Source organism: Chlorogloeopsis sp. ULAP01, from assembly GCF_030381805.1.
In the GTDB taxonomy this organism is placed as follows: domain Bacteria; phylum Cyanobacteriota; class Cyanobacteriia; order Cyanobacteriales; family Nostocaceae; genus Chlorogloeopsis.
The window spans coordinates 1-115343 of sequence record NZ_JAUDRH010000014.1 but is presented as its reverse complement, the minus strand read 5'-3'; the positions used below and the strand labels follow the sequence as shown (position 1 = coordinate 115343).

Annotated in this window: 101 protein-coding genes and 4 pseudogenes (1 of these 105 running past the window's edge); 68 read left to right on the top strand and 37 right to left on the bottom strand. The window is 40.5% G+C overall.

The window, feature by feature from the left end; translation table 11 throughout:
- On the top strand, window positions 1-111 hold the 3' end of the coding sequence (locus QUB80_RS25235; RefSeq protein ID WP_289792230.1) for an MFS transporter. The gene continues 1158 nt to the left of window position 1, outside the view; 111 of the gene's 1269 nt are visible here — the last part of the coding sequence; its start codon lies beyond the left edge, outside the window; its stop codon occupies window positions 109-111.
- Window positions 112-126: 15 nt separating this feature from the next.
- On the opposite strand, the gene QUB80_RS25230 is transcribed toward QUB80_RS25235, so the two are convergent.
- A complete protein-coding gene (locus QUB80_RS25230) occupies window positions 127-396 on the bottom strand; it encodes a hypothetical protein (RefSeq protein ID WP_336622344.1) in 270 nt (89 codons plus the stop codon).
- A gap of 362 nt (window positions 397-758) precedes the next feature.
- Between QUB80_RS25230 and QUB80_RS25225 the strand changes: the two genes are divergently transcribed.
- The 7 genes from QUB80_RS25225 to QUB80_RS25195 all read left to right on the top strand — a co-directional run bounded on the left by QUB80_RS25225 (window position 759) and on the right by QUB80_RS25195 (window position 5429).
- Complete coding sequence (locus QUB80_RS25225; RefSeq protein WP_289792229.1) at window positions 759-1430, top strand: glutathione S-transferase family protein; 672 nt, start codon at window positions 759-761, stop codon at window positions 1428-1430.
- Window positions 1431-1518: 88 nt separating this feature from the next.
- On the top strand, window positions 1519-2418 hold the full coding sequence (locus QUB80_RS25220; protein ID WP_289792228.1) for a CmcJ/NvfI family oxidoreductase: 900 nt from the start codon (window positions 1519-1521) through the stop codon (window positions 2416-2418).
- An 81-nt stretch (window positions 2419-2499) separates the two neighbouring features.
- On the top strand, window positions 2500-3456 hold the full coding sequence (locus QUB80_RS25215; RefSeq protein ID WP_289792227.1) for a DMT family transporter: 957 nt from the start codon (window positions 2500-2502) through the stop codon (window positions 3454-3456).
- A 35-nt stretch (window positions 3457-3491) separates the two neighbouring features.
- Window positions 3492-4184: an HAD family hydrolase gene (locus QUB80_RS25210; protein ID WP_289792226.1), complete on the top strand. Its 693-nt coding sequence runs from the start codon at window positions 3492-3494 to the stop codon at window positions 4182-4184.
- Window positions 4172-4381 (top strand): N-acetyltransferase, encoded by a 210-nt coding sequence (locus QUB80_RS25205; protein ID WP_289792225.1) that lies wholly within the window; start codon window positions 4172-4174, stop codon window positions 4379-4381. Before QUB80_RS25210 ends, QUB80_RS25205 begins: the two co-directional genes overlap by 13 nt.
- Window positions 4382-4442: 61 nt before the next feature.
- Window positions 4443-5225 (top strand): sulfite exporter TauE/SafE family protein, encoded by a 783-nt coding sequence (locus tag QUB80_RS25200; RefSeq protein WP_289792224.1) that lies wholly within the window; start codon window positions 4443-4445, stop codon window positions 5223-5225.
- 57 nt (window positions 5226-5282) lie between these two features.
- The gene (locus QUB80_RS25195; protein WP_289792223.1) at window positions 5283-5429 is read left to right on the top strand and encodes a hypothetical protein; all 147 of its coding nucleotides are present in this window, start codon (window positions 5283-5285) and stop codon (window positions 5427-5429) included.
- Between the two features lie 143 nt (window positions 5430-5572).
- Here the strand turns inward: QUB80_RS25195 and QUB80_RS25190 are convergent, their stop codons facing one another.
- Complete coding sequence (locus tag QUB80_RS25190; RefSeq protein WP_289792222.1) at window positions 5573-6034, bottom strand: protein tyrosine phosphatase family protein; 462 nt, start codon at window positions 6032-6034, stop codon at window positions 5573-5575.
- Between the two features lie 435 nt (window positions 6035-6469).
- Between QUB80_RS25190 and QUB80_RS25185 the strand changes: the two genes are divergently transcribed.
- From QUB80_RS25185 to QUB80_RS25175, 3 genes are all read left to right on the top strand, one after another.
- Entirely contained in the window at window positions 6470-7660 is a 1191-nt protein-coding gene (locus QUB80_RS25185; protein ID WP_289792221.1) for a pyridoxal phosphate-dependent aminotransferase, read from the top strand.
- 111 nt (window positions 7661-7771) lie between these two features.
- A complete protein-coding gene (locus tag QUB80_RS25180; protein ID WP_289792220.1) occupies window positions 7772-9157 on the top strand; it encodes a cystathionine beta-synthase in 1386 nt (461 codons plus the stop codon).
- Window positions 9147-10289 (top strand): cystathionine gamma-synthase, encoded by a 1143-nt coding sequence (locus tag QUB80_RS25175; RefSeq protein ID WP_289792219.1) that lies wholly within the window; start codon window positions 9147-9149, stop codon window positions 10287-10289. The genes QUB80_RS25180 and QUB80_RS25175 overlap by 11 nt, the downstream gene beginning before the upstream one ends.
- Window positions 10290-10388: 99 nt before the next feature.
- Here QUB80_RS25175 and QUB80_RS25170 read toward each other — a convergent pair whose 3' ends face one another.
- The 6 genes from QUB80_RS25170 to QUB80_RS25145 form a co-directional block, all read right to left on the bottom strand.
- Window positions 10389-10817, bottom strand: coding sequence for a bifunctional diaminohydroxyphosphoribosylaminopyrimidine deaminase/5-amino-6-(5-phosphoribosylamino)uracil reductase RibD (locus QUB80_RS25170; protein ID WP_289792218.1), 429 nt, complete (start codon window positions 10815-10817; stop codon window positions 10389-10391).
- Window positions 10818-11132: 315 nt separating this feature from the next.
- Entirely contained in the window at window positions 11133-12335 is a 1203-nt protein-coding gene (locus tag QUB80_RS25165; RefSeq protein WP_289792217.1) for a YeeE/YedE family protein, read from the bottom strand.
- A gap of 97 nt (window positions 12336-12432) precedes the next feature.
- Window positions 12433-12591 carry a hypothetical protein gene (locus QUB80_RS25160; RefSeq protein ID WP_289792216.1) on the bottom strand — a complete coding sequence of 53 codons (159 nt, stop codon included), beginning with the start codon at window positions 12589-12591 and terminating at the stop codon, window positions 12433-12435.
- A gap of 39 nt (window positions 12592-12630) precedes the next feature.
- Window positions 12631-13587: a sulfurtransferase gene (locus QUB80_RS25155; RefSeq protein WP_289792215.1), complete on the bottom strand. Its 957-nt coding sequence runs from the start codon at window positions 13585-13587 to the stop codon at window positions 12631-12633.
- Between the two features lie 327 nt (window positions 13588-13914).
- Window positions 13915-14589, bottom strand: coding sequence for an O-methyltransferase (locus QUB80_RS25150; protein ID WP_289792214.1), 675 nt, complete (start codon window positions 14587-14589; stop codon window positions 13915-13917).
- A gap of 188 nt (window positions 14590-14777) precedes the next feature.
- Entirely contained in the window at window positions 14778-15230 is a 453-nt protein-coding gene (locus QUB80_RS25145; RefSeq protein WP_289792213.1) for a hypothetical protein, read from the bottom strand.
- A gap of 414 nt (window positions 15231-15644) precedes the next feature.
- Here QUB80_RS25145 and QUB80_RS25140 point away from each other — a divergent pair, with 414 nt between their 5' ends.
- From QUB80_RS25140 to QUB80_RS25110, 7 genes are all read left to right on the top strand, one after another.
- A complete protein-coding gene (locus QUB80_RS25140) occupies window positions 15645-15860 on the top strand; it encodes a hypothetical protein (protein WP_289792212.1) in 216 nt (71 codons plus the stop codon).
- A gap of 188 nt (window positions 15861-16048) precedes the next feature.
- Window positions 16049-16849, top strand: coding sequence for an SDR family oxidoreductase (locus QUB80_RS25135; RefSeq protein WP_289792211.1), 801 nt, complete (start codon window positions 16049-16051; stop codon window positions 16847-16849).
- A gap of 208 nt (window positions 16850-17057) precedes the next feature.
- Window positions 17058-17861, top strand: coding sequence for a sulfite exporter TauE/SafE family protein (locus QUB80_RS25130; RefSeq protein ID WP_289792210.1), 804 nt, complete (start codon window positions 17058-17060; stop codon window positions 17859-17861).
- A gap of 763 nt (window positions 17862-18624) precedes the next feature.
- On the top strand, window positions 18625-19299 hold the full coding sequence (locus QUB80_RS25125) for a cadmium resistance transporter (RefSeq protein ID WP_289792209.1): 675 nt from the start codon (window positions 18625-18627) through the stop codon (window positions 19297-19299).
- 283 nt (window positions 19300-19582) lie between these two features.
- Window positions 19583-19864 (top strand): hypothetical protein, encoded by a 282-nt coding sequence (locus QUB80_RS25120; RefSeq protein ID WP_289792208.1) that lies wholly within the window; start codon window positions 19583-19585, stop codon window positions 19862-19864.
- 243 nt (window positions 19865-20107) lie between these two features.
- The gene (locus QUB80_RS25115; protein ID WP_289792207.1) at window positions 20108-20743 is read left to right on the top strand and encodes a pentapeptide repeat-containing protein; all 636 of its coding nucleotides are present in this window, start codon (window positions 20108-20110) and stop codon (window positions 20741-20743) included.
- A gap of 213 nt (window positions 20744-20956) precedes the next feature.
- On the top strand, window positions 20957-21760 hold the full coding sequence (locus QUB80_RS25110) for a prohibitin family protein (RefSeq protein ID WP_289792206.1): 804 nt from the start codon (window positions 20957-20959) through the stop codon (window positions 21758-21760).
- Between the two features lie 45 nt (window positions 21761-21805).
- On the opposite strand, the gene QUB80_RS25105 is transcribed toward QUB80_RS25110, so the two are convergent.
- The gene (locus QUB80_RS25105) at window positions 21806-22234 is read right to left on the bottom strand and encodes a DUF7980 family protein (protein ID WP_289792205.1); all 429 of its coding nucleotides are present in this window, start codon (window positions 22232-22234) and stop codon (window positions 21806-21808) included.
- A gap of 230 nt (window positions 22235-22464) precedes the next feature.
- Window positions 22465-22770 (bottom strand): phosphatase PAP2 family protein, encoded by a 306-nt coding sequence (locus tag QUB80_RS25100; protein ID WP_336622343.1) that lies wholly within the window; start codon window positions 22768-22770, stop codon window positions 22465-22467.
- Between the two features lie 413 nt (window positions 22771-23183).
- On the opposite strand from QUB80_RS25100, the gene QUB80_RS25095 reads away from it, so the two are divergent.
- Window positions 23184-23975 (top strand): sulfite exporter TauE/SafE family protein, encoded by a 792-nt coding sequence (locus tag QUB80_RS25095; protein ID WP_289792204.1) that lies wholly within the window; start codon window positions 23184-23186, stop codon window positions 23973-23975.
- Window positions 23976-24061: 86 nt separating this feature from the next.
- Here the strand turns inward: QUB80_RS25095 and QUB80_RS25090 are convergent, their stop codons facing one another.
- Window positions 24062-24718 carry a cadmium resistance transporter gene (locus QUB80_RS25090; RefSeq protein ID WP_289792203.1) on the bottom strand — a complete coding sequence of 219 codons (657 nt, stop codon included), beginning with the start codon at window positions 24716-24718 and terminating at the stop codon, window positions 24062-24064.
- A gap of 65 nt (window positions 24719-24783) precedes the next feature.
- Between QUB80_RS25090 and QUB80_RS25085 the strand changes: the two genes are divergently transcribed.
- Complete coding sequence (locus QUB80_RS25085; RefSeq protein ID WP_289792202.1) at window positions 24784-25476, top strand: cadmium resistance transporter; 693 nt, start codon at window positions 24784-24786, stop codon at window positions 25474-25476.
- A gap of 72 nt (window positions 25477-25548) precedes the next feature.
- Here the strand turns inward: QUB80_RS25085 and QUB80_RS25080 are convergent, their stop codons facing one another.
- Entirely contained in the window at window positions 25549-26484 is a 936-nt protein-coding gene (locus tag QUB80_RS25080) for a LysR family transcriptional regulator (protein WP_289792201.1), read from the bottom strand.
- A gap of 434 nt (window positions 26485-26918) precedes the next feature.
- Between QUB80_RS25080 and QUB80_RS25075 the strand changes: the two genes are divergently transcribed.
- The 3 genes from QUB80_RS25075 to QUB80_RS25065 all read left to right on the top strand — a co-directional run bounded on the left by QUB80_RS25075 (window position 26919) and on the right by QUB80_RS25065 (window position 29229).
- Window positions 26919-27662, top strand: a complete 744-nt coding sequence (locus tag QUB80_RS25075) for a cadmium resistance transporter (RefSeq protein ID WP_289792200.1) — start codon at window positions 26919-26921, stop codon at window positions 27660-27662.
- A 116-nt stretch (window positions 27663-27778) separates the two neighbouring features.
- Window positions 27779-28405, top strand: a complete 627-nt coding sequence (locus QUB80_RS25070) for a hypothetical protein (RefSeq protein ID WP_289792199.1) — start codon at window positions 27779-27781, stop codon at window positions 28403-28405.
- A 398-nt stretch (window positions 28406-28803) separates the two neighbouring features.
- The gene (locus QUB80_RS25065; protein ID WP_289792198.1) at window positions 28804-29229 is read left to right on the top strand and encodes a YidH family protein; all 426 of its coding nucleotides are present in this window, start codon (window positions 28804-28806) and stop codon (window positions 29227-29229) included.
- Window positions 29230-29741: 512 nt separating this feature from the next.
- Here QUB80_RS25065 and cysK read toward each other — a convergent pair.
- The 6 genes from cysK to QUB80_RS25035 all read right to left on the bottom strand — a co-directional run bounded on the left by cysK (window position 29742) and on the right by QUB80_RS25035 (window position 36569).
- Window positions 29742-30704, bottom strand: coding sequence for a cysteine synthase A (gene cysK, locus QUB80_RS25060; RefSeq protein WP_289792197.1), 963 nt, complete (start codon window positions 30702-30704; stop codon window positions 29742-29744).
- An 18-nt stretch (window positions 30705-30722) separates the two neighbouring features.
- Window positions 30723-31190, bottom strand: coding sequence for an RrF2 family transcriptional regulator (locus tag QUB80_RS25055; RefSeq protein WP_289792196.1), 468 nt, complete (start codon window positions 31188-31190; stop codon window positions 30723-30725).
- Window positions 31191-31855: 665 nt separating this feature from the next.
- Entirely contained in the window at window positions 31856-32875 is a 1020-nt protein-coding gene (locus tag QUB80_RS25050; RefSeq protein WP_289792195.1) for a sulfate/molybdate ABC transporter ATP-binding protein, read from the bottom strand.
- 656 nt (window positions 32876-33531) lie between these two features.
- Window positions 33532-34383, bottom strand: coding sequence for a sulfate ABC transporter permease subunit CysW (gene cysW / locus QUB80_RS25045; protein ID WP_289792194.1), 852 nt, complete (start codon window positions 34381-34383; stop codon window positions 33532-33534).
- Window positions 34370-35272, bottom strand: coding sequence for a sulfate ABC transporter permease subunit CysT (gene cysT / locus QUB80_RS25040; protein WP_289792193.1), 903 nt, complete (start codon window positions 35270-35272; stop codon window positions 34370-34372). Before cysT ends, cysW begins: the two co-directional genes overlap by 14 nt.
- 190 nt (window positions 35273-35462) lie before the next feature.
- Window positions 35463-36569 carry a sulfate ABC transporter substrate-binding protein gene (locus QUB80_RS25035; RefSeq protein WP_289792192.1) on the bottom strand — a complete coding sequence of 369 codons (1107 nt, stop codon included), beginning with the start codon at window positions 36567-36569 and terminating at the stop codon, window positions 35463-35465.
- A 264-nt stretch (window positions 36570-36833) separates the two neighbouring features.
- On the opposite strand from QUB80_RS25035, the gene QUB80_RS25030 reads away from it, so the two are divergent.
- The 7 genes from QUB80_RS25030 (at window position 36834) to QUB80_RS25000 (ending at window position 42868) form a co-directional block, all read left to right on the top strand.
- Window positions 36834-37673 carry an ATP-binding cassette domain-containing protein gene (locus QUB80_RS25030; protein WP_502875328.1) on the top strand — a complete coding sequence of 280 codons (840 nt, stop codon included), beginning with the start codon at window positions 36834-36836 and terminating at the stop codon, window positions 37671-37673.
- A complete protein-coding gene (locus QUB80_RS25025; RefSeq protein WP_289792190.1) occupies window positions 37630-38484 on the top strand; it encodes an ABC transporter permease in 855 nt (284 codons plus the stop codon). The genes QUB80_RS25030 and QUB80_RS25025 overlap by 44 nt, the downstream gene beginning before the upstream one ends.
- A gap of 19 nt (window positions 38485-38503) precedes the next feature.
- Entirely contained in the window at window positions 38504-38965 is a 462-nt protein-coding gene (locus tag QUB80_RS25020) for a MarR family winged helix-turn-helix transcriptional regulator (RefSeq protein ID WP_289792189.1), read from the top strand.
- Between the two features lie 368 nt (window positions 38966-39333).
- Window positions 39334-40275, top strand: a complete 942-nt coding sequence (locus tag QUB80_RS25015; protein WP_289792188.1) for an SPFH domain-containing protein — start codon at window positions 39334-39336, stop codon at window positions 40273-40275.
- 189 nt (window positions 40276-40464) lie between these two features.
- Window positions 40465-41163, top strand: a complete 699-nt coding sequence (locus QUB80_RS25010) for an ABC transporter ATP-binding protein (RefSeq protein ID WP_289792187.1) — start codon at window positions 40465-40467, stop codon at window positions 41161-41163.
- Between the two features lie 6 nt (window positions 41164-41169).
- The gene (locus tag QUB80_RS25005) at window positions 41170-41967 is read left to right on the top strand and encodes an ABC transporter permease (RefSeq protein WP_289792186.1); all 798 of its coding nucleotides are present in this window, start codon (window positions 41170-41172) and stop codon (window positions 41965-41967) included.
- 52 nt (window positions 41968-42019) lie between these two features.
- Window positions 42020-42868 carry an Rpn family recombination-promoting nuclease/putative transposase gene (locus tag QUB80_RS25000; protein ID WP_289792185.1) on the top strand — a complete coding sequence of 283 codons (849 nt, stop codon included), beginning with the start codon at window positions 42020-42022 and terminating at the stop codon, window positions 42866-42868.
- Window positions 42869-43004: 136 nt separating this feature from the next.
- Here the strand turns inward: QUB80_RS25000 and QUB80_RS24995 are convergent, their stop codons facing one another.
- The gene (locus QUB80_RS24995) at window positions 43005-43778 is read right to left on the bottom strand and encodes an iron-siderophore ABC transporter substrate-binding protein (protein WP_289792184.1); all 774 of its coding nucleotides are present in this window, start codon (window positions 43776-43778) and stop codon (window positions 43005-43007) included.
- A 10-nt stretch (window positions 43779-43788) separates the two neighbouring features.
- Between QUB80_RS24995 and QUB80_RS24990 the strand changes: the two are divergent.
- A pseudogene (locus QUB80_RS24990) lies at window positions 43789-44472 on the top strand (TonB-dependent siderophore receptor); the annotation flags it as partial.
- Window positions 44473-44754: 282 nt separating this feature from the next.
- Here QUB80_RS24990 and QUB80_RS24985 read toward each other — a convergent pair.
- Window positions 44755-46722, bottom strand: coding sequence for a TonB-dependent siderophore receptor (locus QUB80_RS24985; protein ID WP_289792183.1), 1968 nt, complete (start codon window positions 46720-46722; stop codon window positions 44755-44757).
- Window positions 46723-46844: 122 nt separating this feature from the next.
- Entirely contained in the window at window positions 46845-47879 is a 1035-nt protein-coding gene (locus QUB80_RS24980) for an AraC family transcriptional regulator (protein WP_289792182.1), read from the bottom strand.
- Between the two features lie 409 nt (window positions 47880-48288).
- Here QUB80_RS24980 and QUB80_RS24975 point away from each other — a divergent pair, with 409 nt between their 5' ends.
- The 5 genes and pseudogenes from QUB80_RS24975 to QUB80_RS24955 all read left to right on the top strand — a co-directional run bounded on the left by QUB80_RS24975 (window position 48289) and on the right by QUB80_RS24955 (window position 55536).
- Window positions 48289-49308 carry a helix-turn-helix domain-containing protein gene (locus tag QUB80_RS24975; protein ID WP_289792181.1) on the top strand — a complete coding sequence of 340 codons (1020 nt, stop codon included), beginning with the start codon at window positions 48289-48291 and terminating at the stop codon, window positions 49306-49308.
- A 221-nt stretch (window positions 49309-49529) separates the two neighbouring features.
- A complete protein-coding gene (locus QUB80_RS24970; protein WP_289792180.1) occupies window positions 49530-52160 on the top strand; it encodes a TonB-dependent receptor in 2631 nt (876 codons plus the stop codon).
- Between the two features lie 191 nt (window positions 52161-52351).
- A pseudogene (locus tag QUB80_RS24965) lies at window positions 52352-53352 on the top strand (iron-siderophore ABC transporter substrate-binding protein).
- Entirely contained in the window at window positions 53330-54214 is an 885-nt protein-coding gene (locus QUB80_RS24960) for a ferric iron reductase (protein ID WP_289792179.1), read from the top strand. Before QUB80_RS24965 ends, QUB80_RS24960 begins: the two are co-directional and overlap by 23 nt.
- Window positions 54214-55536, top strand: coding sequence for an MFS transporter (locus tag QUB80_RS24955; protein WP_289792178.1), 1323 nt, complete (start codon window positions 54214-54216; stop codon window positions 55534-55536). The genes QUB80_RS24960 and QUB80_RS24955 overlap by 1 nt, the downstream gene beginning before the upstream one ends.
- Window positions 55537-55550: 14 nt before the next feature.
- Here the strand turns inward: QUB80_RS24955 and QUB80_RS24950 are convergent, their stop codons facing one another.
- Together QUB80_RS24950 and QUB80_RS24945 are read right to left on the bottom strand one after the other, a co-directional pair.
- Window positions 55551-57410, bottom strand: a complete 1860-nt coding sequence (locus QUB80_RS24950; RefSeq protein ID WP_289792177.1) for an ABC transporter ATP-binding protein — start codon at window positions 57408-57410, stop codon at window positions 55551-55553.
- A 153-nt stretch (window positions 57411-57563) separates the two neighbouring features.
- Entirely contained in the window at window positions 57564-59324 is a 1761-nt protein-coding gene (locus QUB80_RS24945; protein ID WP_289792176.1) for an ABC transporter ATP-binding protein, read from the bottom strand.
- Window positions 59325-59591: 267 nt separating this feature from the next.
- On the opposite strand from QUB80_RS24945, the gene QUB80_RS24940 reads away from it, so the two are divergent.
- From QUB80_RS24940 to QUB80_RS24925, 4 genes are all read left to right on the top strand, one after another.
- Window positions 59592-60635, top strand: a complete 1044-nt coding sequence (locus tag QUB80_RS24940; protein WP_289792175.1) for a helix-turn-helix transcriptional regulator — start codon at window positions 59592-59594, stop codon at window positions 60633-60635.
- 340 nt (window positions 60636-60975) lie between these two features.
- Complete coding sequence (locus QUB80_RS24935) at window positions 60976-63579, top strand: TonB-dependent siderophore receptor (RefSeq protein ID WP_289792174.1); 2604 nt, start codon at window positions 60976-60978, stop codon at window positions 63577-63579.
- A 32-nt stretch (window positions 63580-63611) separates the two neighbouring features.
- Window positions 63612-64619: an iron-siderophore ABC transporter substrate-binding protein gene (locus tag QUB80_RS24930; protein WP_289792173.1), complete on the top strand. Its 1008-nt coding sequence runs from the start codon at window positions 63612-63614 to the stop codon at window positions 64617-64619.
- An 80-nt stretch (window positions 64620-64699) separates the two neighbouring features.
- Complete coding sequence (locus QUB80_RS24925) at window positions 64700-65095, top strand: DUF1636 domain-containing protein (RefSeq protein WP_289792172.1); 396 nt, start codon at window positions 64700-64702, stop codon at window positions 65093-65095.
- A gap of 558 nt (window positions 65096-65653) precedes the next feature.
- Here QUB80_RS24925 and QUB80_RS24920 read toward each other — a convergent pair.
- Window positions 65654-66436, bottom strand: a complete 783-nt coding sequence (locus QUB80_RS24920; protein WP_289792171.1) for an endonuclease/exonuclease/phosphatase family protein — start codon at window positions 66434-66436, stop codon at window positions 65654-65656.
- Between the two features lie 357 nt (window positions 66437-66793).
- On the opposite strand from QUB80_RS24920, the gene metG reads away from it, so the two are divergent.
- Window positions 66794-68560, top strand: a complete 1767-nt coding sequence (gene metG / locus QUB80_RS24915) for a methionine--tRNA ligase (protein ID WP_336622350.1) — start codon at window positions 66794-66796, stop codon at window positions 68558-68560.
- A 325-nt stretch (window positions 68561-68885) separates the two neighbouring features.
- The gene (gene psb34 / locus QUB80_RS24910) at window positions 68886-69065 is read left to right on the top strand and encodes a photosystem II assembly protein Psb34 (protein WP_289792170.1); all 180 of its coding nucleotides are present in this window, start codon (window positions 68886-68888) and stop codon (window positions 69063-69065) included.
- A gap of 249 nt (window positions 69066-69314) precedes the next feature.
- Here psb34 and QUB80_RS24905 read toward each other — a convergent pair whose 3' ends face one another.
- A complete protein-coding gene (locus QUB80_RS24905; protein WP_289792169.1) occupies window positions 69315-72410 on the bottom strand; it encodes a zinc-dependent metalloprotease in 3096 nt (1031 codons plus the stop codon).
- Between the two features lie 521 nt (window positions 72411-72931).
- Between QUB80_RS24905 and QUB80_RS24900 the strand changes: the two genes are divergently transcribed.
- The gene (locus tag QUB80_RS24900; protein ID WP_289792168.1) at window positions 72932-74572 is read left to right on the top strand and encodes a pentapeptide repeat-containing protein; all 1641 of its coding nucleotides are present in this window, start codon (window positions 72932-72934) and stop codon (window positions 74570-74572) included.
- A gap of 102 nt (window positions 74573-74674) precedes the next feature.
- On the opposite strand, the gene QUB80_RS24895 is transcribed toward QUB80_RS24900, so the two are convergent.
- Complete coding sequence (locus QUB80_RS24895) at window positions 74675-74884, bottom strand: hypothetical protein (protein WP_289792167.1); 210 nt, start codon at window positions 74882-74884, stop codon at window positions 74675-74677.
- A 146-nt stretch (window positions 74885-75030) separates the two neighbouring features.
- Complete coding sequence (locus tag QUB80_RS24890; protein ID WP_289792166.1) at window positions 75031-75705, bottom strand: hypothetical protein; 675 nt, start codon at window positions 75703-75705, stop codon at window positions 75031-75033.
- Between the two features lie 173 nt (window positions 75706-75878).
- On the opposite strand from QUB80_RS24890, the gene QUB80_RS24885 reads away from it, so the two are divergent.
- On the top strand, window positions 75879-76283 hold the full coding sequence (locus tag QUB80_RS24885) for a RusA family crossover junction endodeoxyribonuclease (protein ID WP_289792165.1): 405 nt from the start codon (window positions 75879-75881) through the stop codon (window positions 76281-76283).
- Complete coding sequence (locus QUB80_RS24880; protein WP_289792164.1) at window positions 76283-76957, top strand: DUF4145 domain-containing protein; 675 nt, start codon at window positions 76283-76285, stop codon at window positions 76955-76957. Before QUB80_RS24885 ends, QUB80_RS24880 begins: the two co-directional genes overlap by 1 nt.
- 164 nt (window positions 76958-77121) lie before the next feature.
- Here the strand turns inward: QUB80_RS24880 and QUB80_RS24875 are convergent, their stop codons facing one another.
- A complete protein-coding gene (locus QUB80_RS24875; RefSeq protein ID WP_289792163.1) occupies window positions 77122-77562 on the bottom strand; it encodes a hypothetical protein in 441 nt (146 codons plus the stop codon).
- A gap of 45 nt (window positions 77563-77607) precedes the next feature.
- On the opposite strand from QUB80_RS24875, the gene QUB80_RS24870 reads away from it, so the two are divergent.
- Window positions 77608-78348, top strand: coding sequence for a DUF4336 domain-containing protein (locus QUB80_RS24870; protein ID WP_289792162.1), 741 nt, complete (start codon window positions 77608-77610; stop codon window positions 78346-78348).
- 3 nt (window positions 78349-78351) lie between these two features.
- Here QUB80_RS24870 and QUB80_RS24865 read toward each other — a convergent pair whose 3' ends face one another.
- Window positions 78352-79947, bottom strand: coding sequence for a nickel-dependent hydrogenase large subunit (locus QUB80_RS24865; RefSeq protein WP_289792161.1), 1596 nt, complete (start codon window positions 79945-79947; stop codon window positions 78352-78354).
- 78 nt (window positions 79948-80025) lie between these two features.
- Window positions 80026-80988: a hydrogenase small subunit gene (locus QUB80_RS24860; RefSeq protein ID WP_289792160.1), complete on the bottom strand. Its 963-nt coding sequence runs from the start codon at window positions 80986-80988 to the stop codon at window positions 80026-80028.
- A gap of 798 nt (window positions 80989-81786) precedes the next feature.
- Between QUB80_RS24860 and QUB80_RS24855 the strand changes: the two genes are divergently transcribed.
- The 11 genes from QUB80_RS24855 to hypB all read left to right on the top strand — a co-directional run bounded on the left by QUB80_RS24855 (window position 81787) and on the right by hypB (window position 92098).
- Complete coding sequence (locus QUB80_RS24855) at window positions 81787-82743, top strand: hypothetical protein (RefSeq protein WP_289792159.1); 957 nt, start codon at window positions 81787-81789, stop codon at window positions 82741-82743.
- A gap of 51 nt (window positions 82744-82794) precedes the next feature.
- Window positions 82795-83034 (top strand): asr0689 family protein, encoded by a 240-nt coding sequence (locus tag QUB80_RS24850; RefSeq protein ID WP_289792158.1) that lies wholly within the window; start codon window positions 82795-82797, stop codon window positions 83032-83034.
- A gap of 8 nt (window positions 83035-83042) precedes the next feature.
- Window positions 83043-83267, top strand: a complete 225-nt coding sequence (locus QUB80_RS24845; protein ID WP_289792157.1) for a hypothetical protein — start codon at window positions 83043-83045, stop codon at window positions 83265-83267.
- A 172-nt stretch (window positions 83268-83439) separates the two neighbouring features.
- Window positions 83440-83916 (top strand): NifU family protein, encoded by a 477-nt coding sequence (locus QUB80_RS24840; RefSeq protein WP_289792156.1) that lies wholly within the window; start codon window positions 83440-83442, stop codon window positions 83914-83916.
- Window positions 83917-83944: 28 nt separating this feature from the next.
- Window positions 83945-85153, top strand: coding sequence for an NHL repeat-containing protein (locus QUB80_RS24835; RefSeq protein ID WP_289792155.1), 1209 nt, complete (start codon window positions 83945-83947; stop codon window positions 85151-85153).
- A 230-nt stretch (window positions 85154-85383) separates the two neighbouring features.
- Window positions 85384-87810, top strand: a complete 2427-nt coding sequence (locus tag QUB80_RS24830) for a carbamoyltransferase HypF (protein WP_289792154.1) — start codon at window positions 85384-85386, stop codon at window positions 87808-87810.
- A gap of 161 nt (window positions 87811-87971) precedes the next feature.
- Window positions 87972-88226, top strand: a complete 255-nt coding sequence (locus tag QUB80_RS24825) for a HypC/HybG/HupF family hydrogenase formation chaperone (RefSeq protein WP_289792153.1) — start codon at window positions 87972-87974, stop codon at window positions 88224-88226.
- Window positions 88227-88349: 123 nt separating this feature from the next.
- Complete coding sequence (hypD, locus tag QUB80_RS24820) at window positions 88350-89495, top strand: hydrogenase formation protein HypD (RefSeq protein ID WP_289792152.1); 1146 nt, start codon at window positions 88350-88352, stop codon at window positions 89493-89495.
- A 237-nt stretch (window positions 89496-89732) separates the two neighbouring features.
- Window positions 89733-90836 (top strand): hydrogenase expression/formation protein HypE, encoded by a 1104-nt coding sequence (gene hypE / locus QUB80_RS24815; RefSeq protein ID WP_289792151.1) that lies wholly within the window; start codon window positions 89733-89735, stop codon window positions 90834-90836.
- Between the two features lie 69 nt (window positions 90837-90905).
- The gene (hypA, locus tag QUB80_RS24810) at window positions 90906-91247 is read left to right on the top strand and encodes a hydrogenase maturation nickel metallochaperone HypA (RefSeq protein ID WP_289792150.1); all 342 of its coding nucleotides are present in this window, start codon (window positions 90906-90908) and stop codon (window positions 91245-91247) included.
- Window positions 91238-92098: a hydrogenase nickel incorporation protein HypB gene (hypB, locus tag QUB80_RS24805; RefSeq protein WP_289792149.1), complete on the top strand. Its 861-nt coding sequence runs from the start codon at window positions 91238-91240 to the stop codon at window positions 92096-92098. The genes hypA and hypB overlap by 10 nt, the downstream gene beginning before the upstream one ends.
- Window positions 92099-92383: 285 nt before the next feature.
- Here hypB and QUB80_RS24800 read toward each other — a convergent pair whose 3' ends face one another.
- Window positions 92384-93844 (bottom strand): vWA domain-containing protein, encoded by a 1461-nt coding sequence (locus QUB80_RS24800; RefSeq protein WP_289792148.1) that lies wholly within the window; start codon window positions 93842-93844, stop codon window positions 92384-92386.
- 622 nt (window positions 93845-94466) lie between these two features.
- Here QUB80_RS24800 and QUB80_RS24795 point away from each other — a divergent pair.
- Window positions 94467-96728: a heavy metal translocating P-type ATPase gene (locus QUB80_RS24795; protein WP_289792147.1), complete on the top strand. Its 2262-nt coding sequence runs from the start codon at window positions 94467-94469 to the stop codon at window positions 96726-96728.
- Window positions 96729-96873: 145 nt separating this feature from the next.
- Window positions 96874-97410 carry a cupredoxin domain-containing protein gene (locus tag QUB80_RS24790; RefSeq protein ID WP_289792146.1) on the top strand — a complete coding sequence of 179 codons (537 nt, stop codon included), beginning with the start codon at window positions 96874-96876 and terminating at the stop codon, window positions 97408-97410.
- 3 nt (window positions 97411-97413) lie between these two features.
- Here QUB80_RS24790 and QUB80_RS24785 read toward each other — a convergent pair whose 3' ends face one another.
- From QUB80_RS24785 to QUB80_RS24775, 3 genes are all read right to left on the bottom strand, one after another.
- Window positions 97414-98796 (bottom strand): aminopeptidase P family protein, encoded by a 1383-nt coding sequence (locus QUB80_RS24785; protein WP_289792145.1) that lies wholly within the window; start codon window positions 98794-98796, stop codon window positions 97414-97416.
- 189 nt (window positions 98797-98985) lie between these two features.
- Window positions 98986-99234 carry a hypothetical protein gene (locus QUB80_RS24780; protein ID WP_289792144.1) on the bottom strand — a complete coding sequence of 83 codons (249 nt, stop codon included), beginning with the start codon at window positions 99232-99234 and terminating at the stop codon, window positions 98986-98988.
- A gap of 659 nt (window positions 99235-99893) precedes the next feature.
- Entirely contained in the window at window positions 99894-100901 is a 1008-nt protein-coding gene (locus tag QUB80_RS24775; protein WP_289792143.1) for a methyltransferase, read from the bottom strand.
- 477 nt (window positions 100902-101378) lie between these two features.
- Between QUB80_RS24775 and QUB80_RS24770 the strand changes: the two genes are divergently transcribed.
- The 4 genes and pseudogenes from QUB80_RS24770 to QUB80_RS24755 all read left to right on the top strand — a co-directional run bounded on the left by QUB80_RS24770 (window position 101379) and on the right by QUB80_RS24755 (window position 105670).
- Entirely contained in the window at window positions 101379-102674 is a 1296-nt protein-coding gene (locus QUB80_RS24770; RefSeq protein ID WP_289792142.1) for a hypothetical protein, read from the top strand.
- Window positions 102675-102783: 109 nt separating this feature from the next.
- Complete coding sequence (locus QUB80_RS24765) at window positions 102784-104208, top strand: FAD-binding oxidoreductase (protein ID WP_289792141.1); 1425 nt, start codon at window positions 102784-102786, stop codon at window positions 104206-104208.
- 115 nt (window positions 104209-104323) lie between these two features.
- Window positions 104324-105076, top strand: a complete 753-nt coding sequence (locus QUB80_RS24760) for an alpha/beta fold hydrolase (RefSeq protein WP_289792140.1) — start codon at window positions 104324-104326, stop codon at window positions 105074-105076.
- A 154-nt stretch (window positions 105077-105230) separates the two neighbouring features.
- Window positions 105231-105670 (top strand): annotated as a pseudogene (locus QUB80_RS24755) (DUF4332 domain-containing protein).
- Between the two features lie 145 nt (window positions 105671-105815).
- Here QUB80_RS24755 and QUB80_RS24750 read toward each other — a convergent pair.
- Window positions 105816-106430, bottom strand: coding sequence for a TetR/AcrR family transcriptional regulator (locus QUB80_RS24750; protein ID WP_289792139.1), 615 nt, complete (start codon window positions 106428-106430; stop codon window positions 105816-105818).
- 139 nt (window positions 106431-106569) lie between these two features.
- Between QUB80_RS24750 and QUB80_RS24745 the strand changes: the two genes are divergently transcribed.
- The 3 genes from QUB80_RS24745 (at window position 106570) to QUB80_RS24735 (ending at window position 111656) form a co-directional block, all read left to right on the top strand.
- Window positions 106570-108144 carry an insulinase family protein gene (locus QUB80_RS24745; protein WP_289792138.1) on the top strand — a complete coding sequence of 525 codons (1575 nt, stop codon included), beginning with the start codon at window positions 106570-106572 and terminating at the stop codon, window positions 108142-108144.
- Between the two features lie 61 nt (window positions 108145-108205).
- A complete protein-coding gene (locus tag QUB80_RS24740; RefSeq protein WP_289792360.1) occupies window positions 108206-109705 on the top strand; it encodes a M16 family metallopeptidase in 1500 nt (499 codons plus the stop codon).
- Window positions 109706-110171: 466 nt separating this feature from the next.
- Window positions 110172-111656: a sensor histidine kinase gene (locus QUB80_RS24735; RefSeq protein ID WP_289792137.1), complete on the top strand. Its 1485-nt coding sequence runs from the start codon at window positions 110172-110174 to the stop codon at window positions 111654-111656.
- 171 nt (window positions 111657-111827) lie between these two features.
- On the opposite strand, the gene QUB80_RS24730 is transcribed toward QUB80_RS24735, so the two are convergent.
- Window positions 111828-112037, bottom strand: a complete 210-nt coding sequence (locus QUB80_RS24730; protein ID WP_289792136.1) for a TonB-dependent receptor — start codon at window positions 112035-112037, stop codon at window positions 111828-111830.
- Between the two features lie 105 nt (window positions 112038-112142).
- On the opposite strand from QUB80_RS24730, the pseudogene QUB80_RS24725 reads away from it, so the two are divergent.
- Window positions 112143-112442 (top strand): annotated as a pseudogene (locus QUB80_RS24725) (hypothetical protein); the annotation flags it as partial.
- Between the two features lie 187 nt (window positions 112443-112629).
- On the top strand, window positions 112630-113133 hold the full coding sequence (locus tag QUB80_RS24720) for a DUF4351 domain-containing protein (protein WP_502875324.1): 504 nt from the start codon (window positions 112630-112632) through the stop codon (window positions 113131-113133).
- A 151-nt stretch (window positions 113134-113284) separates the two neighbouring features.
- Here the strand turns inward: QUB80_RS24720 and QUB80_RS24715 are convergent.
- A partial coding sequence (locus tag QUB80_RS24715; RefSeq protein ID WP_289792135.1) for a TonB-dependent siderophore receptor occupies window positions 113285-115343 on the bottom strand: 2059 nt, incomplete at its 5' end.

The window sequence follows — 115343 nt, the reverse complement described above, 5'->3', positions numbered from 1 at the left end:
CTGATTTTAGGTGGTGTAGTTTGTATCGTGGGTTCGGTGCTGTTCATGCAACAATTGCCCCAGATGGTGAAGCTAATTCAGTTAGGGACAAAGCAAGTGGCAAATAATTAACTTTGGATTTTCAATTCATTCTGATTTAATCAAGATAAACTCACCCAAAATTAACGATACTAAAATATTAGACGAATCCACATCCTCTACTTGAATCAACCATCGTTGGTTTGCTTGATTATTTGAGTTTGACTCTCGACCACAAACTATCCCATATTTTCCCGCTACATAGGTGGGATATAAAATCTGAACTCTATCTCCTACTTGAATAAGCTCTGGGTTTTGCAAGCCTGCTCCTGAAGTTATTGGCTTTGGTAATGATGGAAGCTTGTTTATATATTTCATTTTTTTAATCAAAAATAAACTTATTAATAATCTTTTCTTAACCTATTGAAAACATTTGTTCTTTGCTGCGATAAATTCTTGGTTCAAACGCAACCTCTTTTTGATTAGCCTGATTATGTTTAGATACTTATTTAGTTACGCTAATAATTAGGTATACATAATTTTTAGAAAAACTGTATAATATTTAAATCACTTTAAACCGACCGATAAACTGTAATATATCATCCAAAAAGACGCAGACACCTGCTAGTCAAATTATTTAACTGCACAATCAACACATCTCGTTTCTGTCGTATTACTCTGGTTTGAGTTGTGCAATTTCAAGTAGTCTGCATTCACGATAACTACAAAGAAAGGATTTCATGAGTAACATACAACTTTACTTTGCCAAAGCCTCTACCTTCTCTCAACGCACTCGTGTAGTCTTACTGGAAAAAGGCATTGACTTCACCCCCATAGAAATTGATTTACAGAACAAACCAGATGGATACACCCAGATTTCGCGTTATGGCAAAGTTCCAGCTATCAAACATGGGGATGTTGCAATCTACGAATCTGCCATCATCAATGAATATCTAGATGAGGTTTTTCCTGAACCACCGTTATTACCCCCCGATCCCGCCAAAAAAGCGATCGCTCGCATCTGGATCGACTACGCTAATACTCGCTTTGTACCTGCGTTTAACAAATTTCTGCGTGGAAAAGATAGCCAAGAGCAGGAACAGGGGCGAAAAGAGTTCACAGAAGCACTTCTATATCTTGAACAGGAAGGATTAGGCAAAGGTGATTACTGGTTGGGAGAGCGGTTTAGCCTTGTTGATATCAGCTTCTATCCCTGGTTTGAACGTTTACCACTACTAGAACACTTCCGCAAATTCACACTACCAACAGAAACGTCTCGTTTGCAGACATGGTGGAATCTAGTGCGCGATCGCTCCTCAATTCGAGCAGTAGCAAATCCTGTGGACTTCTATTTGCAAAGATTCGCCAAAATTCTTGGTGAACCTGTTTCTGTTGGTACAGCACAAAAATAAGACACAGGAATGTGGTGATGGGAGTGAGGATTCATTAACTCTTGAGTGTTGACTGAATAAGTAACCAAAATCTCAAAAGGAATGAACTATGAGCTTAAACAACCAAGTTCTAGAAAAATCTATTTCCCAAGAACTGCCATATGTGGAGGCTAACCTCACTTACCTGATCCCAATGGCAGAAAAACCTGTTAACTACACCTACGAACCACCCGCAGGGATTCCTCGCAGCAATGGAACTTATCAGACGTACAAGTTGCCAATTTACAATGCTCGTTCTATCTCAGAGAACATCTTGTTAGATAGGGAAGGTTTTGCGTTTACTCGACATCGTACCAGTGTCCGCGACTTCTACGATGAAGAGGAATTACGCCGCGTCTACTACCCAGAAGCCGAGCAATTATTACAAGAGGTGACAGGTGCAACGAAGGTAGTGATATTCGATCACACTCTCCGTAATGCCAGTCAGTCAAAGCCAGGTGAGAATAGTATTAAAGAACCTGTCAGGCGCGTACACAATGACTTCACTGCCAAATCTGGCTATACTCGCGCCCGTTTGGAATTAGCAGCGCGAGGAATAGATGATGCTGAAATTGATACACTATTGCAACAGCGCTTTGCCATAGTTAATGTTTGGCGAGCGATCGCTAAACCAATCCAAGAGTCGCCATTAGCAGTGTGTGATGCACAAAGTATTGCGTCAAAGGATCTTGTGGCTGGCGATCTCGTGTACCGCGATCGCATCGGCGAGACATACGCAGTCACGTATAATTCAGAACATCAATGGTTTTACTTTCCGCAAATGCACAGAGAGGAGGCACTATTGATTAAGTGTTTCGATTCTGCAACAGGATACGCACGTTTTGCAGCCCATACTGCGTTTGACGATCCAACTAGTCCGCTAGATGCGCCTCCACGGGAGAGTATTGAGTTGCGGACGTTTGTTTTTTACGGTGAAAATCGAAATTTTTTAAACGCAAAGGCACGCTGAGTAAGCGCAAAGGTACGCTGAGTTTTTACAATATAGAGTGCAAAGCAATATTTTCAGGTCTCAAGAAACCTTTGTGGCGAGTTGGGTATTCTGACGGTTCTTCTGTCCTCCTTTGTCTTGGCATTTCATAACGTTACTGTGCGAGTTTTATTTTCAGAACATCTCGTACTGGGTTTATTTTTACTTGGTGGATACGTTAAACCAGATTTGCAGAATTCATTCTTGCTGATGTTTATGCGAATGCTGTTTGTGGTTCCACTGATGGCATCTCTAACATTCAAGCTATATCCATCTGCCCTAAAAGAATTTCGAGAGTTGTTCAGCCGCAAACGCACTGATGTTTTGATCCAAGCATTGGGTTGTGGAGTGCTGATGTTTGTATATATTGCCTCACTCTACATTGCGATTGGCTTAATTCCTACTGGAATTGCTATGACTCTATTCTTTACCTATCCCGTTTTTACGGCGCTACTTGCTTGGAGATTTTTTGGCGATCGCCCTACGCTTTTCCGTTGGCTGGTGATGGGGATTATTCTGGTGGGTGGTGTTTTAACTATTCCCCAATCTTCTGCTATCTTCGGCACTAATGAAATTATGATTGGCATTTTTGCTAGCGTTGGTGCTGGGATTGTTTATGCCTTCTATAACATCATTGCCCAAAAATGTTTGGAAAAATTTCATCCAGTTCCCTTCACCTGGATTAGTTTTGCCTCTACTCTATTGCTTTCCGGTGTGTGCTTATTGTTTTGGCCGTTTCCCAGTACTCAACTTGATTGGACACCTCTGTGGATTGGTAGTATTTTTTCGGGAGTAGTCAGTTTTATTGGACACACTTTGAATAATCTGGGAATTCGGATGATTGGTGCAACTACTGCGTCAATTATCGGTTCTAGCAGTCCAGCATTGACGGCGCTAGTTGCATGGGCAACAATTAGCGAAACTTTAAACGTGATTCAAAGCTTGGGAATTGGTATTGTCACATTAGGTATCGCGCTGCTGAGTGGAGAAGGCTTTATACGTAGGCGTAGTAATTTATAAAAGTCTTCTAAAGTATGAATTAAAAATTATGACATATGTCTGCTTCTGCTATCCTTTTTGATTTAGATGGAACTTTGACAGATCCCAAGCTTGGTATTACTCGCTGTATTCGGTTTGCTCTATCTGAACTTGGTCAAAAATCACCTGATGCTGATGAATTACATTGGTGTATTGGCCCTCCAATTAAAGATAGTTTTTCGCTGCTATTGAATACTTCAGATGACACAGTTTTGGCACAGGCAATTTCACTTTATCGCAGTCGCTTTGCCACGATAGGATTATTTGAAAACTCTCTTTATCCTCAGATTTTAGAAACTTTAGATGCTATTTGTTTTGCTGGTTATAGAATCTTTGTTGCGACTTCTAAACCACATATTTATGCCACTCGGATCGTTGAACATTTTGGCTTGTCGTCATTTTTCGATGGTGTTTACGGTAGTGAACTTGACGGAAGCCGGAGTGTAAAATCTGAGTTGATTCATCACATCTTAGTAACAGAACAGCTTTCTCCTGCAGCTGTGGTGATGGTAGGCGATCGCTCGCACGACATAATCGGAGCTAAACGCAATAGCATTACTGCAATGGGTGTCACCTACGGTTACGGAACTGAGGAAGAGTTAAAGAAAAACGGTGCTGATTTGATTGTCCATACTCCAGATGAAATTGCCAGATTACTTATTGATGGCTATGAACTGAGACTAGAGACTCATGTTAAATGCAAAAATTAGAAAAGCAAAACAATCAGATGGGTATTGGTAAAAGTCTTTTAGCAACTGTCATCTTAGAAGCAAAAATCCGAGAATGTTCAGTACTCATGTTGCTGAACCACAAAGAGCGAGAATCCTATCAACGGGAATTTTATCGTAAACAAGGCTGGATTGAACGTGAAACCGTTGCCAACTTTATTTATACATTCAATCCATAATCACACTCATCTTTCGTTATTTTTTCCTTAGCCTCACCCAAATATTTTTCATCTGGTGAACATGATTGATTCACACCCTGTAACAATTTTCCATAGTTTACTTTTATTCAGCACTGCTTTCTTAGCGGGTGGACTTAATGCTGTAGCAGGTGGTGGCAGTTTCCTCACTTTTCCTGCACTGATTTTTATAGGTGTTCCGCCTGTCATCGCGAATGCAACAAACAATACAGCTATTTGGGTAGCTGCTTTAGCTAGTGCAGGAGCCTACCGTAAAGATTTGGGTATTCAACGCCAAGTTTTCTTGCTATTGTGTGGTATTAGTCTCATGGGTGGTTTTATAGGCTCTGTAGCTTTGTTGTATACTTCGCCAGATATATTTAGAAGACTGATTCCATATTTATTATTATTGGCAACCCTTGTATTTACTTTTAGCAATTCTTTCAAAAGATGGTTACAAATTCAAAGTCAGAAAGCAACATCTGATTCGGTACCTTTATTGAATTTAGTTTTGGCACAACTAGCGATCGCAATTTATGGTGGTTTTTTTGGCGCAGGTTTAGGAATTTTAATGCTGGCAACTTTATCATTCTTAGGCATTAAAAGTATTCATACAATGAATGCCTTTAAAACCTTTTTAGGCAGTTGTATTAATGGCATTGCTATTATTCCGTTTATTTTTGCAGATGTAATTGCTTGGCAGCAGGCAATTTTGATGGCAGTAGGTGGCTCTTTGGGTGGTTATTTAACTGCCAACTATGCGCGTAAACTTGAACCTCATTTAATTCGCAGATTTGTCATAGTTGTTGCTTTTAGTATGACTATCTACTTTTTTGTACGTGGCTAAGGAATAGAGGCTGGAAACTCATTATTTACCAATTAACTATTCACAAAGGGGAAAAATATGACTTCAACAATTTCATTTGATCGTGTATCTAATATTTACGATGCTACACGGGGACTTCCACCTGGAATATCTGAACAAGTGACTGATTTTATCCTCAACCTGGTAAGTTTAAGATTATTGTGGTACGCAATTGGACTTGATTGATTCTCCCACCGCCAAAGGATACGAGGTTGCGATTTGTTTGGCTGGGCAATAGGAATTTTTTTGATACCAATTTCACCGAGTAGAGACGCGATTCATCGTGTCTCTACTGTTGTGTGTCCCACTCATCAGTTGTATTTGAGTAATTAAGCTACCTTAGCGTGTTTATTTATATAGTCTACAAACAATGTTTTTAGTTGCGGACTAATACCAGTATGTTCAAAAAAACTAAAGCCTAAATTCCGAGCTTTTGCTAGGGTTTGTTCTGGTGTCAATCCTTCTTTTGTGGCAATACTTAATAATGCAATTCCTGTGGAGCGCATAGCTGCTGCACAATGCACCACAGCTGGTTTAGGAAGTTCTTCTAATGTCTTGAGAATTTTAGTAATTAACTCTTCGCTCAAATCTTCAAGCTTTAGAGGTACATTGACGTAATTTAGTCCGAATGATTTAGCTACCTGTTGCTCATCTCGGAAGAATCCTAGTTCATCAGGCGATCGCAAATTCAAAACTGACTTAAAACCTTCTTGACTAGCTTGCTCAAGTTGTTGTGCTATGACTTGTCCTGTAGTCGTTAAATTTTCGTTAATCCGTATACTGTTGATCACATCGACTCCTTTTGTCTTTTTATCCAGATGGTAAATGCTTGCTTCGCAAGAATTGAGCAGCTATTTAGACTTGCATAGCAAAATCTGCCAAACATCAGAAAATATTGTTTGTTTGCTTCTGATTTTGCTAGTTTATGCAATTATTTTTTGCTTTTATTATAATATACGCTTTGTCTATAAACTTAGTGTATTTAATAAATAATTATACGTTTTACCAATGTAATTACTGATATTTATATTTTCCTTATATTGTTAATCAATACCAAATTGGTAGTGGTAAGCGCTGAGGCATGAGAGAGCGGACTCGATTTGGCGAATACCCAAACTAATCATGCTAATCATTTCTTCTAATTGTGGGAATTGAGTATACTACGGTAAGTCTATAAAAATGATGTATTTGAACGATTTCCACGTAACAATACACGGAGAAGGCAGATGAGAGAGATTCAGCGCCAAAAAATATCAGCGAAGGCAAAGCAGTTCAAAGAATCTGTGATTCGAGAAATGACACGGGTGGCAGCGCAATATGGTGCAGTGAATTTAGCTCAAGGCTTTCCCGATTTTCCCTGTCCGCAGGAGTTGAAACAAGCAGCCTATGAGGCAATTGAGGCGGATGTTAATCAATATGCAATTACTTGGGGCGATCGCCCATTTCGAGAAGCGATCGCTAACAAAGTTCGTTGGTATTTAGGTTTAAACATTAACCCAGAAACACAAATCACTGTTACCTGTGGCTCTACAGAAGCAATGGCTGCTGTCATGCTAGCAACCATCGATCCAGGTGATGAAGTGATTGTATTTGAACCATATTATGAAAATTATGGCCCCGATGCAATTCTAGCTGGTGCTACACCCCGCTATGTCACACTGCATCCTCCTGACTGGACATTTGATCAAGCCCAGTTGCGTCAAGCTTTCAATGCCAATACCAAAGCTATCATTATCAATACCCCACACAATCCCACAGGCAAAGTCTTTACCCGTGAAGAACTTACCCTTGTTGCCGAACTTTGTCAGAAGTGGGATGTTTTAGCATTTACAGATGAAATTTACGAACACATTCTTTATGATGGTACTCAACATATTGCCCTAGCCACCCTTCCTGGGATGGAAGAACGTACCATTACCATCAATGGTCTTTCCAAAACATATAGTGTTACTGGATGGCGAGTTGGCTACATTTTGGCAAAACCCGAATTGACAGGAGCTATTAGAAAAGTCCACGACTTCCTAACCGTTGGTGCGCCCGCACCCTTACAAAGAGCCGGAGTCGCTGCCATGCAACTACCACCATCCTATTATGAAGAACTAGCTAGACTTTATCATCTCAAAAGAGACAGCATTTTACAAATTTTGGATCGGGTTGGTATTCCCTATTTTGTTCCCAAAGGGGCTTACTACGTCTTTGCCGATATTTCTAAATTTGGCTACAAAACTGATATTGAATTCACTAACTATTTAATTAAGGAAATTGGTGTTGCTGTAGTTCCCGGTTCCAGCTTTTTCAGCCAATCAGAGAAAGGGCATTCATTCATCCGCTTTTGCTTTAGCAAACAACCTGAAACACTACAAGCAGCAGGTGAGAGGTTGCTCAAACTACAGCCAAACCTAAAACCCACATCATAAGCCAATTTCTATATCTTTTCTGTGTCTGCTGTGGTTAATGTCAACATCTCTGAATACATCATCATGAAACACCAATAACACCACATTTCTCATCACTGACGAGGAGTAAATATGGCTACTCACGAAAATATCTTGCAAGCAATTGGTAAAACTCCATTAGTCAGACTCAATAGAGTAACCGAAAATATTCAATCTACTATTTATGCCAAAGTAGAATATCTGAATCCTGGTGGAAGTACCAAAGATAGAATTGCCCTGGCAATGATAGAAGAAGCAGAAAAAACAGGTCAATTACAGCCGGGAGGAACTATTATTGAAGCTACCGCAGGTAATACTGGTGTAGGACTGGCACTAATTGCCGCAGTCAAAAAATATCGGTGTATTTTTGTCATGCCCGATAAGATGAGCCAGGATAAAATTAACCTGCTCAAAGCTTATGGCGCAGAAGTAGTAGTTACTCCCACATCTGTAGCACCTGACTCACCAGAAAGTTATAACGGTGTAGCAGAAAGACTTGCTAAAGAAATCCCAGGAGCCTACAGACCAAATCAATTTGAAAACCCGAATAATCCTTTAGCTCATTACTTAACTACTGGCCCAGAAATCTGGTCAGATAGTCAAGGTAAAGTTGAAGTTTTTGTTGCAGGTATGGGGACAGGTGGCACAATTTCAGGAGTTGCCAAATATCTCAAAGAACAAAACCCAAATATTGTAATTATTGGTGCAGATCCAGAAGGTTCTATTCTGTCAGGAGATAGCCCTAAATCTTATAAGGTTGAAGGCATAGGAGAAGACTTTATTCCTAAGACTTTTAATCGTCAATTAGTCGATGAAATGATTCGAGTCAGCGATAAAGAGTCTTTTAATATGGCACGTCGTCTCGCCAGGGAGGAAGGCTTATTGGTAGGAGGTTCTTGTGGTACAGTGGTAGCCGCCGCAATCAAGTATGCAGTTAGGTTATCACAGCCAAAGTATATCGTGGTGCTATTACCAGATACAGGCAGAAACTACATTAATAAAATCTACTCTGATGCCTGGATGCAGGAAAATGGTTTTTGGGAAGGCAAAACAGTAAAAACTATAAAAATTGGTGAAATTCTGCTGCAAAAAACTGATTTTCCCTCTTTGGTTGCTGTTAGTTCTAGCGATACTCTGAGCCAAGCTACAAGTCTGTTACAAAAGCTGAATATATCCCAGTTACCTGTAATTGATAATAATCATGTAGTTGGTAGCCTCAATGAAGCATCTTTGATGAAATTTCTCCATGATGGTATTAATTTTTCTAACCAGCAAGTTTTAGCAGTTATGGGTAAACCGCTACCAATTCTCGATGAAGAAGTAGACATTGCAGAAGCTTATCGAGTGCTATTATCGGGGACTACAGGAATTATTATTACGCGGCATAGTGTCCCCATTGGATTAATTACCAGAGCCGATTTAATTAGATATTGGATTAGTCAAAACCAAGACGAATTAAGGGAAAACAATGGAATTTGAAACGAAAGCAATTCATGAAGGTCAACAATCAGAGCCACAAACTGGTGCTGTGATTGTTCCTATTTATTTGACTTCTACATATCAGCAAGAAGCAATAGGTCAGCACAAAGGATATGAATATTCTCGCACCGGAAATCCTACCCGTAATGCCTTAGAAGAAGCTTTAGCTGCTATTGAAAGTGCAAAATTCGGTTTAGCATTTGCCTCTGGATTAGCTGCCACTACTACCGTGTTAAGTCTGCTTAAAAGCGGCGACCATATTGTTGCTGGTGATGATTTATATGGTGGTACTTATCGTTTATTAGAACGGGTGGTAAAAAATTGGAGCGTGACAACCACCTATGTAGATATTGATGATATTAATAACTTTGAAAATGCTATTCAAGCCAATACCAAACTAATTTGGATCGAAACTCCCACCAATCCATTATTAAAAATTATTGATATTGCTGCACTAGCAAGTATTGCTCGTCAACACAATATCATTCTAGTAGTTGATAACACCTTTGCCAGTCCTTATTTTCAAAGACCACTGGAATTAGGTGCTGATATTGTAGTTCACAGTACTACTAAATATCTAGGAGGACACAGCGATGTTATTGGCGGTGCAGTTGTGACATCCAACGAGCAACTATACACCGAACTGAAATTTTATCAAAATGCGATCGGGGCAGTTCCCAGCCCCTTTGATAGTTGGCTAGTACTGCGAGGAATTAAAACTCTGGCCGTAAGAATGCGAGAACATGAAAAAAATGCTTTGTTTTTAGCTAAATTCTTAGAAGAGCATCCTCAAGTCGAGCGAATTTATTATCCAGGTTTACCTAATCACCCCCAACATAAATTGGCAAAAGCACAAATGTCTGGCTTTGGAGGAATGATTAGTTTGGAATTAAAAGGTGGTTTTACAGAGGTTGAAAAATTTGCTTCGCGGCTCAAGCTGTTTTTACTAGCAGAAAGTTTAGGAGGTGTAGAGTCGTTACTTTGTTATCCTGCCAAAATGACTCATGGTTCTTTACCAGACGCAGAACGATATAAGCGGGGAATTAATGATAATCTAATCCGTCTTTCTGTAGGAATTGAGAATGTATTAGACTTGCAAGCTGATTTGGAAAAAGCCTTGTCTGGAAAGTAGGAAGGTAGATGCGACTGGGAGTTGATTAACTCTCTTCTTTTATGCAGAATAGGAACAAATATCTATTAATTGGGGGATAAATTTCCTATTCTTGTTTCATTACTTTAATAGATATTGATTAAGAAAATTACTAACCTCATCAGTACATAATCCAAGATGAACTACCTTCTCTGCTTTTCTAAGAATGTCCAATCCTCTCCCCAGATTGCGAGGATCTGGATCTACTAAAGATACATAAATCTCATCTATACGAGGGTCTTCGGCAATAGCTAAAGCACATGAGGGTGTCCGTCCATAAAAAGAACAAGGTTCCAAAGTTACGTACATTTTCAAGCAGTCGAACGCTTTGCCTTGAATCTGGTTCAGTGCATCAGCCTCAGCATGATATTTCCCTGGCGATCGCGTGTATCCTTTTGCCACTATCTCTTCAGTAGCTACAATGACACAACCTACTGGTGGGTTGGGCAAACATTCTGGCAAAGCTTTTCTGCTTATGGCTAAAGCAGCTAACATAAATGTTTCATTCATTTTTCGTATATTTTATCTAGTTGAACATGGACAGAAATAAAAAAATCTGGTGTTGCTGAACAATGGGATGATCGAGGCTGACGCGGAGACACGCTGATTATTGAGTCATACAAATCCTAAATTCATCCCGCAATTATGCAACGCCAAAAATCTTAATCCCGATAGGTGCAAGATATAGCGATTCCCAGTTAAGTGAGGTACAGAACCAATATTTTTAAACGCAGAGGAGAGCGCAGAGTTACGCAGAAGTTTGCCCAATTTTATTAGCAATGACTCAGTACCTCAGTAGATTAGGAAACGCTATATAATTTAAGTTCAATTAACCAATTTCAATAAAGAACGGAACCGAATACCAACTCCAGTTCCTAATAAAGCACAGATGATCCAAATCCAGCCGTGTAAACTGGTGGAAGCAATACCACTAAAAAAGGCACTGACGTTACAACCAAAGGCAATAAAAGCTCCATAACCCATCATCAATCCACCGATAATGGTTGCAATTACTACTGCAAGAGAAATTTGAGTTTTAGCAACTAGCTTTCCTGCTGAGGCTGCTGCTAAGGCTGCTCCCAAGATAATACCAACATTCATTACAGAGGAAACATCAGTAACCACAATATCTGAGAATGACATTCCCTCCCAAAAGGGGCTACTATCAGGATTCCAACCAAAAATAGTGGCGATTTTAGCTGCCCATAAGGCAAATCCCCAAGTAATTCGCCAAGGCTCTCCTGAAATGATCAGAGTTAGCCAGTTGAGCGTAGCTAAAGCAATAGCTCCTGTGAATAATGGCCAAGGCCCAGACAAAAATTCTGTAGGATGAGGTAAAATTTGCGCTTTATTTGACTTGGTTTGTAACTGATTTCGACTCCTTTGATTCCACCACCACAGTAAACCTGCAATCAAAATAAACAAGCCTAACTGTAAACCAACTGCTCCTACCCAACCCAAAGATTCTCCGAAAACAATTGGCGATATCTGTGGTAATACAGACCATATATGCCTAGTCAAACTTGCCCAAAATGCACCTACACAGAAGGTAAATAGGGTTATAAGCATAGTAATACTACCGCCACCAATAGTATAAAGTGTGCCGCAACCACACCCTCCACCTAATTGCATCCCGATACCAAATAAAAAAGCACCGATCGCGCCTTGTACTCCCACTGGTGCGATCGCTCCTTCTACTTTTTGACCAAAAACAGAGCCAGCAGCTAAAACGGGAGCGAATAGAATAGTGGCGATCGCCAGCATCACTAATTGCGCGTATATTCCCTGAACATCCCGATTTACTAGCAACTTACGGTAAGCAGATGTGAAACCAAAAGCGGAATGATAGAGGCTAACACCCAACAAACCACCGATGAGAAATAGAACACTTTGTCGCCAACCGTAGGAACTTAAAGCGACTGCTCCACCTGCTAGCACAGCTAAAGCGATCGCTACAATTAACTTCTGTGGTCGAGGAGGTAATATTTTTGAGCCAGATGGTAGGTTATTTCCAACAACGCTGCTCATAAGAAATTTAGCACTCAAAAATTTTTTATCATGCTACTTGTTAGGACACAACTTAATGTTGTGTCCATACTTTATGTTGCATCAAAATGAGAATCGTTTAAGTTTGGGGACTACGACTTTCAGAACTTTCGGGTGGTTTTTCCTTACTCCTTCTGCAACTTACTAAGCTTTCCTGCTCTACATTTTCAGCCAAAGGTACACTGACTGTATTAAAGGTTGTCAATAATACAGCTAGCAACAACATGATATGTCTCATTTTCTGATCTCTCTATTTCATGAAAACTTGTTTAGACTTCTAACTCACCTGTTCAGCTCCCGTTGCCACAGGTAAATCTTTATGGGTGCTATATTCAGTCCACGAACCTTCATACACTCTCACTTTCGGATAACCAAGCAAATGCTTCAAGACAACGTATTGTAATGTTGCTTCTCTTCCTGTACTGCAAGAGATAATGATGTCATTTGACGGACTAATCTTTTTCTCTGCCAGGATGCTTTTAATCTCATCTAGTGACTTCAGTTTGTGAGGATTCTTAGCATCCATAAAGGTAGGCCAAGGAATATTCCGTGCACCTGGAATATGTCCGTTACGTACCCAGAGGTTTTCCTCACCACGAAACAGATTTGCCGGTCGGGGATCGATAAAAGTAACTCCTGGTTTACCAATCAGCTTTTTGACTTCATCCAGACTGACGCGAATAGAAGGGTTATCCCGAACGGTGAATTTACCTACTGTGTATTTCGGAAATTCCTTAGTCACTGGTTGGGAAGCTTGATAACCTGTGTAACCACCATCTAGTACTGCGATATTCTGCAAACCAGAACGTTCTAGCAAATAAGCCACCATTGTTGCACCCAAGACATCTCTGTCATCGGAATAGACAAGGACGCGGCTATTGTTAGTTACCCCAGAATTTGCAAATATTTGTCCCAGTTTTTCATTGTTCCAATACTGCACAGGTAGACCTTCTTTCGGCCCTCTAAAAGCAGTATCAGCAATATTAACCGCGCCAGGAAGATGTCCTTCGATATAGTCTAGAGGTAAATTACGGACATCCAAGATCCGCAGATTTGGATTTTTAGAATTCTCAGCTACCCAATCTGGTGCAACAAACTGAATACTTGCACGGGGATTGGCAGAAAATGCTGAAAAAGTTAATTGCGGGATAATAAACAGACAAACAAAAAACACTGCTCCCAAGGCAAGAAACTTAGTTTTTTTCAACTTTGCCAAGAGATATTTCAATCTCATAATGATGCTCCTTGCTGTTTAATATGCTTCTGATTAAGCCATCTAAAGTAATTTGTGCAGCCTTGTCTAAAAGCTGCATTCCAAAAAATACTAAAAATCAGTCGGAAAACAGTATTTAGTAAAATGTATAATAACATTCCACGTACATCAAAGAACACTAGCTCTATGCTTCACGTGCATCTTGGCAGTTAGATATTCTGATCAAGTGAGGCGATCGCGATACAGCGACAACAGGTGAGAAGCAGAAAAATCGGCAATGTCTGACATATTTCGGTTTGAATAGATTTAGTGGAACTACGGCTTAGTTAGGGAGTTTGGAGTATATCGCTAATCCTCAGACGTAACAAAAGCGATCGCAAAGCCGTCATATCCTTTGCTGCCTACAGTCTGGATTGCTGTGGCGCTCACACGCGGTTCAGCAGCGAGCAATTCGTGAAAACGACGCACTCCTTTGACACTGGGATCGTCGCTGTTTGCCTCAATCACGACTCCGTTGCGTACAACGTTATCAGCAATAATCAGGCTGCCTTGACGAGAGAGCTTTAGCGCCCACACGAAGTACTCTGGATTGCTTGGCTTATCTGCGTCAATGAATATCAAATCAAATGGATGTTGCCCCTCAGTAGCCAGTTGTGGCAGCGTATCTATTGCTCGCCCAACGCGCACCTCAACGAGATGAGCCAAACCAGCGCGGGCAATGTTATCGCGGGCAACTTCGGCGTGCTTGGGATTTGACTCCAGGGTGATTAAACGACCATCAGCAGGTAATGCCCTGGCAAGCCAGATCGTGCTGTAGCCACCTAACGTGCCAATCTCCAGAATGGTGTGTGCTCTTTGGATTAATGCTAGCAACATTAGCAGCTTGCCCTGGTTTGGCGAAACATTATGTGGTGGCAAACCGGCGGCATCACTAGCCTGAAGCATAGCATCTAGCACAGGATCGGGAGGCACAAGCAAATCAGTGATGTAGTGGTCAACTTCTGTCCATTGCTTATGATTCATTGTTATCTTTTGATTCAATCTTTACGGAGAAAAATCTACTTCCTATTCCCCTAAAATGAACACTGGTAATCAATTTGCCCTAAAGCAATAATAATGCGACGTGACTCTATGTGCATAGATAAATTTAATTATTGAAATTATTGAATGCGATCGCATTTCGTGATGCAGAGAATTTGTATCAACTTAATCTATTCGCTGACTTCATCTTGCTTTCTCACAAACCAATTAAACAATAAGGCTGTTCCTACTCCCCAAGCACCATTGACTAATAAAGCTGTAATCATGGCTGTTGGTTGCCAACCTCCGGCAATGGGTAAACCTTTCAATGGTGCAACAATAAACCAAGCAACCAATGTCGGTGCAATCGCACCAAATAGTAGTGCAGCTATCCAATAATTTCTATTTACTTGCCTGTGTAGTGTCAAAGTGGCCCACACTAAACCCCAAATTCCTCCCCAGAAAGCACCTGAGAGAAATTGGGGTACACCAAAAGGTTGTGTAGGTGTAGTTTGGTATGGAGGACGGGACGCAAAGTTAATTGCATGAAGCAGCGCCAGCAAGCCTTGATGAAATATCAGCACAGCAACAAATCCAGCCACAAAAGCTAGGAAAAATCGAGATAATTCTGCTTTTTGAGTCATTGGATGACTTGCTTCCTTGGAATGATTTGTGATAACTTCCTATTGAAGTTAAATACGGTAATTCTATCAACTTATAGTAATTTTAGTCATAACTCAATCCCTACAAACAGCGTCTTAGTTCAAAGCTGAATAGAGGTAATCATCAAGCTTTCCATGCAAATTCAAACTGTTGGTATTTTAAGTCCGGGTGATATGGGGCAGGCGATGTCTGATTATAAGCCGCTACCGTTGGAAGCCGTACCTGCGCTCTTGCGCTTTCGCCGTCAGGCGTTGCGTTAGCTAGCGACTTCTGCAAGTAGCTGCTTTGCGTCTACGCATCTGTACTCAATCAAAATAGATTGAAAACTATTACTGCCCTGGATGATCGCAGTAAACGAACTCGGCAATTAGCCGCCGCAGCAAAGGATAGGACAAATGGAAGAGATTGCAGAAACCTTTAAAGAGTTAAGTCTAACTGAAAGTAGTTTTTATAGAGCGGCTGATGTTTACCGCTTGGTAAAAGAAACATCCTTGGATAAGAAAACACCGGAAGAATGGGCTGACGAAGCGTCTACGGAGCAATTTCGCGAACGTTATCTAAGAGATATTATTAGCATTATTTCTCAAGAAGATATATCAAATAACTTGTAACTTGATTTAGCTTTGGTCAAGATGAGCCAAATACGTGCAGTGTTATACCTCTCCAATGTATGACCAGAATTGCTAGAGCAGGTTCGACATTTTATTAACAGTACTAATTAAAAGCAAGATATTTAGCTATGTAGCGATCGCGATTGATGTTTCATAAGCAACAAATTACATTTTGAGGTTAATTTTTTATGAGTTTAGATCTAAAGCTATCAGGTAAAACAGCAATTGTCACAGGTGGAAGTGCGGGTATTGGATTAGCTATTGCCAAAGGTCTTTATACTGAAGGTGTGAATGTGGTCATTACTGCTCGTAATTTAGAAAAATTAGAAAAAGCAGTAGCTGACATTCAATCCTTAAATACTCTAGGTGCTAAAGTGATTGCAATTAGTGCAGATCTCACGCAAGCAGAAAGCATTGATCGAGTAATCTCCACTAGCTTGGCACAATTTGGTCAGATTGATATTCTCATTAACAATGCTGGTTCAGCTCGTGCAGGGTCTTTCTTAGAATTAGATGATAATGCATTTTTGGATGCTTGGAACCTAAAATTACTGGGCTATATTCGTTTAGTTAAAGCCGTCGTTCCCCATTTTAAAAATCGGCGTGATGGGCGGATTGTCAACATTATCGGTGGTGCAGGACGTACACCTCGTCCTAACTTCTTGCCTGGTGGTACAACTAATGCTGCTCTGTTAAACTTCACGCGTGGAATTTCTAAAGAGCTAGCCCAGGATAATATTCGCATTAATGCTATCTCACCTGGTCTAACTGGCACAGAGCGTGCTGAACGTTTGGCAGAACAAAATGCTCAAGCCCGTGGTGTGAGTGTAGAAGAAATCAAAGCGGAATCCTTGCAAGCTATTCCTTTGGGAAAAATTGTCAAGCCAGAAGAGATTGCAGCGCTGGCTTTATTTTTGGTTTCCGATCTCGCCTCTTCTATTACTGGTGCAGAGATTCTTGTTGATGGCGGACAGACTCCTGGTGTTTAAAAAAATTGCTCGCCATTAAATTTTTAGTGTTAGATTTGGATTTTCTATTTAAGATGCCAAACATAAGGTTTAACATCTTTTTTAGCAACTTAGTTGTTAAGATTTTGACTAAAAATATTAGTAATCTTTTGATTATTATATTAATAGCTAAATAATTAAATTAATACTAAAATGACTTTAAACTATTTACTAATAGTCAAAATAAATTGTGGACGTTTATCAAACAGTAATCCTTGCTGGAATCTTTTTTATAGCCAGCATTGTTAGCGTTATTGCTGGTAGCACATCTTTGATAACTGTGCCTTTGATGCTTGAATTTGGAGTAGAGCCGCGTACTGCGATCGCTACCAATATGTTTGCACTAACGTTAATGAGTATTGGTGGAACCTTACCTTTTATTGGTAAAAGAATCATTCAGATCAAACGACTACCATTATTGACGTTATTAACTATAGTAGGGTCAATTTTAGGAGCACTACTTGTATTGATTTTGCCTTCAAAATCAATGCCACTGGTAATTTCTATTTCAATGATAATAGTGACAATATTATCAGTTATTAATCGTAATGCTGAAGTGACCAGAATTGAAGTGATACCTCCACATATAAGAGAAATTGCGGGTTATGCAGCTACTTTCATCCTTGGCATTTACGGTGGTTTTTTTAGTGGTGGTTACGTGACTTTACTCACAGCTGCTTATGTCATGCTGTTTCGGATGAGTTTTGTGGAAGCGATCGCAACTACTAAATTTATTAATGTATTTTCATCCTTGATAGCTACGGTTATTTTTATACACCAAGAAATAGTAGATTTTCACTTAGGAATCATCCTTGGTATAACGATGTTTGTGGGCGGAATAATAGGAGGTCAGATTACTCTCAAATTGAGTAATGTATGGTTAAAGCGTATTTATCTGACGGTAATTGCTATCCTCGCATTGATCACATTGCGAAAATATCAAGAACAAAATCGTCCATCTAGTACAATCGAGTTCCTAACACCTTCTGTTTAGTAATACAGGAGAATACTCTGCCGATAGACACGTAGATGCCAGTCTTCTTTTCATAAGTTGCGATTTGGTGCTATGCCGCTTATCGATTTTCTCAAGTTCCTGCACTTGCCAAAATCTTCACTCGCTACGGCAGTTATTAGGTTTCTGTTTAATGACCGAAGAAGGGCAGAAGGCAGAAGTTTAAGTAAAATTTAATACCTTTTTTTATCATCTGCCTTCTGCCCGAAAGGTTTCAATTTCCCGAATTTATTCGTGGAGAAGATAATAATATTTAGAGCGAGTGCGTAGCACGAGATACAATACGTCATTGTTAGAAACCCATAAATTTATTTACGGGGTTCCCTTCTGCCTTCGTACTTCTGCCTTCTCATAGAGGTTAGAGATGCTTTTGGAGATTCTACACGAGCGTTGTTGATAGCTTGTAACCACAAACCTTAGCTCTCTATCGTTTGCCCTTTTTTATAATCAAAAATTATTCTCCCGTTTATACTGTGGTATTTACGGTGAATTTCTATTTATAGCTAACTTAAACTGATAAATTTTTCATAAATTTAATTTATTGTTTTCAAAACAAAGAATATTTGCTCTTATCTGAGCAACCTCATAATATTAAGAACAAGCTACCTTGCGAAGAAAAAATTTGAATTAAATGAATGGCGATCGCCATCAGATACAAAAATTAAACTATTTTCTAAACTGCCTTCACTTCTAGAAGCAGAAAAGAATTTAAATCAACAAACTTGAACTATTGTGAGCAACAATTATGGATTGGCTAACTGGTACATTAGTTATTGGAATTTCTGCTGCCTTTGCAACTACTTTTGATGACAATATATACTTGACGGCTTTCTTTGGAAAAGTCAATCATGCCTTTCGTCCCAAACATATTATCATTGGTGAATTTGTTGGATTTACCGCGCTAGTATTTGCTAGTTTGCCTGGTTTTTTCGGTGGTTTAATTCTTCCAGAAGCTTGGATTGGTTTGCTAGGAATACTTCCAATTTCTATTGGTATCATTAATCTCATGAGTCGAGATGATGATGGAAACACCATCCAAGATGTGTCTATTGACTTTCATAATTCCGTCAAATCTAGACGTCGTAAAAAATCATTATGGGCGACTCTGCGCGATCCCCATACTTACCGTGTTTCAGCAGTAACTATTGCTAACGGAGGAAACAATATTGGCATCTATGTACCTTTATTTGCTAGTAGCAATCTTCCAAGTTTGGGCGTGATTTTATGTGTTTGTTACTTGACTGTCGGACTGTGGTGTTTCCTCTCTTATAATTTGACTCGTAATCCTCTCATGGCACCGCTTTTGGCTCGTTATGGTCGAAAAGTTTTCCCGGTAGTGTTGATCTGGCTTGGTTTCTCCATCATGATGAAAAGCGGCACGTTTCAACTTTTTCCCAGTGTGGCAACACTTTTCAATTAGAGATGACGCGATCGCGCCTTAATGAAAAGTATATGACCTTCATCTAATTGAGAAAACTGCTGGTGTATTTCTACTAGTGATTAGTCAATCTAAATTCTGGCTATCTCCACCCATAATTTAATGGATAAACAAGGGGAAATGCCAAATTCTAAACAAATTTCAGAGTTGCTCTTAAATGAATTATACAAAAGTAAAATTCCGCTTGCTTTTCAGGTGATAGTACAAAATTTATTGCAAGTATAGATAAATTAGGTATTGAGTATCTGCTCCGAATGTAACGACGATGAAACTTTTCCAAATAGCTTTAATAATCTTCATGCTTTTGCTCAACTTAGTCAGAATTTCTCCCGCTTGGGCGGATGAAGAATCGCAATTAAGCAAAAATCATAACCACTTTGTGGGTGAAAGAGTTGTTTGGCTTTATAAAGCTCGTTCTGACTCAGATCACATCCAGAGAATTCCCGCCGAAGTAATCAAGCTAGGTTCTAAACAAGTACAAGTCAGGGTACGTACACAAGATAACAAGCTCGTCAATCGTTGGGTAAATACAGACAAGCTGGAATAATGATAAGAAATGACAAGAATAGCTAATAGTAAGCAATTATATATAGTATTTCCAAACCTAATTCAACAATTAGAAATAAAAAGCTAAAAAAATAACTTCTCAGAGCAAAAGTAAATCATCACTTTTATCTATTGTTAGGAAAAATAATAATGTTTGCTTTGAGAGTTTGATTGGCTTTATCTTAAAGTCAAGGTGAAGTAAATGAAAACAATAAAAATTAACAAATCTAAGAGGAAGAGACTAATGAACAAACTAACTTCAAAAAAATTAGCTTCCTGGATTTTAAGTGCTGTATTTCTAGCATTGGTTGCGGTATTTTCTTTGTTAGATCAGCCTTATGCCCTAGCTCAGTCTCAATCAGAAACTCTACCCACGCCTACTGAATCTGCACCTCCAACTGTAGTATCTCCCGCTCCAGCCACACCCCCAACAATGTGGGCTGTAGATCCTGTTGCAGCAAATGTTAGACGCCTATTAACAACGAATGAATGCGTTGGATGTAACCTCTATGAAGCACAACTAGAAGGGGCTAATCTGCAATCAGCTAATTTAGAGGGTGCAAATCTGCAAAAAGCAGAATTAGAAAAGGCTAATTTGCAGGGAACCAACCTACAAGCAGCAGATTTGCGGGAGGTAGATTTGAGTAAAGCAAATATTGCAGGAGCAAATCTTGCTGGGGCAAACTTGTATGATGCAGATTTAGAAGCAGCGAATCTACAAGGAACAAATCTCTCTGGAGCAAACTTACAAAAGGCAGATTTACAAAAAACAAACCTTGCAGCTGCCAATATACAGGGAGCAAACTTACTAGGAGCTGATTTGGAAGATGCAGTAGTACCTCCGGGAATGATGGCTCAGTATCCATATCAGTATCAATAAATGACAGTAATCTGAAATCAAAGCTAACTGTATAAATGCCTAAGCCAGGGATCGCCCCCTGGCTTAAGTTTTTTTATTGCCGATAATCGCGATCGCGCAGAGAGAAACAGTCTGGTTCAAATTTATTAACTACTTTAACTCCATCAATGTAATGTATTTAATATTATAATTTTTAATAAAATCTAAAAACACAATAATAATTCTCTTGATAATATGAAAAAAATTAAATTTACTAATAATGCTGGTAAATTAACTGCATTATTATTTCTAATCACAATTTTGCTGACACCATTTGTGGTTGTAAATGCAGGAGAACGCGGTGTATTAATGCAGTTTGGTAGAGTACAAGCAACAATATTGGATGAGGGAATCCATATCATAATTCCCATTGTTAATACAGTCAAAAAAATCAGCGTGAGAGTTCAAAAACAAGAAATATCTGCTGAAGCCTCTTCTAAAGATTTGCAAGATGTATTTACAGATGTGGCATTAAATTGGCATATTATACCTGAAGAGACTAATGTCATTTTTCAAGTGATTGGTGATGAAAAAGACGTAGTTGAAAAAATTATTAATCCCGCAGTAGAAGAAGTTTTAAAAGCAGTGATGGCAAAGTATACAGCAGAAGAAATTGTCACTAAACGAGGAGAAGTAAAATCTGGAGTAGATACCACATTAACAACAAGATTACATGGATATCATATTGCAGTTGATGATATCTCATTAGTTCATGTCAATTTTTCAGATAAATTTACTGAAGCAGTAGAGGCAAAGCAGATTGCTGAACAAGATGCTAAACGAGCAGAATTTATTGCACTAAAAGCAGCAAAACAAGCAGAAGCTAAAGTAAATTTGGCCAAGGGAGAAGCAGAAGTAAATAAATTACTACGTGATAGTTTGACTAATGAAATTTTAGAAAGACAGGCGCTAGAAAAATGGGATGGTAAATTACCTTTAGTTATGACAAAAGATGCCCCTAAGCTTTTAAATATAAATGAAATTTTAAAAAGAAAATAAGTTGGATTAAATTAAAAAACCCAGTTTTGAAGACTGGGTTTTTGATTAGCTACCAGAGAAGAAATTAGGAGTATCGATGATTTTAAACTGGATGAGAGCCAGAATTACAAAGGTATAGGCAGTTGAAGAAATTAAACCTGTCAGTAATTCCTTTTTTAAATTGCGTTCTTGAGATTCTTTTTGAAACATATCGATTGCACCTGCTTGCATCAAGAGAATACCAATAATATTAGATAACCAATAACCAACTATGACACCAGGCATCAGTAATTTAGGAGCAAAAAGACTACAAATATAGCCGAAAAAATAAGCTATTGGTAAATTGAATATTAAATCATTCCACCAGCACAATGGTGACAATAGATATCCAATCACTAAGAAAAATCCACCTCTAAGCTTCTGCAATAAGGTTTTGGGTAAATTCTCTGAAGTTTGTGATAACAACTCTTGTTGGCTCTTTTTGCTACTAATCATAATTATACAGTAATTCTATCCACTTACCGTACTTTAAAAGAAAAAGTCCAAAAAGTCCAGACTCAAATGAAAGTTAAAATCTAGTATCTCAGTTTTTATACTTATTTATGTTGTATTAATAAAACCTCTATCAGGAACTAAAAGATTTCATTCCTCATTGATCAACTACTGTTCTTTAGGAACTAACTTTGTTTCACTTACTGATTGTGATAATGGTCGAATAATTAAACTCACGCCAATTGCCCAAGCGATCGCCAGCGACGTTGCATTAGTAAAATTAGTGCGATCGCGCTGAGGATGGGTAATACATTCCAAAACGAACCCAGTTTAGTTAACATTGCGGCGAATATGCCTGACTGGGGCTGGGTTACAGAGTGAATCGTCACCAAAATCGGTAAATCCCAAGGAAAGCCGCCCTCATTTTGCCGTAACTCTAAAGCCAGTAGTCCAAAAATTTGCAGTGGTAAATACATCCCAACGAACAGCAGTAACAAAGAACGCCAATGAGTAGTTATCAGTTTCTGCACAAACTTCATAACCAATTGTGGCTTTAGGCGCAATGTTTGATTCTCATTGTTGATTTCGTCTAACTCTATCATCTTAAGTACAGTATTTTGTAGTAGTTAGTGTAGTTTTTTGTAAAACTAGTGTATTTTTACTACTGATGTGTAGATACAGCCTGGAACTTGCTTTGACGCAAGCAGCGGCTAAAGTATATGTGTAAAATTTTATCAAGAATTTGTATCACTTCACAAAAATATGGACTTTTACGATATTTTAACCTTAAAATACGGTAAGTCAATCAAGTTTTAGTGTTTTATGGTGATTTTCGAGCAGTCGATTAAAAGTTGTAGTTGCGCGAAACGTTCTGTACAAGAGCGTTATAACCAATCTTTTAGTTTCAGCTAAACAAAGCCGCATTGAGAAAACCCCGGTAAAGGATAGGAGTATGGATTTTTTATTATTGCCTCTGTTCAGCTTTCTAGTTGGTATTGTTGTTGGTTTGACAGGAATTGGTGGTGCTTCCCTGATTACCCCAATGTTGATATTTGTTTTTCAAGTACCACCTGCCGTAGCCATCAGTTCTGATGTCGTTGCGGCAACACTCATGAAAGTTGTTGGCAGCATTAAACATTGGCAGCAACGAACCCTTGATGTACAGGTGGTGAAATGGCTAGCTTTGGGAAGTGTTCCTGGATCTCTACTAGGGATAGGCATACTGCACCTGATTAAACACAAGGCAGAACATAACCTGAACGAAATCATGCTGCATCTGTTAGGTATGACGATTCTGTTAGCTACAGTTTTGGCGTTGGTGCAAATGCTGCTGTTGACTTTCTTTCCAAAGTTTCAATTACCTGAATTGCCAAAATTTGACTTAACAACCCTATTAGGATGCTTGCAGACAGTAAGTATAGGGGCATTTTTAGGTTGTATTGTCGGTTTAACCAGCGTCGCTTCCGGCTCAATGTTTGCCTTGGTGCTGATTGCATTTTTCCGCTTAGATGCACGAAAGTTAGTTGGTACAGATATTTCCCAAGCAGCAATTCTTTTACTGTTCACCGCTTTTGGACATCTTACCTTGGGAACAGTTGACTGGGGTTTAGTCTTACCAATATGGCTTGGCTCAGTACCAGGAGTATTAATAGGGGCTAAAATTTGTCAAGCCGCGCCACAGAAACCATTGCGGTTTATGATTTACTCTATATTGATGATGGTAAGCTTAAAGCTAGTTTATTAGATGCATTTGTATGGGGCATGGTTATTAACTAGCAAAGTATGACAATACTAGGTAAGAGTTGGGATATTCAACTTTCTATCAACTTATTATTTCCAAGCCAAGAGAGAAAATGTACCTCTTTCATACATAATGTATAAACCTAAGCCAATCAATACAAAGGGTACAACAGTTTTACCATAGCGACTTAAAACTTGAGCTACTTTTTTTTGACGAGCTAATAAATAAGTAACGGTATACCAAACACCTTTCATGATTAGAAACACTATAATAACTACTAATAATTCTACTAATCTATAACCAGCAAATAAAGGAATATAAATACCAACATTATCACCACCATTAGCAAATATAATTGCAGCAACTTTATAAGTTTGAGGGCTAAAAATACTCAAAATAAAATTTATAATTGGATGTTTATTAGTAGATGGATTGAAATCAGTAGTTACAGTCTGAAGTTCTGAGTTTTCTACCTCTTGACTCACTAATTGCTTAATTCCAATTACTATTGGCAGTATTCCCAATAATCCTATCCATGCTCTTGGTATTACTAAGCCACCCAAAAAACCTGGTAAACTAACAATAATAATCGCAAGAAAACCAAGATACTGACCGATAAATATGTGGCGACGGCGAAATTGATGATTTAGCTGTGAAAAAAATAGTAGTAATATAATAAAGTCGTCAATATTGGTGGCAGTAAAAGCAATAATTGCCTCAGTAATAATTGTGGTAATATTAATCATGCGGTATTGTCAGAAATCATCACAGAACAATAAAATATTAAGCAAACAAATCAGGATATACTGGGATGAGTGAGTTGTTTACTACACTCTTAGTCGGCATATCAGCTTTCATAGCCACTAATATTGATGATATCGTTATTTTATTGCTACTGTTTTCTCAGTTAAACTCTACCTTCCGATCTAAGCATATTGTTGCTGGCCAGTATTTAGGCTTTACAGTGTTAATTATTGCTAGCCTGACTGGCTTATTTGGTGGATTAGTCATACCATCCAACTGGATTGGATTACTGGGATTAATACCAATGGCGATGGGTATTAGCAGTTTGATCAATCGAGAAGAAGATGAAACTCAAGAGGCAGCACATTGTGGTGAGGTTGTAGTTCCCACAGTTGAATATCAAGATGCAAATACTACAAGTCTTTTCAATACACAGACTTACAGCGTTGCAGCCATCACTATCGCCAATGGCAGCGATAATATTAGCGTTTATGTACCATTATTTGCTAGTGGTGATTTAGGCAATTTTCTGATTATTGTTGGTGTATTTTTTATATTAATAGCAGTGTGGTGTTATCTAGCTTATATATTTACTTCTCAAGCAAAAATTGCCAATATTTTAAGTCGATATTCTAGCTATATTTTTTCCTTTGTATTAATAATAATAGGTGCAATCATTATTTTAAAAACGGAATCTTTAAGCTTGCTTAAGCTAGCAGCAAGTTGTGTATGTTTGGTGATTTTAGTGAAAAATAACTGAAAAACTAGACTCCCGACTTTTTAGAAAAGTTGGGAATCTGTGCCTTTTAATTTTCATAATTTCATCTACTAATTAAGCTACTTGCACATTATCTTGCATAAGGAGATTTTCAAAAGCTATCATGACTCGTGTATGAAAACGTTGACGGTGTTTCAGTTTCCAAACGGGCTGAACAATTTCTAATTTTTTACTAGATTGTTTTTGGGGATCAATAATTTTTACAGCGTGCAATGTCCCTAGTAGCAATTCTTTTTTCACCATAAATTCTGGAATTGCTGCCGCACCAACACCACTTTCTACAACTGCCTTCACCATTTCGCTAGTATTTAAGTTAATTACAACACTCAGATTGCTGGGTTCAATTCCCCAATTTTGTAAGGCATGATCAAATATTTGTTGTGCGCCGGAGCCAGACTCACGCATCACCCAACCTGTATTGAGTAATTCATCTAGATAAACCTCGCTACGTTGATACCAAGGGTGAGATTTGCCAACAACAATTTGCAGGCGATCGCTTCCTACTTCTTCCTTTTCTAAACATTGCTGCAATGATGCTTTAATCTCCCCTGTCACTAAACCCAAATCATACATACCAACAGCAGTGCCTTCACAAATTTCCTCGGCATTTCCCAGCTTACAGTTGATAAAAATACCAGGATATAATTGCTTGAACTGGCTGATTTTTTCAGGTAGCCAATAGTTACCAACCGTAAGACTTGCACCTAACTTCAACTCTCCCCGTTGCAGATTATTTAATTCCTTTAAGCAACGTTCTGTTAACTCTACATGATCAAGAATTTTCTGTGCCTCACCCTGCAATAATTTCCCAGCATCTGTGATTTCAATATGCCTACCAATGCGATGAAATAACCTAACACCATATTCTGTCTCTAAGCTTTGGATCGCAGCACTGACTGCTGGCTGAGTGATGTAAAGTGCTTCAGCTGCACGGGTAAAGTGCAATACTTCTGCCACGGCTAAAAAAATTCGCAACTGCTCCAGCGTCATTTTGGCTCTGTACAGGCTTGAGGATAGTGATTGTGAAAACCTTGAAAGTATTATACGGTAAATTAGGCGGAAATATGTAGATTATTTTATATATTCTTGATGACATGGTTGCAGTTATATCTGCATATCAATAAATTACGTCTATGAATTTGACAAAAAAGAATGTTTGCTTTTATTGATGGAGAGCCATAGAGTGAAACTATGACTTCGGTACAAGCTTCTTGGGTAAAGCAAAGCACCAGTTCTATTCATGAATTTATTTGCTGATGACTACAGAATTTAACTGCCAACAATCAATGATCGCTTCTGTGTTACTACACAATTACTAAGCAACTCTATATTCACAACTCACAACCTCCATGTCAAGAAGCACCCAACTAGATATTGATACAGACGGTTGAGAATCACTACCCTTGAGGAGACAAGATACAAACATGAGTGGATTACTGACTGCTATCCCCACAGGACTCACTGCTTTCATTGCTACCAATCTTGATGATATTGTTGTCCTGTCACTATTTTTTTCCCAAGTCAATGCTTGCTTTCGCCGTCGCCACATCGTTATCGGTCAATATTTGGGTTTTAGTCTTCTAGTCATCGCAAGTTTACCCAGTTTTTTTGGCAGATTTATCTTGCCAGAATCCTGGATTGGGTTACTTGGTATTGCTCCTATCATCATTGGGATCAGTCGTTTATTACATCCAGAGACAAACGAGCAAGAAGGTTTAAACAACCCCGAATCTTCTCAAGCCTGGTGGTACAACTTCCTTTCACCCCAAACTTACGGTGTTGCAGCAGTTACCATTGCTAATGGTGGAGATAACATCAGTATCTATATGCCAATGTTTGCCACTCATACATGGGATAGCTTACTAGTGATTTTGGCAGTTTTCTTTGTGATGGTAAGTGTGTGGTGTTATACAGCTTATTGCTTAACTCAGGTAAGTGCGATCGCTTCTGCAATTTCTCGCTACGGTAATCCTTTAGTTCCCTTTATCTTAATGGGATTAGGTGTTTCCATTTTGATAGAAAGTCACACTTTAGAAACTCCTGCCTTAGTTTTAATCTCTGTTGTATCTATTGCTTCCTATCTCTTAATTGTAGGCAAGAATGCGTGGCAAGATGTTTATGGATTTTCTTTGGGATCACCTGAAACCGAAGTATTGAAGCAAAAATAAATTTTTCTAGTACGCAAATTGCATCAATAGACAGATGAGAAGTTGTACATCATATACTCTAAATTAGGTAGGTAGTATCTGTAAAAAAATTGTTATCGTTTTTTAGGAGAAAAATTATGAAACTATTCAAGAATACTCTGGTCAAAATTACTCTTGTTTGCTTATTACTACTAGCAAACTTGATGTTCACTCAACCATCTTGGGCAGGTAAGAAAATCAGTGACGATCCAGATTATGTAGAAGTCACCAAATTATTAGAATCTGCTTTGCAAGATAAACAAACTCAAGGTTCTACATCAGAGCTTGACCAAGCGATCGCTAATTTAAAATTCCAAAAATATATTTTGGAAAATAGCAAAGAGCCTGTTGGTATTTGTCGCAACGAAACAGATAAAACCCTGTTAGTTTATGGTAAAAAACCCAAAAAATCTAGCTCAACCTACAGTAATCAATTATATCTGCTACCTAGTGGTGCAGAAACTGATGACGATTGGGACTGTCAAGGCGTTTATCTCCCTGAAAAAGCTGCCGCAGAAGGACAGGAAGCCGCACCAGCTCAAGCTTTTAAGATTGTTCATGGAACTCGCTTAGTTGCCACAACCAATCCCGAAACTGGAGAAACTGAATTCAATCTTCCTCCTCTAAAACTTATCCAGTCTGGCGACAAAGATAATTGGTTTATTCCTGAAAATCTACAAGCCGCACTTGATGCTGGATTGACTACTGCAACAATTGACGATTAAGTAACATAAGATTCCCAATTTATTGTAGATACCTAGAGGGTAGAATTCGGGAATCTAACTATCCAAAAAGTTGAGAGAATTTTAATTAAAAAATCTCCAATTTGTAGGGTGCGTTAGGACGATAGTCCTAACGCACTATTAATCTTCTAACAATGGTGGGTGATGCTGTCACTAACCTACCCTACATTTATTAAGCGGTAGTTTATTAATTCATTCTAAGAAGGTGTTAAAGTTAATAACAAGTTAGTAATCTATCAATTTTTGTATTTTAATAAATAAAATTTATTGATTTTTATTTAAGATAAACTCTGATTATGCGATTTTTTGATCTAGAAATTTTATAAAATAACATTAATTAAATATAAGTATTTTGAAGGTTGCTTGAAGACGTAAATCTAATGAAGACAGACGTAGAAAAATTAGAAGTCAAAACTTTAGAAAAAAAGAAATACAGGTCAGATCGCGTTCGGGATCACTTGGCGAATGAACGTACTTACCTAGCATGGATGCGGAGTGGGATTGCACTCATGGGTTTTGGTGTTTTGATTGTGCGGTTGAGGATCATCCGCCCTCCATTGGCACCACAACCTCCTGGTAATGGTTGGAAATTGGGTTTAGCATTTGCCTTGGTAGGTATATTAACAGTGTTACTTTCAACTCAACACTATTTTGCTGTTCGCCAAGATATTGACGAGGATACCTATCAACCTCCAGATCGTTGGATACTACTGGCGAGTTTAGCTGTAGTTCTTCTAGGCGTGGGAGTACTCTACTATGTATTCACGGTTCCGCTAGATTATTTGCAAACTTTTATATTGGAGTAATATCATATTCGTGACAATGCCCATAATAAAATAACCTCACCCGCCTACGGCACCCTCTCCTTAGTAAGGAGAGGATTGTGGAGTGAGGTAACGCAGGAATTAAGGGTAATTTAGCGGACATCATATAATGGAGTGTAGGTTTTTAGGTGAGCTGTCTTGAAAAGGCAGAGGACAGTGGTTCGGCTCCCTTCGACTGCGCGGTAATCGAGCGCAGTCGAGATTCAGGGCAAGTCGCTCACCAACTGGACAGGAGGCAGAAGTAGTAAAAAAATAACAGCTATCCTAATGCCCGATGCCCATTTCCCGGTGACATCACCAAAAGACGACGGGGAAGCCCGTTCCTTTAAGGGGCGCTCAGAATCGTCGTCCGTCGTCTTGGGGCAAGGGGCATTCATGCATTGGCCAATGCCCAATTCCCAATTCCCGATGCCCGCGAAATCCCCCAGACTTCAGTCGGGGGATGAGCTTAATATGCAGAGCATGGTAATGAGAGAATGACTGATGACTAACGACTAATTAAATACAGATAATTCAAACTCCACTAAATCCTTGAATAGAGAAGTACTCAAGTAACGTTCGCCAAAGCTAGGTTGAACTATGACAATTAACTTACCGCTATTTTCTTTTCGCTTGGCTACCCCAATCGCAGCAGCTAACGCAGCACCTGTAGAAATACCCGATAATAAACCTTCTTCTCTTACTAATCTGCGGCTATAGGCGATCGCATCTTCATCAGAGACTGCAATCACCTCATCTATTAATTCTAGACGGCAAATTGTTGGAATAAATCCCGCACCAATTCCTTGAATTTTATGCGCTCCCGATCTCCCTCCAGAAAGCACTTGGCTATTAGTTGGTTCTACAGCAATAGTTTGAAAACTTGGCTTGCGTTGTTTAATCACCTCGGCTACACCAGTCACGGTTCCGCCAGTACCGACTCCCGCCACCAAAATATCTACCTTGCCATCGGTATCTTCCCAAATTTCTTCTGCTGTTGTCTGGCGATGTACCTTGGGGTTAGCTGGGTTATTGAACTGTTGTAGCATATAGGCATTGGGCAATTCTGCTACGATTTGTTCAGCTTTGGCGATCGCTCCCCGCATCCCTTCTATACCAGGAGTTAATTCCAATTGAGCGCCATAAGCTCTCAACATTGCCCGTCTTTCTGTACTCATCGTATCTGGCATAGTCAGAATCAAATGATAGCCCTTTGCAGCAGCCACCATAGCTAAGGCGATACCCGTATTTCCAGATGTCGGTTCTACTAATACCGTCTTTCCAGGATGAATTAAACCCGCCTCCTCTGCGCTTTCCACCATACTCACGCCAATTCTGTCTTTCACAGAGGCAGATGGGTTCATGCTTTCTAACTTCATCACAATCTCTGCTACAGCTCCCTCTTGTTGAGGAATTCTGTTTAGCTGCACCAGTGGAGTACGTCCGACTAACTCTGTAATATTCTTGGCAATTTTCATAAAAGTATTCTTATGTAATTAAATGTAATACATCTGGCTTTTCTGCAACCGTGCTTCTCGCTGCTCAAATAGATCTTGGATAGTATATTGGCTCAAAACAGCTTGTGCTGCTAAGTCTGCTTGTTGCCAAATGTTATGCACCAAAAATTTTTCCAAATTTTCTTCACCAAGGAATTCTTTTTCTTTCTGTTCTCCATCCAACATAATCACAACCTCTAACAAGGTTAATTGCCGAGGTTCACGCAATAAAATAAAGCCACCTTTAGAGCCACGTTGACTCTGCACCACACCAGAGCGCCGCAGACTTGTAAGAATTTGCTCTAGATACCGCTCTGGGATCGGATGCTTGGCAGAAATATCACTCATAGTGACAGGAGTTTTTTGACCAGAATTGCTAGCTAGCTCTAAAAGTGCTATGAGCGCATATTCCACTTTGGCAGACAAATCCAAGAGGGCATACTTTTGTTTTCTTAAGCTCTCATTCATTATACTACGGCTAACTGATAGGCTTATTGTACATTAAGTAATAAAATTTCTAAAAACAATGTTTGCTGGAATACAATTTATTAAATCATCATTAAAGTACTATAAGCTTATCAAATTACCGATGTTTATAATAATTTGAAAGAACAATCCGACACATAGAAAATACTGCTCCCCAATGCTCTTCTTGACGAGGGGAAATCCCGTTATCGCAAGTTCTCTGATGATCATGCTTTGCATAGTGATGAAAACTGGAGGCTCCGTCTTCATCTTCATGAGGCGGAGCCTATGATCATGTCCGTGAAAATGCTCATAATACAATAACCTCACCTACCTCACCCCAACCCTCTCCTTACTAAGGAGAGGGTTGGGGTGAGGTAACGCAGGAATTAAGGGTAATTTAGCGGACATCATATCAATCATCATTCCCAGGCTCCAGCATAGGAAAGAGAAAAAGAGAGATTTGGGATAATGAAATCATTATCAAAATTTTGATCTAAGTCTGAGGCTGGATGATCCAAATTACAAGGATATGCTCCTACCTGACTTACCTAAGATTTATGAACGTGATTCCGCAGCCCAGAAATTTTGAGATGAGGCAGGAATTTGAATACATAAAAACCGGATTTTTAGAGAAACCCGGTTTCCATACCCAAAGTTTCTTACTCCTACCTTATGGCGTAAGCAGCTGGAAATACCTTTGTTTGTTTAGGTTGGATATAGACACGTTGTCCCTTTTCTAACTGAAGCTGATAAGATTCTTCTCGACTGAGATAAGCATTGAGTGTTTCACCAGAGCGCAAGATTAATTCCACACGAATCTCCCAACCAAGATGAATAATGCGGTCAACGATCGCAGATGTACTGTTGTCATCGGCATTCGTCTTAATCAAGATATCGTGTGGTCGCAAAAACACTTTGTCACTAGCAGAAACTGTATGCTTGTTGGTTAAGAGACCGACATTACCAGGTAGAACATTCACAGGGCCAATAAAACTCATCACAAATGGTGTGGCTGGGTTGTCATAAATTTCCGCCGGACTACCAACTTGTTCTACCCTTCCTTGATTCATAACCACAATGTCATCAGCAACTTCCATTGCTTCCTCTTGATCGTGGGTAACAAATACAGTCGTGACATGAACTTCTGAATGCAGATTGCGTAACCAAACACGCAAATCTTTACGAACTTTGGCATCTAATGCACCGAAAGGCTCATCTAGTAATAAGATTCGGGGCTGTACAGCCAGTGAGCGTGCTAATGCGATCCGTTGCCGTTGCCCACCAGAAAGCTGAGAAGGATAGCGATCACCAAATCCCTGCATCTGTACCAATTCCAAAAGTTCATCAACACGTTGGCGAATCCGGTTTTTAGGATGCTTGCGCAAACTCATAGCAAAGGCAATATTCTCACGCACTGTCAAGTGTTTAAACAGAGCATAATGCTGGAAGACGAAACCAATGTTACGTTCTTGCACGCTGTGAAAAGTCGCATTTTCACCCACTAACCAAATTTCACCAGCATCAGGTGCTTCTAAACCGGCAATTATTCTTAGTAATGTAGATTTTCCTGAACCTGAAGGGCCAAGTAAAGCCACCAAAGAACCTGTTTTAACTTCCAAATTTACGTTGTCTACAGCATGGAAGTTTCCGAAATGTTTGGAAATATTTTGAAGCACAATTCCCATAATTTTGCCTTCCTTTAAATTGGCCTATCTCAACTCAAATACAACTTTCCTATCAACCTTTAGTATTTTAAAAATAACAATACCAAATTTATAGCCTTGTGGTGATATTTTTTGTCTTTAAAAGTACTTAAAATTTATTTAATTTCTGGAATCAGATTGTGCTAACATCATTCTTGCTAGATAGTTAATTCATTACACTTCACTTAAACCTACAGGCTATCAGAACTAATCCTGCCTTCGCAGGATTAGATTGTGTAGCGGCACCTTTTAAGGTGTCGGCTACTTCCAAATCTGTTTGAAAAAATTAACAATGCCAGCAATTACTGTCTGTATTTTGTTTACCGACAATCTTGATATTTAATGATTCCAAGTAATTTAAACAATTACCAATTTGAGACAATGAACCTCGTAGTTCTAAGTCAAAATATCTTGAATTATTTAGTATGTTTGTCTAATTTTGCCCCAAGAATATTAATTGTTAAACCATGACAAGAAATTAACTGTGAAATCATCGATTCTTGCAAGTAATATTGAGGAATATACAAACTTACACGCAGCCGCGTGCTGTTGCTTTCAAAAACGAATGAACTAATAAAAGAACATTCGATGAATGCAGGTGAAATTTACATACAAACACTCCACACATCACAGCAGAATCAGTGTGTACGTCGATTAGAATGGGTTCTGCGCTCCAAAATTTCCTTCAAGATCACTGTTACCACTGCTAACAGTGCCAATAAAACTGCTGCTGAGAAGGCAGCTTGAGTTTCGTACTGTTTATAAGCATCTTCAATAAACAGAGGTAAACTCTGGGTTCTACCACGGATATTGCCCGATACTACGGCAACAGCACCGAATTCACCCATTGCCCTGGCGTTTGTCAAAATTAAACCATAGAGAACTCCCCAACGGATATGAGGCAAAGTAACCCGCCAAAAAATCTGCCAACCATTTGCCCCTAGTGTTTTTGCTGCTTCTTCTTGTTCTTTGCCCATTTCTTCCAATACTGGAATTACTTCTCTAGCGACAAAAGGCATACTGACAAATGCTGTTGCTAGCACTATTCCAGGAAAAGCAAAGACAACTCTAATCCCTTGCTCCTGTAAAAATTCACCAAACCATCCTTGTCGTCCATAAAGTAGGATGATCATTAACCCAGCCACAACAGGTGAAATCGAAAACGGCAAGTCAATTAGACTTAATAGGAAGGCGCGTCCGGGGAATTGATTACGAGCGATCGCCCAAGCCGCACACAGCCCAAAAATGGTGTTCAAAGGCAAGGTAATGACAGACAGTATAAAGGTGAGCCAGGCAGCATGAAGAAATGCTGGGGTAGTCATATTGGCAAAAAACGGGCCAATTCCATTCCGAAAGGCAAAATAAAACAGATTCAGCGTTGGGATATACAGAATGAACAATAAATAGATGATGGAAATCCCAATCAGAATGGTGGCAGCCCAATTTCGTTGCTTTTTGGCTGAAGGATCGGTTTTCTCACTTAACGTCATAACGTCTACCCCAAGCTTGTAAAAGATTAATGCACAGCAGCATAATCAATGAAATCAACAACAACACTACGCCAATCACAGTTGCGCCAGAGTAGTCATACTGTTCTAGACGCTGGAAAATCAACACAGGTGCAATCAAATCTCGAAAAGGCGTGTTAGAAGCAATAATGACTACCGAACCATACTCACCAACAGCACGGGAAAAACCCAAGGCGACGCCAGTCAAAATTGTCGGAAACAAGGGGGGAAATATAACTTTCCAGAAAGTCTGCCATTTGGAAGCGCCCAAACTCCAAGCAGCTTCTTCCACTTCCCTTTCCATTTCCTGGAGAACTGGTTGTACTGTGCGGACAACAAATGGTAAGGAGATAAATGTCATAGCGACTGCTACCCCTAAACGGGTAAAAGATACCTTAATACCAAAAGGAGCCAGCCAAGAACCAATCCAACCATTGTTACTGTAGACTGTCGCTAAGGTTAAACCCGTAACTGCTGTCGGGAGGGCAAAGGGTAAATCGAGGGAGGCATCAATGAAATTTTTAATCGGCAGAGTGAATCTACCAATGGACAAGTTAAAGTCGTAGCGTACTAGAACCCAAGCAAGGATGCTACCAAAGACTCCATTCAACAAAGCACTAAAGGTAGCAGTCACAAAAGTGACATCATAAGTCGCCAAAGCGATCGGGCTAGTAGCAATTCTCCAAATGTTCTCAGGACTTTCAGTAGCGGCTTTTGTAAACATCGCTAGCATTGGTACTAGCAACATAATACCTAGATATACGTAAGTCACTACCCACGTCCAGGGAATCTGAGCTATTGTCTCTAGCAGTGACTGACGCTTAGATCTGTAATTGGGAGGAAATTGTTGTGAATGCGAGGATACAGCCATAGCTATTCTCAGAAATGGGCATCGGGAATTGGGGATTGGGAAGAAGAGGATAAGGTGACACGGGGAGGTGGGGACACGGGGACACGGAGTTGAGGGTGTTGAGAGAGGTGAGGAAGTAATAAGAGTAAATTCTTCCCCATCTCCCTCATCTCCCTCATCTCCCACTCTCCCTGATCCTTAGCCCCTTAAATCACCTTCTCTTTGCCTGAATTTGGTCAAAAATTGCCCCATCATCAAAAAATTTCTTCTGAACAGCTTCCCAGCCACCGTAGTCTGCTACTGAAGCTAATCTTTCTACTTTAGGATATTTGTCAGCCAGTTCCTTTGTTTGCAGTTTTGTCTCATCTGCTGGACGGAAGCCTATTTTGGCAAATTCTGCTTGGGCTTCGGGAGTAAACAAATATTCCACAAAAGCTTGTGCTACCTCGCGGGTTCCGTGTTTATCAACGTTTCGATCAACCACAGCTATGGGGTTATCAATCGAAATATTTACTGGTGGGATAGTGTAGTTAACTTTTTGACCTTGTTGGGATGCCAAGAGAATTTCATTTTCATAGTTAATCAAAGCATCACCTTGACCTTGTTTAAAGAATGCATCCGTTGCTTCACGGGCATCTTTAGTTAGCAAAGGTACATTTCGGGTGTAGACTTTGGTAATAAAATCTAAGGCTTTTTCTTCTCCACCCCCAGATTGAATTGCTGCATTCCATAAAGTTAGGAAGTTCCAACGCGCAATTCCAGAAGTTTTCGGATCGGCAGTAATTACCTGCACACCATCTCTACCTAAATCTTCCCAGGTTTTGAGATTTTTAGGATTACCGTCACGAGTGATTAAAGCTGCTACAGATTTTGAGACAATCCCATTGTTGGGAACTTCTTTGTCCCATCCTGGTTGAATTAATCCAGCTTGCTCAATTCGTTTCACATCCAAAGCCAAAGCCAGATGTACGATATCTGCTTCTAAGCCATCAATTACAGCACGGGTTTGGGAACCAGAACCACCGTAACTTGGTCTAAAAGAGACGTTTTGGTTATGTTCTTGCTTCCATTTTTCCACAAACTTGGGAATGATCGCATCATGAGCTGCTTTTGTCACAGCAAAGGAGACTAAAGTCAGTTCAACATCTCGCTTGTTGGCTGCTACTGGACTGGCTCCACTACCATTAGTAGTTGTCGCATTCTGTCCGTTACCGCCACAGGACGCGATCGCTACACTTAGAATAACTCCTACCAAAAACAGCGAGACAAAGCTTCTCAAAGAGGTGCGTTTCCATCGATTCCAGATATCCGGCCACATACTGACTCTAGGCTCCTTAATTTCATCTACAGTTAATCAGTAGAGTATTAGTATTTATGGTTTAGTAATAGATACTACAGATATTTAAATCAAATAGCAAGACCAATCACCATAATCCCAGTCAAGAATGTGCAAATTTTATGACTTTAATAAAAATTTATAGAAATGCAAGCTGACTACAAAGTGAGGAGCATAAACTTGACTTTGAGATAAAATATGAGAACCTAATAATTAGGTTTGCTAAATATTTTTAAAAGGAAGTACATTCTGCTCGTGACAATAGCAACACCAGTCACCGTTCCAAAATCGCTCATATTAAAAACCCAAGAACTGACGCGCCGCTTTGGTAAATTTACAGCCGTTGATGCTTTGAATATCTGCGTAGGCGGGGGAGAAGTATTTGGCTTACTTGGCCCGAATGGAGCAGGTAAAAGTACAGTAATTAAGATGCTGACTACCTTACTACCACCAAGCAGTGGACAAGCAACCATAGCTGATTATGATGTCACTCATCAATCTACTGATGTCAGAAAAGTTATCGGTTACGTACCTCAAGCTCTTTCTGCTGATGGTAGTCTGACAGGCTATGAAAATCTTTTAATCTTTGCCAAGTTATACGATATTCCGGCTAGGCAACGTCAACGACGTATCCATGATGTACTGGAGTTCATGGGTTTGCATGAAGCAGCTCATCGCTTGGTAAGAAACTACTCTGGTGGCATGATTCGCAAATTAGAAATAGCCCAATCCGTCTTGCATCGACCGCAGATTTTATTTTTAGATGAGCCAACTGTTGGACTAGATCCAATTGCACGTACTCAGGTATGGCATCTGGTACAACAACTCTGTGCTAATTACGGTACAACTATATTTTTAACTACCCATTTTTTAGAAGAAGCCGATCATCTTTGTAGCCGAGTCGCAATTATGAATCGGGGTAGAGAAGTTGTCACTGGCGCACCCGCAGACTTAAAAACTGCCATAGGTAAACCTAACGCAACCTTAGATGATGTCTTTATCTATTACACAGGGGATGAATTAGAATCGGGAGTTGGTTATCATGACACCGCAAAAACCAGACGTAATGCTCAACGGTTGGGTTAAACCTCAACGCTCAAAATTAGGTAATTTTATTTATGCGATCGCAAAACTAGTAAACAAAACTCTTGTGATTGCTGAACTAGAAGTGCGTAAACTCCGTCACGATCCAAGTGACTTATTGATCCGGGGTGTACAACCGGCATTATGGTTATTGATTTTTGGACAAGTTTTCACTCGTACTCGTGCCATTCCTACAGGTAGCTTATCCTATTTAGATTTTATGGCTCCTGGCATTTTGGCTCAGAGTGTGCTGTTTGTGGCAATTTTCACTGGTGGGATGACATTGATTTGGGAGCGAGATTTAGGAATTGTGCATAAATTCCTTGCTAGTCCTATTCCCCGCGCAGCGATGGTGTTGGGTAAAGCCCTTGGTTGTGGGGTAAGATGCTTACCACAGATAGCAATTATTTACGGATTGGCGTTGCTTTTGGGTGTCAAACTTAATTTTCATCCCTTAGCTTTACTCCAAGTTCTAGTGATTGTGCTGTTAGGAGCGGGTTGTTTTTGCATTTTTTCATTAATCATTGGTTGCCTAGTCAAAACCAGAGAAAGGTTTACAGGAATTGGACAATTATTAACAATGCCGTTGTTTTTTGCTAGTAATGCCATTTATCCTATCTCCCTGATGCCAACATGGTTGCAGTTTCTCTCCCAAGTCAATCCCTTAACTTATCAAGTTGATGCTTTACGCGGTACAATGCTAGAAAATGGTTCCAGCCTTTATGGATTTAGTCTAGACTGTATCATTCTCTTGCTAACATTAATAGGCTTGACTATTATCTGTGGACGGCTTTATCCACGGGTGGCGATGTAATCAGGAGAATAATAACCCAATGAAGCTCGGTAAACCATCTCAAGAATGTGCAGCCAGAGTGATGGATACTATCCCATTATTGATGCGGTTTATTCGAGCAGATATGCGTACTCACAGTGCTGATTCTCTATCTATACCTCAGCTGCGATCGCTAGCATTTCTCAAACGCAATCCTGGTGCTTCTTTATCTGAGGTGGCAGAACATCTTGGTGTTACCTGTGCTACGGCATCCACAACAATCGAACGATTAGTACAGCGCAATTTAGTACAACGCACAGATCATCCCCAGGAACGGCGGCGAGTTGTTCTGAATTTAACTCAACAAGGAAAACAGCTTTTAGAGGAATCTCAAGACAAAACTCGTGCTCATATTGCCAATATTCTAGAGAATTTGACACCGGAACAAGTATCACAAATTGAAGAAGGTTTAACTCTACTCAAAAATGTCTTCGAGCAAACAGATGTTCCAAAAGCTCTTTGAAGCTGGAGCTATAAGATATGACTCTTTGCTGGTATAAATTTAGGTGCTAAAAGCTCTCCAATCCTACATCCTGTGTGATCCAATATTGATAACCAAACTAGATCAAAAAACGCGGTGCGTCTTTAGCAGTAGCAATTTCTCTACCCCAGGAGTAGAGACACGATATATCGCGTCTGGGCAAAGATTTTGGGATTACGCAAAATAATTTTCATAAACTAATCAGCAACACCAAAATATCTAGTGTGTAAAAAAATACACAGATAAATATCTAAGATTTAAGCGATCGCTTGACTCTTCCTCATATCAGACCGCTACTTTTTAATATTACGATGATATCATTTTGATATGAGTTAGCCACTATAAAAACTATGGAACAAAAAATAAAGGAATTTCCGGCGTTCAAAATCAACGGCTTCATAATGTTGGCTGTGATAATAGCGATCGCGCTGGCGGGAGGATGGTATCTTTTGTCTAGTGTGCAGGGGTTAGAAGCTTTACTGGCAAGGGGTTTGAAAGTTACTGATTTTATCGGTGGTGATGATACCGTTGCAGAGGTTATTGCTTGGTTGGCTGCTACACTCCTGGTGATTGTCATCCCGTCTTTGTCGGGCTTCTTTACTGTTGAGCCTAATCAAGCGGTGGTGTTAGTGCTGTTTGGGAAATACATGGGAACCGTTCGTGAATCTGGCTTTTGGTGGACAAATCCCTTTGCTAGCAAGCACAAGATTTCGCTGCGGGTTCGCAACTTCAACAGCAAAATCATCAAAGTTAACGATGCCGAAGGAAGTCCGATTGAAATAGCGGCGGTTGTCGTCTGGCAGGTTTTCGATTCAGCTAAGTCAAAGTTTGCAGTAGATGATTATGAAGAATTTGTCGCCATCCAAAGTGAAACTGCCATTCGCTCTTTAGCGATTCGATATCCCTACGACAGTCCAAATGACACAGAAATTCCTTCACTGCGAGGAATTCCCGATGAAATCGCTCACGCTTTGCAAAACGAACTCCAAGCCCGTTTGGAAGTAACGGGCGTAGAAGTGATAGAAGCGCGGCTCTCGCATCTTGCCTATGCACCAGAAATCGCTCAGATGATGCTGCGACGACAGCAAGCAAAAGCCTTAATTGATGCGCGGCGACAGATTGTTGAGGGTGCAGTGGGGATGGTGAATGAAGCCTTGAATCGTCTCAGCCAAGAACAAATGGTTAACTTGGATGACGAGCGCAAAGCTTCTATGATTAATAACTTGTTGGTTGTTCTTACCTCTGAGCAAACTGCCCAACCCGTTATCAATGCTGGTACGCTTTATAACTAGGACATGGGACAAAAAAAACGATTCTTGTTGCGTCTAGATGAGAAACTTTACGAGATACTGGAGAAATGGTCGGCAGATGAATTAAGAAGCGTGAATGCACAGATCGAGTATCTGTTGGCTGAAGCTGCGAAGAAAGCAGGGCGTTGCAAGTCAGACAAGAGTAACTCGGAGGAGGAGTGAGAGCTAAACATGATGAAAAATCAACTTACCAAAAGCCAGACTACCGAGTTAGAACTGTCTCCCAACAACCCAATTCTTTCTGTACAAGACTTAGGTAGAAGAGTTGAGGAAAAGTGGATCTGGAGTCATCTAAGTTTTCAATTGTTTCCAGGGGAGCGAGTAGCGGTGGTGGGTGCTTCTGGATCGGGTAAAAGCTTGCTTCTGCGGGCATTAGCTGGCTTAGATCCAGTGCAAGCCGGGCAAATTATTTTTCAGCAAAAGCCTATGAATTCCTGGTTTATGCCTAGCTATCGTTCCCAAATTGTCTACTTGCACCAGCGCCCAGCCCTTTGGGAAGGAACTGTAGAAGAAAATCTCCAGCGAGTTTATAAATTAGCAGTTCACCACAATCAGATTTACAACCGCCAGTTAATTCTAGATTACCTGCATATTTTGCATAAGCCAGCTGATTTTTTACAGCGTCCGATTAGAGCTATTTCTGGTGGTGAAGCACAGATAGTTGGCTTCTTGCGAGCTTTGCAAATTTCACCTTCTGTACTACTACTAGATGAACCCACTGCTTCACTTGATACTGAAACTGCCCAAAGTTTAGAGGCTTTAGTTGCTGTTTGGCAAAATGAAAACCCACGCAGAGCCTATCTTTGGACAAGTCACGATCGCAAGCAGTTAGAACGCATTACCAACCGCCAAATTACTTTAAAGGAATAAAGATTAATGGCAAGCAGTTATATCCAAATTGGTTATGGACAAGTAGCTTTGGCGACTTTGTTTATTTTGATCAATATGGGGCTTTCCTTTGGTTTGCGGTTAGGATTAGAGCAAAGCTTGGGTCTAGCCGCTTTCAGGATGGTAGGACAGTTGTTGTTGGTGGGGTATATATTGCAATGGGTATTTACCCTGAGCAACCCTGTATTAGTGATACTTTTGGCTTTGAGTATGACGGCGATCGCTGGTGTATCTAGCGTTAACCGCACGCGTAGACGGTTTGCCAGTATTTATTGGAATAATTTTATTTCACTTTTGAGTAGCTCTTTTTTAGTGACAGGGATCGTAGTGAGTGGGATTTTGCGTGTTCAGCCTTGGTACGAGCCTCAGTATCTGATTCCCCTTTTGGGTATGGTCTTAGGTAATGCTCTTACGGGTACATCTTTGAGTTTAGATCGGTTTATGGAGGACTTGACTAGTCGTCGGGACGAAATAGAAACGTTACTGGCTTTGGGTGCTTCTCGTTGGGAAGCTGCACATCAACCGATTCGCGAGGCTCTGAGAATTGGAATGATTCCTACCATTAATTCGATGATGGTAATGGGATTAGTTAGCCTACCGGGAATGATGACTGGTCAAATTTTGGCTGGGGCAAATCCTACTGATGCTATACGCTACCAGATTGTAATTATTTTTGCCCAAGCAGCAGGAGTTGCGATCGCCACAATGGGCGTTGTTATTTTAGCTTTTTTGGTTCTATTTAATCGAGATCATCAACTCGCAGACTTGTTACGCAAGCTTGATTAAAATGCAATATGTCATAGGACTGCGCAGATTTAAGAAATAAATAGAAGACTTCATGCGTCGAGACTCAATATTTTATAAACTGTTTCAACAGTCTCCCTCTTTGCTTTTTGAACTATTGACAAATCCCCCGGCAAATGCAAATGCTTATCGATTTGATTCAGTAGCTGTTAAAGAACCCAAATTTGAAATTGACGGTGTATTTCTCCCACCAGAAGACGAAGGTGCTGGGGTTGTCTATTTCTGCGAGGTGCAATTCCAAAAGGATGAACAGCTTTATGAAAGGGTATTTGCTGAATCTCTACTCTACTTTTATCGTAATCGTTCTAGATATAGCGACTGGCAAGCAGTGATAATTTACCCTTCACGCAGTATAGAACAAAGGGATATTAATCCCCATCGCTCATTACTGAACGGCGGACAAGTACATCGAGTATTCTTGGATGAATTAGGGAATATTCGCTCCTTACCTTTATGGGTAGCACTAATGGTGCTAACGACGGTGGCAAAAGAACAAGCACCAGCAGAAGCTAGATATTTATTAACCAGAACTCACCAAGAAGTCTCATCAGAGGCGAGTCACGCCATAATAGAGATGATTACGACGATTATGGTATACAAGTTTGAACAACTGAGCAGAAGGGAGGTTGAGTCAATGCTAGGAATCACGCTCAAGGAAACGAGAGTTTACCGAGAAATCAAGGAAGAAGGACGTGAAGAAGGACGTGAAGAAGCAACTGTTAATCTTGTGATTCGACAGCTAACTAAGCGATTCGGAGAACTTTCTGAAGAAATGCGCTCCTCAATTTCTAGTCTACCTTTGCCTGTACTCGAAGATTTGAGCGTAGCACTGTTAGATTTTACCAGTTTGGCTGATTTGCAGGCTTGGATTGCAGCAAGATAAATGAAATTAGGGTGAGTCGCAAGCGCAAGCCTGGAAAAGTTGGGATAATAATGATTGTTTAATTTGTCTAGCTTGCAGAGTTAACTTTCTGGTAATTTATCAGGAGATTGAGCGCAGGATTTGTAAACTACTAGGCTTAAGGGGTGTTGACTAAGTACTTAAATAAATCATCAATCACAGCATCAGCAGCAAGCAAAGTTCCTCCTAACCATGTAGAGGCATCTACATAGTAGACATGATTTTGTTGTACTGCTCGAAGTTTTTGCCAAAGTGGTTTTTTTTGAATTTTCTTTAATAACTGATTTTTCTTAATGTTACCAGTCATGACAAATAAAATATCACCATCTACTTTCTCTAATTCTTCTTCAGAAAGGTTTTCAATTCTTCCATCCACATTCACATCTTGTGCTTTTGGACGTTGCAGTCCCACATCATCTAAAATGGAGCCATCAAATGAGTTTTTTACATATATAGTTATGCCATATGCACCTATGTAGGCAATAGAGATTTCCTTGTTTTGATAGCGGTTTCCTAAAGCAGTTTTCAATTCTTGAATTCGCTGATAATAGTGATTCCAAGCTTCTTGTGCAGCTTCTTTCTTGCCTAACACCTGAGCAGTAAAATCCATATGTTCTCGCCAAGATAGTTGAAGACCTTTCCAGTTACCTAAAACAGTAGGCGCAATTTTTGACAGTAGAGGATAAATTACTTTAACCCCTTCCCAACCCACAATTAAATCGGGTTTAAGTAACAATATTTTCTCTAAATTTGGTTGAAGTTGATCTCCTACTAGCTCTATTCCATCCGTCCTATCGTTTAAATATGCAGGTAACCCACCTAGAGAAACATCTGACCAAAGAAAGGTCGTACTTCCAATCGGTTTCACGTCAAAGCCAAGTACATTGCCCAAGGTGAATTGAGTCTATCAACCAATCCAACCAATTTCGCTTTACGCCAGCTACAGTCGCTCATTTACTCCGGTGATTGGTACAACTTTTGATGGTCGCTTATTTGAACCAGAACGCGGTACACAATACGAAGTAGGCATCAAAGCAGATTTAAATAACAGGCTTTCCGCAACCCTCGCTTTCTTCGACTTGACTCGTTCTAATGTAACAACCGCGGATCTTGTAAATATTGGGCGGAACATTCAGACAGGTGAACAGCGTAGCCAGGGTATTGAGTTTAACCTATCCGGTGAAATCTTGCCAGGATGGAATATTATTGCGGGGTATGCCTTAACGGATGCTGAAATCAGTAAAGACAATACTTTTCCAGAAGGAAATCGTATTAATCTAATACCGAAACATTCCGCTAACCTATGGACAACTTACGAAATTCAATCTGGCAGCTTGAAAGGGATGGGCTTTGGTGTGGGACTGTTCTATGTAGGAGACAGACAAGGCGATTTAGCTAACACATTTGAATTGCCGAGCTATCTTCGTACTGATGCTGCCATCTTCTACAGACGAGAAAGCTTCCGCGCCACGCTTAATTTCAAAAACCTATTCAACGTGGATTATTGGGATTCTGCTTTGAATAGAGTAAATGTATACCCAGGTGAACCATTTATAGTGCAAGGAACCGTTTCTTTTCAGTTTTGATTCTGATTTAGTTAGAGTTTAAATGCTGGACAAATCACATCACAGCAAAGGAGTTTAATCTAGTCCCTTCCCAAGATATAGAGAAGGGAGCTATAAAGTTTCGCAAATGAAAAACAGAATTAGCAGTCTAATCATATTATTTTTATTTATCAGCCTCACTATTTTTCTGATTAGAGCCTGTGAGAGTCGATTTGCTTATACTCCGGTTAATATCAGCGGTGTATCCTCCACTGTTAGCTGCCGGATAGTTCAGCACGCAATGGGTAAAACCTGTGTTCCCAATCATCCTAAAAGGCTAGTTACCATATCGATACCAACTCTCGGACTGAAGGCTTCCTGTCTGACAGCCTCGATTCCTCCAGAAATAGTTCCTCCTTTCTGGTTTGCAATATCAAAGCGCCCTCCCAATAGAAGTTTGAGATTTTCTGCTAAGGTCAGTTGATCCTGAATATAAAAGCCAAATGATTCCGATTGAGACACGTAATCATAAATAAAATCTATTGGGCTAGCCTGATATGGTTGACTGTATACGGGGTTAAACACATCAATTGGCTGCGCAAGTCCTTCACCGCCGTAATCATAGTTGTTCCACCAAAAGTAATTAAACCCTGCCACCAGTCGATGCTTAATACTTCCTGTCTGAAACTTACCAACGATATAAGTGTCAAAATTAACCACATCATCATCAATAGGATTGTCAACATATCCTCTATTCATGGTGCGATTATCTGCGCCAAGTCCAATGGTATAAGGACGTTGTCTATCTGCTCTGGTTTGTGAGTAATTGAAAACATTGCGTAGCGCCCAGTCTTCGCTAAACTGATGCTTTAGGTCATAGCCTACTCTGAATACTTTTATATTATCTTCAGCGGATGGGTCAGAAAGATAGCGGTTGCGAGGGATTTGACCGTTGGGATTAGGAAGTAGAGTACCCACGACAGGAAGTCCTGTTTGACCATCACCTTTATACCGCTCTATATATTCGGCTGCCAGTGTGAATTTAGTGCGATCGCCAAGCCAAGTAAGGGCAGGAGCAACGATGTATTGTTGTTCATCATAAAAATCTATGAAACTTTCTGTTGTCAGAGCGGCAACATTCAGGCGATACAAAACTGTTTTGGTCTCATTGAGAGGGCCTGAAAAATCTATTGCACCACGATAAAAATTGTAGCTGCCAGCAGAGGCTTCTACTGAGTAATAAGGTTCTGTAAGGGTTTTTTTGGTAATAATATTGACAACACCACCTAACGAACCTTGTCCATAGAGAACAGAGGCAGGGCCTTTGAGAACCTCAATTTGCTCAACAGTAGCAGAATTAAAAGCAAATTTAAAATTGCCAGGATCTCTCAGCCCATCTCTAGTGATATTATCTTCCGCTCTAAAGCCTCGGATCACTGGTAATGCAGCAAATCCACGGGTTGATGAATTGTTTCCCTGAGAGACACCAGCTACGTTTCTTAGTGCTTCGCCTAAGTTCGTTACCTGCTGATCCTCTAGCACTTGTTGGGGAACTACCTGAACCGACTGAGGAATATCTCGCAAGGGGGTATCGGTTTTGGTTCCCACTGAGGCATCTGGCACGTAATATCCGTCTTGCTCTCCTGTCACCACCAACTCAATTGGCTCATCACCTTCTGCTGCTGGTTGTTCTGACCCCTCCCCTTCCCCTCCCCTTGGTAAGGGGAGGGGTGCCGTAGGCGGGGTGGGGTTTTGTGCAGATGATGCAGTGATAGCTACCCCAAAAATTAAACCTCGATCGCTATCAAATAACTCTACTTTTGGTTGACTTGCTGCACCTGTGACTGTCACCTGGATAGTATTTGCATCTATATTAGTTACACTTAATTCTGTAATTCCACTAGCTGGGTTTTCTTGCCGAAATTCATCACCCGACGGCAACACCAACTGTGCATTGGGAATATCTGCAATAAAGTTATTTCCCTCACTTCGAGTCACAGGTTGCAACTGATCTGAGCCTGTAGTCTCTAGAATTACTTCTAGTTCCTGCTGGGTTGAATTTAGCTTGACTCCTGTTACTTTCACTAACTCTACACTATTAGATTCCTGTGCTAACAATGTCGCCGCACTAGTAGAAAATTTTTCTTTTTGACTCAGTGTTAGTAGTTGTTCATCTCTTCTCACCCTGCTGGCAGAGTTGATGAGAGTTTCTGCTTGTGCTGGTTCAGCTAACATCACAGCAAAGAGCATCAACCAAAAGATTAACCCAAAAATAGGCGATCGCTTAATCATTCCCGCACTCCCCGTATACACCTGACTTATAGAAAAAGCTTCTCAATTAGGCTGTATAACAGAGTCTAGGGATTTTCTATAATCTGGTCTATCCGAAAAAGAGGGATAATTATCCAAAAAAGTTAGTTTGTCAGTATTTTCAGATCCCTAGCTTCTTGGAGAAGTCGGGGATTTGGTAGACACCGTACACCCTTGCGGCAATCACTAGGAGAAATTCCAAATCTGCGTTTAAAATTGACAGAAAATCGCCCTAAATGCGAATAGCCTACAGCATTTGCTACTTCTGCTATGCTCATGTCACATTCATATAAAAGTAGCCGCGCTTGCTCCATACGATAATTATGCAAATATTGAAAAGTGCTTACACCAAAAATTTTTTGAAATCCATCTTTTAATTGGTGTTGGCTAATTCCCACTTGTGCTGCTAATTCCAATAATGAAGGTGGGTTATCTAGATGACGCTCTAAAATATTTTTTGCATGATAAATTCTTTCAGCTAGGTGCCGTTTTAAGGTGTTTTTGGGATAAAAAATTGTCTCCCCTATCATATCTTGTTGTAGCCGTAAAGCCATTAATTCCATAACCTTACTTTCCAAATACATCCGTTTGACTAAACCTTGAAAAGGACATTGCATAATTTGCTGCAACACTAGCTGTATTTGAGCGGTAATTTTACCGACACCAACAAAATATTCTTGGTCTGGTTTGCGAAATAAATGTTGTAATTCTGGAGCTATGGCACCATCTTGAATACCAAGGAATGCCTTAAATGAATCTGGTTCTAGATGAATATCAACAGTTTTCAATGATTGCGAGTATTGGACTAATGTTTTTGGAGCCATCCCACAACCACATAAAGCAGTTTCACCAGTACGAACTGAGCTAGACTCAAGATTACAGTTAAGATTGCCTGAAATTACAAAAGAAAATTGCACACAATGTTCGCGATCTGGAAATTCTACCCTGAAAGGTTTGTAAGATTGATATTCTGCAATTGAGAGAAAAAATCCTGTGCGTAACTCTATATCCTGAAGATATCCCTCAGCATATTCGTTGAGATATTGAGAGCAGCTTTCATGATAGCCTTGAACATCAACAATTTGACTTGATGCTACTGGTTGCAGTAAGTTCGAGTAATCTTCAACTGAAACTTTCATGCTCATGGAATTTGAAGACCGATAATATTAGCTTTAAAGCTTAAACTTATTAAAAATATTTTGCAATAATCTGATTACAAAGTAAACACGGGTATATCTCCATACCCTCATACCTTATTTTTTTGACCAACGTTCTCTGGACAAGGATGATCGCTTTTGGAAATCACAACCAGAGTCGCAAGCAAACCTGTTACTCAACTAACAAAACTAAAACTCTTTCGTAACTTGACTCTAGCTAGCATCGAAAAAGCTATACCAGAGCATGATGGGGTGACTGTATAGTAAGCACAGCCACTAATTGATATAAATTATTTGTTGCAAATATGCCCATGATTGCTGTAAATTAGACTGTAATGGTTTTCGCAGTTAAGAATAACTTGCAATTTGTTATCTAAAATTGCCGTTAAATATGACAAATATCCTCACGGAAGAACAAATCGATGAAATTGAACAGGAAACTCTAGAAAATTTAGAGGTCTCATATAATACTAAAGGCTTTGACAAAATCAAGAAATTGTCCAGTAGTTTATATAACAGTTATTATCAAGTAGTTGAATTTCGTCCAGGATTAAGTCTAGAAATTTTTGATGAGAATTATTATAAGCAAGTAAGTTGTAAGATTAATCACTATGATTTTTATGCGCTGACAGCCAAATTTTATTTAGCTGGCAATCATAGAGTAATTTGCCCTGGAATCAAAAAGGACAAAGAAAATTATCGAGAAACAGTAGGGAATAACTACTTATTTTATCTACCAGATATTGAAGAGATTGAGCAATTTTTTGCAGGCGATCGCATTTATTTAATTAGAATTATTTTAGACATAGATTTCCTCAAATCCTTCATTAATGGGCTGGAGTATTTGCCAAAACAGTTGCAGCCTTTTTTGGAGAGGGAGTCTCCACCGCTTTTTCATCGTCCTGTAGGCAAAATTACACTGGCAATGCAGACAGCGTTACAGCAAATCATCAATGTACCTTATCAGGGGATGATACAAAGAATGTATCTCGAAGGTAAAGTACTAGAATTACTTGCTTTGCAGTTTGCCCAATTGCTAGAGGCTGAGGGAGATAAACAACCCTTAATCAATCTCAAAGCTGGTGATGTTGAGAAAATTTATCAAGCCAGAGATATTTTAACCAAAAACTACGATCATCCACCCTCATTAATTGACTTAGCTAGAGAAGTTGGTATCAATGACAACAAACTAAAGTATGGTTTTCGTGAAGTGTTTGGCACTACAGTATTTGGATATTTGCGTGATTATCGTCTAGAAATAGCGCTAAAGTTGCTACAAGAACAAAAGCAGAACGTAAGAACTGTAGTGAATATAATTGGTTATGCAAATCAAAGTCACTTTGCAGCCGCATTTAAGCGTAAATTTGGTATCACTCCTCAAGATTGTCGGTTAGGTAGAAAAGCTGTCTAACTGCATCAAGATAATTGCAGAATTAGTCTAGCAGGTTTTCGTCCGTGGGCAATTTGCTGCTTACTTGCGGGTTCATATCAAAATTTATCAACACTCTCCCGCGATGGTTCAAAACTCTCCGTCTACTATATAGATTTATCCATCGTAAATTACGTAAACTCTTCCACAGGTATTTGCAAATTATTCGCAATATTTCCTTTGCATTTTGTGGAGTGAGGGGTATGGAGTCTCGGCGATCAAAAGAAATTATTTCAGCAGGAATTTTATTAGCATTTATCTCATTGCTTGTACAGCCAGCTGTTGCGAAAAATGAGTTGCGTAATTCCACTAGTCAACCACAATTGCTAGTGCAATCATACCCCCCTGTTTCCCCCCTTACCAAGGGGAGACAGAAGGGGGGTGAAGTTGTAAAGGTTACAGGTGTTAAAGTCAATTCCACAGATCGGGGTATTGAAGTCATCTTAGAAAGTACCCAAACGGAAGTACTTAAACCCGTGATTAAAAGCGAAGAAAATAACTATATTGCAGATATCCCCAACGCAGTTCTAGCACTACCAGAAGGTAAAGAATTTAGCGCTGCTAATCCCGTTCAAGGAATTGTATCTGTGAGTGTGACTCAAGCTGATGCTAATACTGTGCGGGTAACAGTGACGGGTGAGGCGGGTTTACCCACAGCAGAGTTATTTGACAGTGATGAAGGTTTGATTTTTGAACTTGCACCTGTTGCTGAAGCAACACAACCACCGCAGAACCTCACCCCGCCTACGGCACCCCTCCCCTTGCCAAGGGGAGGGGAAGGGGAAAGTGAAACACAACCAGAGCAACCAACGGCGGAGAGTGATGAGCCAATTGAATTGGTTGTGACAGGTGAACAAGACAGCTATCTAGTACCCACAGCCAGCACCGCAACTAAAACAGATACCCTCCTGCGTGACATACCCCAAGCAATTCAGGTGATTCCTCAACAAGTACTACAAGATCAACAAGTGAGGCGCTTGAATGAAGCTTTACGAAATGCACCAAGTGTTATACCCGATAACTCGGAACGTTCTGCTTTTGAAGGATTTACCATTCGTGGTTTTAGTAACCGCAATATCATTCGCAACGGTCTGAGAGACGATACTAACATCACAAGTAATGTTATCACTGATAATATTGAACAGATAGAGGTTTTGCGGGGGCCAGCTTCGGTTCTGTTTGGACAAGGTGGAACCGGAGGTACAATTAATATCGTCACGAAACAACCTCAAAGTATTCCTTTTTATTCAATTGAGGGAACCATCGGTAGTTTTGACACCTATGGTGGTTCTATAGATTTTACAGGCCCGTTAAATAATGACAGAACTTTACTGTATCGCTTGAACGCATCTATATTCCGGACAGACACATTTGTTGATTTTTTTGACACAGAGCGTTACTTTATTGCTCCCAGCTTAACTTGGTTGATGGGTAAAAACACGCAATTAACTTTAGAAGCTGAGTATTCACAGCAACGGCAACCAAACGATCGGGGTTTACCTGCTGTGGGTACAGTCTTACCCAACCCCAATGGTAAAATACCAATCAATCGTTTTATTGGTGAGCCTTTCTCTGAAATTGACAAAAATAATCGCCGTCCTTTGCGAATTGGCTATGATTTTGAACATCGTTTTAATGAAAACTGGCAAATACGTAATGCCTTTAATTTTTCATACCTGAGTGTAGAACAAAATTCTTTGTTTCCATCAGCACTTTTAGAAGATAATCGCACTCTCGAACGGGGTTTAGTTATTTCTAAATTTGCACAACAAGCTTATAATTTAGATACAAATGTTGTGGGCAATTTCAAAACAGGTAGTGTTGACCACAAGCTATTGTTTGGTATTGACCTGTCGAGAGATGTTTCTTATAACGAAGGCAGAGTCTTTTTTCGAGAACTTGGCCCCATAGATATTTTTAATCCCATTTATCGACGTGATAGTGCTGGTGCAGACCTTGAAGAAATTCCTAATGAACCTACAATATCTGAAGGTTTAGGAATTTATTTACAAGACCAGATTTCCTTATTCGACAATTTGAAATTAGTTCTAGGTGGAAGATTTGATATTGTCACCCAAACACTAGAAAATGCTCAAGGTGAAACTACTTCTTTTCAACAGGATGAAGCATTTAGTCCTCGTATTGGTCTTGTCTATCAACCAACTCAAGCAGTTTCTTTATATGCTAACTATAGCCGTTCTTTTCAACAGGTTACAGGAACAAATTTAGACAGAAGACTTTTTGAACCAGAACGGGGAACTCAGTATGAAGTTGGCATGAAAGTAGATTGGACAAAAAATCTTGCTTCAACTCTAGCTTTATATCAAATTACACGCTCTAATGTTCTCACATCCGATCCTAGAGATCCTAATTTTTCTATCCAGACAGGAGAACAAAGAAGTAGAGGAATTGAATTAGATATAACAGGTGAAATTTTACCAGGATGGAAAATAATTGGTGGCTATGCCTACACTGATGCACGAGTGACTAAGGACAATGATATTTCAGAAGGAAATCGGATCAACAATGTACCAGAACACGCTTTTAGCTTGTGGAGTACCTACGAAATCCAAACAGGAAATCTGCAAGGATTAGGATTTGGTTTAGGACTTTTTTATGTAGGAGAAAGACAAGGAGATTTAGACAATAGCTTTAGTTTACCAAGTTATTTACGTACTGATCTAGCCTTGTTTTACCGCAGAAATAACTTGCGAGCGGCTTTGAATGTGCAGAACTTGTTTGACAATGAATATTTTGAAGCAGGTGAAAGCGATCTGCGCGTTTTTCCTGGCGCACCCCGCACGGTAAAATTTACTTTGGGTTGGCAATTTTAATTGAAGATGAAAATAGTTTTTTGGTGAATCAATCATGTCTATTAATTGAAATACTGATTGCATACCAATTCTAAGTTAGGACTTATACATAGCCCTAGAATTGCACTAGGGCAGTTTCATCTCCAAAGTTATCACTCAAGTACACAATGATAAGGAAATGCTGGTATAAACACATCAGATTATTCTTAATCGTGACCTTTACTGCAATCTTTCTCAAGGGTTGCTATAGCTTTTCTCATCAAAAAGTATCTTCGCCAACAGCAAAGCTAATAACATCCGAATGTCGAATCATTAAGCATGAATTAGGAGAAAGCTGTATTCCTGTTCATCCTCAACGAATCGTAGTGACGGATCAAGATATTTTAGAAGTGGTAGTGGCTTTAGGTTTAAAACCAGTAGGAACAGTTCGGGCAAATATTGTGGGTAGTAAAGCGCGTGTATTAGCTAGAAAACTTGATGACATAACTTATCTAGGCAAGGAAAGCCAACCAAATCTTGAAAAAATGGTGCAACTACATCCAGATTTGATTTTAGGATTTGGAATTGAACCACAAAATTATAATTTATTTTCTCAAATCGCTCCTACAGTTTCTATTGAGTTTAGTCAACATAATATTTGGAAAAATTATCTGCGACGTATTGCTAAAATTCTAGATAAAATTGAAGAAGCTGAAAATTTACTTGCTCATTATCAACAAAGAGTGCAACAGATCCAAATGGCTATGGGTAAAAAATTGAGTCAGCTAGATATTTCTGTAATTCGGTTTTATGCAGGACATAGTTTTACTCAATTTCAAACCCAGCTATCATTTTCTGGAAGTGTTTTAGAAGATTTAAAGCTTTCAATACCAGCTACACAACTTCAGGTTAGCCAAGGTAAAAGTTCAGATCATACATATATACAAGTAAGTTTAGAACGCCTAGACTTGCTGGATGGAGATATTTTATTTGTAGCACTAGACCCAGGTTCGGAACGAAATTTCAACAAATATAAAAATAGTTCTTTATGGCAAACCCTACACGCAGTTAAAAATGAACGAGTTTATCTTGTTGATTCCGGTTACTGGATTTTTGGTAATATTCTCTCAGCAAATGCGATTTTAGATGACCTTTTTAAATACTTAGTGGAAGCCTCATAAAAGTTATTCATAATCAGAGAAATACTACAAATGCCACAAAAATTAAATTATAGTCGTGAGTGTAATCTTCTAGAAGATATATTTACTCTTGCTCAACGCACTTTAGATAGTTTCTATACAGACTGCATTATTTTGACTCAACCTTGCGATCGCGCTGAAGTTATCTCACTGAATGATTATCTACAACCAGAGAGACTTTTATCTGCTTGGAAAGCCAGCGACATATACCAAAAAAGCCAAGATATTCGCATTACAGCTTCTATCTGGAACAAAGTTTATAGTTGGACAACGTTACCAGGTATTTTAGCCTTGATGACTTGGGCGGGAATAGGGCTGGATGCTGGGCTTGACAATGTAAGTTTTGTTTTAGAAGACGGCGAACCTAAGGCGCTATGGTTTCACGATCTTAGTCAGACTGTAATTTATCCTCAGCGATCGCCTATTCCAATTCCCACAGACTACCCAGGCATCATAGTAAACAGCGTTGAAGCCCTACACCAAGCTGTCTTCACTAGCTTATTCCAGCGTAATCTAGCACCAATGATAGAGCGAGTTCACAGCTTAACCAAACTCTCCAAAAAAACCATGTGGGGCAATGCGGTTAATGCTTCCCATGGGCAGTTTGCCGAACTCAGCCAATGTACTAGCTCAGAAGCGATACAAACAGATTATTCAGTCTTGTATGAACAAGCCTACAGTTCAGTCATGCCGGGACGCAATCCCCTCTACAACTTGGTACGCACTGAACAACTTAACGAACCCGGTTTACCAGCCACAACCACAGTTAGACTCACCTGCTGCTTGTATGCTTTCATTCCCCCATACGATGAAAAGTGTACCAACTGTCCTCTGATGCAACCACAGGAACGAATTGCCCAAATTAAAAAATACATGGCAGAGGCTGACTCACACTGATGCCACAACAACCAAACCCCGCCAGTATGCGTAATTTTATAATTGTTTGGCTTGGTCAGCTAGTTTCTACCATTGGTAGCAGCATGACTAGCTTTGCGATTGAAATTTGGGCATGGGAAATTACAGGTAAAGCAACTACCCTCACTCTGGTAGGTTTTTTTAGTTTACTTCCCAGTATTATCATTACCCCTATCAGTGGTGTAATTGTAGACAGATTTAACCGCAAACTTTTAATGATGGTGGGTGATACAGTTGCTGTCTTCACAACAATTATCATTCTGCTACTTCATCTCACCAATAATTTACAAATTTGGCACTTTTACCTTACAGGTGCGATTGTCGGAACTTTTAATCAATTCCAGTCTTTGGCGTACTCGTCATCAGTATCGCTGATGATTCCCAAACAACACTATACCCGCGCTAGTAGTCTAGAATTTTTGTCTGGTTACGGTAGCAATATTATCGCACCTGCGTTGGCTGGATATCTTTATACAGTCATTGGTTTTCTCGGAATTTGGCTGATTGATATCTTTACTTTTGCGATCGCTATTGGCAGTTTATTGTTAGTTACTATTCCTCAACCATCACCAACCACAGAAAATGAAACAATAGTCGATATTTGGCAAGATTTGGGATTTGGTTGGCGCTACATTACTACTCACAAAAGTTTACTGGCACTGTTAGTAGTTAACTTATTATTTTGGCTACCCCATGACATTGGAGATTCCCTATACGCACCGATGATTTTGTCACGGACAGATAATAATACCTTAGTGCTGGGTAGCTTGGCTTCTGCTGCTGGTTTTGGTGGTGTGACAGGAGCCATAATTGTGAGCACGTGGGGTGGTTTTAGACGGAAAATTAAAGGTGTTTTATTGGGAATGATCGGTGCAGGCTTAAGTAAAATTGTTTTTGGTTTGGGTAGAACACCTTGGGTTTGGATTCCGGCTCAATTTTGTTCGTCTTTAAATTTCCCTTTAAATGGGAGTTCGGATACTGCTATCTGGTTGGCAAAAGTACCACCAAATGTGCAAGGAAGAGTTTTTGCAGCGCGATCGCTAATTTTGCAGCTAGCTTCTGCGGTAGGCTATTTAATAGCAGGGCCTTTGGCAGATCGTGTTTTTACACCTGCATTGCAATCTGGAGGTTTTCTTGTCGGTATTTTGGGAGAATTATTTGGTACTGGTACTGGTGCGGGGATAGCACTTTTATATGTGATGTGTGCAGTGTGTATGTTGCTGGTTGGTTGGGCTGGGTTTTCTGTACGCGTGCTACGGGATGTAGAAACTATTGTGCCAGATCATCATCTCGAACACACATAGTCAGCAAGCAAACTCTAAAAAATCCAATCAGCTTGCCCATCTCCTAAAATCTCATCAAAATTTCCTTGCGCTACAACTCTACCAGCTTTGATCACAAGAATTTGGTCAGCACGACGTAAAACAGAACGTCGATGCGACACTACAAGACAGGTTGGTATCCAATTGTTTTGTTCCTGTTCATTTTTATTGGCAAAAATCCGCGACCATAATATTAATTCTGTTTCTACATCCAAAGCACTAGAAAGATCATCAAATACAAGTAATTCAGGTTGGCGTACAAACATTCTGGCTGCTGCAACTCGCTGTATTTGTCCACCAGAAAGTCGAACACCTTTTGTACCTACTAAAGTTTCTAGTTGTTGATTCATAGTTGCTAAATCTTGTTCAAACACAGCCATTTTTAGAGCTGTTTCGATATCAAAATCATCTTTAGACAAGCCCAGCAGAATATTTTCTCTCAAAGTGTAGCTAAAAAGTTGAGGGATTTGGGGAGTATAAGCACTTCGAGGTGGAACAAAAAAATTGGCAGGATCTGCAACTATGTTCCCATTCCAGTAAATTTCCCCACTTTGTTTGGGTAATAATCCTAATAAAACCTGCAATAATGTAGTTTTACCAGAACCAATTCGACCAGTAATTACAGTTAAACTACCACGCTGAATCTCAAAGCTAATATCTGTAATTCCTTGAGTAGTGCTTGGATAGCAATAACTTAAATTAGATACTTTTAAGGTTTGTAGGCGGTAAGCGCTAGCCATGCCGTCAGGCTTATCGCTCTCATGCTCCAAAGGTTGCTCTAATCGGGGCAGAGCTTTTTTAGATTTGCCTAAATCTTTAATATACAGAGGTTTAGGGGCTACTAAAGTATCTGCTGATGCACCAGAAATTAAAGCAGCCATGCGTTCAAAGGCAACTTCTGTTTGCTTGTAAAAAGCTATAAATCTGCCTAAAGAATTAAAAAAACCAGTTACAAATGAAAGGTTATAGACAAATAAAGCAAAATCCCCAACTGTTAGCTTCCCAACACCACTTTGCATTAAAAAAGAAGCCATCAGTAAAATTAAACCTGTCCCTAAATTTACCATATTTTGAAATAGTGAATTGAGAATGGCATTTAGTAGACTGTCTTTAACCACCATCTGACGGCGCTTGTCATTCAGATTGCGAAAATACTCCAGCACGTTTTGTTCTGCACCAGCAACTTTAATTGCTTGCACCGAGCTAAATATTTCCCCTAAAATACCTGTCACTTTTTCGGTAGCCTGACGGCTGGCTATGCGATAGCGCTTGATGCGAGTTTCTGTTTGTTGGATAATTACTATCATCCCTACTAACGGGAGAAAAACGAACAGTGTCATTTGCACATTGACACTCAATAAAATTACTAAACAAACGATCGCAAATATCCCTTCTCCCAGAATTTCTGATACCCATGCTACATTATCTTCTACTTGCTCGGCATCATCACGAAAATAACTAATTACCTCACCCGGTGATACAGTTTTGTCAGTTTCGCCACTAGCCATCATCGGTTGTGCATGAGGATTATTTAAGAGGCGTTCTAATAAATTCCGTCTTAACAATGATCTCATGGTAAAACGGTGCTGGGTTTTGGTAATCCGCCCCGCAAATATCGCCGCTATATGTCCCAAATTCAAAGCCAGCAAAAAAGCAATTAATGCCCACGGTGATAAACCAAATTGAGCTTCGCCTGTCAGACTGTTGAAAAATTCCCGGATGATTAACCCAGGTAGGGCAGGTAAGCCCATAATCAAAATCCAGAAAAAAGTGTCAATCAAGTAGAGTTTTGGTTTGTAGCAAATCAATTGCCATAATAATTTCCAACCTTGTAGCTTTTTTGTGGCTGATGTCATAACTAATTCGTAATTAAAAATAGTACTACTCTGAAAGTAAGGCAGAAGAAATCACTTTTGAGTACGGGTGGGTTTTAATAACAATCTCTCTAGGATGACGAAATATCTAAATAAACCCGCCCCTACTAATGACTAATGACAAATGACTAACCACTAAATTAATAAATCACTTAAACCAGCTTGTAATAATTGGGCAAAGCGTGATTGAGGATTTTTGACTAATTCTTCCCGTTGACCGTATTCAGCAACTCGACCTTTTTCTAAAATCAAGATTTGATTCGCTCTTTCTACTGTTGCCAAGCGATGGGCGATAATAATGCCAGTACGTCCTATCAATAACTTGTCTACAGCCCTTTCAATCAGTTTTTCTGTCATTGGATCTAGGCGGGAAGATGCTTCATCTAAAATCACTAAGCCAGGATCTTTGAGAAAAACACGGGTAAATGCTAGTAACTGCGCTTGCCCAGCCGATAAGCCACTACTGTCTGCTCCCAAAATAGTGTCTAAACCGTTGGCTAATGAATGCAACCATTCTGACAATCCCAACATTTCCAAGGTTTCGTGAATGCGATCGTCGCTGATATATTGGTTAAAAAAGGTTAGATTATTACGGACTGTGGTTTGAAAGAGTTGTACATCTTGAGTGACTAATCCTACAAGTTTTGGCAAATCTGTTAAGGGAGTTCGGTTTATAGGTACACCTCCCAAACAAATGGAGCCAGATTGTGGATCATATAACCTCAGCAATAATCGCGCTAAAGTCGTTTTCCCACTTCCAGTACGCCCCAATAATCCCAATACTTGGGCAGGAGGTAAATAGAAGGAGATATCTTGCAAAATTAAGTCCTCATTTCCCGGTTTGTTTTCACCATAGCTAAATAAAACATTCTCAAAACCGATAGAAAGCGCACCATGAGGAATTGATTTATTTCCACCTGCACTTAATTGAGATTGAATGTGTAATAACTCTGTTATGCGGTAAATACTAGCATCTGCCTGCTGAAGGTCTTCAAATTGGTTGCGAATTTGTTCAATCGGTTCGCTCAAAAGAGTGGTGTAGTAATATAAAAGGTAGACTGTACCGATAGTAATAGCCTGTTGACTCCATAGGTAAGCACCTACCGTTAAAGCGATGATACTACCTAAGGTAAAGACACCGTTAGTCGTACCCCAAAGAATTGTATCGGCAAACCGGGCTTTATGAAATATAGGTAACCAGCGTCGCAAAATTTTGTAGAAGCGATGCATGACATAATTTTTAGCTCCATTGGCTCGGATGTCTTCCATGCCAGTTAGCTGCTCACCTACAAAACCAAAAAACTCTGCGCTAACTTGGCGATAGCTTCCCCAGTGAGGAACGGCAATACCACGCAACCGAATCAGAATCAATAAAGCTATCAGAGCAAAAAAGAAAATAGCTAAACCTGCTCGCCAATCTTCGTAGAAAAGAACCACAATTACACCCAAAATCATGAGCAAATTGCCCAAGATATGTACAGTGAACTTAGAGAAAAACTCAGACAAATTCTGAACATCACCGTCTATGCGTTCAACTAATTCGCCGGGTGTGCGGCATTTGTGAAAAGATAAATCTAGTTTCAAGCAATGCTCTACTAAGTCTGCACGCAAAGCGTTAGTAGCTGTCCAAGCAACGTTTTCGCCATAAAATGTCGCAGTAATAGAGATAACTTGTGTGATTAAAGCTATACCAATAAACAGTAAGGCAGCTAAGAATAATTTTTGACTTGAGCCACCAGCAACAGCCGTATCGATAAAGTAACGCAGAATTTGGGGGTTGAGTATTTGTAAGCCGATGCTGGCAAAAAGGGCGATCGCAAACTTTACAACTCTTCCCTTTTGTGGATTTAGATACTCTACAAGTAAGTTCCAGTATTGCTGTAGTCCTATTTTCATAAACCCTTAGCTATCAGCAAGAATTTTCTTGATGCGGTGAAAGAATTCACAGTAATTGAGAAATTAATGCAAAAAAATTGTATGCTTAATAACAAATTAACAGTATAAAAATAGTTTATTCTCATCATGCTAGTGCTAATGACTGTCAATAAACTGTTACTTGCTGCATTTAATTACAAGTACAACTCAAACTGACTTTGGATTGATAATTCACCAGAACACATTGCTAATAATTAGCAACAAATCAAAACTTATTGCTATTAAGTTATGACAATCACAATTTCACAACAAGCTTTTTGGGATTTATTTGTAGAGATACCAGAAACGGAAACAAAGGGCGATGGGCTAAACCCCACCGTAGATGAACGTTGGAATATGTTTGACACCATTTGTCATTTCCCGAAAGAATTAGGTCAAGGATTTTCTGGTGGAATAGAACTACGGGATGGTTTATATTTAGAAATTTCAGAATATCAACTGTATGACGATCTAATTGTAAAACTCCCCGAACGACAACATCCTTTAGAATACAGCTTTTATGTAACAGGATATCACCAAGATAACCATTTTTATATCAGTAACGGACAAAACAGTTTGTGGGGTAGCGGTTTAGCACCAAAAGAGAGATTTCAATCATTTAAATCAGAAAAAATAATTGATATTAATGTTCACATCGAACCAGAGTTATTTCGCTTTTTTATGGGTAAAGAAAAAAAGCAGCTTCCGCAAGAATTAACTCACCTCGTCAGAAAACCTCATCAAGAATATTATTCTCGTTCCGGCACTACAACTCCAGCAATGCAAGTAGCATTACAGCAAATTTTAAATTGTCCCTACCAGGGAATGATGAAACGGATGTACCTAGAAAGTAAAGTTTTGGAACTAATGGTATTGCTAATTGAAGAAGATGTGTCCGCACATCATGGCAAAAATGATACTTTTTCATTAAAGCCTGATGATATAGAACGCATTCACTATGCCAAGGAAATTTTAATACGTAATTTAGATAATCCTCCTTCTTTAATGGAATTATCCAGACAAGTCGGCTTGAATGACTGTACCCTCAAAAGAGGCTTTCGTTTAGTGTTTGGTACAACAGTCTTCGGCTATTTACATCATCATAGATTAGAACAAGCACGCAAATTGTTAGCCACAGGAGACACAAGTATTTCTCAAGCAGCTCGTAGCGTCGGTTTTGCTAGTCGTAGTTATTTTGCCACTGCTTTTAGAAAAAAATTTGGCATCAATCCCAAAGAATTCTTAATAGCTAATTCACGCTCATGTATGGAACTGAATGAACTGATAGGGTAAGAACGAGAACATGAAACTGTTTTCTTTTTAATATCAAATTTTATCTTGAAATTTAAATATGCAAAAGCAATGATAATCTGATTTCACAACTTAAAACTTTAAAAATTCCGTCTAGCATTCAAAAAATTCCGTCTAGCGTTCACAAAAATCACCCACGCCCAAGAGCTTTCCTGTAATCTTCTTGATAGTAATTACTATTTGCAAGGAAAAGGAACTGGAGATTGGTGATTAGGGATTGGGCATTGGATTTTTTCTATCCCCCTTGTCCCATGCCCTTGTCACCGCGTCTCCGTGTCCCCGTGTCTCCTTGTCCTCTTCTTCTTGTGTGGTGAGTAGAGTGATGTCAAATCAGTTGCAAAAATTAGCTTGGGCGATCGCTTTGGCTTTGGTATTGGTTAACCCACCTGCATCGGCTGAAAATAACCAAAAACCAACATCTAAAATTTCTCAATTGAGTGATATAGAAAAACCTGCGAAGAGTATTCAACAGTGGCTTGCCCAGTCTCTTGTTCAGGTAACAGGTGTTCAGTTACAAGCAACAGACAAAGGCATAGAAGTAACTTTAGAAACCAATCAATCAGAGCAACTGCAACTCACAAATAAGAGTGAGGGGAATAGCTACATTATTGACATTCCCAATGCCCAATTAAAGCTACCTAGTGGTAATACATTCCGTCAAGAAAAACCCACTACAGGAATCACTGAAGTTACAGTTACTAACCTGGATGCGAACACGATTCGCATGACGGTAACTGGTGAAACTGGTACGCCGCAAGTTGAGTTATTTGATGGTGATGAAGGTTTGATTTTTGGAGTTGTGCCAAGTATGACTACTACTGAGGCGCAACCGCAGAATTCCACCCCACCTACAGCACCCCTTCCACCAGACACTACAACAGAAGAGTCACAACCATCGGCACAAAATGAAGAACCAGAAGAACCGATTGAATTGGTGGTTACTGGTGAACAAGGTGGATACCGTGTAGAAGAAGCATCAACCGCTACTAAAACTGATACGCCTCTCCGTGATATTCCTCAGTCTATTCAGGTAATACCCCGCGAAGTTCTCAAAGATCAAGGCACAATTCGCGTTCAAGATGCACTGCAAAATGTGAGTGGTTCTACAAATGCTGGTTACTACCAAGGTTTCAGTGAGTATCTTGCTTTACGTGGTTTCCGTGCAAATGTGTTTCGGGATGGAATTCGTTCCTACCAAGATTATGGTGGCTTGATTGAAACTGCTGATATTGAACGTCTCGAAGTACTTAAAGGCCCAGCATCAGTATTATTTGGAGATGCTCCCCCAGGTGGTTTGGTTAATTTAGTTACTAAACAACCTCTAGCTCAACCATTTTATTCTTTTGAGGGAACTGTTGGCAGTTTTAGCACTTATCGAGGTGCTATTGATTTATCGGGGCCGTTAAATGATAGCAGAAGTATACTTTCTCGTTTCAATGCTTTGTATGAGAATGCTGGAAGTTTTCGTGATTTTGTAAATTCAGAGCGTGTGTTTCTTGCTCCTAAATTCAAGTTTGCACTTGGTGCTAACACAAATTTAACTATAGATGGTTCTTGGCTTCAGGAAACACGAACAGCAGATGATGGAACTGTAGCAATAGGTAATCGTCCGGTAGATCTACCACGAGAACGTTTTTTAGGTGAACCGTTCCAGGATGTGGAAGTAAATGTGACTAATTTTAGTTACTTATTTGACCATAAATTTAGCGACCAATGGTCAATTAGAAATACTTTCCGCGCTCAGTTCGTAAATTTAGAACGCTACTATCCTCTACGAGATTCTCTAGATGAAGAAACGGGTGAATTAAGTAGATTGCAATATTTTTCTCAGCGTCGAGATAATGCTTATTCAGTGCAAACGGATGTGGTAGGAAAATTTTCTACAGGCTCAATTAAACATCAATTATTGTTGGGATTTGATTATACTAAAATCACTGAAGATGGAACTTTTGGAGACTTTGAACCTTACCCATCTATTAATATATTCAACCCAGTTTATGCTCGTTTAGAGTATCCCAAGCGAGACATATTAAATTTCTTCCGTGATGATACTCTCGATAAATATGGGTTTTATTTTCAAGACCAAATAGAAATAATTCCCCAACTCAAATTACTAGCAGGAGGACGATTCGATATTTTTGAGCAAAATCGTACTGTACGCAATTTGGGTGAAGAAAGGGAAGAATTTTTTCAGTCTGATAGTAACTTTAGTCCACGCTTGGGAATAGTTTATCAACCATCTCAAAATATCTCGCTTTACGCATCTTATGCAACCTCTTTTGAACCTAGTTTTGGTCAAAGTCGCAATGGTGATGGTGAGCCATTTAAACCGGAAACAGGTAGACAATTTGAAGTGGGTGTGAAAGCTGATATTACCCGCAATTTGAGTGCAACTTTAGCATTGTATGACCTCCGCAAGCAAAATGTTACTGTTGATGACCCGAATTCAACCGATCCCAACGACCAAATTCAAACTGGGGAACAGACAAGCAGAGGTATTGAACTGGATATTGCTGGGGAAATTATCCCTGGTTGGAAAGTGATTGCTTCTTATGCTTACATTGATGCCTTTATCAGCAAAGATACCACCGATTTAGAAGGTCGCCGTCGAGATAACATCCCAGAACACGCAGCAAGCTTGTGGACAACCTATGAAATTCAACAAGGAAGTTTGCAAGGGTTGGGATTTGGATTAGGATTATTTTTTGTTGGCGATCGCTTCGGGGATTTAGACAACAGTTATGTTTTACCAAGCTATGTGCGTACCGATGCATCGGTATTCTACAGGCGCGACAACTGGAGAGCTGCCTTAAATATTCGCAACCTATTTGACAAAACCTATTTTACTGGTTCTGAGGGTAGTCGTTTAGGTGTCTACTATGGTGAACCTTTAACATTCATTGGTTCGTTTGCAATTGAATTTTGACAAAAATAGGGTGTAGGTTATGAAATACCATCATGAATGACAGTTATATCAAAATAAAAAGCTTTACTCACTGGTTCCGATTTGGAATTGTAATATTTTGTACTCTACTGCTGGCTGTAGCTTGTCATCATGGTGGTTCTATACCTGCTAATTATCAAAGTACAAACCCGGCTTGTCGTCAGTTTGAACACGCTGCGGGAATCACCTGTATTCCGGAAAACTTTCAGCGACTTGTAACTCTAGATGATGCTTCGTTTGAAAATGCGATCGCACTAGGTATTAAACCTGTTGGTAGCATTTTCTTCGATTTCTCTTTTTATTTACAAGACAAGCTGATCGGAGTGAAAAACATTGGTAAGAATGGCGAACCTAACTTAGAAAATATTCTCGCGCTTAAACCAGACTTAATTTTAGGTTCTGACTATCAGCGATATATTTATAATCTATCTTCAAAAATTGCCCCAACAATTTTATTGAACTTTGAACATAGTGGTAAATGGAAAGAGGTGTTTACCAATATTAGTGTAGCCTTAGGAAAGGAAAAAATTGGTCAACAAGTCATGGCAAATTATTACCGTCGTCTCGAAGAATTTAAGCAGCGCATGGGTGATAATTTATCAAAACTCAAAGTGTCTGTAGTGCGAGTGTATCCAAGTAATATTAATATTTATCTACGTGATTCATTCTGCGGCATTGTTTTACAAGACGCTGGGTTATCTCGCCCAGACTCACAAAATCTCAGTGCATCAGAGGGAGAGAAATTATTTAGTAATTCGATTCAAATGTCTATTGGTAATGAATTAATCGAAAAAGCAGACGGTGATGTTATATTTATCTGGACGGCTGAAAATAGTACCCAAGGAAACCAAACAGCAAAAAATAAATTAGAGCAACTCAAATCAAATCCACTTTGGCAAAATTTAAAGGCTGTGCAACAAAATAAAGTTTATTTAGTTCCGGACTACTGGATTGGAAGTGGGATTTTAGCTGCAAACGCAATTATTGATGACTTATTTAAGTACCTCATAAATTCACCATAAAATTACCCTAAGGATAGTTAAGTTTGATATAACATTATTACTGAAAATTTTGCCTAGATACTTTTTATAAATCTCTGATTATGACACTTCATACCTTATATGTTTGTAAATCGTGCAGTGCAATTCTCGATCACGAAGAAGCAGACGATCGCGCTGAAGGAAATCAACTATTCCTCAAACTGCTGGAAGCTCAAAAAAATAATTCTATTTATGCCACTCTCAACATTCAGTCTGTGGGATGCCTGTGGACTTGCGTTGAGAAACGCTCTTGTGTTGTTACCTTTGTTTGTCCGCAAAAATATACATACCATTTTGTCGATCTAACAGAAGATAGTACAACTGATTTGTTGCAATTCAGCCAGCTTTATCAAGAAAGTCAAGACGGATATGTTTTACCTCCCAAGCTACCTGGCACACTGCGATCGCATCTGCTAGCACGCATCCCTCCTACACCTGAGGCGATCGCCAAGACTTAAGGCAAGATTTGGTGCAATAAAAAACCCCAGCCGATTAGCTGAGGAGAGAGGAGAAGTACGAATGACAATTGTGAATATCAATACAGGCGTCCAAAAGTTTTAGATGACGCCCAAATCTATGTAAATTTCAATTGATATAGGGTAGTTATTTGGTTTTTTTAATTTGTGTAAATTAATATAACAATAAATATTACAAATAGTCAATAGTGGTTGACACTAAAATACTCATAGACTAAAGATAATGCCGAATTAGCAACAACAGAGTCAAGCGATCGCCTGATTGGGTGTTGTACAGTGACTCAGATCTTGCATCTGAGTTCTTGTCCGCCAAGAAATTTATTTCTTGGCTTAAAGCTAATGTCTACTAAAGTAGACTGGGTAAAGTTTTCAGTCAGTTTTAACTGACAGTCGCTATCAGCCTGGAACTGAAGTTCTAGGCGTTTTAGGGGCGAGGCGTAAGATGGGAAGTGAGGTATCCACCGATCGCGATCGCGTGTAAGCTGAGTGCGCTCTTGTTAAAGCTTGAATAACACATTGGGGCTGTTGTTGCCATCATCACTAGTTGGTAGTGGAAGTGATGTTTGCATTCGGACGTAATACCAAGTCGTTAATCAGCGGTGCATGATCGGAATTATGATTAGCTCCCACGTGAATTTTAACGACACCGAAATGCTGATTAATCAGACAGTGATCGATGGGGATATTGATCGAGGGAAGGATCCACGAGGGTAAATTTGCATAGGTTGTTGGTCGTGGCCATGTGGGTAATATACCAAAACCCAAGCGAGTGTTATGCAACTTTGTTTCGCCAATCAAACGTCGGTAGTAGGGCGACCAGGGTGTTAAGTTAAAATCTCCTACTAGAATCAATGGTTGATCGACTGCTTGAATATAATCACTCAATGCTGCTAATTGACTATTACGACCATGAAAATTCCCCCGTGTTAGAGGTACTAGAGGATGAATTCCAATAAACTTAATCAGTTGTCTATTAACTTCTAAAGTCGCGATCAGACTATGATTTCCTTTGCCATTAAAATTATCTCCCCTAGCATCTTTAATAGGTAAGCGACTGAGAATCGCAAGACCGCCACCAGGACTTCTAAAAGAATAGGGTAAAATGTCTTGTAACCCCGTTTTTAAATTTTCAACTGCGGTGCGATTAATTTCAATAAATAAAGCGACATCAGGTTGGCGATCGCGAACACTATTAATAATGTCATTATAACGAGTGTTTTGAATATGAATATTGAAAGATAAAATCCGAATCTGGTTGTTTGTATTACTAGCTGCCTGTTGCCAATGAGGTAGATACCAAGGAATCACCTCAATTGAATTCAAACCAACTAATAATAAGGCAACGAAAACTAAGATTTTACTTTTGAGATAGTGTTTTCTCCAAAGAATAATAAAATTAATACTGAGTATTAACGATAAAATCAAATACTGAACTCGGAAATGAGTTATCAATTCTAGCGGCCAAAACCAAGCAAAATAGCTACTTAAGGATAGTAATCCTAAAACCAATAATATAGAGGTTGCTAAAATTAAAATTATTCTTAGAAGCATGGGTTGCATCAATTTTGAATGTTGAAGCCACTGTGATAAATTTTATACTTATTGAGTAATCTTAGAACTCAGTTCACATCAAACAGCCAGTCTGGGATTTTTATACAACATCGTGTATTATAATAAGTAATACAAATCCAATATCAAAATCCTTATGGGGGTGACTGCAAATTCTCCATTATATCCACAACGCCTATAAATACTAATGACATTAAGGTAAAGTACCTAATCACCAGCGCACTGCCCTACATCAACGGCATCAAACATTTGGGGAACCTTGTAGGTTCTATGCTTCCAGCAGATGTATATGCTCGTTTCTTGAGACAGGAAGGCGAAACAGTTCTCTTCATCTGCGCTACTGATGAACATGGTACACCGACAGAAATAGCTGCTTTGGAAGCAGGACTGGATGTAGCTACTTTCTGTGAAAGAATGCACGGACTCCAGGCAGAAATTTATAGAAACCTTGGTTTGTCGTTTGACTATTTTGGTCGCAACTCATCAGTTTATAACCAAGAGCTAACCCAGTATTTTTATCAGTCTCTGGACAAAAACGGTTTTATAGAAGAACGGGAGATTAGCCTCGTTTACTCTCTTGATGATGAGTGTTTTTTGCCGGATAGATATATTATTGGGACTTGTCCCCATTGCGGATATCAATCAGCAAGGGGAGATCAGTGTGAAAATTGTACATCTTTACTCGACCCAACTGAATTGATAGAACCGCGTTCTGCAATTTCAGGAAGCACACGTTTAGAAGTCCGAAAAACCAAGCACCTGTTCTTAAAGCTTTCTGCACTCTCCCATGAGGTAAAAGCTTGGGTTGAGAAACATCCAAATTGGTCTAACCTCACTAAGTCAATTGCGATGAAGTGGTTAAATGAAGGACTTCAAGACCGATGCATCACTCGCGACATTACTTGGGGAATTCCTGTTCCCCGCCTGGGATTTGAGGGAAAAGTTTTCTATGTTTGGTTTGATGCACCCATTGGATATATCGCTGCAACTAAAGGATGGGGTATAGAAAATTCCCAAGATTGGGAAACGTGGTGGCGCGAGCCAGAAAATACCTTTTACGTGCAATTTATGGCTAAGGATAACTTGCCATTCCACACGATTATGTTTCCAGCGATGATTCTAGGTACGCGAGAAAACTGGAAACTGCCCGATCAAATTAAGGGATTTAATTGGCTAACATACTATGGCGGTAAGTTTTCTACTAGTTCAAAACGAGGAGTTTTTCTAGACCAGGCACTCTCAATCTTACCTGCCGATTATTGGCGATATAGTCTTTTGTCGATGATTCCTGAATCTGCTGATTCTGCTTTTACTTGGGAGTTATTTCAAGTGAAGGTTAACAAAGATTTATCTGATACTTTTGGCAACTTTGTTAATCGAATTCTTAAGTTTACTGTCAAAAATTTTGGCGCAACTATTCCTGAAGGTGGCAGCTTTGGTCAAAAAGAACAGGAACTACAAAATACTTGCAAGCAACTTGTGAACAAATACTGCGAATCTTTGAAAAATATGGAGTTTCGCAAGGCAATAGAAGCTCTCTATTCCTTATGGTCTGTTGGCAATCAGTATGTTGATGCAAGGGCGCCGTGGAAACTGATTAAAGAGAACCCTGAAGAAGCAGCCCAAGTGGTGCGAACTTGTATTAATTTAATCCGAATTTATGCACTTGTTTCTCTTCCAATTCTTCCATTCACCTCTGCAAAGCTTTTTGATGCACTGCATTTATCTAATACCGACAGAACGACAAAGATCAGCGAAAGTGTGAATTTTGATGCTTTGTATCCAGGTCATCCAATTAATATCATTCCACCACTGTTTCGGAAGTTGGAAGAAGAAGAAATTAGAGAATTATCAGTCAGATTTGGAATGAGAAATTAAGTATTTTTTGAATCTGTAGAGACGTGCCATGGCACGTCTCTACAAAAATATAAACTTCATCAAATAATATTTCCTATCCCAATTTAGTATAAAACGCCTGGAACTGAAGTTTCCAGGCTTATAGTTCAAGTCAGTTAAAACTGACTGAAAATCTTACTTAGTCTGCTTTATCAGACTTTAGCTTTTAGCCAAGAAATTTAATTTCTTGGCGGACTGTTCAGTTTTTATAATGATAGATAAAACTAACCTGTATCTAAAAAATATTGTTATTTCTACAGATTATCACTACATTGATTTGCGTAACAGCTAACAGAGAAACGCAACTATGTACACTCTAGACAAGGAACAACTTGTTGAAAATAACGCAGTTGAGCCTAAGATTTCCTATGCTGAATATCCTTCCCCAGAGCAACAAGTTTGGTACGCATTGCAAGGGGCAATAGGGATTGTGCTGTTAACTCTGTTAGCTTTAACTACATCTTTTGTCATTTGGTGGAAGTTTTGACCGAAAGATTGGGGATCAGGATTCAGTTATCAGTTATCAGTTAACACTAATACACCTAATACCAAATTCGGTTGTTCAAACCCTTTTTTGTATAGCCCGCGTAGGCGGGCTTTGTTTATGTAGCCTCACCCTTCCAGGGTGTAGGGTAAAAGGGGGTATTAAATTCGGATTTGGTATGATAACTGTAGCCTGGGGCAAGCCGCTGCGCGTCTACACTGTTCACTGATTAACTCCCTAATCCCTCAGAGACTAATTTGCTTGCAAAGGCGCTTCTAAAACTTTCTTGATGCGATCGCGTGTTTCGAGTATGTGCGCTTTGGTATATTCGTCGTCAGAGTTTACGTTTGCTAGTTTTTCATCTAGCTGGCGAATTTTATACCAAGCTAGCGTGCGAGCATCTTCTGGAACGTATTTTTTCCGCAACACCATACTAGTTAAAGTATCTAGATATTGTCGCTGTAAGCCGCGACGCAAGCTAGAAATTGTGATGTTTTTACCTTTAGATTTTATTACTTCCGTCCAAATACCCTCTTGCAAGGTATCAAATAATTCAGGTAGCGTCAAAGCTTTTCCTGTCTCCGTTTTAAGTTCAATATCCTTGAGACGGGAGAGGCGATCGCCTGAAAGCAAATCCGATAAAACAATACTCTGGACAAATAATACCAAATCGTGAATCGGATAATCTAAACGACCGATGCGGGGACTGCTCCCCCAATGCCGCCAGCGTGAAGGTGCTAATTTATTCAATAAATCTGGTGAAAAATTAAAGGCATCTTCAGCAAAAACATACTTTTGCAGCATTGCTAGCGCCTGCCGTTGTTTGTCTGCTGGCACGGGTTGAAACGGTAATTGTCCTTGGTTGTTGCCAGCATGAACTCTAAAGAAAGACTGTCCGCCAATATATTTTGTGGCGTAATAGATGTTTTGGAAGTAATTACCGAGTACAGTCCCAAAACGTTCTCTGACGTCACTATAACTTTCTCCTTCAACTGGAAAACGTTTGTCCAAACGTCCCCACATCACCCGTGCGTTATCCAATTGCCACTGTGAGTAAACAAGGACATTGCGGCTGTTATCCCAAGCATCGGCAGTGGGATCTAGATCGTACACATCCTCATCTGTAGCATAACTATACTCAGGTTTGTAAGATTGCTGGGCGATTTTATCCAAAAATGGTTTTTCAGCATTTGTAGTTGCCGCCCCAATCGGTGTATAGCCGTACTGAATTGCCCAGCGATCGTAGGGCCCTACCATATTAGGAAAATAATCTCCCTGCTTACTACCTTGGGGGGCGATGTTTGGCGGAATGTAGTCCATCACGGACGAAACTAAACCTTTTTGGCGGGTAATTTCTGGATTATTCAATTCCTCCGGTGATAAGAAGGTGCTACCACGGAAATTGTGTCGCAATCCCAGCGTATGTCCAACTTCATGGGCAATGATCAAGCGTAAATATTGATGAATATATTGTTTCATCTGCTCGTTAGTAACAGGTTTGTCTGACAATAGCGACATTGCCACAGAACCATAGGTAAATTGGTTAGCAGCTTCCATGCCATAACAAAGGTCATACTCTCCTGCTAGTCGAGACAATCGTTTTGTGATTTTATGTTGCAGTTCCTGCTGTTGGGTAGACTTTTCGTCACTTTTTGCTTCTAAACCATTGGCGCAAAGCAGACGATTTTGCATTAACGCTGTTAAAGAAGTCCGATTTTTGAGTTGATTGGGTTGGATGATTTGGCGATACTCACTCTTGAGGGCGCGGATAAAACTGGCATCTACCAAAATGGTGGCGTTTAAAATTTCTCCTGTTAAGGGATTAACACGGGATGGCCCCATTGCAAAATATCCATCTACGGTGTTAATCCAGCGAATAGTGTTGTAACGAATATCGGCGGAATCCCATTTGGCGTCATTCGGCATTTGCTGTACTTGAATTGCATCCTTAAATCCCGCTTTTTCAAAGGCTGCATTCCACATTAAAACGCCCTGTTTAATCGTATCCCGGTACTCAACAGGAACGGCATTATCAATCCAAAAGACGATTGGTTTTTTGGGCAAAGAAATATCAGCATTCGGATCTTGTTTTTCTAAATGCCAGCGATTAATGTAGCGGACAAAGGGTTCTTTGCGCTCTTCGTCGGATAAGTCTTGATAGGCAGTAATGAAATAACCAACGCGATCGTCTGCCAACCGAGCTCGGTAATTGTTGTCTGGTAGCTGGGACAAACTATAATGAACGCGCAAAGTAAAGCCACGATTATCAGCTAAGGCTGTAAATTCCGGCTTTTCGTCTTTTCCACTGCCAGAGTAATTGAAAACTGATTCTACTTCAATATTTTGCGGAAAAGCTTTAGCATTACCAAAATAGGAGTTGTCTGCACTGCCGGAGAGTCCCAAACTTGCAGACAATCCTGCTAGATCTGTAAGTAGCAGTTCACTTAAATCAATCAGAATAGATTTGCGCTGTGGATGAATGCTTTTAATCTCAATACTATACAGAACCGAATCACTAAATGACCGAGCTAGCGATCGCGCTTGTGGATCTCCTTCATGAGTACGGAAATTGACATTACGGACAATAAAATTCAATTTGTTGTTTACCTGCTGAAAGTAAAACAAAAAATCCTGCAAAGGCATTCCGCTATAGATCCCAGCTTCACCAATACCTGATTCAAGTGTCGCCGTAGCAAGATAATTTTTATTCAGTTGCTCTTGTTTAATCTCTAAATAAATCTTATTCTTTTCCTTATTTCGGTATAGGGTAAATAATCCTTCTGTTTTTTGAGTATCTTTTACTACTTCACTAAATGCCTCTAAATCGTCTTTTTTGGCAGGTTTGGAAGTAGAGCTGGGTTTTTCATCTGGTTTTTCTGGCTTATATTTTGTTGGCTGATCTGAATTTTTCTCAACTAATAAAAAAGGTTGCTGATCAGCTTGTTTAGTATCTTTGCCTACCCAAATGAAAGGCTTGTGCTGTAATTGTTGGTTACGATCAAGAACCCACACTTTTGATCTCGCCCACTGAGGCAGTGATTTAGAAGACACACTTTCAGAAGACACGGACAATCTCTCAACAATATTCCCCGTGTCACCACCTCCCCGCGTCTCCGTGTCCTTTTGATTTCCCGTGTCACCACCTCCCCGCGTCTCCGTGTCCTTTTGATTTCCCGTGTCACCACCTCCCCGCGTCCCCGCGTCCTTTTGATTTCCCGTGTCCTGTTTCCCAGCTTCTATAGAAACGCTGTTCGACACTACTTCAATGGCAAGTAACTTGGTGTTAACAGTTGTTATTCCTAGCAATAAACCATGTAAAGCAATTACATAAAAAGTTAATCTGTTCATCCAAACTTTCCCTGGCTCATTTCCTATATAAAATTTCTGCTATCTTCTTATCTTTATATAAAGACTGATTGCTAATTTCCTCACCCCACTACTGGCAGATCACAGCACTACCAAGCTGTTCAAATATACGACAGTAGATTTTTTATATCGGTTATTACTAAACTTCTTTAGCTTTATTACATTTTTTTTCAGCTTTGTTGCACTTCTTTACTCTAGTACTTTTGCCAATAATGTCATCTGTAGCAAACAGTACGTATTATTTTTGCATCTGACTAGAAAAAATGCTGACAAAATAGTATAACAATTTAACCTGAATGATTGAGGTTATTAGACATCAAAAAACTTTTATAGCAGATATTTTTAGTTTAAACAGTAAAACTAAAGCCAAGCAATATTTTAATTATAAAAATGTAACTAAAAATACTAATTTTTTTTATGAATAGCGATCGCTTGAGTAAATAAAAACTCCTTCAGTTAACTCTCAAACAATAAAAAATAAAATAGTATTAATGGATACAAGTATGGCGCAGTTATCTCAAGTATGGAAGCGTTTGATAACTTATGTCAAGGGATCGCACATAAAAGCGAATCAGACTCAAAACAATAGCAGAGAATTGCTATATTTGGACAGGTTGCAACAAAGCTTAGAAGAGTGGGCAAAACTTGATAGTGAGTCGAGTTTTAAGATAAGCGATCGCCAACTGCACAAGCAGATATATGAGTTGATGGGCAATTGTGCGCTCAAACCATACATTGTAGAAGCAGTAACGCCAAAGCTAATTGCTAGCGAGCAATTTTGTCCAGTGCTGTTATTTCAGCGCTTAGAAACTTTTTATCAACGTTGGTGTCAAGGGGAATTTATCGATGCTGCACCTACAGACAACTTGCCACAGCAAAAGATGTTGCAGTTGCAAGCACAAAATATTGCGATCGGACTGCGGCAGGTAGATATAAATACAGGATTGAATGTATTAATTTTGCTGTTGGAGTTACATCGCTATGCACAACAGCAAGACCACCTGAAAGAAAAAATTATTTTTTATCCCTCTGGACAACGACACACAAACAACTTTTTTACATCACAACTACTTAGGGTAATCAACTATAGTGATGCAATTGAAATTGGCAATTTTAGTAATGTTGTTGGTGAATTCCTGAAAGAAGGTAACTTTAGCGGTGCTTACCTTGGTGATGCTAACCTGACTGGTGCGAATTTCAGTGGTGCTAACCTCAATGGTGCCAACCTTGGTGATGCCAACCTGACTGGTGCGAATTTCAGTGGTGCCAACCTCAATGGTGCCAATCTTGGTGATGCTAACCTCAGCAGTGTGAATCTCAGTGGTGCTAGCCTCAGAAGTATTGACCTCAGTAGTGCTAACCTCAGTGGAGCCAACTTCAGTGGTGCTGATCTTTGCCGCGCTGATCTCGATAGTGCCGATCTCAACAGTGCCAACTTTAGTGGTGCAGATCTTAGTCACGCCAATCTGACTGGTGCCAACCTTAAAGATGCCAAACTCAGTAGCAGCCATCTCAGTCATGCCATCCTTTTCAGTGCCAATCTCAGTGATGCGAATCTTAACGGCGCTAATCTTAACTATGCTGATCTGTGCCGTGCGGATCTCAGTGGTGCGAACCTCAATCATGCCACTCTCAAAGGCGCAAACCTAAGTGACACCATCCTTTTTGGCACCAACCTTAAAAGTACTATTCTTATCGCTGCTGACCTTAGTTATGCCAAACTTAATGGTGCAAAACTCCACGGTGCTAACCTGCAAGGCGCAATTCTTTTGGGTGCAGATCTTAGCGGTGTAGAACTCGGTGGCGTGATTCTCAATGAAGCCGATCTTAGCGGCGTCATTCTTAATCAAGCCGATCTCAGTGGTGCCGACATCAGCAATGCAATTCTCTTTGGCACCGATCTCAGTTACGCGAACCTCAGTGGTGCCAACTTGAGTGGTAGTAACCTCAGTGGTGCTATCCTTAATGGCGCAAATCTCAGCCACACTAACCTTAGCCATACTATTCTCGCTGGTGTTGACCTTAGCAACGCTAACCTGGAGAAAATGACTTGGAGTAATTACCTTGAGTGGGGGGGTGTGCGTGGTTTGGATAAAGCGGTGAATGTACCAGAAGCGTTAAAACAGCAATTAGGGTTGAGGTAAGACTATAGGGAAAATTTATATTTAACGTAGCATAATAAAATCACAGCGATCGCCCGCTCTTTGAATAACTAATTAACGCAAGGCAGCGGGAATTTTTGACATTTATCCCTGCTTCATTACACGTTGCGACTTTAAGCTAAGTAGAGATAAAAATTCTGCCAACTCAACAAGTCCTTCTGCTTCTCGCCGTTCTGTTTGATTTAACTCTTCGCCTGCATCCTGACGATCCAGCAGAAAGTGAAGGCGCTCTTGAACAGCTTGAGGAAGCTGAAAGTGAGCCATTTCAATAGGTATCTCAATTATCTCAGGCATCTAGGGAGAAATTTTAACTACTTGTAGAGCCAGTGTAAACCAAAGTTAGTCGAGACGGTCTAATGCTGTTTACTCACCTGTTGTAAATGCGATCACTTTGAGTGGGAATGGTAGTAATAGTACTTTTTGAATTGAATTGGCGTTGCCTATCCACGCACGAATGTAAATGAATTTACCACTTGATCAAATGCTTTTTGGTAGATAGCGTCATTATTTCCGTAGCCAGTCTTCCCAAATGTAATAACGATAATGTTAGAACCATTGGGACTTTTGAAGACAACGTGCTCATTCTCGTATAAGCCACTGGATTGGAAGGCGATCACTTTTTGTCCGGCAATTTTTGTATATTTAAATGCACGAGTTATGCCAAACTGGTTACTTTGTTGTACCCATTTCTGCAATGGCAACTTTTGAGGGTTATTCGCTACTGTGACGCTGACATTTGCCGGATATTCTGTTCCCCCTTCATATGTACCCGAACGAATTTTATTGGCGTGTTCTTGAGTCCAAATTTCAATAGCAGCTAACGAAGCATTATTACTAGAGGGTATTTTTGCTTTATCATTTACCACAAAAATATTAGGAGGATAACTAAACTGAAAACCAAAGCGATCACTTTTGTAGATGGCTTTGTTTTGGGGAACGGGTTTTGGAGTAGATGGTTTGGATGGAGAAACCTCTCGATTGGAAGCGGGACTTGCTGGCGAGGAACTAACTATTGGAGATTCAGGCTGACAGGCGATCGCACCTGCTACTACCAAGCCCAACGCAACTGGATGCAAAACCCATTTTTTCAGTTGCTTGTGATTAACTCTCATCATTCACTCCTCTCCAATATGTGATTCTATAGCTTCAATAGATTCAGCGTTTACAAGACCAGTTCCATAGTTTTTCGACTTTTCCACAAAAGATTAAATAGCAGTGCCGTAAAATTAAATACAATAGCAGAATTAAGGAATTAAAAAACAATTCTCATTTTCATTTTTAAAGAGCATTGACAACATTTGAGTTTATAGTAGATGGGCCGCCAGTATCACAACAAACACGTAGGCGTGAGAAGCTCAGGCTTTGGAAAACATTAGTTCGGCAAGAGGCACAAAAATATTGGTCTCCAGAGCAAAAAATAGCTACTGGGCTAATTATGCTTCAGGTAACGTATTTCTATGACTCAGTTGCAATGGATGTAGACAATATAGTTAAGCCAATTCAAGATGCAATTATTGGTTTGGCATATGTTGATGATGATCAAATAACTGATGCCGTAGTGAGGAAAAGAAATTTATCAGGTAACTTTAGAATAGAAAATATAACTCCAATATTGGCAGAAGGCTTTGCGCGAGGTAATGAGTTTCTGCACATTGTTGTAACCGATGCCCCTGACCAGGAGGAACTTATCTGATGACGACTACAACTGCACAACTTGAAAGAGAGCGATTGCTGAAACTGGCACAAGAGTATCGTGAAAAAGGTTACGAAGTGCTGTTACCAGAAAGACCGGAGGATCTACCTGATTTCCTTAAAGATTATTGTCCTGACATGATCGTGCGCCGAGGGACAGAAGCAGTTGTTGTTGAAGTCAAGTCACTTTCTTCAATAGCGTCTGCCCAATACTTGCGTGATTTAGCTCAAGCCGTGGAGAATCATCCTGGGTGGAGATTAGAGTTAGTGATGACTAACCCAGATGATGTAGCATACTCAGTTAAAGCCGAGGGTTCTCTTCAAGAAAAAGAGATAGAATCACGACTGCAAATCGCAAGAGAACTTACCAACCAGCATCCAGAATCGGCTATTCTTTATACTTGGTCTCTTACCGAAGCAACTCTAAGGCTTGTTACCAAAAAGGAAGGTTTAAGTTTACAAAAACCCGATCCACTTCATTTATTAAAGCAATTAGCAACAGAAGGTGTGATTTCTAAATCTGATTACCAATCACTAATGAATGCTCTACTAATACGTAATGCTATTGCTCATGGTTTCAAAACTACCCAAATAACGCAAAGTTCTGTATATGAACTCATTGATATTACAGAGCAGTTGTTAAATTCTCTGTACAATAATGATGAGCCTCTCTAAATAAATAAAATGGTGCTTTGAACGCTCATAATTTATCTGTAGCCTTTCTTTTTGTCAGGTTTTCTCATTTAGAAATACCTTAGCTCAAGACTCTACTTCATATAAGAGAAGCAGAGTCTGTTTAGACGCAGATACTAAAAGCTAGAAAATACAGCAGTTAATGTTCAAATTTCTACATCATATTTTTTAGCAATCTCACGTAGTTTATCTAACTGTTCTTGTGATGCTTGAGCTAATTTCTCGTCTACGGGTAATGTATTATTCTTGCCTTTTGGAGCTAAATACTTGACATAAAGAGAAATAAAATCAACTACAATTGGTATGCCTTTGAGAGCATTTTTATCAGCTTGCGTTCCTGCTAATAAAGCTGCTAAACCACCTTCAATTGTATTTCTTGTCGCTTTGACGAACTGATCGACAAGTTCTTCAATGTAGTAGGCTCCCTCCAGATCTTCTAACTTTTTCGCATCTGGAGTGAATTCGTATCCAGCTGCGATCGCTTGCTCAAAAATACACCAGTCTGTAAATTCTTTCAGTGCTTCTTCTGGAAGACGAGAAAAATAGTTGTGTAATTCCAAATCAGACATTAGATTATCTTGTGACATTCTTTCACCTGAAGATGTAGAGATTTTTGGAAGGGTGATGTAACTATGAAGGATGCAAAACTTTACGAACCAATTAACACTCTTAAGTACGTTGATGAAAATATCTGGATTGTTGATGGGCTGATTATCCAGATGCAAGCCTACGGTACTAATATACCTTTTCCCACACGCATGACTGTTATCCGTTTAACTAACGATGATTTGTTTATCCATTCGCCAACACACTTAACTAATGAACTGAAAGCAGAAATTGACACGTTGGGAAGAGTCCGGCACCTGGTTTCACCGAATAAAATTCATTATGCTTACATTGAACAATGGGGTGAAGTTTATCCTGATGCGATCAAATGGGCATCGCCAAGAGTGCGAGAGCGAGCCAAGAATATTGTTTTTGATCGGGATTTGAGTGAGGAACCAGATTCTGCTTGGGCAGAGGAAATTGATCAGGTAATTGTTCACGGTAGTCGCTTTATGGATGAGGTTGTTTTTCTGCATAAGCCGTCTCATACTTTGATTTTTGCCGACCTCATCGAAAATTTTGAAGCTGACAAGATTGGTAAAAAATACGAATTATTAGCGAGATTAGGTGGCTGTCTAGATCCTGATGGAAAAACTCCCTTTGATTTGCGACTCACTTTCTGGGGACGCAAAGCCCAAACGCGAGAGGCTATCCGCCAGATAATTGCATGGGAACCAAACAGAGTTATCCTTGCCCACGGTCGTTGGTATCCTGAAAATGGCACAGAGGAACTTAAGCGTGCTTTTCGCTGGCTGGGTAAGTTCTAGAAATTACGCTGTCCGAAAACGTGCGAGTTCTTCACCCGTCTTGGCATCGTGGGCGTGAACGGTACATACCAAACAGGAATCAAATGACCTTGCCACATGACCAACTTCTATTGGATCGGTTGGATCGGCAATGGGTATGCCAATCAAAGCTTCTTCAATTGGGCCGCGCTTTTGTTCGGCATCACGAGGCCCCACGTTCCAAGTAGTAGGGGCAATGACTTGGTAGTTCTTAATTTTGCCGTCTTCTAGTTCTACCCAGTGACACAGAGAACCTCGTGCTGCTTCTGTTGCACCCCAACCACGTCCATCTTTTTCTTTTGGTTTGATATACCAGGGATCGTTTAATTTGAACTCACGCAGACAATGTTCGGCTTGGCGGTATAATTTAACAAGCTCGTGAACTCGTGCCAATTGGCGCACATGAACGCTGGGGCCACCCATGCGCTTGAAGACATCTAAAATAAATCCATCATAGTGCTGCCAAGATTCGCCATGCTTACCACCCGCCACCAATTGCCGCGCTAAGGGGCCTGCTTCTAAACGTCCGTAGTCTACATGACGTACTGCTGTTGACCAAGAATAAGCGTTATTGAAGTCTTTATCATTCTTTTGGATTGGGTTAGTCGTGCGAGCAAAGGGGTGAATGTCTTCTTTGCCTTCGTCATACCAAGAGTGAGTGGTATTCTCGCGGGCAAAGGTATGATCCATCAAGGTATGAGTGTCGCTGAAACTGTCATACACTCCACTCTTCATAATCATGGCGGCATTTCGCCCTTCTATCGTTGGCTTTTGGTATCTATCTTCATGAGGTAAATATCCCCAAGTGACATATTTACCTACACCGCCACCAAATTTATCTAGACCAATATCTAAACCCATGCGCCAATAAAAACCCAAGTCAGACTGGCGATGATTGCGGTTTTCGTGTAGCCACGCCATAAAGTCATCATAGGTTTGGATTTGTTCGTAACGTTCCAATGAACAACCCAACCATATTGGTTCTAACCAATTGGTACGGAAATATTCCAGGATTGACCAAGCACGGGTGATGTCTGTGAGGGTGGGGGCGCACATGACGCCACCGGGAACCATGTAACTAGAATGAGGCCATTGACCGCCTAAAAGAGCATAAATTTCGACTGGTTTGGCAGAAATTGTGACACCGATTTCATAATGCTTACCAGTGAAAGCGGCAAAGCGGCGGACAGCTTCGTTATAGTAGCGGCTATGCTGGTATTTTTTATTAGTCAGGTCAATAGCAAATAGCCCGTAAAAATAGCGGGGTATGCTTTGAATTGTTTCAACAAGTTGACCAAGATTTCTTGCCAAAATCGCATTGCGCGGAACTTCTGTTTCCCATGCCGTATCTAATGCCCATGACGCACAAGTCAGGTGAGAACCTCCACAAATACCGCAAATACGAGGTGTGACAATTAATCCGGCTTGCGGATCTTTGCCGCGCAGGATAACTTCAAATCCTCGAAAGAGTTCGGCATGAGTCCAGGCGTTAACTACCTGCCCATCTTCAATTTCAACTCGCACATCTAAATCGCCCTCGACTCTACCAACGGGCGAGATGTCTAATGTTTGGATACCCATAATATTTGTCCTTTGTCATTTGTCATGTGTCCTTTGTCATTGGTCATTTACTAATGACTAATGACTATTGACCAATGACTAAACTGTAAAAATATCTTCATCTGCCCAATCTGGTGCTGCATCTTTGGCGACTACTGTGAGTAAAGCATATTCTTTTTTCTTCATGCCTGGCGGTATTTCTTTAGGAACCCCCATTACTGTTTGTGTCTTAAATACCGTTCCCGGTTTAAGGTCATAGAAGGGAAATTCTGGTTCGGTGCAACCTAAACAAGGCATACCCGCACGAGTTTTGGAAGAAACGCGATTCCACAAAATCCGGTTGCAGGAAGAATGAGTCATGGGGCCACGACAACCCAAGTCATAGAACAGACAACCCTTACGCTGACCGAATTCTGCGGTTGTGGCTTTGTAGGCAAAGTGAATGTTGCGGGTACAACCTGTTTGGGTAAAGGTTTTAAAGAAGGTTTGAGGACGATTGAGTTCGTCAAGGGTGATATCATCTAAACGACCTGTGGCGATCGCAACTAATATCTGCGTTATCCAATCGGGATGGGCAGGGCATCCAGGAATATTAATCACAGGTAGTCCAGCTTTGGATTTATAATCTGTCCCTAAAAAACCACCCTTTTGGCGTTTAAGAAATTGTAATCCTTCGGATTCGCTGGGATTGGGTGCCATTGCGGGGATTCCGCCCCAAGTAGCACAGTCACCCACAGCTACTACAAACTTCGCGATTTTTGCTAAGTCGCTTACCCAATCTTTCATCGGACGGTGGGCAAAGCGGTTCCATTCTCCCGTTCCGTTGGGAGCATTAACTACTGTACCTTCAAATACCAAAATATCTAGGGGAATTTTGCCGAGAACACAATCCCACAGCATTGCTTGCAAACTGTCCCCTAGCTCCAGTCCCAAGGAAGGATGCCACAGTACCTTAATACCGAAATCGGCAATTAAATCGCAAACGGTTGGTTCTTCAGCATTTAAAAATGACATGGTGTTGCCTGAACAAGCACCACCTTGTAGCCAGATTACGTTAGTCATTGGCTGCGCATTTGTGTTGTTTAGAATACAAAAATTAGGAAGTTTAACAGTGTAGTGGGTACTCGTTACTAGGTACTAGGGATTAGGAAAGAAACGCTCTCAAAGTGAATTCTTCCCAGTCCCTAGTCCCCTTTACTATCAATGGCTTTTCGTTTCTATTGTAGACATTTAAATAAAAATTAACGTATTTATGAAAACTAAAAAAACATAATTTTCTGGTTTAAATGTTATAGTAAATACATCCTCTAAAGTACAAATAATTATCTTGTTATTACGTATTGATTACGTTAGCAAAATCTCAAAGTCTTTTGAATAAGTCACTAAAAATTTATATACAATTTAGATTACCTAAAATCAAATCTGAAAAATATACTCTCACAAGTCAATGCTTGTTTAAATTTTAAATATGATGAGTATTTAATTAAGCAGTTATAATTACCTAGGATTTAGATGTAAATTAAAAATATAGAGCCACAAACACAAATCCCCAACTTTTTTGAGAAGTCGGGGATTTGATGATCTTATTTAAAAATGTAACGTCTAGTAACTAGATTTTTGGTTGCATTTTGTTTTATATTAAAAGTAGAAAAGCTAAGGTAAATTCAATAAAATCGATGAAAGCTTTTAGTAACAATTTAGAGATTTACTGAAAGCCTATCTGACAGATTAGTGGGTAATACAGCCACAAATTGTATAAGTTTAAACATTAATTTTAGGTAATCTAGCTACAAGGTTTTGGTTGATTACTAGTTAGCAAAAGTTAAAAGCTGCCTTCCTAATTGCGACTCCACATCTGATATGATACCAACTATTACTGATGCCGCAGTGAAAGCAGCGATCGCTGCTATTGCCTCTGAATCAGCATCGACAAAAGACAAAATTGAGATGTTGATTGAGATGGCACATGGCTTTGTGAAAAAGCCGAAAACCACCCAAGATTTGTGGAATGCGATCGCGCTATACGAGCAGGCAGAAGAATTATCTGGTGAAGATTACCCTCTTTTGAAGGCGCGGGCAAAAGTAGGGATAGGAGGGGCGCTGCGGGCAATCCCAGACGGTACAGAAGAATTGCTGTTGCAAGCGAAAGCAATTTACACAGAAGCTTTGCCGATATTACAAAAGTTGGCGTCTCCTGAAGAAGTTGCCGAAGCCCAAATGAACTATGGCTTGATATTACAATCTTTAGTACCGTTTAATTTGGCAAAGGTAGCAGACAGCATTCAGGCGTATCAAGAAGCCTTGCGGGTATTTACTTGGGATAAATATCCACAGGAATATGCAATCTTACACAACAATATAGCGATCGCCTACCTTTCCATGTCTGGTGGTTCGCAGCAGCAATATTTGTTTGAAGGTTTGGCTGTACAGTCTTTTGAGGTAGCGCTCAAGCGAATAAACCTGATTGAACATCCCAGAGAATATGCAATGTTGCAGAACAATTTAGGTAACGCATTGCAATATTTACCATCTGCCCATCCTGTAGATAATTTAGTGCGGGCGATCGCAGCTTACAACGAAGCATTAAAAGTACGTAACTCCAGAGACACACCTTTAGAATACGCCAACACCATTTCTAACAAAGCCAACGCTCTATTTAATTTACTTGATGATTTGGAGAAGCCAGAAATCGGCAATCCTCAAAATCTCTTACAAGCGCGTGGATATTTTCAAGAAGCCTGGGAAATTTTTACACAGTATGGACAAATAGAACAAGCCGAAGTTGTAGCCCAAACATTGCAAGAGTTGAATGGCTAATGGCTAATAGAGTATTGTAATTATCAATGAAAAATATGAGGAGAATAAACAATGACTGAGGTATTTAAAAGTTTAGCAGGTAATGACATTAATTTAGTTACAGGTTTGATTTACTTAGTAATAGCAACTGTATTATCTTTAGTGGGTGGTGCGATTGGTGGAATTTTATTAGCTGGTGAAGAATTAGGTAATCAGTTTGCAGCCATGATAGGTGGGTTATTTGGCCCTGCTGGTGTAATTCCAGCGATAGTATTAGGATTATTTTTACTAAATTTTTGTCCTAAATTTTAGGAGTTTTCATGTTAGAAATAGGTTGGTTTTCTGCCAAGTTATTTATGAAAGGCAAACTAATACGTGAGCCGCAGTATTTTTGGCGGCAAGTTGGAATTGGTACTAGTATTAGTTCACTACTACTATTTTTACTTTTACTCTTGAAATTTCCGCTTTGGCTAACAGTGGCAGCATCTAGCTTAACAACGGGTACTATTATGCCGTTTCTACTCAAAGATTTCAAAATGAAGTAATTTATTAATTACTAATTGTCATAGGGATTAGAAACATACGGCTAATAAAATTCGCAGCTACACAAACCAAGTTCGCCGATGTGGATTGATGTTGAGCCTGCGGAGGCAAGATTTATTTTTATAGCCCCAGACTTCCAGTCTGAGGGCAATTATAAACAATAACAAAAATATAATGGCTACTCTTGAGGAATTGGTACAAGAAATTAGTCGGTTTGAGGTAATTATATCTGAGTGGGATGAAAGTAAAAGAGGTGTAGCTATAGGTTTGAAAAGGGCAATAGAAGAATTGCATAAAGAAGCTTTAACCCGCTTAATCAAGAGTATCAAACAAGAATCAATGCCAGCACTGTGTAATGCCGCTAAGGATGAGGTAGTCTACGGTGTATTGCTTTATCATGAATTAGTCAAACCACCAACACCACCTTTAACAAAACGTATTCAAAAAGCCTTAGATGAAGTGCGCCCAAGTTTGAAAAGTCATAATGGTGATGTGGAATTAGTAGCTATTAAAGAACCAGATACAGTAGAAGTTAAGCTAATTGGTGCTTGTGGTCATTGCCCTGCTTCAACATTAACTTTTTCTCAAGGAATTGAACAGACGATTAAAATGTATTGTCCAGAAATTACTAATGTAGTTGCCGTTAAGTAAAGGCTAAAAGGTTAACTTTTCTTAAATAATGAATAGCCGCATCCAAATTACTTCCAAATCGAATTTCCAAACTCAAGCAACAGACATTCCTCAAAATTTTCCTCTTTCATCAGAAGGTGCAGAGATAATTTTAGGAAGGATGATGGCACCAGGGGAATTGGTAACCCCTCTTGCACCTAGTAGTATTGAAATGTTTGGCCCTCGTGCAGCTTGTTTAAAATCAGAAAAAGGGCTTTTGTGGGTGTCTGATACGGGACATCATCGCTTATTAGGATGGCGGAATATACCTACTCAAGATAGCCAACCTGCTGATTGGGTAATTGGGCAACCAGATTTTCATAGTGAAGGACAAAATGCTAAGGGTTCACCAGAAAGTAATACTTTTAGTGTGCCGACTGGCATTTGTTACTGTGGAGAAGGAATGGCAGTCGCAGATGCATGGAATCACCGCGTTTTAATTTGGAAAAAAGTACCAGAAGACAGCAATGTTCCAGCAGATATAGTATTAGGACAAGCTAATTTTAGTGACAATGAACCAAATCGGGGTAAGCAAGAAGCGGCAGCAAATACTCTGAACTGGTGTTATGGAGTTTTCTATCACAATGGGCGGTTATTTGTAGCTGATACAGGTAATCGGCGCGTGTTAGTTTGGCATCAATTACCAAAAGAAAATAGTCAACCGGCAGATTTAGTTTTGGGGCAGCTAGATATGACATCACGCAATGAAAATGGCGGCGATAATCCTTCCGCATCGAGTATGCGTTGGTGTCACGATATTACCTTTTGGGGAGAAAATTTGGTTGTGACTGATGCGGGAAATAACCGCGTGATGATTTGGGATGGAATGCCCACAGAAAACAATACGCCTTGTACTGTAGTATTAGGGCAAAAAAGTTTTGATGTTGTTGAAATTAATCAAGGAGTTTATTTCCCAAGTTCTAGCAGTTTGAGTATGCCTTATGGTGTGGATGCTGCTGGCGATTGGTTGTTGGTAGCGGATACTGCTAATTCTCGGATATTAGGTTGGAAAAAGCCTGAGTCTATTTCATTTTTGCAAAGAGCTGCTGCGGATGCGATCGCCGGACAAAATAATTTTCTAAGTAAGAGTGAAAATCGTGATTTTGGGCAGCCAAGGCGAGATAGTCTAAGTTGGTGTTATGGAATCAAGATTTGTGGCAAGAGGGCGGTAATTGCTGATTCGGGAAATAATCGAGTTTTAATTTGGCAAATCAGATAAATATTTATTTTCTTAAATAAGACAGTTTTCATGAAACAAACCACAAAGTACACATTAGACGCGGAGCGGCTACTTACCATACGGGAAGCCGGGCAAAGCCCGTCTACAGAAGCCACTTCGTGTCTACCCGTAAGGGTAGCACACAAAGAAAGAACAAGAAAGAACACAAATCAGAAATTAGTTATTTTTAATCAAGATATTTAAATGTTTTGAGGGTGAGATTCTGCAAAATGACTGCTGAAGAAATTCGAGTGCGTGGTACTGTTCAGGGTGTAGGATTTCGCCCGACTGTCTATCGTCTGGCAAAAGCCTGTGGTTTGCATGGCGATGTTTGTAATGACGGTGAAGGCGTAGTTATTCGTGTATCTGGAACTGATGCATCTATAGAAGAATTTATTCGCAAATTGCAGCAAGAATGCCCACCTTTAGCAAGAATTAATGAAATTAAGCGCAAGCGTTATGAAAGGGAAGTTTCCTTTGATGATTTTGTGATTTCTCACAGCGTTAGTAGTGCAGTAAAAACAGAAATTAGTCCCGATGCTGCCACTTGCGTGCAATGTAAAGAAGAAATTTTTAATCCCTACAGTCGCTTCTATCGCTATCCTTTCACCAATTGTACGCATTGCGGCCCCCGTTTAAGTATTATTCGTGCCATTCCTTACGATCGCTGCAATACGAGCATGGCTAGTTTCAACCTGTGTGCGGAATGTACTAGAGAATATGATGATGTGGAAAATCGCCGCTTTCATGCTCAACCAGTAGCTTGCCACGTCTGCGGCCCCAAAGCAACTTTAGAACGTAGCGATCGCAAACCAATTACAGCTTCGATGTTCTCTATGCTAGATGATGTCGATGCTGTCTGTACGTTGTTACAAAGAGGCGAAATAGTTGCCATTAAAGGTATCGGTGGAATTCATCTCGCTTGTGATGCCACTAATGAAACTGCTGTGCAAAAACTTCGCCAGCGCAAGCAACGATATCATAAACCCTTTGCTTTAATGGCGAGGGATGTAGAGATTATTGAAAAATACTGCACTATTAGCGATAAAGAAAGAGAATTATTAGAAAGTTCTGCCGCGCCGATTGTGTTGCTGAAACAAAAGCGACTCAAAGAGGACAAAGAGACACGGAGACACCCAGACGCAGGTATATTTTCTTCTCCGCGTCACCGCGTCTCAAGTTCTCCGCGTCTTCTTCCCATCGCCCCATCTGTAGCACCAGGGCAAAATACCCTGGGCTTCACACTACCTTATACACCTTTGCACCACTTAATCCTGAAGCGGATGAATCGCCCGATTGTCTTAACAAGTGGCAATCTTTCTGATGAACCGCAATGTATAAATAACGAAGAAGCACGAGAAAAATTAGGCAAAATTGCAGATTATTTGCTCCTACATAATCGGGAGATTGTTAATCGAGTAGATGACTCAGTGGTGCGGATAGTTGACGAGCAAGTACAAATGATTCGCCGTGCTAGAGGATACGCACCAGCACCGATTAATTTACCACCTGGATTTAATAATGTTCCACATATTTTAGCAATGGGTGGCGAGTTAAAAAATACTTTTTGTTTGTTACAGAATGGACAAGCAATTTTATCTCAACATTTAGGAGATTTAGAAAATGTTGCTGCTTTTGCTGCCTATCAAGATACATTGAATTTGTATTTAAATTTATTCGAGCATAAACCAGAAGCGATCGCTCTTGACAAACATCCCGAATATTTGTCATCAAAACTCGGTAAAGAACTAGCAGTTGCTAATCAAATTCAACTTTATTCCATCCAACACCATCACGCCCATATTGCCGCTTGCATGGTAGAAAACGGTATACCTCTAGATTCACCACCCGTATTAGGTATTGCTTTAGATGGTTTGGGTTATGGTGAAGACGGTACACTTTGGGGTGGAGAATTTTTGTTAGCAGATTATCGTCATTTTCAAAGACTAGCAAAATTTAAGCCAGTGCCAATGATTGGCGGAGAAAAAGCGATTAAACAGCCTTGGCGTAACACATATGCTCAATTAACTTCAGCTTTCGGTTGGGAAGATGTAAAAAATCAATATGGAGAATTAGAAATCATCAAATTTCTTGGAAATCAACCGCTAAATATTCTCAACCAGGTTGTATCAAAAAGTATTAATTCTCCCTTAACTTCTTCAGTCGGACGACTGTTTGATGCTGTTGCTGCTACTATCGGAATTTGCCGAGAAGAGTGTAGCTATGAAGGGCAAGCAGCAATTGAAATGGAAGCTTTAGTCGATGCCAACTTCTTAAATAATCATGAAGAAACACTAAATTATTCTTTTAATATCGGCATTTTAGATAATATTTACTGTATAGACTCGCATCCTATGTGGCAAGCCTTACTAGATGACTTACAGCAGCAAATCCCGCCATCACTTGTAGCTGCTAAATTTCATAAAAGTTTAGCTCAAACAATTGTAGAAATGGTTAACATTATCTGCCAACAAAACGTAATCAAAAATGTAGTTTTAACAGGAGGAGTTTATCAAAATAGTATCTTGTTAGAACAAGTTAGTAAGCGCTTACAAAAATTAGATTTGAATGTATTAACACATAGTATTATTCCCTGTAATGACGGAGGATTAGCACTTGGGCAAGCAGTAATTGCAGCCGCACAATATTATCTTTGAAAAAACTCTGCGTACCTCCGCGTTTTCTTAGCGTTCCTCTGCGTTTAAAACACTATATTTTAAAGCTTTACTCAGTTTTCTTATTTTATCTCTGATTTAAAAATCTTTCTCAGTCTTCTCTGTGCCTCTGTGGTTAATTTCACCTATCAAGGTAATAAAGAATGTGTTTAGGTATCCCTGGACAAATCATAGAAATAACAGACGCAAATAACAAACTAGCGATTGTTGATATCGGCGGTGTAAAGCGTCAAGTTAATATTACTTGCATCATTGATGAACAACATCCTCCCGAAAATTGTATTGGAGAATGGGTACTAGTTCATGTTGGATTTGCGATGAATCGTATTAACGAAAAAGAAGCAGCAGAAACATTACGGTTACTACAAGAAATTGCAGAAGTTATGTCTACTGGTTAGTGGATACTACTACCTACTAACTACTGTACGGGCGGGTTTAGAAAATAATTGTCAGTTTTAACCGAAAGATAATCAACAAAACCTGCCCCTACTAACTACTAACTACTAACTACTAACATTTATATGAAATACGTTGATGAATTTCGTGATCCTCATAAAGCAGAGGCATTACTCTGGCAAATAGAAAAACTTTGCCCCATACTAGAAAAACCGATCAAAATTATGGAAGTATGTGGCGGTCATACCCATTCTATTTTTAAATATGGTATTGAAGAAGTTTTACCTAAAGCAATTGAACTAATTCACGGGCCTGGTTGTCCAGTGTGCGTCATGCCAAAAGGTAGACTAGATGATGTGATCGCTATCTCTCAAAATCCCAACGTCATCTTTGCCACCTTTGGCGATGCGATGCGAGTACCAGGTTCTAAGACAAGCCTACTGCAAGCCAAAGCTCAAGGCGCAGATATCCGTATGCTTTATTCTCCCTTAGATAGTCTGAAAATAGCCAAGGATAACCCTGATAAAGAAGTTGTATTTTTTGCCTTAGGTTTTGAAACCACAGCCCCCAGTACCGCTTTCACCATCTTGCAAGCAGCCGCAGAAAATATTAATAACTTTAGTATGTTTTGCAATCATGTCCTTGTGATTCCCGCTTTGCAAGCACTACTAGATAATCCTGACTTGCAACTGGATGGATTTATCGGCCCTGGTCATGTCAGTATGGTAATTGGTACCGATCCATATCAATTTATTTCCCGACAGTACCACAAGCCGATTGTGATTTCAGGCTTTGAACCTTTAGACATCCTCCAATCAATTTGGATGCTGTTGCAACAACTAGTAGATAATCGCTGCGAAGTTGAAAATCAATATAATCGACTGGTAGAGAAAGCAGGGAATAAAGTAGCGATCGCTGCTATGAATAAAGTTTTTGAAGTGCGAGAAACATTTGATTGGCGCGGCTTGGGTGACATACCTGATTCGGGATTCAAAATTCGTTCTGAATATGCCCAGTTTGATGCCGAACATAAATTTACTATTCCCAATCTGAAAGTTGCCGATCATAAAGCTTGTCAGTGTGGAGAGATTCTCAAAGGCGTATTGAAGCCTTGGCAATGCAAAGTTTTTGGTACAGCTTGCACTCCAGAAACCCCAATAGGAACTTGTATGGTTTCCTCAGAAGGTGCTTGTGCCGCTTATTACAAATATGGGCGCTTTTCTCAGGTAGTGAAGGAGAGAGAGACTGGGAAAGAGAGGGTAAAGGTATAGGATTTGGAGGTGCGTTACTTAAACTCTCAAATCCTTGCATAGCCGTAACACATTTTACTGCTGAAGAATATTTAAACGTAGACGCGTAGCGGCTTCCCGTAGGGTACCACAAAGTACACAAAGTACACAAAGAAAGAAAAGTAATTATGCCATTTGTCACTGTTCAAATTACCAAAGATAAATATGCTGGGAGACACGTTTAGAAAGGTGTATAAAGTTGATAATGATTGATTAAATATGAATATTTTCTCTGCTAATTCCTCAGCAAATTCACTCTTTCAAAAAATTGAACAAGTTCGCCGTCGCCGCAGTAAAGTACATGATACCAATATTACTCTCGCGCATGGTAGCGGTGGTAAAGCGATGCGCGATTTAATTGATGATATTTTTGTCAGTAATTTTGATAATCCGATTCTCTCACAATTAGAAGACCAAGCAACTTTCAATTTAACGAGTCTCATGCAACAAGGCGATCGCCTTGCTTTTACTACTGATTCCTATGTCGTCGATCCGTTATTTTTTCCTGGTAGTGATATAGGAGAATTAGCAGTCAATGGTACTATTAATGATTTAGCGGTGAGTGGTGCCAAACCTTTATATCTCACTTGTAGCGTTATTTTAGAAGAAGGATTACCAATAGAAACTTTGCGGCGCGTTGCCAATAGTATGCAAGCTGCTGCTAAAAAAGCTGACATCCAAATTGTCACTGGTGACACAAAAGTAGTACATCGCGGTGCAGCAGATAAATTATTTATTAATACAACAGGTATTGGTGTAATTCGTCCAGGTGTTGCTATTTCTGCCCATAATATTCAACCAAAAGATGTAGTAATTATTAATGGTGAATTGGGCAATCATGGTACAGCAATTTTAATTGCTCGTGGAGAATTAGCATTAGAAACAGATATCGAAAGTGACTGTCAGCCACTACATGATTTGGTAGAAACAATTCTCGACATTTGTCCAGAAATTCATGCCATGCGGGATGCTACACGTGGTGGTTTAGCTACCGTTTTAAATGAATTTGCCCTCAGTTCTAATGTCGCAATTCGCGTAAATGAACAATCTATACCAATTCGAGAACAAGTAAAAGGTGTCTGCGAAATATTAGGTTTAGATCCTTTATATCTAGCCAACGAAGGTAAATTAGTAGTTGTGGTAGGGCGTGAGAATGCTGATAAAGTTTTATCAGCCATGCAATCTCATCCAGCCGGGAAAAATTCTTGCATTATTGGCGAAGTTATATCCTCTCCCCCAGGAATTGTTTTGTTAAAAACTATTTTTGGCGCAGAACGTATCGTTGATATGCTTGTCGGCGATCAACTACCAAGAATTTGTTAATTACTTCGTGTCCTTCGTGTCCTTTGTGGTACCCTACGGGAAGCCGCTACGCGTCTACGTTTAAATATTATGCATGAACTAGGAATCACCCAAAATATCATCGCAATTGTATCCGAACACGCCCAAGGTTCAAAAGTGCAACGAGTATTATTAGAAATAGGCAAACTATCAGCCATCATGCCCGATGCCATACAATTTTGTTTTGATATCTGTTCTCAGGGTACAGTTTTAGAAGGAGCAAAATTAGAAATTATAGAAACTCCAGGCTTAGGAAAATGTCGCGAATGCGGGGCAAATATTCCTCTAGAACAACCCTTTGGAAAGTGCCAGTGTGGCAGTGTAAAAATAGATTTAATAGCTGGTGAAGAACTGAAAATTAAAGAAATAGAAATAGAGGAAATATGTGTGTAACCTGCGGTTGTTCTGATGATAGTAACGCTAAAATTGCCAATTTGGAAACAGGTGAATCAGTAACAATTCATGCCAACGGTAACAGTCACCACTCTCACACCCACACATTACCAGATGGTACTGTGATTACCCATTCTCACAGTCACGGAGACAATCACGAAGCATCACAAGTTCATGCCAAAATACATGGCACAACTATATCTTTAGAAAAAGATATCTTAGCAAAAAATAACTTAATTGCAGCCCAAAATCGCGGATGGTTTAAAGGTAGAAATATTCTTGCTCTTAATCTCATGAGTTCTCCAGGTGCCGGTAAAACTACCCTCTTAACGCGTACGATTCATGATTTAAAAAATAATTTAACAATCAGTGTCATTGAAGGCGATCAAGAAACAATTAATGATGCTAAAAAAATTCAAGAAACAGGCTGTAAGGTTGTACAAATAAATACAGGAACAGGTTGTCATCTTGATGCCGCAATGATAGACAGAGGATTACAACAACTGAATCCACCTCTAGATTCTGTTGTGATGATTGAAAATGTTGGTAATCTTGTTTGCCCGGCTTTATTTGATTTAGGAGAAAATCTGAAAGTAGTAATTCTCTCTGTGACAGAAGGAGAAGATAAGCCGATAAAATATCCCCATATATTCCGCGCTAGTGAGATTATGATTCTCACTAAAATTGATTTATTACCTTACGTGCAGTTTGATGTACAAAAGTGTATAGAATATGCCCAGCAGGTGAATCCTCATATTCAAATTTTTCAAGTTTCTGCACTCACCGGAACCGGATTAGAGAATTGGTATGAGTGGTTAACCAAAAAAGTAGCAAATATGTCAAGTATTTAAAACTCAAATATTAAACTTTAGCTATAAAATCTAGTGAAATTTTTCAAGTTTATAACATATTTCAGATTAAGTATTAAGCAAATTAAACGTGGAGCTTGCTCTATTATTAAGAATCTTAGTTTCTTAAACAAATCAGGTTTTGTATTTTTAGTTTATTGATGCTGACTTACGCATGAGTTACGGAAGAATTAACCGCAGAGAACACAGAGAACACGGAGAAAAGAGGGTTTTAGAGAAATTTTGCTTAAGTTCCATAAATTACTAATAGTACTAATAGGAAAAATATTAATTCAGAGGATTGTACTTTGAAAGTAGATTGTCTAATAGCTTACATTCCACTAGCAGCACTAAGAGCAACCAGGTAAGGATTTTTCGTCCCAGTGGCATCAAAATATCTAGATGAACTTCTGCATTGATCGGATTTGCGATCGCATCATCTGGAGTAAGTACCAAGGTTAAGGTGCGTTTACCTTCAGAACTGCTATCAACAACCCCTAACTGCACAGGAATTTTAGTTGCTCCGACTTGCAAGGATAAGGCTCCTGAAGGTTGTGCTATGGAAATGTCTTTGGGATTGCCTTGCAGTTGTAATTTAGCTGTTGCGGATATATTACTTTTGACTACTAAAGTTTGGGTTTTGGTTGTTTTACCTGCTTCGGTGGAGCCAAAATCTATCTGCGTAGGTTGCAATTCTAGCGTTGGTTTAATAGTTACAGGCAAGTCTAATGTAATTGGTGCGATCGCTTTGTCTGCGGTTGTCAACACCAAGCGCAAGCTATGAACTCCTCCCCTAGCCTCTGCTGGTATCTGCAAACGCACGGGAATGACTGTTGGTTTATTCGCAACTAAGTCGATTGTGTTCTTAGGTGGAATTAACTTAATGCCACTTTGATTTAAGTCTTGTAATTGCAAATTGACCGTAGCATTGACATTACTAATGCCATTAATATTAAGCGGTTTAGTCGTTGTTCCAGGCAATACTGGCTGTGAATTGATTTTAGGTAAATTGACATCTAGCTTGGGTTGAACTAGCATAGGTCGGATATTTTGAGCTAACTTATTAAGCTGAACTCCCCCAGGATCTCGCAATACTTGTCCTTTGCTACAAAGTGCTGGGTTGCTGGCGAAGTCATTCAATTGCTTTTCGTGTTCTTTCAGCCCTAAAGATACAAAAAATACATATGGTTTGCATTGTTGCTGGGGTAAAAGTTGGGTATTACTAGGAATAGAAACTGGATTAGGAATACCACGTACATCTTCTAATCCGTCTGTCAAAAATACAATACTCACAGTGCGACCGAGAGCATCAGTACGTTGATTTAACAATGCAGAATGTTGTAGTGCCTTCTGCACCGCTTTGCCTGTGTGAGTACGCACACCTTGAGCCTGGAGTGAGTTAATTATTTGCTTAAGTTGACCGCGATCGAGATTACTGCTAATCGTGATATTATTGGCATTTAAAGTTATATCTTTATCAAAAGAATAGATAGTAACCGTATCACCCAATCTAGCAGTATTGACAAATTCAGTTATAGAATTCTTTACTTGAGCAAAGATATTTTTTGTGCCGCCTATACCACGCATAGAAGCAGAAGTATCTATGAGCAAAATCCAGTCTATACCACCTTTAGGGATATTCTGAGCCAATACTCTCAAGTCAGAAAAAGTTAATATTAGAGCTAAAAAAACAACACTTTGGATGGAAGTAAAGCTCAACCAATGCTTGAAGTATTTATTAAAATTCATTGATAAATCTCTCCAGCCATGTTTAAGGCTTACAATTTAATTTTTATAAAATTTAATAATTGTTCAAGTATCAATAATTATTACTGAAATATTTAAATTAATATTCAATTTTGCCCATATTAATAGATTAAATATTAGTATGATTGAAACTTTGGGAAATACTTTTGTAGTTAATAGCTTGACTTGGAAATAACACTACTTGCTTTAAATCTAGAAAGTTAAGGCAGTAGGTAGAAAATTTAAAATCCAAAATCGTATCACAATTGCTATGTCAAATTATATATTAGCTACTTAATTTAAAATCGTCATCTTTTTGACATAGAGTACAGCAGATAAACGGTAGCCATTAGTAGAGTTACGAAGTTTTGTTTGTACTCTCAAAGGTACTGTTAAAAAATTTTTTCTCACTACCCCTTGACTCTCCAGCAAGATGGAGATTTCAAAATGGGATTAATTGATCAAGTACAGTACATCAGATGACACTTCAACTCAAAGTTTCTAACACGGCTTGTTCTGCCTGTAGAGAATAGCATCACAGAAGCAATTACAGCCGTAGGTTATACCGTTACCTCCCACTAAATTCTTTAAAAAGTAGTTCAAGACGTCGTTAGGAGGTTTGACAATGGAAAATATCAATCTGAAACTACGGGGGATGAGTTGTGCCTCCTGTGCCAACAATATTGAAGAAGCTATTCGCTCAGTACCGGGAGTAGAAGCGTGCAGTGTGAACTTCGGGGCAGAGCAGGCTACTATTCAATACAACCCTCTGCAAACTAACCTGGAGGAAATTCAACAGGCGATCGCACAAGCGGGATACTCTGCCTACCCCCTCCAAGAACAAGAGATGATGAGCGCACAAATAGATGCCGAGCAGGAAGCTCGTCAGGCTGAATCGCGAAAACTGAAACGACGGCTCATTTTGGGAGGAGTGATTACAACCATCCTAGTCATTGGAGGATTACCAATGATGACTGGGGTGCATATGCCTTGGATTCCGGCTTGGTTACACCACCCTCTATTTCAGCTGGTTTTAACAGCCCCGATCCAATTTTGGAGCGGTGAATCTTTTTATCAAGGAGCTTGGAAAGCCTTCAAGCGTCATACCGCCACTATGGATACATTGGTTGCTTTGGGAACCAGTGCTGCTTTTTTCTATTCACTTTTTCCAACCTTTTTCCCCGGATTTTTCCTGAACCAGGGATTGTCACCCGATGTGTATTACGAAATCTCTGCGGTGGTGATTACCCTGATTTTGCTCGGACGATTGTTAGAGAACCGTGCTAAAGGACAAACTTCCGAAGCTATTCGTAAACTCATGGGTTTGCAGGCGAAAACGGCGCGAGTCATTCGCAATGGGCAAGAGATTGATGTACCCATTGTAGAGGTGGTTGAGGGCGATGTGATTTTGGTACGTCCGGGTGAAAAGATTCCGGTGGATGGTGAGATTGTTGAAGGTTCCTCCACCATTGATGAGGCAATGGTAACCGGCGAAAGTCTTCCTGTGAAGAAACAACTAGGTGATGAAGTGATTGGAGCTACAATCAACAAAACTGGTAGCTTCAAATTCCGAGCCACACGAGTAGGTAAAGATACATTTTTGGCGCAGATTGTCAAGCTAGTACAGCAAGCCCAAGGGTCGAAAGCTCCAATTCAAAAACTAGCCGATCAAGTTACAGGATGGTTTGTACCTGCTGTAATTGCCATTGCCATTGCTACGTTCATCCTCTGGTACAACATCATGGGCAATGTGACGATGGCGCTAATTACGACAGTCGGAGTCCTAATTATTGCATGTCCTTGTGCCTTAGGACTAGCAACTCCAACCTCGATTATGGTTGGCACAGGCAAAGGTGCAGAAAATGGCATCCTCATCAAAGGTGCAGAAAGTCTAGAAATGGGACACAAACTACAAACAATTGTCCTCGACAAAACGGGTACAATTACCCAAGGTAAGCCCACTGTCACCGACTTTGTAACTGTCAACGGTACAGCCAATAGCAATGAGCTAAATCTTCTACGTCTTGCAGCATCCGTTGAACGCAATTCAGAACATCCATTGGCTGAAGCAGTTGTAAACTATGCTCAATCTCAAGGTATAGAGTTAACTGATGCACAGGATTTTGAAGCGATCGCTGGTAGTGGTGTGCAAGGATACGTGTCAAATCAATGGGTACAAATTGGTACCCACCGTTGGATGAGAGAGTTAGGCATTGATACACATCCATTGCAGGAACATTGGGATCGGCTGGAATATCTCGGTAAGACGGTTATTTGGATTGCAATCAATAGCAAAATCCAAGCAATAATGGGCATTGCTGATGCGGTGAAACCATCTTCTGTAAATGCGATTCGAGCATTGCAGAAAATGGGATTGGAAGTAGTGATGTTGACGGGAGACAATCGCCGCACTGCCGAAGTGATTGCTCGTGAAGTCGGTATCAAGAGAGTTTTTGCTGAAGTTCGCCCGGATCAGAAAGTCAAGACTGTGGAGAAAATTCAATCGGAAGGCAAAATTGTCGCAATGGTTGGGGATGGCATTAATGATGCCCCAGCGCTAGCTCAAGCCGATGTCGGGATAGCAATTGGCACAGGAACAGATGTGGCGATCGCGGCAAGTGATATCACCCTCATTTCTGGGGATTTACAAGGGATTGTTACCGCCATTCAACTCTCTCGTGCCACAATTCGCAATATTCGTCAGAATCTCTTTTTTGCCTTTATCTATAACGTCGCTGGTATTCCAATTGCAGCAGGAATTCTTTTTCCCTTCTTCGGTTGGCTGCTCAACCCCATTATTGCAGGTGCAGCAATGGCGTTTAGTTCCGTGTCGGTAGTCACAAATGCCCTGCGTTTGCGAAATTTCCGACGGAAAACAATTGGTTGAATAAATCACAGGGAGTAGTAACGATGCTCAAGAAAGTAACATTTTTCGCAACTTTGGCAGGATTTGGATTTTTACTTGGAGCTATTTCCGGCACATTAGTATAACTTGCAATTTGGTTATATTCGTCAACGGAGACTTTGAAATAATGAACAAAATAGCAATTATTGGCAGTGTTGCGAGCTTGGGGTTGGTGTTTGGAATTGCTTCTGATAAAGTAGTTGCACAGATGTCCCACGAACATACGCAACCATCTCAAACAAAGCCAACTAGTCAGTTTCGTCGCATTGAACAACCCTTGTGGACAAAAGCAGCCGTTACTGCTGGTGGATTAGGATTGATCGGACTGGAGTTATGGTGGTTTTTACTGAGTAAGCCAAAATCACAAAAAGCACAATCAAAGCAGGGCATTCAGGAGGTAACAATTACTGTTGATGGTGGATATGAACCAAGCCAAGTTGTAGTTAATACAGGTCAAAGAGTGCGGCTCAACTTCTACCGCAAAGATCCTAACAGTTGCCTTGAAGAAGTCCGATTTCCTGACTTCCACATTGCCCAAGATCTGCCCCTGAACCAAGTTACTCCGATTGAGTTCACTCCCAACCAGCCAGGAACTTATACCTTTACCTGTGGTATGAATATGTTTCGAGGCGAAGTTAAAGTCGAAGCTGGGCAAGTTCAGTAGTAATTAACCACGAACTAATTCTTCTACAGCAGTTGCATCACTTGGCAAGGCAACAGTTAAAACTTCGCTACCCTGTTCTGTCACTAAAACATCATCTTCAATGCGGATACCACGTACATCGGCAAATTGTGACAAACGTTCCCAATTAACTGTGTGTTGATATCTAGAACGTAAATTTGGCTCGTTTAAAATCGCTGGTACTTGATAAAAACCAGGCTCTATTGTTACTAACATTCCTGCTCGTAGTGGGCGATTTAAACGCAGGTAGCTCAAGCCAAAGCGATCGCTCCTTGCGCGTCCCTGTTCATATCCAGCTAAATCTCCCAAATCTTCCATATCATGAACATCCAAGCCGACGAGATGGCCGATACCATGAGGGAAAAACAGTGAATGAACATCCCGCTCTACCAAATCTTCGGGCTTTCCTTGCAAAATGCCTAAATCTACTAAACCTTCAGCAATCACTGTACACGCCAACAAATGAATCTCCCCATACTCAACACCAGGACGGATTTTAGTAATACAAGCATCATGAGCCGCTAACACCACATCATAAATATCTCGTTGGGTAGATGAAAATTTACCAGACACAGGCCAAGTACGAGTAACATCTGCTGCCCAACCCATCTCTGTTTCCGCCCCGACATCAGCAAGCAGTAAATCACCTGGTTGTAGAGGGTGGTGATACTGCTCGTTATGCAGAACTTCACCATGAACAGTGACAATACTGTTGTAGGAAGTAGTCATATTATGAGCGATGATGACTTTTTCCATTGCCGCACGCACTTGCGCCTCTATCTTGGCGTTGGGTGTTGCCGCCATCCCAGCCTTATGGGCTTCAACAGTAATAACGGCAGCTTTTCGCAGTTCAGCCAATGCTCCTTCATCGTGGGTGAGGCGCAATTCAACTATGGCCTTAGCTAATTCTAAATCAATTCCCTGTAGCTGATTTTGCGGTAAAACCCATCTATTTAATAGCTGCGATTGTTGTGTCCAAGTGGCAGCATCCTGCACAGCAATTGTGGCTGCCCCTTCTAGATGGGATTCTAGTTCTGCGATCGCAAAAGCAGCATCTGCCCCGATCGCCTGGGCAATTTCCTCACGCTTGGGCATTTCTCCATGCCAAAGAGCGCTACTAGGTGCGGGATCGTCCACAAATAGCGTTAGCTTGCCTGCTTCGAGACGAATTGCCGCATTAGGCACGGGAAGCCCTGCAAAATAGAGAAAGTGGCTGTTCGCACGAAAGCGATATAAATTAGCAGGATAGTTGCGCGGGCTGCTACCTCCCGACCAAAAAATTGCAGGAAAATTTATACGACTAGCTAGTCTTTGCCGTCGCTGGCGTAGAGTATCGACGAGGAAACTAGAAAAGTTTTGTATATCCATGAACGAGCAAGGATGAAAAGTTTAGACAGCAAATTTTATTTCAACAAAAATTTTTGTAGGGGCGCGTTTAACAGATATCTTTTCGGCTTTAGCTATAGATTGAAACAAAACCCGCCCTGACAGTAGTGGCCTATTTCTCTGAAAATGGCTGTAAAGCTGTAAATCTGATTTACATCTAATTGCAGACTTTTAATCATCGTCATCATCCTCATTTTCCCTGTCTTCCTGACGATTTCTTCTTTCGTTGTTCTCATCATCGTCATCATCAGAGCGACGTGGATTTTCATAATCTTCTCGTTCTTCTTGACGTTCGCCTGCTGGATTTACTCTGCCCAAGTTACAACTAGCTAATCCTGCTGAAAATATGATTAAGCTAGCAATAGCAAGAATACCGCCCACAATGCCTTTTTTGTTCAAGCCCTCAGTTGTGCGGAACATGATTTCTATCCTTTGAAGAAAAACCATTTATTTCTACAGTACTGCGATCGGGCATTTTAGATATAGCAATAGCCAAAGTGGTTAGGACATCAACAGATTATAAAACTCAAAGACTAAAAGACTTTTAACCCTGTCACCAAAAGACGACGGGGAAGCCCGTTCCTTTAAGGGGCGCTCAGAACCGTCGTCCGTCGTCTTGGGGCAAGGGGCAAAGGGCATTCATGCATTGGCCAATGCCCAATTCCCAATTCACTTCGGCCCGCTTTCATCCCCCAGACTTCAGTCGGGGGATGAGCTTAACTGTCACCCGTACCCTGTCCCCTACTGTAGTAGTAAATTCAAAGCGATCGCCAATACACAATCGTAACGGCAAGCTTTGTTTACTATGGTAATTTTTTTAAAGAAATGTAAATAGAAATAAACATTATAGAGATGTTTACCCCCTTATATAAGCTACGATGCATACACAAATGATTTAATCACTCCAAATCCCGTTTTTTCTCTTTCCCAGGCTGGAGCCTGGGAAAGCATTGATTGAGGCTGGAGCCTATAGTTTTCATTACCATGCTCTGCATGATAATGAGAAATGGAAAATCCTTTTTCCCCCTGCGCCCCGCTCCCCTGCGACTTTCATGATAAGTATTTTACCGGACACGATATTACTTTCTGCCCACCACAATCGAGTCTGGCCCAATTAGGTGTTCCACTCGCGTTTCACGAAATCCGGCTTCTTTCATCCATTCGCAGCAGTCAGCACCTGTATAGTCAAATCCTGCTGTGGTTTCAATCAGCATATTTAAGCTCATTAATAAACCGAACAGATTTTTGCATCGCTCATCATCAATCAAAGCATCATAAGCGACTAAAAGTCCATTTTCGGGAAGAGATGCATAAGCCTTGCAAATTAAGATTTTCTTCTCTTCTAAACTCCAGTCATGCAAAATATGACCCATGAGAATCACATCAGCATTGGGCAAATCATCCTTAAAGAAGTCACCACCTATAAAACGGATGCGATCGCCAAGAGCGTGTTCGGCAACATAATCTTCAAATACGGGAGCAACCACAGGCAAATCAAACCCAATCCCGCTCAAATGAGGATTCGCTTTAGCAATCTGCACGGCTAAGTCACCTTGGGCTGTGCCAACATCTACAAAGGACTTGTAATTAGACCAAGGTAAACGCTCGGCAATACAGATATTCGCGCCACGACTAACCCCAGACATAGCCCGAAGAAATTCTTTGAGGCGATCGCAATCGGCATAAAGTGTCCCAAAGAAATTTTCTCCACCCTTAGCTTCGTTTTGCATCTCGCCTGTCCGCAATGCCTCGCTTAAGTGTCCCCAGAAACCGAATAAGCGATGGTTTGCCATTTCCAGTATGCCACCGATATAAGAAGGCTTTTGTTTATCTAAAAACATATCGGTATCGGGAGCGTTATAGTAAATGTTTCCTTCTCTACGCAGGAACCCCATGGCAACCAGCGCATCCAGAAAATCCCGTGCCGATCTTGGATGCAAACCAAGTCGAGTCTGCAAATTCTCAAGATCTCCTGGATGTTTAGCCAGTTCTGTGAACACCTCTATTTCTACAGCGCTCAGTAGCACCTTGGAGGCCCAGAAGCCAAACCCAACCTCCATAATTCTTTCAGCAGTGGGGGGCAGCAAGTGATTACTCCTAAAACCATCTACAAGAAATAATTGATACAGCTAAATTAGCCTAATTGCCACTGGCTCGATAACTATCTATACATTTAACCGCAGTGTGCGGTAAGCGCACCTTTGTGGCCGACATTTTCCAGTATTACTCAAGGTTCTGCTGCTGGCATGAACGCAAGAATCCAGCATAGATGTGATGTGTATAGATTCGGCGAAACTATCAAGAGATAAAACTTCAATCTAGCCTAAAGATAGATGAAAAAATCAGCAAAGCAATTCAAAACAGAATCAGCTAGGCAGAATCATAGTTAGTAGAAATATTTAGGCGTTGCTGAATCGCGGTATTAATCCGGATGCCCAGATGCGATATATCACGTCTGGTCAAGGGTTTTGGAATTATACAAAATTATTGTCACGTCATTAAATCAGCAATGCCGTATTTTCAAACAGTGCATTAACTTAACAAATTTTAGACACATAAATATTATGGATATAAGCATATACCCGCCTGGTTTGAAAACCGCTTTAGAATTCCCGTTAGTAGAAGCACTATTTGGCAGACGCGCTCGACGATTTTCTTTGGGTGCCTCAATTCCTGATGGCCCGTTAGCGTTTACATCCCGTCATCAGCCCTTTCCCCTTTCCGAACTAGAGCAAATGATGATTTTAACCGCAGCAGCTGGCAATACCGGATGGCACCACATGATTACGCGTCATGCCAGATATGCTCCCCATCTATCCAACTATTCTGCTGCTGCCGGAGGGCGTACTTTCCCTTCAGCTGCGGGTTTCCACACCAGTGAAATCTTTTTTACCAACGACGATGGCATCTACTTCTTTCCCACCCGTGATGCACACGCTGTAGTAGAACGGCAAGCGGACGAAAAAATAAATTTGGATGCTCTCCTAGAAGTGCATCGCAAAAGAATTCGCAAACTCAGTGAGAGTCGATTGTATATTCCGCCAGCCGAGCCTTACATGGAAGGACACAATACCTGGTGTGTCAATCGTCCGGGAAGTATGCTGATTATTCCCGTCAGCGACATTGCCCAGCATATGATAGCTAATCTCTGCTTTTTAGTTCAGAACGGGTATTGCATTTATGACGATGTCAATCACGAGCAAATTCCAGGACTAGAAAAATTCAAACATTTAGTGAATTTAGACGAACCCTTCCCCTTGACTTTTATTGAACAGTATTCCCTAACAGAATCCACTGCTGAACTTTCGACTTGTTGCTACGCAGGGATGCTGATGCTGCAAGCAATGGGCTTGGGTGGTTGGATGTTTGACGGCATGGATCGTCATGTTGTATTGGGTGCCAGTGGAAATCCGGAGGTGCCTGGTTTAGGTTTCCGCTACGACACCGATGAACGCTGGTCACTTCCCAACCCGACTGGCTTACCAGGAGTATTCGAGGCTTTTTGCCCACCCCACTATCCCAATCTGCGTGCTGCCGTGGAAGCCTTTGCCAAGCGGAAGTTCGGTGTCGGCGGGCCATTTCACCCCGATACAAAAGGCCCTTGGAAAGAAAGTGCCAAAATCCGAGCAAGTGCAGAGATTCATAGTGAGGAATTCAAAGACTGTGTAGCTCTGATGGCTCAATACATTTACGATCGCTTCGGTAAGTTCCCCGGTACAGTACCTAGCGTGTTTATTCTCACTTATCTCCAGGCTCATCACTTAGATTTAGAGTTCTACGACCATTACTTCCAGCCAGGAGCATATCTAGAAACTCACGCTCAACATATGGCGAATTGGCATTCGGCTGAGGAAATCTAGCTCGGCTACCGTAAAAGCACGCAAAAGACATATCCGTAAATTAGGTTTTTGCCCTTGATTCATAAGGTATATAGGTTAATTCGCGGATCAACCTAGAAGGAGGAATATTATGGTCAGCCTACATATTGCCACCACCACAGGTGAAGAAACTATTCTGGAGGAAGCAAGAGTCACAGCATTAAAGTCTCGACTGCGCGGAGAGTTACTCTGTTCCGACGATGAAGGCTATGAAAACGCCCGCAAAGTCTACAATGGCATGATTGACCGACATCCTTGCTTGATTGCTCGTTGTGCAAATGTGGCAGATGTCATCAATGCTGTCAATTTTGCCCGCGAAAACAAACTCCTGCTTGCAGTTCGAGGTGGCGGACATAATGGTGCAGGTTTGGGAACTTGCGATCATGGCTTGGTCATCGATCTCTCGCGCATGAAGGGCATTCGCATTGACCCCAGAAACCGTACAGTCAGGGTTGAAGGCGGCTGCACTTGGGGAGATGTAGATCGTACAACCCATGCATTCGGATTGGCTGTACCCAGTGGGATCATCTCTAGTACTGGCGTTGCTGGGCTAACTCTGGGTGGTGGACACGGTTATTTGACTCGCAAGTATGGTTTAACTATTGATAATTTGCTCGAAGCAGATGTAGTGCTGGCAGACGGGCGTTTTGTTACTGCCAGTGGAGAAGAAAACGAGGATCTATTTTGGGCAATCCGTGGCGGTGGAGGTAACTTTGGTGTCGTCTCCTCGTTTTTATTTCAGGCACATCCCGTCAGTAGGGTGTATGCTGGGCCGACGCTATGGCATTTAGATCGGGCAACCGAGTTGATGCAATGGTATCGGGATTTTATCACCAACGCACCGGAAGATCTGTATGGTTTTTTTGCTTTCCTGAAAGTGCCACCTGGGCCACCATTTCCCGAACACCTGCACACCAAGACAATGTGCGGCATGATTTGGTGTTACACCGGAGCGGAAGAAAAAGTAGAGGAAGCGTTCCAACCGATCCGCAATTTTGCTACTCCGGCATTTGAACATATTGGCCCAATGTCTTATCCAGAATTGCAAAGTATGTTCGATCCACTAATGCCAACAGGGATGCAGTGGTATTGGAAGGGTGATTTTGTGAATCAGTTGAGTGATGAAGCGATCACCCTGCACGTTCAATATGGTTCGCAAATCCCAACTTTGCTTTCAACCATGCATCTATATCCGATTGATGGTGCAGCCAACCGAGTCGGTAAAAATGACACGGCTTTCAGCTTCCGTGAGGCAAAATGGTCGATGGTGATGGCTGGTATAGATCCTGAGCCGGTTAATGCTGAAAAGATTACTAACTGGGCAAAAGAGTATTGGAGTGCGCTGCATCCCTATACCTGTGGCGGGGCATACGTAAATTTCATGATGGAGGAAGGACAAGAGCGCGTTCAGGCAACTTACCGTGACAACTACGAGCGTTTAGTTGCGATTAAGAACAAGTACGATCCGACTAATTTGTTCCGCGTCAATCAAAATATCAAGCCAGCCACAGCCTAAATCCCTACTGGTCAAATTTGAAGTTGATCCATCACAGCAGCAGACATTTATTGATGTGATCGATAGACACTAAAGCAGGAGGGAGCAGAATTGAGGAACAGAGGAGGTGATGATTATGCCCTATGCCAACAACCAAGGAATCCGTATTCACTACCAAGTGCAGGGAGACGGCCCACCGCTAACCCTCCATCACGGTATAACTCAAACCTGGGAGGATTGGCAAGAAAAGAGCTACACTAAAGCCCTAAGCCGCGACTATCAACTCATCTTGCTTGACGCTCGTGGGCATGGTGCTAGCGATAAGCCTGACGATCCCGCAGCTTATGCATTGCCGTTGAGAGTTGGGGATGTGACTGCGGTTTTAGACGATCTCAATATTCGTCAAGCCCACTTTTTTGGTTACTCGATGGGTGGATGGATAGGGTTTGGCATGGCTAAATATGCTCCAGAACGGTTGCACAGCCTCATTATCGGTGGTGCTCATCCCTATGAAGAAAGTATGCAGCCTTTCCGAGAGCCAATGAGCAAAGGGATGGAGGGTTTAGTTAGTTTTGCTGAGGCGATGTTCGGACAGTGGCTGACTCCTGCTGGTAAGACGCGGTTGATATCCAATGATATAGAGGCTTTGATGGCGCTTGCCCAGGATAGAGACTCTATAGAAGATGTTTTGCCAACCATGACAATGCCGTGTTTGTTGTTTACAGGTGAAACTGACTTCAGGTATGCCGAGATTCAGGAATGTGCCAAACATATGCCTAACGTAACATTCGTTTCTTTCCCTGAATGCGATCATTTTGCGGCGATGGCGAAAAGCGATTTGGTGCTTCCCCACATCACGAAATTTTTAGAAGCGGTGAACCAGAGTTAGAACTTGGCTGGGTAAAATTGGTGAGTTGGTGAGTTGCGATCGTGTCCGCATAGCGATCGCTGCACCTAAAAGGAGCCACTATGATTTTTTGCTGTCCAGTCTTCTTAGCGTATTTGTCACAATATTTAAATAAGCCTATTTTTTAGTTCCAGAAATGCCTCCTAAACCTAAACCGCCAGTCAGCGTATTACAATCATGTGACTGGCCGATTGAACAATTGCCAGGATTATCTCCACAAGAAACATCTCAACTCAAAAATTGCGGCATTACAACCACAAAAGTGCTAGTTAAACAAGGCAAGACTCCATAGTCTCGGCTGGAGCTAGCAAATAAGTTACAAGTCCATCTACAGTATGTCAATAAATGGGTAGCTTTAGCTGATTTGGCACGAATTCCTAGCGTTGGTACCCAATATTGCGGATTATTGCTTCATGCTGGAGTGGGTTCTGTCGCCCAACTGGGACTATTCCTACCCACAGATTGCATCAACAAATTTTGCGCTTGCAAGTAGCGACAATACGGCGACGAGATTTATGTCCTACTGTTGAGCAAGTACAGCAGTGGAGCCAGCAGGCAAAGATAATTAGAGGCTAGGAAGAAGACAAGGGGACACGGGGACGCGGTGACACGGTGACACGGTGACACGGGGAAAATTGTGAATCAGGTTCTCTGTCCTTGTCTCCTTGTTCTTTCTCCGCGTCGCCGCGTCTCACTCTCTCCGCGTCTCTCTTCCTAATCCCTAGTCCCTAACCAATACGCCGTTGAGGAAAATATCAGCAAGTCCTTCTGCCATTTGCTGCATTGTTTGGGGAGAGGCATCTGGTTCCATTAATGTGTTGTGGGAGAAGCCTGCTACTGCAAACATTCCCAAGAATACCTTTGCCACCAAATTTGCATCCATTTTGCGATAAACACCTTTATCCATCGCAGTTTGAAAGAAGGCTTCGGCAACATCTGTCATTTTGGCAATTACTTCCGACTGAATGCGATCGCGTAAATCTGGATGAAACTGTGCTTCCATAAAACACACTCGCATCAGATCGGCATTTTTTTGCATATTCCACATCCGGCGGCGCATTACCTGAGCTACAGCTTTATAGCTGCCCATTTCACTCAGTTCTGTCAGTAAATCAGTAAGAATCTCCACCCATCCTTGAGTTGCTACCTCAACTAAAATCGCCTTTTTATTGGGAAAATGACGAAATAGCGTCCCCTCCGCAACGCCTGCTGCCTGTGCTAAGTCGCGGGTGGTGGTACCATCAAATCCTTGGGAGGCAAATAAGCGTCGTGCCGCTTGTAAAATACGACTACGCGTTTGTGCCTCGGATGGCGGAGGAGAGTTAAAGACACGCATAACAGTTATAGTGAGATATCCGGAACAGGACTCGTAGCATTATTGTCTTACGACAAGTACAAAAAGCACAGAAAGCTTAATACAAGATTAACGCCCTACTCGATACTTGGGTCATGAAACTTTACTTTCATTTTCGCTTATGAACCAGCTTGATTGCATATACCCAGTGAAAGTCAAAAAAACAGCTACTCGGCTCATCGTCGTGTTGCTTTTAGTACTAACTTTGAGCTGGGGATTGATACCAGAAGTTGCTTGGGCTAGAAGTCAAACTCCACCAGCTACTCAAAGTTCAATTCAACCCTATTTAGATCGGGTGATTAAGCAGTTAACGGAATTTCGCCTCGATAATGGGATGAAGTTTCTTGTTTTAGAACACCATCAAGCTCCAGTTGTTTCTTTTCTTACCTATGCTGATGTAGGTGGTGTAGACGAGCCAAATGGTAAAACCGGGGTAGCACACTTTCTAGAACATTTAGCTTTTAAAGGAACAACACGGATTGGTACAATAGACTACAAAGCAGAAAAGCCACTACTAGATAGGTTAGATCAGTTGGCTGCCCAAATTAAAAGCGCAAAAGCTGCTGGTAATAAAGATGAGGTTGCCAAATTAACGGCTGAATTTGAGAAAGTGGAAGCGCAAGCTGCCAAGCTAGTCAGGCAAAATGATTTGGGGCGGATTGTAGAACAGGCAGGAGGCGTAGGCTTAAATGCCAATACTTCTAGTGAAGCTACTCGCTATTTTTATAGCTTTCCTGCTAATAAGTTGGAATTGTGGATGTCACTGGAGTCGGAGCGATTTTTAGAACCTGTATTTCGGGAGTTTTATAAAGAAAAAGATGTGATTTTGGAGGAACGACGCCTGCGGGTAGAAAACTCACCCATTGGCATGATGATTGAAAAGTTTAATGATGCGGCATTCACCGTTCATCCTTATAGACGCCCGGTGATTGGTTACGACGAAGATATCCGCAATTTGACAACAGAAGATGTACAACAGTTTTTCGATACGCACTATGTACCGAGCAATTTAACTATCGCTGTTGTCGGAGATGTCAACCCTGCCGAAGTCAAAAAACTCGCACAAATTTACTTTGGGCGCTACAAAGCTAAACCAAAAGCTGATGAGCAGATCCCAGCAGAACCGAAGCAAACACAAACGCGAGAAGTAACTTTAAAGTTAAAGTCTCAACCTTGGTATTTGGAAGGCTATCACCGCCCAGCAATTACCCATCCAGATAATGCAGTTTATGACATTATCGGTAGATTGCTCAGTGACGGAAGAACATCACGGTTATATAAATCTTTAGTAGAACAACAGCGACTAGCACTTTCAGCACAGGGCTTTAGTGGGTTTCCAGGGGATAAGTATCCAAATCTGATGTTATTTTATGCTCTCACGGCTCCCGGTCACACAGTTGATGAAGTAGCAGTGGCTTTGCGCAAAGAAATTGATTCTTTGAGAACTGAGCCTGTGTCGGCGAGTGAGTTAGATCGAGTCAAAACACAAGCTAGGGCAGAATTATTGCGATCGCTTGATTCTAATATGGGCATGGCACAGCAGTTATTGGAGTATGAAGTAAAAACAGGCTCTTGGCGAAATTTGTTCAAACAGTTGAATGAATTAGAGGCTGTCACGGCTGCTGATGTTCAGCGAATAGCAAAGGCGACGTTTACGCCCCAAAACCGTACAATTGGCAAGCTGTTGTCGCAATAGAAATCAGGGTATGCCAAGGAATACAAATATGAACAGGTATAAAGGAACTGGCAAAAGGCAGATGAATATCCAGAATTTGAAGTTCAAAATCCCAGATGGGAAAAGATTTGTATATGTATTGATTACTGCTTTTGCCTTTGTACTTTTGACTTTTAATTTTTCTTGGGCGGCAACGGCGGCAAAGCATTATACAGAGTTGGAGTTTGCTCCACTGCCTGAGGTGAAGTTGCCAAAGTATGAGCGATATGTGCTCAAAAATGGTATGGTGGTTTATTTGATGGAGGATCGTGAGTTACCACTGATCAAAGGTACAGCACTAATTCGTACAGGCGAGCGTCTAGAAAGTTCAGATAAAGTTGGTTTGGCACAGTTAACAGGCACTGTGATGCGCACTGGAGGAACTGCAAAGCATAGTGCCGACGAACTCAACCAAATGTTGGAACAACGAGCAGCTTCAGTGGAAACTAGTATGAATGAAGTTGTAGCTAATGCTAGTTTCGACTCCCTCAGTGAAGATGTAGAAACAGTGTTGGGGTTGTTTGCTGAAGTATTGCAAGAGCCAGTATTTGCTGAAGATAAATTAGAATTAGCAAAGACGCAAGCACGTGGTAGGATAGCCCGTCGCAATGATAATCCAGATGAGATTGCTCAACGGGAATTTAAAAAATTAATCTACGGACAGGATAGCCCCTACGGACGAACCACAGAGTATGCAACACTCAATAATATTTCCCGCGAAGATTTGGTGAAGTTTAAAGGGCAGTACTTCTACCCCAACAACATGATTTTGGGGATTGTGGGAGATTTTGAACCCAAGAAAATGAAAGCGCTGATTCAAGCCAAATTTGGTGATTGGAAACCGAACCCAAATTTAACTAATCCTCAATTGCCAAAAGTAATGCAAGCTAAAAGTAGCGGCGTTTTTGTTGTCAATCAACCACAACTAACTCAGAGTAACATTCTGATTGGGCATTTAGGTGGACAGTTTAATAGTCCTGACTATCCGGCGCTAGATGTGTTAAATGGTGTATTGAATGGATTTGGCGGACGTTTGTTTAATGAAGTGCGATCGCGCCAAGGTTTAGCTTACTCGGTTTACGGTGCTTGGAGTCCCCGCTATGACTTTCCTGGTATGTTTATAGCTGGTGGACAAACGCGATCAGATGCTACCGTACAGTTTGTCAAAGCACTGCAAACAGAAATTAAGCGCTTGCAAACTCAACCAGTAACGCCTAAAGAATTGGCTTTTGCAAAAGAGTCTACTCTCAACTCGTTTGTTTTCAATTTTGAAGATCCTGCTCAAACTTTGTTACGATTAATGCGATACGAATATTATGGCTACCCTAGTGATTTCCTATTTCGCTATCAAAAAGCCGTAGCAGCAACCACAGCAGCAGATGTGCAGCGAGTAGCAAAGCAATATCTCAAGCCAGAAAATCTGGTAACTCTAGTAGTGGGAAATCAAACTGCTATTAAACCGCCACTGACACAGTTAGCTACGCAAGTAACGCCAATAGATGTGACAATTCCTGGTTCAACACCTCCTCAGGCAAAGAATTGATAGAGTGCAGACGTGCCGTGGCACGTCTGTACAGATTGATAAAATACTAGCAATAACAATTTGGGTATAACAAATGTATTAAAAAGCCTTATCTAGTCTTATTTAATAACGATGAGATGTGGCATTAATTTCTGCGTCAGAATTAATTGAATACTAAGCATTACTGCTCCCACGCTTGGTATTCTGTTGTTAGCAAAAAAGCGATCGCACTTTGCCAATTTAACTCTTACTAAATCCCATCATCGCTGTTACCCAATATTGAATTAGTGCCATACTGTATATATAGTTACTCGCAAGAATTAAGAAATTTATTGAGTAGGGATTGACCAAGATCAACGGGAATTCCACCTTTGTTGTTCGGTTCTACGACTTTCATCAGCACCTAAATACGGATAACCTCGTAATTAAGTAGTGAAAAGCCTGCCAAAATGCTGAATGTCGCTGTTGAATTAAGGGGTGAAAACCTGTGTACAAATGGATCTTGCCGAGTCTGAGCGAAGTATTAAACAATAGTCAATCAACTGCGGCTGTGTGTTCCTCTACAAAGGCACAGCAACAGTGGCGTATCAGCCTGGCAGCCACAGAAAATTTATTATTAAAAAATTTAACAACTGTTTCATCTGATGTTAATGATGTTAGACAAGGATTGGTGTTAGCTGCACCTGCACCAGTCTTTAGTAATTCTCAATTAACTCAAAGCTTGCAGTCAATCACTTTTACAGCACAGCCATTTAACCCATTGGCACTGATGCCCTTTGAAATGCCCAAGGGGGAAGTAGCGATCGCCGATGTCACTGCTCCTAATGAGTCTATATTGCCATTGCTGAAAACAGATCCATTAGCAACAGAACAGTTTTGCCTGGTTTTTACAGATAAATTTAGATTAGTGCTGGTGTTGGCAGAAGAAAAGGACGGCAAAAGAGCGTTTCTATTTTCTTTCGATCCAGAGGTAGCTCAACAAGCATGGCAAGCCTTGGGCGCACGGGTAATGTTGAGTAATCCAGATTTGTTTACAGAACTGGAAGAATTAGTACAAAAATACTATCCCAAGACACCAGACTATCGTATGGTTGTGCAGTTTAGTCAACTGCTACTAGCGGAGTTACCAGAAACAGAAGATGTAGTGACAGGAGGATATACAGAAGCACAAAAGACTACTTCTACTTCCTCACACACTCCTTCTTCGCCTCCCCCTTCTTCTCGCTCTGATGTGGAATTATTACAAGCTTTTGCTCACGAAGTTCGCACTCCTTTGACAACTATTCGCACGATCACGAGATTGCTACTTAAACAGCGCACCTTACCTGCTAATGTAATTCAGCGCTTAAAAATAATTGATCGTGAGTGTACCGAACAGATTGATCGGATGGAACTACTGTTTCGGGCAGCTGAATTGGAAACTTCTGCTACAGACAAACCTACAAGCACTCAGTTAACGGCAATGTGCTTAGAGCAAGTGTTGCACTCAAGTATTCCCCGTTGGCAAGAAGCGGCAAATCGACGTAATTTAACGTTGGATGTGATTTTACCTCAACATCTACCAACCGTAGTCAGCAATCCGGCGATGCTAGATCGGGTTCTGACTGGGTTGATGGAAAATTTCACCCGCAGTTTACCTGCTGGTAGCCATATTCAGGTACAAGTAATTCCTGCTGGCGATCAACTCAAGTTACAATTACTGCCCCAACCTCAGCTCAAAGATAGTGGTGCAGTGACAACATCTACATGTACACCACCAATTCGCAAAGCCCTTGGTCAACTACTGACCTTTCAACCAGAAACAGGTACCATTAGTTTGAATCTTGCTGCCACTAAGCATCTGTTTCAAGCAATTGGTGGTAAATTAATTGTGCGTGAGCGTCCTCAGTACGGAGAAGTATTGACCATTTTCTTACCTTTGGAAGGAGAAGAAAAGAAGGAAATTTCTAAACTAAAAGTTAATAAAAATTAACAAGCTGATGATAGTAAGAGACTATCTCTAAAGAAATTTACCTAAATAATGTGATTTTTTGCACTCAGTATAGATTTTAAGCACTGTCTAAGCCTTGATTTTCCTCTTGATTTCCTCTGACATAAAACATTAATTTTTGTCTTCTACAAGATACTTAAATCAGTCAACTCATTAAAACTGCACTGAAAGCGTTCCCTGAACTGTAAATGGTGCTTGAGGGAAAATAAAGAAAGCATTGGTGTCATAATATTTGACATTAAAGATGTTCTTAAAATTGAGTGCAGCGTTCCAGTTATGACGTTTATAGGAGATTGCTGCATCAGTTCTGACATAGGAAGGAATATTCACAGGATTGCTTTGATTGGCAATGCGATCGCCCACGAAAAATCAACTTGCGCCAAGTTCTAAAATCAGGTTCAGGAAATGCATCATATTTCTGAATCTCTACGGGATAATAACAATGCCTAATGAAATAGCCATTTATTAATGTCCTTCGACAATCTCTGCAAACTGCTATCAGAAAAACACCCGGAAAAATTCGCCAGTTGGGTATTAGGTACACCCCAAACTAGGGTTAAAGTCCTAAAAACAGAATTGAGCATTGAACCCATCCGTGCAGATTACGTAACATTCTTACGATTGCAAGGACGGATTTTACACTTAGAATTTCAAACCAAATTAGAATCGACACCACCTTTGCCTTTGCGAATGTTGGATTATTGGGTGCGGTTGTATCGGTTGTACCGTTTACCAGTCACACAAGTTGTGGTGTTGCTGCTTCCTCCCAAGGTTAAGCTCATCCCCCGACTGAAGTCTGGGGGATGAAAGCGGGCCGAAGTGAATTGGGAATTGGGCATTGGCCAATGCATGAATGCCCCTTGCCCCAAGACGACGAACGACGATTCTGAGCGCCCCTTAAAGGAACGGGCTTCCCGTCGTCTTTTGTGAAAGTGAAATTGAAACAGCCTTTACAGTGGAAACCACCCGTCACGAATATCGTGTGATTAGGATGTGGGAAGAAAACCCCGAACAGTTTCTCCAGGATTCGGCATTGTTACCATTGGCATCACTGGCAGCGACTAATCAACCCCAAGCCTTATTACAACAAGTTGTGGAACGGGTGAACCAGTTAGAGACAACACAACGAGCAGAAATTTCGGCTTATAGCCAAATCTTAGCGGGGTTAAAATTTAGGAAGAATTTGATTAGAAGACTGTTTCAGGAGGGTATGATGCGCGAGTCAGTGATTTATCAGGAAATTCTTGAAGAAGGGCAACAGCAAGGAGAACAGCGAGGACGAGAAAAAGGAGAACGAAGTCTTGTTCTGCGTCAACTCACTCGCAAGGTGGGAGAATTGCCCCCAAGGATACGCGAGCAGGTAGAAACCCTGTCATTGGAGCAATTGGAAAATCTTGGTGAAGCTTTATTGGATTTTACCAGTTTGTTAGATTTGGAGACATGGTTAGTAAACAAGTAGTTTTGGTGTGTTGATGAGAGATAAGACTTGCTGTGCGATCGCTATCAGTTCTGACATCGGAAGGAATATTCACAAGGATTGCTTTGATTGGTGATGCGATCGCTTAAAAAAATAAACCTGCACTTTATTCGCACGCACTTTCGTTAGCTCATCAAAACTGCACTGAAACAGTTCCCAAGACAGTAAATGGTGCTTGAGGGAAGATAAAGAAACCATTGGTGTCATAGTAGTTAACATTAAAAATGTTCTTAAAGTTGAGTGCAGCCCGCCAATTATTACTTTTATAAGAAATTGCTGCATCAGTTCTGACATAGGAAGGAATGATAAGGGGATCGCTCTGATTGGCAACGCGATCGCCAACAAAAAAAATACCTGCACCGAACCCTAACCCTTGCAAGTCGCCCTTTTGAATTTCATACGTCGTCCACAGACTAGCGCCATGATAAGGTGCATTCGCTAACCGCGCACCTTCAAGGGAAGGATCATTGTCTTTGCTAACATAGGCATCATTTAAGAAAGCAGAAGCGATAATTTTCCAGCCTGGTAAAATTTCCCCTGTCACATCCAGTTCAATACCTCGACTTTTGACTTCTCCTATTGCAACAGAAAAATCGGTGTTATTGGGGTCTACGGTAGGTATGTTAGTTTTGGTGATGTCATAAGCTGCTAGTGTTGCTGAGAGTCGCTTGTCAAAAAGTTCGCCTTTGACACCAACTTCATACTGTGTGCCGCGAGAGGGTTCTAGCTGTTCTCCTGTGACTGTTCTGTCATTGTTAGGAACAAAAGAGCTGCTGTAACTAGCATATAGTGAAATGAAATCTGATGGTTGGTATACAATTCCTGCGCGTGGCGAAAAAGCGGAATCGTAAAAGTCTGACCTCGTAAGATCTTGATTGAGACCTGCTAAAGTGTTGCGATCGACAAAATCGTATCTTCCACCGAGCAGTAACTTTAAATTAGGTAGCAAGGTTATTTGGTCTTGCAAATAAATCCCCGTCGTGTTGATCTTCGTATATTCTTCATAACCCCTTTGGATGTTAGTAGGACGCAAACCATAAATAGGATTGAAGATATCTAGTGAAGGGAAATCGCCACGCTTTTCAGATTGAGAATAATTATCCGTACTTCTACTCAAATCTAAACCCAAGAGCAGCTGATGCTCGATAGAGCCAGTGTTGAATTTACCAATCAAATCGGTTTGCACAGAAAAATCTTCACTTAAAAGACCATCAGGATTTTCGTTATAGTTTCGTCGTACTGTGCGACCATCTGGTTCGATCAATCCACTGCGATTGATGTATTTATATTGAGATAAAGAGGATTGAGCAGTAAGAACACTCCTAAGTCGTAAACTTTCACTAAATCGATGATCTAGCGTCAAAGCTGCCCGATGGTAGTTAATACGGTAATAATCATCGGCTTCTCCTAAGTTGCGACTTCTAGGGAGTTCAAAATAGATAGGGCTTGGCTGAAAGCCACGGTCAAAACCCCTGTCACTGTAAATATACTCATATTCGAGATTAAGGGTTGTTGCATCACTAAGCTTGTAAGTTAAGACAGGAGATATGGAGAAAACCTCGCCCTCAATGAAATCGCGAAAACTATCAGAGTTTTCGTAGGCAACATTTAAGCGATACAGCAACGTTTTGTCGGCATTGAGTGGCCCAGAAATATCTATCGAGGGACGATAGAAGCTATAGCTCCCTGCTACAAATTCAGCTGAATAGTAAGGTTCATCCAGTGGTTGTTTGGTGACGTAATTTATAGTTCCGCCAGGTTCAAGCTGACCATACAGTACCGAGGCTGGGCCTTTGAGAACTTCAACTCGTTCTATATTGGTACCGTAATTGAATTGAGTTCTTCGAGTTTTAACCCCGTTTCTCAAGCTACTGTTAAAATAGCTGGTGAATCCGCGAATAGTGTATTCATCGTAGGAGCCACTAAAGCTCGTCACTGGGGTAACCCCAGATACATTGCGGACAGCATCGGAAATTCGTGTAATTTGCTGATCTTTAATGACCTCTTGAGGAACTACTTGAATCGACTGGGGAATATCACGTAGAGGTGTGTCTGTTCTAGTAGCAGTTGATGTATCTGGTACTCTATATCCATCTTGCTCGCCTGTTACTACTAACTCAATTGGTTCATCACCTTCTGCGCTAGGTGTCTCTAACCCCTCCCCTTCCCCTCCCCTTGGTAAGGGGAGGGGT

Excerpts from the sequence above, each read along its gene's own strand:
- hypD (WP_289792152.1), top strand. The coding sequence starts at position 88,350 with ATGAAATACGTTGATGAATTTCGTGATCCTCATAAAGCAGAGGCATTA.
- QUB80_RS24870 (WP_289792162.1), top strand. The coding sequence starts at position 77,608 with ATGAAGGATGCAAAACTTTACGAACCAATTAACACTCTTAAGTACGTT.
- QUB80_RS25000 (WP_289792185.1), top strand. The coding sequence starts at position 42,020 with ATGCGTCGAGACTCAATATTTTATAAACTGTTTCAACAGTCTCCCTCT.
- QUB80_RS24905 (WP_289792169.1), bottom strand. The coding sequence starts at position 72,410 with ATGAACAGATTAACTTTTTATGTAATTGCTTTACATGGTTTATTGCTA.
- QUB80_RS24970 (WP_289792180.1), top strand. The coding sequence starts at position 49,530 with ATGGAGTCTCGGCGATCAAAAGAAATTATTTCAGCAGGAATTTTATTA.
- QUB80_RS24750 (WP_289792139.1), bottom strand. The coding sequence starts at position 106,430 with ATGCGTGTCTTTAACTCTCCTCCGCCATCCGAGGCACAAACGCGTAGT.
- QUB80_RS24855 (WP_289792159.1), top strand. The coding sequence starts at position 81,787 with ATGATACCAACTATTACTGATGCCGCAGTGAAAGCAGCGATCGCTGCT.
- QUB80_RS24745 (WP_289792138.1), top strand. The coding sequence starts at position 106,570 with ATGAACCAGCTTGATTGCATATACCCAGTGAAAGTCAAAAAAACAGCT.
- psb34 (WP_289792170.1), top strand. The coding sequence starts at position 68,886 with ATGTACACTCTAGACAAGGAACAACTTGTTGAAAATAACGCAGTTGAG.
- QUB80_RS25055 (WP_289792196.1), bottom strand. The coding sequence starts at position 31,190 with ATGAATGAGAGCTTAAGAAAACAAAAGTATGCCCTCTTGGATTTGTCT.
- QUB80_RS24835 (WP_289792155.1), top strand. The coding sequence starts at position 83,945 with ATGAATAGCCGCATCCAAATTACTTCCAAATCGAATTTCCAAACTCAA.
- QUB80_RS25035 (WP_289792192.1), bottom strand. The coding sequence starts at position 36,569 with ATGTGGCCGGATATCTGGAATCGATGGAAACGCACCTCTTTGAGAAGC.
- QUB80_RS25050 (WP_289792195.1), bottom strand. The coding sequence starts at position 32,875 with ATGGGAATTGTGCTTCAAAATATTTCCAAACATTTCGGAAACTTCCAT.
- QUB80_RS25230 (WP_336622344.1), bottom strand. The coding sequence starts at position 396 with ATGAAATATATAAACAAGCTTCCATCATTACCAAAGCCAATAACTTCA.
- QUB80_RS25100 (WP_336622343.1), bottom strand. The coding sequence starts at position 22,770 with ATGAAGTTTGTGCAGAAACTGATAACTACTCATTGGCGTTCTTTGTTA.
- QUB80_RS25160 (WP_289792216.1), bottom strand. The coding sequence starts at position 12,591 with ATGAGACATATCATGTTGTTGCTAGCTGTATTATTGACAACCTTTAAT.
- hypA (WP_289792150.1), top strand. The coding sequence starts at position 90,906 with ATGCATGAACTAGGAATCACCCAAAATATCATCGCAATTGTATCCGAA.
- QUB80_RS25135 (WP_289792211.1), top strand. The coding sequence starts at position 16,049 with ATGAGTTTAGATCTAAAGCTATCAGGTAAAACAGCAATTGTCACAGGT.
- QUB80_RS25070 (WP_289792199.1), top strand. The coding sequence starts at position 27,779 with ATGAAACTATTCAAGAATACTCTGGTCAAAATTACTCTTGTTTGCTTA.
- QUB80_RS25005 (WP_289792186.1), top strand. The coding sequence starts at position 41,170 with ATGGCAAGCAGTTATATCCAAATTGGTTATGGACAAGTAGCTTTGGCG.
- QUB80_RS24800 (WP_289792148.1), bottom strand. The coding sequence starts at position 93,844 with ATGAATTTTAATAAATACTTCAAGCATTGGTTGAGCTTTACTTCCATC.
- QUB80_RS24770 (WP_289792142.1), top strand. The coding sequence starts at position 101,379 with ATGGATATAAGCATATACCCGCCTGGTTTGAAAACCGCTTTAGAATTC.
- QUB80_RS24845 (WP_289792157.1), top strand. The coding sequence starts at position 83,043 with ATGTTAGAAATAGGTTGGTTTTCTGCCAAGTTATTTATGAAAGGCAAA.
- QUB80_RS24790 (WP_289792146.1), top strand. The coding sequence starts at position 96,874 with ATGAACAAAATAGCAATTATTGGCAGTGTTGCGAGCTTGGGGTTGGTG.
- QUB80_RS24765 (WP_289792141.1), top strand. The coding sequence starts at position 102,784 with ATGGTCAGCCTACATATTGCCACCACCACAGGTGAAGAAACTATTCTG.
- QUB80_RS25175 (WP_289792219.1), top strand. The coding sequence starts at position 9,147 with ATGGAATTTGAAACGAAAGCAATTCATGAAGGTCAACAATCAGAGCCA.
- QUB80_RS24935 (WP_289792174.1), top strand. The coding sequence starts at position 60,976 with ATGTCAAATCAGTTGCAAAAATTAGCTTGGGCGATCGCTTTGGCTTTG.
- QUB80_RS24785 (WP_289792145.1), bottom strand. The coding sequence starts at position 98,796 with ATGGATATACAAAACTTTTCTAGTTTCCTCGTCGATACTCTACGCCAG.
- QUB80_RS25145 (WP_289792213.1), bottom strand. The coding sequence starts at position 15,230 with ATGACTCAAAAAGCAGAATTATCTCGATTTTTCCTAGCTTTTGTGGCT.
- QUB80_RS25195 (WP_289792223.1), top strand. The coding sequence starts at position 5,283 with ATGACTTCAACAATTTCATTTGATCGTGTATCTAATATTTACGATGCT.
- QUB80_RS25210 (WP_289792226.1), top strand. The coding sequence starts at position 3,492 with ATGTCTGCTTCTGCTATCCTTTTTGATTTAGATGGAACTTTGACAGAT.
- QUB80_RS24740 (WP_289792360.1), top strand. The coding sequence starts at position 108,206 with ATGAATATCCAGAATTTGAAGTTCAAAATCCCAGATGGGAAAAGATTT.
- QUB80_RS25200 (WP_289792224.1), top strand. The coding sequence starts at position 4,443 with ATGATTGATTCACACCCTGTAACAATTTTCCATAGTTTACTTTTATTC.
- QUB80_RS25110 (WP_289792206.1), top strand. The coding sequence starts at position 20,957 with ATGAAAAAAATTAAATTTACTAATAATGCTGGTAAATTAACTGCATTA.
- QUB80_RS24980 (WP_289792182.1), bottom strand. The coding sequence starts at position 47,879 with ATGAAAGTTTCAGTTGAAGATTACTCGAACTTACTGCAACCAGTAGCA.
- QUB80_RS25155 (WP_289792215.1), bottom strand. The coding sequence starts at position 13,587 with ATGAGATTGAAATATCTCTTGGCAAAGTTGAAAAAAACTAAGTTTCTT.
- QUB80_RS24875 (WP_289792163.1), bottom strand. The coding sequence starts at position 77,562 with ATGTCACAAGATAATCTAATGTCTGATTTGGAATTACACAACTATTTT.
- QUB80_RS24955 (WP_289792178.1), top strand. The coding sequence starts at position 54,214 with ATGCCACAACAACCAAACCCCGCCAGTATGCGTAATTTTATAATTGTT.
- QUB80_RS24950 (WP_289792177.1), bottom strand. The coding sequence starts at position 57,410 with ATGACATCAGCCACAAAAAAGCTACAAGGTTGGAAATTATTATGGCAA.
- QUB80_RS24795 (WP_289792147.1), top strand. The coding sequence starts at position 94,467 with ATGGAAAATATCAATCTGAAACTACGGGGGATGAGTTGTGCCTCCTGT.
- QUB80_RS24830 (WP_289792154.1), top strand. The coding sequence starts at position 85,384 with ATGACTGCTGAAGAAATTCGAGTGCGTGGTACTGTTCAGGGTGTAGGA.
- QUB80_RS25080 (WP_289792201.1), bottom strand. The coding sequence starts at position 26,484 with ATGACGCTGGAGCAGTTGCGAATTTTTTTAGCCGTGGCAGAAGTATTG.
- QUB80_RS24940 (WP_289792175.1), top strand. The coding sequence starts at position 59,592 with ATGACAATCACAATTTCACAACAAGCTTTTTGGGATTTATTTGTAGAG.
- QUB80_RS25020 (WP_289792189.1), top strand. The coding sequence starts at position 38,504 with ATGAAGCTCGGTAAACCATCTCAAGAATGTGCAGCCAGAGTGATGGAT.
- QUB80_RS24860 (WP_289792160.1), bottom strand. The coding sequence starts at position 80,988 with ATGACTAACGTAATCTGGCTACAAGGTGGTGCTTGTTCAGGCAACACC.
- QUB80_RS24900 (WP_289792168.1), top strand. The coding sequence starts at position 72,932 with ATGGCGCAGTTATCTCAAGTATGGAAGCGTTTGATAACTTATGTCAAG.
- QUB80_RS25150 (WP_289792214.1), bottom strand. The coding sequence starts at position 14,589 with ATGAATCATAAGCAATGGACAGAAGTTGACCACTACATCACTGATTTG.
- QUB80_RS25105 (WP_289792205.1), bottom strand. The coding sequence starts at position 22,234 with ATGATTAGTAGCAAAAAGAGCCAACAAGAGTTGTTATCACAAACTTCA.
- QUB80_RS25185 (WP_289792221.1), top strand. The coding sequence starts at position 6,470 with ATGAGAGAGATTCAGCGCCAAAAAATATCAGCGAAGGCAAAGCAGTTC.
- QUB80_RS25205 (WP_289792225.1), top strand. The coding sequence starts at position 4,172 with ATGCAAAAATTAGAAAAGCAAAACAATCAGATGGGTATTGGTAAAAGT.
- QUB80_RS25065 (WP_289792198.1), top strand. The coding sequence starts at position 28,804 with ATGAAGACAGACGTAGAAAAATTAGAAGTCAAAACTTTAGAAAAAAAG.
- QUB80_RS25090 (WP_289792203.1), bottom strand. The coding sequence starts at position 24,718 with ATGATTAATATTACCACAATTATTACTGAGGCAATTATTGCTTTTACT.
- QUB80_RS25140 (WP_289792212.1), top strand. The coding sequence starts at position 15,645 with ATGGAAGAGATTGCAGAAACCTTTAAAGAGTTAAGTCTAACTGAAAGT.
- cysT (WP_289792193.1), bottom strand. The coding sequence starts at position 35,272 with ATGGCTGTATCCTCGCATTCACAACAATTTCCTCCCAATTACAGATCT.
- hypB (WP_289792149.1), top strand. The coding sequence starts at position 91,238 with ATGTGTGTAACCTGCGGTTGTTCTGATGATAGTAACGCTAAAATTGCC.
- QUB80_RS25225 (WP_289792229.1), top strand. The coding sequence starts at position 759 with ATGAGTAACATACAACTTTACTTTGCCAAAGCCTCTACCTTCTCTCAA.
- QUB80_RS24975 (WP_289792181.1), top strand. The coding sequence starts at position 48,289 with ATGACAAATATCCTCACGGAAGAACAAATCGATGAAATTGAACAGGAA.
- QUB80_RS25180 (WP_289792220.1), top strand. The coding sequence starts at position 7,772 with ATGGCTACTCACGAAAATATCTTGCAAGCAATTGGTAAAACTCCATTA.
- QUB80_RS24840 (WP_289792156.1), top strand. The coding sequence starts at position 83,440 with ATGGCTACTCTTGAGGAATTGGTACAAGAAATTAGTCGGTTTGAGGTA.
- QUB80_RS24880 (WP_289792164.1), top strand. The coding sequence starts at position 76,283 with ATGACGACTACAACTGCACAACTTGAAAGAGAGCGATTGCTGAAACTG.
- QUB80_RS25115 (WP_289792207.1), top strand. The coding sequence starts at position 20,108 with ATGAACAAACTAACTTCAAAAAAATTAGCTTCCTGGATTTTAAGTGCT.
- QUB80_RS25125 (WP_289792209.1), top strand. The coding sequence starts at position 18,625 with ATGGATTGGCTAACTGGTACATTAGTTATTGGAATTTCTGCTGCCTTT.
- QUB80_RS25015 (WP_289792188.1), top strand. The coding sequence starts at position 39,334 with ATGGAACAAAAAATAAAGGAATTTCCGGCGTTCAAAATCAACGGCTTC.
- QUB80_RS24825 (WP_289792153.1), top strand. The coding sequence starts at position 87,972 with ATGTGTTTAGGTATCCCTGGACAAATCATAGAAATAACAGACGCAAAT.
- QUB80_RS25075 (WP_289792200.1), top strand. The coding sequence starts at position 26,919 with ATGAGTGGATTACTGACTGCTATCCCCACAGGACTCACTGCTTTCATT.
- QUB80_RS24930 (WP_289792173.1), top strand. The coding sequence starts at position 63,612 with ATGAATGACAGTTATATCAAAATAAAAAGCTTTACTCACTGGTTCCGA.
- hypE (WP_289792151.1), top strand. The coding sequence starts at position 89,733 with ATGAATATTTTCTCTGCTAATTCCTCAGCAAATTCACTCTTTCAAAAA.
- cysK (WP_289792197.1), bottom strand. The coding sequence starts at position 30,704 with ATGAAAATTGCCAAGAATATTACAGAGTTAGTCGGACGTACTCCACTG.
- QUB80_RS24985 (WP_289792183.1), bottom strand. The coding sequence starts at position 46,722 with ATGATTAAGCGATCGCCTATTTTTGGGTTAATCTTTTGGTTGATGCTC.
- QUB80_RS24895 (WP_289792167.1), bottom strand. The coding sequence starts at position 74,884 with ATGCCTGAGATAATTGAGATACCTATTGAAATGGCTCACTTTCAGCTT.
- QUB80_RS25085 (WP_289792202.1), top strand. The coding sequence starts at position 24,784 with ATGAGTGAGTTGTTTACTACACTCTTAGTCGGCATATCAGCTTTCATA.
- QUB80_RS24925 (WP_289792172.1), top strand. The coding sequence starts at position 64,700 with ATGACACTTCATACCTTATATGTTTGTAAATCGTGCAGTGCAATTCTC.
- QUB80_RS25170 (WP_289792218.1), bottom strand. The coding sequence starts at position 10,817 with ATGAATGAAACATTTATGTTAGCTGCTTTAGCCATAAGCAGAAAAGCT.
- QUB80_RS25095 (WP_289792204.1), top strand. The coding sequence starts at position 23,184 with ATGGATTTTTTATTATTGCCTCTGTTCAGCTTTCTAGTTGGTATTGTT.
- QUB80_RS24850 (WP_289792158.1), top strand. The coding sequence starts at position 82,795 with ATGACTGAGGTATTTAAAAGTTTAGCAGGTAATGACATTAATTTAGTT.
- QUB80_RS25025 (WP_289792190.1), top strand. The coding sequence starts at position 37,630 with ATGACACCGCAAAAACCAGACGTAATGCTCAACGGTTGGGTTAAACCT.
- QUB80_RS25165 (WP_289792217.1), bottom strand. The coding sequence starts at position 12,335 with ATGAGCAGCGTTGTTGGAAATAACCTACCATCTGGCTCAAAAATATTA.
- QUB80_RS24865 (WP_289792161.1), bottom strand. The coding sequence starts at position 79,947 with ATGGGTATCCAAACATTAGACATCTCGCCCGTTGGTAGAGTCGAGGGC.
- QUB80_RS24960 (WP_289792179.1), top strand. The coding sequence starts at position 53,330 with ATGCCACAAAAATTAAATTATAGTCGTGAGTGTAATCTTCTAGAAGAT.
- QUB80_RS25120 (WP_289792208.1), top strand. The coding sequence starts at position 19,583 with ATGAAACTTTTCCAAATAGCTTTAATAATCTTCATGCTTTTGCTCAAC.
- QUB80_RS24780 (WP_289792144.1), bottom strand. The coding sequence starts at position 99,234 with ATGTTCCGCACAACTGAGGGCTTGAACAAAAAAGGCATTGTGGGCGGT.
- QUB80_RS25010 (WP_289792187.1), top strand. The coding sequence starts at position 40,465 with ATGATGAAAAATCAACTTACCAAAAGCCAGACTACCGAGTTAGAACTG.
- QUB80_RS24760 (WP_289792140.1), top strand. The coding sequence starts at position 104,324 with ATGCCCTATGCCAACAACCAAGGAATCCGTATTCACTACCAAGTGCAG.
- QUB80_RS25220 (WP_289792228.1), top strand. The coding sequence starts at position 1,519 with ATGAGCTTAAACAACCAAGTTCTAGAAAAATCTATTTCCCAAGAACTG.
- QUB80_RS24945 (WP_289792176.1), bottom strand. The coding sequence starts at position 59,324 with ATGAAAATAGGACTACAGCAATACTGGAACTTACTTGTAGAGTATCTA.
- cysW (WP_289792194.1), bottom strand. The coding sequence starts at position 34,383 with ATGACGTTAAGTGAGAAAACCGATCCTTCAGCCAAAAAGCAACGAAAT.
- QUB80_RS24890 (WP_289792166.1), bottom strand. The coding sequence starts at position 75,705 with ATGATGAGAGTTAATCACAAGCAACTGAAAAAATGGGTTTTGCATCCA.